Origin of the sequence: Acrocarpospora pleiomorpha (assembly GCF_009687885.1) — a bacterium.
GTDB lineage: Bacteria > Actinomycetota > Actinomycetes > Streptosporangiales > Streptosporangiaceae > Acrocarpospora > Acrocarpospora pleiomorpha.
This window is the reverse complement of sequence record NZ_BLAF01000008.1, coordinates 55,754-171,096: the sequence shown is the minus strand read 5'-3', so window position 1 is coordinate 171,096 and position 115,343 is coordinate 55,754. Positions and strand designations below refer to the sequence as shown.

Below are 115,343 nucleotides of genomic sequence, written 5' to 3'. Positions count from 1 at the left end.
CAGGCACAGTGAGGTGGTCACCTCGCTCGCCCAGCTGGGGCTGCTCGTGGTCGACTCCGGGCAGGCCGACTTCAATCAGGTGATGGCGGGGGCCAGGGCCGCCGCGTTGCGGGCATACCGGCATGCCTATTACGACCAGGCGGCGCTCAACGTCCGGCTCGCCGGAGCCGATCCGCTGTGCTGCTTCAACGATCAGCGGGCGGCGGAGACCACTGGGGTGCCGCTCCCGGGCGGGGCTGAGCCGGGCGAGACCGTGGTGAAGGCGGAGAGCGGGCTTGACGAGCTCAACTGCCGGTTCTGCGTGCATGTGACCGGGAACCCGGGACAGCTCAAGGTGATGGCCACCGCCGATACGCACTATCTCCGGGCCGGGGATCTGGAGACTCTGCTTCGCGAGATGGAATCGCTCGTTGTGGCGGGCGCGGCAGCCGGATAGGCGTACGTTCAAAAGGAGATCTGCCGATGTCTGCCGAGGTGAACCGGCTTCCGCTCTCCGCCGACCAGGAACGCCTCTGGTTTCTGCAGCAGGTCGATCCGGCCGATCCCACCTACCATCTCTCCCACACCGCCCGGCTCATCGGCCCGCTCGACGAGGCGGCGCTGGCCCGCGCTTTTCAGGAGATCGTCGCGCGTCACGAAGCGCTGCGCGCCAGGTTCCCGGCTGTGGACGGCAGCCCCTTCCAGGTCATCGATCCGCCTGGCGGCTTCGAGTTGGAGACGCTCACCTGCGAAGGCCCGGTGGACGCGCTGGTGGCCGAGCTGGCCGCCCGGCCGTTCGATCTGGCCGGGGATCGGCTGATCCGGGTCACTCTGATCGGGACAGGATCGGAGGAGCACGTCCTGTCGGTGGTCATGCACCATATCGTCGCGGACGGGCGTTCGATCGGCATTCTGCTGGGCGAGCTGTCCGCCCTGTACTCCGCGTTCTGCAAGGGTGAGCCAGGAACGTTGCCGCCGTTGCGGGCGCGGTGGGCGGATTTCGTCCGCGCGGAAACCGCTGACGCGGAGTCGCTGGCGTACTGGAAGGATCAGCTGGCCGACGCGCCGCCGCTGAATTTGAGTACCGACCATCGGCGGCCGGTCGTCGCGAGCCCCGACAGCGCTCTCGTCCGGCACAAGTTGCGCGGGCCGCTCGTGACGCGTTTCTCGGCCGTCGCCGCCGCGGCGCGGTGCACGCCGTTCATGGCGCTCATGGCCGCCTACCAGGCGCTGCTTGCCGCCAACAGCGGTCAGTACGACTTCTGCGTCGGCTTCCCGACGGCCGGAAGGGACGGTCAGGAGGACGATCAGCTGATCGGCTACTTCGCCAGCGTCGCGGTTCTCCGATCGGATTTGTCCGGCGATCCGACGTTCCTGGAGTTGATGCATCGGACTCGGTCACGCCTGATGACCGCGCTCCGGCATCGGAAGCTTCCCCTCGAAAGCCTGCTCACCGCGCTGGACATCGAACGCGATCTCAGCCGTCCGCCCTTGTTTCAGACGACGTTCGGGATGACCTACGACGCGAGCGATCAGGCCATCCGGCTGGCCGGGCTGCAAACCGACTGGCTCGAAACCGGCTTCACCCACTCGCCGTATGAGTTGAAGCTCGACATCTTCGAGCACGGCAGCGAGTGGCTGATGATGCTCGTCTACAACCGCGACCTGTTCGACGCGGAGACGATCGAGCGCTTCGCTCGCGACTTCGAATCCCTGCTGTCCCGGATCGCCGATGATCCGCAGGTACGGCTGTCGCAACTGACGGCCCCGTCCGGCGCCGAACGCGATCGGTTGGTCCACGACTGGAATCGGGTGGCACCACCTGCGCGAACCCTGTTCCCCGACCTCTTCCAAGAGCAGGTCGGGCTCCGACCGGAGGCGATCGCGGTGAGCTGCGGGCCGACCCGGCTCACCTACGCTGAACTCGACCGCCGCGCCGATGAGCTGGCCGCCCAGCTGGATGTACGGCCCGGGGACCGCGTGGCGGTGTGCCTGCCCCGCTCGGTGGAGTCCCTGGTGGCGCTGCTGGCCGTGCAGCGGACCGGTGCCGCGTACGTGCCGCTCGATCCCGACTACCCGGCCGCGCGGCTGGCATTCGTCCTGGCCGACTGCGGCGCTTCTGTGGTGCTCGCGAGCCGCGAGACCGCCGCCATCCTGCCCGCCCATACGGTGCGAACCGTGCTAGTGGACGAGCCGGGGCTCGCGCGGGACTTCCGCCGGATGCGCGTGCGCGGCGAGGACACCGCGTACGTGCTCTACACGTCCGGTTCGACCGGCCGCCCCAAAGGGGTCGCGGTGCCGCATGCCGCGCTCGGGAACCTGCTCGCCGCGATGGCGGACCTGGTCGGTGCGACATCCCAGGACGTCTGGCTGGCGCTGACCTCCCTGTCGTTCGACATCTCCGCCCTCGAGCTCTACCTGCCCCTGGCCACCGGCGGCCGAGTGGAGATCGCCGACGCCGACACCGCGGCCGACGGGTTCCGGCAGGTCCAGCTGATCCAGCAGGCCGGGATCACCCACGTCCAAGCCACCCCGTCCGGCTGGCGCGTGCTGCTGGAATGCGGGCTCCGCGACCCTGCACTGACCGCCCTGGTCGGCGGAGAAGCCCTCAGCGGCGAACTGGCGAGCCGACTGCGGGCCACCGTCGACCGACTGTTCAACGTCTACGGCCCCACCGAGACCACGATCTGGTCGACCGCCTGGCCCGTCCCCGCCAGCCCGGAAGAGATACGCATCGGTGCCCCGATCAGGGGAACCCAGGTTTACGTGGTCGGTAACCACCTCGAACTGGTCCGCCAGGGCGTACCCGGCGAACTGCTCATCGGCGGCGCGGGAGTCGCGCACGGCTACCTGGGACGGCCCAGCCTGACAGCCGAACGGTTCGTTCCCGATCCGTATGGCCCGCCCGGTGGCCGTCTGTATCGCACCGGAGACCGGGTGCGGTGGGATGCGGACCGCAGCCTGGAATTCCTCGGTCGCGGTGACAACCAGGTCAAGCTGCGTGGCCACCGGATCGAGCTGGGCGAAGTGGAAGCGGCCTGCGAGGCCTTGCCCGGCGTGGTGGCGGCGGTCGTCGCCGTACACGAGGAGAATCTGGTCGCCTATCTCGTGGGAGACGCGGACTCGGACTGGGTGCGTGCGGACCTGGCCGAACGTCTGCCCTCCTACCTGGTGCCCGCCTGGTTCATCCGGCTCGAAGCGCTGCCGCTGACGCCCAACGGCAAACTCGACCGGCGGGCCCTTCCGGCCCCGCAGGCCCCCGAGACGAAGTTCGTAGCCCCCAGCGGGGACGCCGAGGAACTGGTCGCCGACATCTGGCGCGAGCTGCTCGACCTGGAACGGGTGAGTGCCGCCGACGACTTCTTCCGCCTCGGCGGGCACTCCCTGCTCGCCGTCCGGGTCGCCGCCCGGCTGCGAGCGATCGCAGGCGTGGAACTGCCGATCATGACGATGTTCACCCACCGGACGGTGGCCGAACTCGCCGCCGAGTTGGAGGAGCGGCTGTTGTCGGAACTGTCGGAGCTGTCCGAAGAGGAGGCCGAACGCCTCCTCGACCGCCTCTGAAAAATCCGGAAATTCGATGAAAGATTCATCGCCCAGACGCTGACGGAGCCCCCTGCGCGGCCGTCTCCTGCTCCGCCAAGTAGTCGGCGCACTGCGGCAGGCCGCGCTCCCGGATCACGTCGTTGAGCGTGAAGAAGTCGAGATTCCCGACGGCGTCCCCCACCGAGAGCAGGAGTTCGATGATCGGCGTCTTGTACTTCTCCGCCATGTACTTGTAGTTCTCCGTCACCTGCACGATGTTGTCGTCGAAGTCCTTCTCGTGCGGGCAGTGCACGGCCGCGGCCTGGCGGTTCAGCACGAAGCGGGCGCCGTCCCGGTGCAGGCGGTAGCCGAGGTCGAGGTCCTCCCCGCCCCAGCGCCGGAACTCCTCGTCGAACATCCCGACCGCGCGCAGCTGCTCGGTGCGCGCCGACACGTTGCAGGTCCAGAAGTTCAGCCAGGGCGCGGGCAGGTCCGCGATGTTGTCCCCGTACTTGCCGTAGAAGGTCTCGCGCACGTCCAGCCACAACTTCCTGGCCTTCAGCTTCGCGATGGTGATGTCGGGATCGTCGTAGTCGATGACCTGGTCCATCAGCTTGGCGAAGTCGTTGTTCACGTGGAAGCAGTAGACGTAACCGCAGACGGCGAGCGGGACGTCGGCGGCCTCGTGGCTGTCGAGATGCGCCCGCAGCAGGTCGGAGTGCGCGAGCACCCCGCAGTCCAGCATGACGCACACCTCGCCGTCGGCATGGGAAATGCCCAGGTTGCGGGCCTTCGCGACCTGAAAGCCGTCCCGCTCCTGGAAGAAGTAGCGCAGGTTGAGACGCCCCCGGAACGATTCCACCAGCTCGGCGGTGGAGTCGTCGGAACCGTCATCGGCGACCAGCACCTCGAACTGCTCTTTCGGCAGGCTCTGCCAGACGAGCGAGTTGAGCGTGTGCCGAAGCAATTCCACTCGGTTGTACGTCGGAATCACGACACTGCACTTCAACGAGCCGTTCCCTTCCACTGTCCCCGTTTTCCCCTAGCCGGAATTCAGCGTTTCCAGGTGCCGACGGTCTCGGCTGAGGTGATCGCGGCAGCCTTGATCTGCTCATGCACCGCTTTTGCGCTGCCATTCGGCTCGATCGGGCTCTTCAGGGCGTACACGATGAAATGGTAGTGATGTTCGCCGCTGGACGGGCAAGGGCCCGAATAGGCGGCCGCGCTGTTGGTCCCCGGCAGCACCTGACCAGGGGCCTGACCCTCGCTCGCGCCCGTCGCGGTGACAGGAATGCCGGTCACGATCCAGTGAATGTACGTCCCGCCGCGAGCGTCAGAATCGTTCACCACAATCGCCAGCTCGCTAGCGGATTCGGGCACTCCGCTCCAGGTCAGCGGGGGTGAGACGTCCTGACCTTCCATCCGGGCGCACGCGTGCTTCTGAGGGATCGCGGCACCTTCGGCGAACGCCGGGCTGCTCACCTTCAAAGCGCCCGTGGGCGCGCCGCCCTCAGCCGAGCACCCGGGGAGGACATTCGCCAGAAACAGCGCATACCCGACAACGCCAAGCTTGCCGATCTTCATGCGCACAGGATAAGCGCCTGGATATTGAAATGGCGATGCCAGGCGAGAGAGGCGATCTCCTCACCGACAAAGCGACAGGCGCCTGCAGTGCCGTAGTGATCAATAAGTGGAGGAGGAGCCTAAGGGCCTGCGTTCTGGCCCGAAAATTCTCGGCTGATAGCAGGGTCTTGTGCTTACGAGTGGCTTGACAGGCCGCCCGGACGTTCTGGGCCTGTGTCCAGAAGGGTGCCCGGCCTGATCGTGGAATGCCCAAACCTGGCACCTTGACGGTGGAGATCCGGAATCCTACCCTCTTGGCGTGGGAGCGTTCCCACCGGTTGGGCGTCGTGCGGGGCGCATGCCGCGGACGTGGGAGTCGATCCACTGTGCTGCTTCAGCGATCAGCGAGCGTCGGAAGCCGTCGGGGTGCCGATCGACCGAGCCGGAGGGCGGGCTCGATGAGCTGAACCGCTGATTGCATGTGCCCGGGGGTCCGACGTACAGCGTTCCTTGAGAAGGAGACTCTCCCGTGGCGACGATACTGATGTCCACCCAGGGCACCCACGGTGACGTACTGCCCTTTGTCCGGCTTGGCGGGGCGCTGCGGCAGGCGGGACATGAGGTCACCTTGTTCACGCATGCTCCTTTTGGTGACCGCGTCGCTCGTGCGGGGCTTGAATTCGTCGCCGTTGACACCGTGGCCGGGTATGAGCGGCACATGGCGGACACGACGGCTCTCATTGGCGCGCGCGAGCTGTCCTGGAGCCAGCTCTTCCGCCGGCACGGGCTGTTCGAGCAGCTCGCCTGGGAGGTCAGGCAGATGGCAGACCGGCACCGGCCCGGTGACACGGTCCTGGTCGGACGGCACACCTCCACCTTTTCCGTGCGGTTCGCCGCGGAACTGCTCGGCGCTCCCTCGGCGTGGGTCGCGCTTTCCCCGTCGCAGCTGATGCTGGTGGGAATGGCCGTGCATAGTTGCCGGACGCAGCTCGCGCCCGGGATGGACGCGGTCCGCCGCGAGCTCGGTCTGGCCCCTGTCACCGACTGGCGGAGCTGGTTCAAGGAGGTCGATCTCGAACTCGGCCTGTGGCCGGAGTGGTTCGACGAGGCGGGTCCGCGAACGCCCCGTCGTGTAGTACGGACCGGCTTCGTGGTGCCGGACGAGGATCCCGGCGACGGGCTCCCGGCCGGGGCCGAGGCGCTGCTGGCGGGGCGCCCGGTGCTGCTGACCGGTGGCACGAGCAGGATGCAGGACCGCCGCTTCTACGAGGCCGCGGTCGAGGGCTGCGCGGGCAGGCCGGTCATGCTGGTGGCGCGCCACGCCGACCTGCTGCCCGACCCGCTCCCCGACGGCATGACGTGGTTTCCGCGGCTCCCGTTCCGCGATGTCGTGCCCCGGGTGGCGGCACTCGTCCACCACGGCGGGATAGGCACCCTCACCCGCGCGCTGGCCGCGGGTGTCCCGCAGGTCATGCTGGCGGACACGGTCGACCGGCCCGACAACGCGGCGCGGCTGTCGCGTCTCGGCTTGGCCACGTGGCTCCCGAGCAGCAGCTGGAACCGCGACGAGATCTCCGCCGCGGTGGCTGAGGCGGCCGATGACACCGGCTATGGGGAACGTAGCCGGAAGATCATCGGTGCGCTGGATCCGGCGGCCGGGCTCGCCGAGGCGTGCGCCAGAATCGAACTCCTGCTGGAGCCGGCGACTGGTCTGCCGGCGTGAGTCCCTTACCGCTCTCCGCCGATCAGGAACGTCTCTGGTTCCTGCACCACGTGGATCCCGGCGATCCCACTTTCCATCTCTCGCACGCCGCCCGGCTCAGCGGCCCGATCGATGTCTCGGCGCTGACCCGCGCGTTTCAGGAGATCGTCGGGCGCCACGAAGCGTTGCGCGCCCGGTTCCCGACTGTGGACGGCAGTCCCTCGCAGGTCATCGATGCGCCCGGAGATTTCGAGCTGGAGACCCTGACCTGCGAGGGACCGGTGGACGCGCTGGTGGACGAGCTCGTCACCAGGCCGTTCGACCTGGCTCGGGACCGGCTGCTCCGGGTCGCCCTGATCAGGCTGGGTGCCGAGGAGCACGCGCTGGTGCTGGTCGCGCATCACATCGTGTGTGACGGGCGTTCGATCGGCATTCTCCTGAACGAGTTGGCCGTCCTTTACGAAGCCTTCCGCGAGGGTGAGCCCTCGCCGCTGCCTCCGTTGCAGACGCGGTGGGCGGATTTCGTCCGCGCGGAGACCGCCGACGGCGAGTCGCTGGCGTACTGGAAGGATCAGCTGGCCGATGTGCCGCCGCTGCGGCTGCCCACCGACCATCCGCGGCCGGCCGTCGCCGGAACCAGGAGCGCCCTCTACCCGTACACGATCCGGAAGCCCCTCGCGGCGCGTTTCTCGGCGGTCGCCGCCGCGGCGCGGTGCACGCCTTTCATGGCGCTCATGGCCGCCTACCAGGTCCTGCTCGCCGCCAACAGCGGTCAGCACGACTTCTGCGTCGGCTTCCCGACAGCCGGTCGGGACGGCCAGGAGGACGACCAGCTGATCGGCTACTTCGCGAACATCGCGGTGCTAAGAGCGGATATGTCCGGCGACCCGACGTTCCTGGAGTTGATGCACCGGACCCGGGCTCGCCTGATGACCGCCCTCCGGCACCAGAAGTTGCCCCTCGAAAGGCTGCTCACCGCGCTGGACATCGAACGCGATCTCAGCCGCCCGCCCCTATTCCAGACCACCTTCGGGATGACCTACAACGCGAGCGATCAGGCCATCCGGCTGGCCGGGCTGCAAACCGACTGGCTCGAAACCGGCTTCACCCACTCGCCATACGAATTGAAGCTCGACATCTTCGACCACGACGGCGAGTGGCTGATGATGCTCGTCTACAACCGCGACCTGTTCGACGAGCGCACAATCGACCGTTTCGTCCGCGACTACGAATCCTTGCTGTCCCGGATCCCCGACAATCCCCAGGTACGGCTGTCGCAACTGACAGCCCCGTCCGGGCGCGAACGCGACCAGCTGATCGACGAATGGAACCGGACAGCGCCGCCCGCGCGAACCCTGTTCCCCGACCTCTTCCAAGAGCAGGTCGGGCTCCGACCGGACGCGATCGCGGTGAGCTGCGGACCGGTGCGGCTGACCTACGCCGAACTCGACCGCCGCGCAGACGAGTTGGCCGCCCAGCTGGATGTACGGCCCGGGGACCGCGTGGCGGTGTGCTTGCCCCGCTCGGTGGAAGCGCTGGTGACATTGCTGGCCGTGCAACGGACCGGCGCGGCGTACGTGCCGCTCGATCCCGACTACCCGGCCGCACGGCTGGAATTCGTGCTCGCCGACTGTGGCGCGTCGCTGGTGCTGGCCAGCTCAGAAACCGTGACGGCCCTGCCCGGCCACCCGGTCCCGACCGTGCTGATCGACAACCCGCCCGCCGCCCGGCCCGGATTCACTCGCGCCGGGGTCTGCGGGGCGGACGCCGCCTACGTCCTCTATACCTCCGGTTCGACCGGCCGCCCCAAGGGGGTCGCGGTACCGCACGCGGCGCTCGGCAACCTGCTGGCCGCCATGAGGGACTTGATCGGCGCGACATCCCAGGATGTCTGGCTGGCGCTGACCTCTCTGTCGTTCGACATCTCCGCCCTGGAGCTCTACCTGCCCCTGGCCACCGGCGGCCGAGTGGAGATCGCCGACACCGACACAGCGGCCGACGGGTTCCGGCAGGTCCAGCTGATCCAGCAGGCCGGGATCACCCACGTCCAAGCCACCCCGTCCGGCTGGCTCATATTGCTGGAATGCGGGCTCTACGACCCGGCACTGACCGCCCTCGTAGGCGGAGAAGCCCTCAGCGGCGAACTGGCGAGCCGACTGAGGACCGCTACCGACCGACTGTTCAACGTCTACGGCCCGACCGAGACCACGATCTGGTCGACCGCCTGGCCCGCCCCCGCCAACCCGGCCGAGGTGCGCATCGGCGGCCCGATCAGGGGCACCCAGGTATACGTCACCGGCGACCACCTCGAACTGGTCCGCCGAGGCGTACCCGGCGAACTACTCATCGGCGGCGCGGGAGTCGCGCACGGCTACCTGGGACGGCCCAGCCTCACAGCCGAGCGGTTCGTCCCCGATCCGTACGGATCGGCGGGTGGCCGTCTGTACCGGACCGGCGATCGGGTGCGATGGCATGACGACGGCAGCCTGGAGTTCCTTGGCCGCGCCGACAATCAGGTCAAACTACGGGGCCATCGGATCGAACTGGGCGAGATCGAGGCGGCCTGCGAGGCCGTGCCCGGGGTGGCGGCGGCCGTTGTCGCCGTACACGACGAGAACCTCGTCGCCTATCTCGTGGGCGACGCGGACCCGGACGGGGTGCGTGCCGCCCTCGCCGAACGCCTGCCCTCCTACCTGGTGCCCGCCTGGTTCATCCGGCTCGAAGCGCTGCCGCTGACGCCCAACGGCAAACTCGACCGGCGAGCCCTCCCGGCCCCACAGGCCCCCGAAACGAAATTCGTCCCCCCCAGCGGCGACGCCGAGGAACTGGTCGCCGACATCTGGCGCGAACTACTCGACCTGGAGCAGGTCAGCGCCGCCGACGACTTCTTCCGCCTCGGCGGCCACTCCCTGCTCGCCGTCCGGGTCACCGCGAGACTGCGGGCCATCGCCGGCGTGGAACTGCCGATCATGACGATGTTCACCCACCGCACGGTGGCCGAACTCGCCACCGTGGTGGAGGAACGGCTCCTGAAGGAGCTGTCGGAGCTATCCGACGAGGAAGCCGAGCGCCTCCTCGACCACCCCTGAAATCCGGAAATTTCATCCCTGCGACGCTGATGGCGCTTGTCCCGCTGTCCGATCCGGGGCACCGGCTCCGACGTCCCAGGCAGAACCGGTCTTCGGAAGGGAGCGACCCACCATGGGCAAGGTAATCGCGAGCGCGACGGTCTCGTTGGACGGCTTCATCGCCGACGAGTCGGACCAGGTAGGTCCGCTATTCGACTGGTACAACAACGGGAACGTCCCCTTCAACGGTGGCGACCCAGAGCGGGTCTTCCACGTTTCCGCCGCCAGCGCCGCGTACATGGAGAAGACCTGGTCGCGGATCGGAACAGCGGTGATCGGCCGTCGCCTGTTCGACATCACCAACGGCTGGAACGGCCGTCCCGCAGCCGGCGACGCCGTCTTCGTGGTGACCCATCAACCGCCGACGGACTGGCCGTTCCCCGACGCGCCGTTCACGTTCGTCACAGCCGGCCTGGCACGCGCGATCGCCCAGGCCAAGACCGCAGCCGGCGACAAGGACGTGTCGCTGACCGGCGGCGACCTGCTGGGCCAGGCCCTGGCCGCCGGCCTGGTGGACGAACTCCAGGTCAACCTGGTCCCGGTGGTGTTCGGCAAGGGCATACGGTTCTTCGGCGCGTACGACGGTCCACCCGCGCTCCTCGGCAACCCGGAGATCGTCCAAGGCGACCGGGTCACCCATCTGCGATACGACGTCCGTCGATAGCCCGCCCCGGAGAAGTCACCGCGAAGACGGCGAGCAACAGCGGAGGACGCAATGCTTGGCCGTGAACACCCAGGGCGGTCTCGACGAGGCCACGGCCCGGAAGCGGCGATGGCCGCGTTTCTTCCCGCCGGTCGAGCAGCGCGGGGGCTTGCTCGACCCTCGGGACCAAGCACTGCTATCGAGATCTGTCGCGTTTGGGGATCCCCATTTCGGTGCCGGAACGAATAATCTGGATCTCGTGACTGAGCAAAGCGCCGGTGAGATCCACGGGACTCTGCGAGCTTCAGACGCGGACCGTGACGCGGTGTCGGATCGTCTGCGGGTGGCCGCCGGTGAGGGCCGGATCACCCTGGACGAGCTGGAGGACAGGCTCGAAGGCGTGTATGCCGCCAAGACCTACGCCGAGCTTGACACCCTGGTCATGGATCTTCCGCAAGGCCGGTTGGTGCTGCCCGATGGCCAGGCGCTGGTCCTGGAGACTCGTTCCGGAAAGATCACGCAGGTGGGTCGCTGGGTGGTGCCCGAGCGGATCACGGCCTCGGTGACGATGGGCAGCATCACGATCGACTTCACCGAGGCGGTGTGCCGTCACCGGGAGGTGCACCTGGACGCCACCTGCGGGTCGGGCAGGATCATCGTCATCGTGCCGCGCGACTGGATCGCCGTCGTCGACGGGCTCGTCACGGGGATGGGCCATGTGATCAACAAGGCGCCTGGCTCCGCCGACATGAATGTGACGACGACACTGCGGTTGAGCGGCAAGCTCGGCATGGGTCGTATCAAGATCAGGTATCCAAGCCGCTGAAGCAACGACGCCATTGAGTCCGAAGCGGTCTGGATCGCGCCGATCGCTTGACGTGGTACGCCGTACTACGGCGGGGTACTATTCAGTCATGGATGCTCAGAGGTCTCGTCCGACCGAGGTGAGCGTGCGCCAGTTCGTCAACGACTCCGGTAGCGTCACGCGCGGCTTGCGCGAGGGGAAGCGGTACATCTTGACGATCAATGGTGAGCCGCTCGCCGAAGTCAAGCCGATCAAGCGTCGCCGGTTCGTTCCCACGGGTGAGGCGCAGGCTATCTTCGCCACCGCTCCGGCTGTCGATTGGGGCGAGGTACGGGCTGATCTGGACATGGTGATCGATGACGAGCTGCGTGATCCGTTCGAGGGGACCGGCCTGTGAGCCGACATGAGCGAGGAGTTCTGGACACGAACATCGTGGCCGCCTTCAAGCTTTTCGATCCCGCCGAGCTGCCCGTGGAGTCGGCGATCACCACCGTCACGCTCGGTGAGTTGTCGCGCGGGCCATACGCGACCGATGATCCGGTCAAGCGCGCGGGAAGGATCGCGGTGCTCCAGCATGCCGAGGCGGCGTTCGGTGATCCGCTGCCGTACGACGCGGAGGCGGCCCGGATGTTCGGACAGCTTTGTGCCGTCGTGTACGCGCAAGGTCGGCAGCCACGGAGCCGGACCGCCGACTTGATGATTGCCGCGACAGCCGCCAGCAACGAACTGCCGTTGTTCACCGCGAACCCCAAGGACTTCGACGGCTTGGAACGGCTGGTGGATGTGGTCGCCGTGATGCGCCCTCACGGCGCGACGGGCTAGCCGCACTCAGTGCGCGGCCAGGATCGCGGCGTTGACGAGTTTGGCGGCGCGGTCGGCGGTGCCGAATCCCCGGCGAGGGCCCGAATAGTACAGGGACGCTGTCACGTTGGCGGTTTTGAACATGACGGTTGTCTGGTGGTAGCCGTCGGCTTGGCGGGTCCAGCTGTAGGTGGCGTCGCCGACGGTCCGGGCGGCCCGCAGGCGGGTGGCGGGGGAACGTTTGGGCTCGTCCTCCATGTTCGCCCGGATCCCGTCGTACGCCGACTGGGTGATCTCCAGCGTCGTGAACTGGGTCTTCTGCAGGTTGATGAACGCGGTGTTGTTGGGGCCCGTCCACATGCACGAGCCGTGGGTCTGGAACTGGCGCTTGACCGCGCCGCCCAGGAGGACCCGCGCCTGGGCGGGAGTGAGGAGGTCACAGGCCTCCGGGTCAGCACGGAGCAATGGAGTCGCCTGGGCCGTGGGTTCGGACGATGGTTCGCCGGTGCTGGCGGTGGAGCTGCTCGTGCGCGGGGTGTCGGCGAAGGACGGGATCAGGTCGCCGCGCCACAGGACCACGCCGGTGACGGTGAGCAACGTCACCGCCAGGACGCCGCCGACGATGAGCGGTGCCGGGGAGCGACGGCGCGGGGCCGGCTGGGAAGGCACGGTGGGCCCGGTGGGGATTCCGCCTCCGGCGATCGCCTGGAACTGGGCGGCGGCATAGCCGGGCGGGCAGCGGCGCGCCGGGTCCTTCGCCAGGATCGCGGCCAGTACGGGCGCGAGCGGCCCCGCCAGCCGCATCGGATGCGGCTCGTGCATCAGCACCGCGGCCATGATCGCCGCAGGGTTCTCCCGATGGAACGCCGTGGTCCCCTCGACGGCCGTGTACAGCGTGGCGCCCAGCGACCACAGATCCGCCAGCGGCCCGTCAGGCTCGCCGCGCAGGCGTTCTGGAGCCATATATCCGGGCGAACCGCTCAGCAGGCCGGTCTGTGTCAGGGCCACGTCGCCCGCCACGGTCGCGATGCCGAAGTCGGTGAGCAGGACCCGGCCCTGGCCGGTGATCAGCACGTTGCCCGGTTTGACGTCCCGATGCAGGATGCCCATGGAATGCGCGGCGTTGAGCGCGTCCAGCATGGTCAGCCCGATCTCGGCCACCCGCTGCGGCGGCAGCGGCCCGCTCGTACGGACGATCTTGTCGAGGGACTGCCCCCGGACCAGCTCCATGATGATCCACGGACGCCCGCCGTCCAGGACCACGTCATGCACGGTCACGATCGACGGGTGGGAGCGCAGCCGCGCGGCGGCGCGGGCTTCGCGCAGGGTGCGCTCGCGCATCTCGACCAGCTGGGCTTCGCCGAGGTCGGGCGGAAGCAGCACTTCCTTGATCGCGACCTCTTGGCGGAGCAGTTCGTCCATGGCGTGCCAGACCGTGCCCATGCCGCCCTGGCCGATGGGGGAAATGAGCCGGTACCGTTCGGCGAGCAGGGTCACTTCGCGAATCCCCACAGAAGTCGGGGATCGGTAAAGTCCGCCACGGTGTTTCTCCTCAGGTGATCCGGCGGGTCAAACCGTACTTCATCCGACGGTGCCGGCTCATCCTGAATCTAGTGATGGACCTTTCTGCGGTGCCGTATCAGGGCGGCCACGCCCGCCGCGACAGCGGCCGCGGTCACGTAGCGGGCGCGGTGTTTCCGCGGCGGCGTCTCGGGGGCCAGCCGGGCAAGGATGGTTTCCGGTGGCGTTTCATGCCGGGTGTAGGCGGCGACGACGTCGTTGATGGGAGGCGCTTCGTTCATGCGTCTGGCGTTCTCGGCGAGGTCGTCGGATATGTCGGGCCTGCGTGGGGGTTCGATCGGCGGCCAGATCAGCATGGCGGGTGTCGGGTCGGCGGTGGACGGGGTCGCCGCCTCTGGCCGGGTGGTCGCCGCCGGCCGGATCTGGGGCACGTTGAGCGAGCCCAGGACGCTGTCCGGCAGCTGCTGTCCCATCTCCGCCCGCCGCGCCCCCACTTTGCCCGCCGTAATCGGCTCGGCCACCGCTCTCGGGTCAGTATCGGTCATCGACACACCCTCCCCTCGGCAATATCCACCTTTATGGTGGTTTAGCCCCCTACTAGGCCACCTACCCACGCCTCCCAGGCGAAACCATCGGGCCGGGGCAAATGTAACTTTCATCCACCTGGCCGTCGCCGCCCGCCAGGCCGGGAATCTTCCCAGATCCGGAGAGCAGGCGCACGTTCCTCGTGCCAACAGGTGGCTGGAACGTCGTGTGATGTATACCGTGACGGAGAACTCGCGCTGGTTCCGCCTGCGGTAAGGGTGGGAGCGTTCCCAAAGGTGCGTGAGTTCGAGTGGAACGGGGTCGCTTTTGTGGCTCCGTGTTTTTGGTCTGCCGATATTGGTCGTGCCGGAACAAGTAAAACCGTACCAAGCAAGATGGGAGCGCTCCCAGTGTTTCGTGCCCGTGGAGTTCATTCGGGGATCATGCCGTGACGCGGGCCGAACTCTCGCCTGCCCAGCGTTCCCGGCTCGCGCGACGCTTCCGGCAGGGCGCCGCCGCGCTGTCGATCCAGCGGCGTCCCGCGGACACGCCGCCCCCGCTGTCGTACGCCCAGGAGCGCCTCTGGTTCCTTGAGCAGTACGCCCCTGGCACCCCCGCCTACACCGTCCCTTTCGCCGTCCGGCTGAACGACGCGATCGACGAAGAGGCGATGGCCGAAGCGCTCAAGGACCTGACCGCCCGGCACGAGGCCCTGCGGATGCGGTTCACCGCCACCGAGGACGGCGACCCGCAGGTCCTGCCCGACGCCCCCGACGCCGAGTTCGCCGTGGACGACGACCTGTCGCGGCTGCGGCGGGAGCTGGACCGGCCGTTCGACCTGGAGCGCGGGCCGCTGATCCGGGTGCTCGTGATCAGGCTGGGCGCGAGCGAGTCGGTGCTGCTGCTGTCCATGCATCACAGCGTCACCGACGGCTGGTCGTGCGACATCGCGATGGAGGAGCTGTTCGCGCTCTACACGGCCAGGCGGGCGGGGACCGAGGCGCGACTGGCGCCGATCGCCGTGCAGTACGGCGACTACGCGCGCTGGCAGCGGGACCGCTCGCACGAGGCGGACATCGCCTACTGGCGGGGGCAGCTGGCGGGCCTGCCGCCGCTGGACCTGCCGGCCGACTTTCCCCGGCCGCCGGAGCAGCGGTGGGAGGGGGCGGCGTGTGACGTCTGGGCGGACGCCGAGCTGACCGAGGCGCTGACCCTGCTCGGGCGTAAGCACGGCGCGACCACGTATATGACGATGCTGGCCGCGTTCCAGGTGCTGCTGTCGCGGTTCTCCGGGCAGGAGGATTTCGCGATCGGGTCGCCGGTGTCGGGGCGGGATCTGCCCGAGCTTGAGCGGATGGTGGGGGTTTTCATTAACTCGCTGCCGATGCGTGCGGACCTGTCCGGGGATCCGACGTTCGCGGAACTGCTGGGGCGGACCCGGGAGACGGCGCTGGACGCGTACACGCATCAGGAGGTGCCGTTCGACCGGCTGGTGACCGAGCTGGCGGTCGAGCGGGACGTGTCCCGGTCGCCGGTGTTCCAGGTGCTGTTCTCGCTGCACAACTACCGGTCGAGCTGGCTGAAGACGCCGGGGCTCACGCTGGAGGCGTTTCCGGTTCCGACGGTTTCCAGCAGGTTCGACCTGGCGCTGTACCTGTTCGAGACGCCGGGCGGGCTGACGGGGACGTTCATCTATTCCACGGCGCTGTTCCGGCCCGCGACGATGGAGCGGCTGAACGCGTGTTTCGGCAGGCTGCTGCGGTCGATCGTGGCCGATCCTGACGTGCGGATCTCGGCGCTGGACATGCTCGCGCCGGAGCAGGCCGCCGAGGTCCTGACGTTCGGGACGGGCAAGCCGCCGACGCCGTTCACCTCGGCGGGAACGTTGCACGGGGCGATTTCCGCCCAAGCCGCTCGTACGCCCCTGACCACGGCGGTCGTCTGCGGCGAGAAGTCGCTGACCTACGCGGAGCTGGACGAGCTCGCCGAAGGGCTGGCGAACCGGCTGCTGCGGCTGGGGGCGGGGCCGGGAAGCCGGGTGGGGATCTGCCTGGAGCAGTCGGTGGAGTCGGCGGTGGCGGTGCTCGGCGTGCTCAAGTCGGGCGCGGCGTATCTGCCGCTGGATCCCGAGCATCCGCGGGAGCGGCTCGCGTTCGTGTTGTCGGACGCGGGGGCGGAGCTGGTCGTCACGGACAGCACGCTGCTCGACCGCCTTCCTGGCGGGGTCAGCCCGGTCCTGGTCGGCGAAGGGGACGTGAAACGCGCGAAGATCCACCAGACCGCTCCGGACCTCGCGTATGTGATCTACACCTCCGGGACGACCGGGCGGCCGAAGGGTGTCGCCGTCCAGCATTCCGAAGTCATGACATATCTGGCGGGCGTACACGAACGATTCGGGATAGAACCGGGCGCGTCATTCGCGCTGCTGCAATCGCTGGCGTTCGACTTCGCGGTGACGGTCTTCTACCTGTGCCTGATGACCGGCGGCACCCTCAACCTGATCCCCGCCCGCACAGCAGGCCCCGACTTAGCCGCATATTTCCGGAAAAAACCGGCGGACTATCTCAAGATCACGCCATCGCATCTGGCCGCGCTGTCCGCCGACACGCCACCCGCCGACCTACTCCCCCGGCGGCTGCTGATCCTCGGCGGCGAGGCGGCCGACGCCACCTGGGCAGGCGAACTCGCCCAGATCTGCCCGGTCGTCAACCACTATGGCCCGACCGAAGCCACGGTGGGCGTCACGACGTACACGATCGAAGGCCCGCACGACCACGGCACGCTCCCCATCGGCAAACCCCTCCCCGGCGCGCGCGTGCACGTCCTCGACCGGCACCTGCGCCCGGTCCCCGCGGGCGTCCCCGGCGAGGTCTATCTCGGCGGCCCCCGCCTGGCCCGCGGCTACCTGAACAGCCCCGCGCTCACCGCCGCGAACTTCCTCCCCGACCCGTACGGCGAGCCCGGCGCCCGCATGTACCGCACCGGCGACCTCGCCCGCTGGCTGCCCTCCGGCGACCTGGACTTCCTCGGCCGCCGCGACCACCAGATCAAAATCCGCGGCTACCGGGTCGAACCCGCCGAGATCGAAGCCGTCATCGGCGGCGCCTGCGTCGTCGTCCCCCGCAACGGCCGCCTGGTCGCCTACCTCACCGGCACTCCCGTCCCCGACGAGGAACTCCGCGACCGCCTGGGACAAACCCTCCCCGACTACATGATCCCCACCCAGTTCATCTGGCTGGCGGAACTCCCCCTCAAATCCCACGGCAAGATCGACCGCGACAAACTCCCCGAACTCGCCGCGCTCCCAGCGGCCGAGCACATCCCCCCGGCCACCGAATCCGAGCGCATCGTCGCCGCCATCTGGACCGACCTGCTCGACGCCGAGCAAGTCGGCGCGCTCGACGACTTCTTCGACCTCGGCGGCCACTCGCTACTGGCCATGCGCGTGATCGCCCGCCTCCGCAAGGCCGTCCCACACCGGACCGTGACCGTGCTCGACCTGTTCAAACACCGCACGGCACGCGCCCTGGCCCGCCTCCTCGACACCGGCGACAGCGGCCCGAAACGTTTCCTGCACCGATTCACGCCACCCCGCAAACTGACAAAAGGAACCCTGGTCTGCGCGCCGTACGGCGGCGGCAGCGCGGTCATCTACAAACCGCTGGCCGACGTGATGCCGGACGACTGGCAGCTCCTCTCCATCGCCGTCCCCGGCCACGAACTGGGCGAGCAGGGCCGCCCAATCCCCGAGGTCGCCGACGGCTGCGTGGCCGAGATCCTGGAGAACGTGCAAGGCCCGCTCGTCCTGTACGGCCATTGCGGCCTGGGCGTCATGCTCACCGTGGACATCGCCCGCAAACTGGAGGCGGCCGGCCGCGAGGTGGACGCCGTCTACCTGGGCGGCATCTTCCCGTTCGGCCGCCCGAGGGGCCGCCTGGCCGGGCTCTCCCGCGTCATGGAGCGCCTGCGCAGCGACCAGATCTGGGCCAACGCCCTGCAAGCGGCCGGCCTGGACATCGACGAACTCGAACCCGCCCAGCTCAAGCTCGTGATCGAGAACCGCAGGCGGGGCACCCGCGAGGCCGAGCAGTACTTCACGAACCTGTTCGAGCAGGGCATAGCCCGCCTGCGCGCCCCCGTCATCTCGGTGGCGGGCGAGCGCGACCCGGCCTGCGAGTTCTACCAGGAGCGCTACCGCGAGTGGCACCTGCTGAGCGACTGCGCCGCCGGGGTGGTGCTCGACGAAGCCGGGCACTTCTACCTGAAGTACCGCGCCGAGGAACTGGCCGCGATCGTCACCGGCACCCACAAAGCGATCGCCGAGGACGCCACCGAGCCGCTCCGCCGCACCGAGCGGTCCACCTGGTGGCTGCAAGGCCTGTCCCGCAAGGACGTGGCGGCCGACGAGGACGGGCTCGCGCTCGGCCCCAGCCCGAGCATGCGCCGCTTCTTCGCCGTCGCCGCCGGACAGCTGATCTCGTGGACGGGCTCGGCGCTGACCGACTTCGCCATCCCGGTCTGGATCTACCTCACCACCGGTTCGCTGGCCGACTTCACGATGTTCGCGGTGCTCGGGCTGGTGCCCGGCATGCTGGTGTCGCCGCTGGCCGGGGCGATCGTGGACCGGTACGACCGGCGCACCATCATGATCCTCGGCGATCTGGCCGCGGGCGGGGTGCAGCTGATCCTGGGCGTCCTGGCGTGGACCGGCAACCTCCAGGTGTGGCACATCTATCCGCTGATCGTGGCGCTGTCGCTGGCGCTCACGTTCCAGCGGTTCGCGTACATGTCGGCGGTCCCGCAGCTGGTGCCCAAGCAGTACCTGGGCCACGCCAACGGCGTCGTGGCGACCGTGAGCGGGTCGGCCATGCTGCTGGTGCCGCTGCTGGCGGTGGGGCTGCTGTCGGTGATCGGCCTCGGCGGCATCCTCGCGCTGGACGTGCTCAGCTACGTGGTGGCGACCCTCGTGGTGGTCTTCGTGCGGTTCCCCAGGACTATGGCGTGGCGGCGCAGGGAGGGGCTGCTCGCCGAGATCGCGGGCGGCGTCCGGCACTCGTGGGGCAACGTCAACTTCCGGGCCATGCTGCTCTGGTTCGCGGTGCTCAACGTGTTCCTCGCGCCTCTGTGGCTGATGTTCACGCCGCTGGTGCTGTCCTTCGCGGCGCTCGCCGACATCGCGCGGGTGTCGCTGGCCGGCGGGGTGGGCGGCCTGCTCGGCGGCCTGGTGATGAGCGTCTGGGGCGGGCCGCGCAAACACCGGCTGCGCGGGGTGTTCCTGGCCACGCTGGGCTTCGCGGTGTTCTGCGGGGTGGTGGGGGCCCGCCCGGACCTGACCCTGATCGCGGCGGGCGCGTTCGGCATGGCGTTCTGCATGACCCTGATCAACGGCCAGTACGCGACCATCATCCAGGTCAAGGTGCCGCAGCGGTTCCACGGCCGGGTGATCGCGCTGAACACGCTGGTGGCCTGGTCGACCCTGCCGTTCGGCTACATCGTGGTCGTGCCGTACGGGTCGGAGCTGTTCAGGCACATCGGCGAGGCGGCCGGCATCGGCGCGGACCGCGGCATCGGCCTGCTCTACCTGGTCTGCGGCCTGGCGATCGCGGTCATCGCGCTGGCCGCGCTGCGGATCAGGCGGCTGGCCCGTTTCGACGAGGAGGTGCCGGACGCGGTGCCCGATGACCTGGTTGGCACACAGGCGCTGAAGCGCCGGCTCGAGAAGGTCGCGTCATGACCCCCGAGGACCGCGCGGAGCTGGTCAAACGGCTGGCGGAGCTGCCGCTGGCGCGGCGGGAGGCGCTGCGCAGGTCGCTGGCCGAGCAGGCGGACGGGATGGCCTGGCCGCTCTCCTCCGGCCAGGAGCGGCTGTGGTTCCTCAGCAGGTTCGACCCGGCCGACACCGGCTACCACATGATGTGGCATGTCCGGCTGCACGGCGCGGTGGACCACGCCGGGCTGGTCTGGGCGTTCTCCCGGATCGTGGCCAGGCACGAGGTGCTGCGCACCCGGTTCCTGCTGCGGGGCGACCGGCCCGCGCAGGTGGTGCGGGAGCCGGAGCAGGTCCCGGTGGAGCGGATGGACGGCGGCGAGCAGGCCGTGGTCGGGTTCGTCAACCGGCCCTTCGACCTGAGCAGGGACCTGCCGATCCGGGTGGCGCTGATCGGCGACGGGGACGCGCACCTGCTCTGCATGGTGATCCACCACATCGCCGGCGACGCCTGGTCGCTGGACGTGCTCATGCGCGAGCTGGCCGAATGTTATGCCGCCTACCAGGAAGGCCGGGAACCCGACCTGCCCGCCCTCCCCCTGCAATACCGGCATTTCGCGGTATGGGAGCGGAAGCGGCAGGACCCGCGCGCCCTGGAGTGGTGGGCCGAGTGGCTCGCCGGGGTGCCGCCGCTGGACCTGCCCGCCGACCGGCCGCGGCCCAAGCGGTGGAGCGGACGGGCGGTCCGCCAGTACGTGTCGGTGCCCGACGACGCCGCGACCAGGCTGGAGGACCTGGCCAAGCAGGAGCGCTGCACGCCGTTCATGGCGCTCGTGGTGGCGTTCCAGGCGAGCATGGGCCTGCGGGCGGGGCAGGAGGACTTCTGCGTGGGCGTGCCGGTGCACGGGCGCGGCCGGGCCGAGTTCGCGCCGCTGATCGGCTGCTTCTCCAACACGATCGCGCTGCGCGCCGACCTGTCCGGCGACCCGACCTTCCGCGAGCTGCTGCGCCGGGCCAGGGGGCCGTTCCTGCGGGCGCTGCAGAACTCCGACACGCCGTTCGAGCGGGTGCTGAACGCGGTCCAGCCGCCCCGGGATCTGAGCCGCCCGCCGCTCTGTCAGGTGGTGTTCAACCTGACGCACGATCTGCCGAAGGCCGACCTGTTCCGTACCACGCTGGGCGATCTGCGGGTGGAGACGTGCGAGCCGCTGCGGGTCACCCAGGCCAGGGCGGAGATCTTCGGGGAGATCTACCGGGACGCCGGCGGCGTCGGCGGCTGGCTCGAATACAACAGCGACCTGTTCTCCGCCGAGACGGGTCACCTGATCGGGGAGACCTTCACCGGCCTGGTCCATCGGGCGGGCAAACACCCGGACCTGCGCCTATCTCTCCTTAAAGTCTCAACTGAAAGGCATGTGAGATGAGCCTGCTGGCGCGATGGCGTGACCTGACCCCGGACGCGGTCGCGGTGAGCGGCCCCGGCGGGGACCTGACCTACGCCGAGCTGCATCGCCGGGTGAGCGCGCTGGCGGGGGTCCTGCGCGGGCGCGGGGTCCGGCCGGAGGTTCCGGTCGGTCTCTGCCTGGAGCGGACCACCGGCATGCTGGTCGCGATGCTGGCGGTGTGGGCGGCGGGCGGCGCGTACGTGCCGCTCGACCCGGCCTTCCCGGAGGACCGGCTGCGGCTGATGCGCCAGGACGCGGGGATCCGGCTGGTGCTGACCCAGCCGGGCGTGGACGAGCGGCTGGTCGCGGGCGTGCCCGAGGTGCTGACGATCAGCGAGGGCGGGCTGGCGGCCAAGGACGCCGAGCCGGGCCTGTGGCCGCACGGCGATCTGGCGTACCTGATGTACACCTCCGGCTCGACCGGCCGCCCGAAGGGGGTGGCGGTGCCGCACCGCGCGGTCACCCACCTGATCGAGTCGTTCGCGGACACGCTGAAGCCGGCCCCCGGCGACGTCTGGCTGGCGGTGACGACCCTGTCGTTCGACATCTCCGTGCTGGAGCTGCTGCTGCCGCTGGCCTGCGGCGCCCGGGTGGTGATCGCGGCGGACACCGCCGACGGCAAGGCGCTGCGCGAGCTCGCGATCGCCCAGGGGGTGACGATCATGCAGGCCACCCCGGCCGGATGGCGGGTCCTGCTCGAATCCGGCGGCGTGCCGGAACAGATCGCGACCCGCCTGTGCGGGGGCGAGGCGCTGCCCCGCGACCTCGCCGACGCGCTGCTCGCCGACGGGGTGCGGCTGTGGAACGTGTACGGCCCCACCGAGACCACGGTCTGGTCCGCCGCGGGCCTGGTCGCGCCAGCGCCCGCCCCGGTCACCCTCGGCGACCCGGTCGGCGACACCGGCCTGTACGTGCTCGCCGAGGACGGCTCCCCCGCCGAGGAGGGCGAGCTGCACATCGGCGGCGCGGGCGTCGCCCGCGGCTACCGGGGCCTGCCGCGCATGACCGCCGCGCGTTTCCTGCCCGACCCGTTCAGCCCGCGTCGCGGCACCCGCATGTACGCCACCGGCGACCTCGTCCGCCGCACGGCAGCCGGTCTGGAATACCTCGGCCGGGCCGACCAGCAGGTCAAGGTGCGCGGCTTCCGCATCGAGCTCGGCGAGATCGAGACCGCGCTCCGCTCCGGCGTCGAGATCCGCCAGGCCGCCGCGGCCGTGCACCCCGGCCCGGACGGCACGCTCAGGCTGGTCGCTTATGTGGTGCCGCAGGAGGCCGACCCCGGCGCGCTCTGGCCGGTGCTGCGCGAGCGCCTGCGCAGGACGCTGCCGGAATACATGGTGCCCGCGCACCTGGTCGTGCTCGAGGCGCTGCCGCTCACCCCCAACGGCAAGCTCGACCGGGCCGCGCTGCCGCCACCCGCCTGGACCAGGGTGGGCACCGTCCCCTACCGGGAGCCGGCCACCCCGGTCGAGCAGGAGCTGGCCGCCATCTGGGGGGAGGTGCTCGGCGTGGCCGAGCCGATCGGCGCCGACGACGACTTCTTCGACCTGGGCGGGCACTCGCTGGCCGCCACCCAGATCATCGCCAAGATCCAGGCGCGGTTCGCCATCGTGGTGCCGATCGTGCTGCTCTTCGAGCATTCCACGGTCGCCGCCCTGGCCCGCGAGATGGAGCTGTTCGACCCGGACGAGCTGGACCTGGACGAGGTGGCCTCACTCCGCGACCAGCTGGACGGGCTCAGCGCCGAGGACCTGGCCGCCATCTTCGACGACCTGGCGGCCGGGTCATGAAAGCACCCCTCTCCCCCGCCCAGGAGCGCCTGTGGGTGCTCCAGCGGCTCAAGCCCGACAACTCCGCCTACAACTGCCATCTGGTACGGCGACTGCGCGGCCCACTCGACCGGACCGCCGTGGACCGCGCGGTCGCCCTAGTGGCGGCCCGGCACGAGAGCCTGCGCACCCGCTTCGTCGAGGAGGAAGGCGTGCCGTGGGCGGTGGCGGGCCCGCCGCCCACGGTGGACTGGCACCGGGCGGGTGGCGAGGCCGAGGCGGAGGAGCTGGTCGCCGAGCTGGTGGGGCGCCCGTTCGACCTGTCGGCGGGGCCGCCGGTGCGGATCTCGGTGATCGAGATCGGGCCGCTGGAGCACGTGCTGTGTGTGGTGCCGCACCACATCATCGTGGACGGCTGGTCGCTGCAGATCCTCCTGGCCGACCTGGCCGAATGTTACGACGCCTCGGTGGCGGGGCGGGAGCCCAGGCTGGCGCCGCTGCCGATCCAGCCCAGCGACTACGCGCGCTGGCAGCGCAGGCGGGACGAGCGCGCGGTGCCGTTCTGGCTGGAACGCCTGGCCGACCCGCCGCCGCCCGACCTTCCGTTCCGTGCGGTGGGAGCGGCGAGCGGGCGGGGCGGGTTCCACCTGATGGAGCTCTCGCCCGAGGTGGTGCGCGGGCTCGAGCGGGTGGGCCGGGAGCGGCGGGCGACGCTGTTCATGGTGCTCACGGCCGGCTACCTGGCCCTGATCTCCCGGCACACCGGGCAGCGCGACGTGCTGGTGGGCACGGCGGTGGCGGCCAGGGAACGGGCCGGGCTCGAGGCGATCGTCGGGTTCGTCTCGCAGGTCGTGGCGCTGCGCGGGGATCTGAGCGACGACCCGGGCTTCGCCGAGCTGGTGGACCGAGTCCGGGCGGACGCGGTGACGGCGCTCGGCCGGCCGGGCGTGCCGTTCGAGCGGTTCGCGCAGCCCGCCGAGACGCTGGTGCCGAGCCTGTTCATCCTGCACAACCAGACGCCGGGCAAGGACGGGTCGTTCGGCGGGCTCACCATGAGCCAGTTCGAGGCGGGGTACCGGCAGGCCAAGCTGGACCTCAACATCGACGCCTGGCATGACGGCAGCCGGATCCTGGTGTCGTTCAACTACGACACCGCGCTGTTCCGTGAGGCCGATGTCCGGCTGATGGGCGAACGTTTCCTGCGGCTGCTGGAGTCGGCGGCGGCGGATCCTCGGGTGCCGGTGTCGCGGCTGGCGATGGCCGATCCAGTGGCCGCTCCGGTGATGGAACCGATACAGGAGGCCGCGTTCGCGCTGGGTGGCCCTCCCGACGCGGTCGCGTTGATCTGCGGGGACGAGCGGGTGAATTACGGGGAGCTGGACGCTCGGGTGGCGGAGATCGCCCGAGGGCTGCTCTCGGGGGTAAGGCCTGGGGATCTTGTGGGGGTATGCCTGCCAAGGTCGGTGGAGGCGATCGCGACGCTGCTGGCGGTGTGGCGGTTGGGGGCCGCGTATCTGCCGCTGGATCCGGACGATCCGGATGATCGCATCGCGTTGCTGGCCGAGCCCGCGCACTGGATCGTCACCGCCGAAGGCGTCACTCGGGGCGCGGGCGCACTCCGGTATTCGGGGGCCGCGTACGTGATTCCCACGTCGGGGACGACCGGGGTGCCGCGTGGGGTGGTCGCGGAGCGGGCCGGGGTTGAGGCGCGGGTCGCGTGGATGCGGGAGGCGTACCAGATCGGGCCGCGGGATCGGGTGGTGCAGTTCTCGGCGCTGAGTTTCGACGCGCATGTGGAGGAGATGTTTCCGGCGCTGGCGGCGGGGGCGGCGCTGGTGCTGCTGCCCGACGGGGCGGCCACGCTGCCGGACCTGCTGCGGTCGGGGCCGGAAGTGACCGTGCTGGACCTGCCTACCGCGTACTGGCATCGGCTGGTGGACGTGCTCGACGAGATCGCCTGGCCGGCCGGGTTGCGGCTGGTGGTCCTGGGCGGCGAGCAGGTCATGGCGGCGTCGGTGCGGCGGTGGCGTGATCGGTTCGGGGATACGGTGCGGCTGGTCAACTCGTACGGGCCGACCGAGGCGACGGTGATCGCGACCCTCGCCGACCTGGGGGCGGAGGACGCGCGGCGGCGGCCGTCCATCGGGGCGGCCATCGGGGGCGCGTCGGCGGTCGTGCTCGACGATCAGGGTTTGGCGGCGCCGGCCGGGGTGGTGGGCGAGCTCGCTCTTGGCGGGGTCGGGGTGGCGCGGGGTTATGCCGGGCTGCCGGGGTTGACCGCGAGCCGGTTCGTGCCGGATCCGCACAATCCGGGCGGGCGGCGGTATCTCACCGGGGATCGGGCGCGGTGGCGGGCCGACGGGCGGCTGGAATTCCTCGGTCGGGCGGACGACCAGCTCAAAGTGCGCGGATTCCGGATCGAACCGGGCGAGGTCGAGAGCCATCTGCTCGCCCATCCCGAAGTGGCGCAGGCGTACGTGACGGCGCGGCAGGACGATCTGGTGGCCTACTACGCGGGCACCGCCGATCCGGTGGACCTGCGGGCCGATCTGGTGGCGCGGCTGCCCCGGCACCTGGTGCCGACCGTGTGGGCCCGGATGGACGCGCTGCCGCTCACCAAGGGCGGCAAGGTCGACCGGGCGGCGCTGCCGGAGCCGGGCAGGCCGGGGGCGGCCGAGCGGGTGCTGCCGCGCACCGACGCGGAGGGGTTCGTGGCCGCCATCTGGTGCGGGCTGCTGGGAGTGCCCGAAGTAGGAGTGTTCGAGGACTTCTTCGAGCTGGGCGGGCATTCGCTGCTGGCGACCCGGATGGCGGCCAGGATCCGGGCCGGGCTCGGGGTGGAGGTGCCGATCCGCACCCTGTTCGACAAGAGCACGGTGGCGGAGCTCGCCGAGGTCCTGGAGGATCTGCTGCTGGCCGAAATGGCGGAGGAGTGATCTCGCCGGATCTGCGGGCCGCCCTGCTGGACCGGCTCGCCAGGGTGCCGCCCGAACGGCGGGAGGCACTACGGCGCACCCTCGGGGAGAAGAGAGGGGTGCCGGCGCCGCTGTCGACCGGGCAGGAGCGGGTGTGGTTCCTCAGCGCGTTCGACCCCGAGGACACCAGCTATCACGTGCCGTGGTGCGTGTGGCTGCGCGGTCCTGTACTGCCGGAGTTGCTCGCGGGGGCGTTCACGCGGATCGCCGCGCGGCACGAGGTGCTGCGGGCCCGGTTCCGGATGACGGGTGCGGGGCCCCGGCAGTTCATCCTGCCGCCCGGGCCGGTCACGCTGGAACGGCGGGAACTGCTGGGGGATCCGGCGGTGGTGGTGGACGCGTTCGTGAACCGTCCGTTCGACCTGGAGACGGAGCCGCCGTGGCGGGTGGCGCTGCTGCGGGTGGTCGACGATCACATGCTGCTGTGCATCGTGCTGCATCACATCGCGGCCGACGGGTGGGCGCTGGACGTGCTGATGCGGGAGCTGGCCGAGTGTTACACCGCCGCCGTGGAAGGGCGGGAGCCGGAATTGCCGGAACTTGCCATGCCGTACACGGCGTTCGCGGCCTGGGAACGGGAACGGGACGTCGGCCCACAGGTGGCGTTCCTGGCCGAGCGACTGTCCGGAACGCCCTCCCTGAACCTGCCCGTCGACCATGCGCGCCCGTCACGATGGACCGGGCATGGAGCCGCGGTGCGCTTCCACGTGGCGGCCGAGACCATGCGGGGGGTCGAGCGATTCTCACGGCACTCCCGGTGCACACCGTTCATGGTGCTGATGGCCGCCTTCCAGGCCACACTCGGCCGAGCGGCCGCGCAAAAGGACTTCTGCGTCGGCGTGCCAGTCGCCGGAAGATCCAAGTCCGAGTACGCCCCGATGATCGGCTCCTTCGCCAACACGCTAGCGGTTCGAGCCGATTTATCAGGAAATCCAGGACCAGAAGAGCTGGTCAGACGCGTCAGAAAAACCGTGATCGAGACAATGACACGCGCGGACACACCCTACGAGAAGGTGATCGCCGCTCTACGACTCCCACGCGACCTGAGCAGACTCCCGCTATGCCAGGCAACATTCGCCCTACAAAACACACCACAAAACGACATGCTCCGCCCCTCAATCGGCAACCTAACCGCCGAGTTCTACCCCGGCCCCGGCTCCCGCTACACCAAGGCCGAGGTAGCCGTACAGATGTGGCCCCAGGCCAACGGCCTCGCCGGCATCCTCGACTACAGCACCGACCTGTTCAGACCCTCATCAATGCGAGCCCTCGCCGATCAGTTCACCGAAACGATCGGCACGTTCACCGTTTAACCGCACGGAGCACCACGAACTTTGGGTCGCTGGCGATCAGGTCGCAGTTGCCGAAGACGCGGCGGAGTTTGATGTGGTAGCCGAGGTGGCGGTTGCCGATGACGTAGAGTTCGCCGCCGGGGCGTAGGGCGCGGCGGGAGCCGGTGAACATTTCCCAGGCGGTGGCGTCGCCGATGGCCCGATGGCTGTGGAACGGCGGGTTGTTCAGGACGAGGTCCACGCTGCCGGGCGATATTTCCGACATGCCGTCGGTGACGAGGAAACGGCCGGGCGCTGACGTATTGGCATGGAAGGTCGCCTCCGCCGAGGCCACCGCGTGGTAGGACTCGTCCACGAACGTCACTTCCGCACCCGGATCGGCCAGCGCGGCGGCCAGCCCGACCACCCCGTTCCCGCAACCGAGATCCACGACCTGCCCGCTCCGCACCGGGAGATGGCGCAACAGGAACCGCGTCCCGATATCGAGCCGGTCCGCGCAGAACACCCCCGCGTGATTGGTTACGGTCCGCCCCGAAACCACGCCGACATCCTGAGGGAGCACATAGGTCCGCGGCCACGAGCTGCCGATGCGCTTGATCCCCATGTCCGGCGTACAGAAGATGAGCCGCGCCTTCCGCACCGCCAGCGACGTCCTGGTCGGACCGAGAATCCGCTCGAACAACGTCAACGTGGACGTGTGAATCTCCGTGACCATCCCCGCCCCGACGATCACCGTTCCCTCATGAACCGAGGGCGCGAGCCTGCGCAGCTGATCCTCCAGCAGCGCCAAACTCTTCGGCACCCGAACCACCAGCACATCGATCCGCTCCGGCAGCAAATCCAGCGTCGAAAGCAGCCGCGGCCCCGCCACCCCATTGAGCTCCAGGTTCAACCGCGTCGCCCGCTGAGCAAGAAACGAATCACTGACCTGACTAGGCCCCCACTCCGCCAGCGCGGTAGAAATCGCCCCCCACCGATCCCCGAAAACCACCACCTCACCCGGCAACTCCACCGTCTCCGCCAGATGACGCAACAGATACTCATCAGCCGCATCCCAGGCCCGAAGCCCATCACGACCATTCCCGGTGGCTCGGACGAGCTCAAACTCCCCCACCGGCGTCACGAGACTACTCATCGCCCACCAGGCTTTCCCATTCGATTAGCGAACCGTAGTGATCATGCGGCATAGTGTCACATGCACACCCGGCGCCCAGGCGACGTCGGGTACCCTCCCCGGTCAGGCCGTGCACGTCTGACCGGTCAGCGTCCGGAGGGACGTGCTCACACGGGCCGTGGCTAGGACCATCGGCACCAGGGCACGAAGACGATTGGTGCGTGCCGGGCATATCGCCAGGCACCGATTCTGTGGAACACACAGGATCGCTAAGCCAATCAGAGACGCTAGCGCTCCCCCACGACCCAGCAAGCAACGTGCACCAACCCAGTCCAGCAGGCAAACACGTCATACCAGGCCAGACCGATAGCTAGCAGGCAGGCAGAGTGACGCATGACCATACCATCCTGCATCGCGGAGAATTGAACACGTCAAACGGAACGCCCCACACCTCTTCGCGCCGGGGGCGAAGACCCGGGGAGAAGGAAGGATGAGAAGAAACCGCCCGTAGCCGACCGCACCCTTTGGCGCTGGGGCGGCGAGGACTACCGCCTGCGTGAACGGCGACGGATAACGGCGTGAAAACCGGTGGCAGCGGCGCTCGGTTGGGCGTTCCGCGCGTGCCGCTGGGCGGTCTTTCGCATTGTGGGGGCACCGAGTCTGCTGGGCTGCTGCCCCGCTCTGCGTGTGTTGTGGGGTGGTGGTTAGGGTCTTGGCCATGGCGATGCAAGTCAACTGGGCGGGGAATCTCACCTACAGTGCGGCGCGGGTCCATCGGCCCGTGTCGGTCGAGGAGTTGCAGGGGGTTGTGGCGCGGAGTCTGCGGATTCGGGCGCTTGGGACTCGGCATTCGTTCAACGAGGTCGGGGATACTCCCGCTGAGCTGGTGGAGCTTGGGGGGCTGGCGCCGGTTGTCGAGGTGGACTCGGACCGGGCGCGGGTTCGGGTGGGTGGCGGGCTGCGGTATGCGGATGTGGGGCGGTATATCGACGAGCGTGGGTTCGCGTTGGGGAACCTGGGGTCGTTGCCGCATATCTCGGTGGCGGGGGCGTGTGCGACCGGGACGCATGGGTCGGGGGTGGGGAACGCGAATCTCTCGGCGGCGGTCGCCGGGATTGAGCTGGTCACGGCGGAGGGTGATCTGGTCACGCTGCGGCGGGGGGATGAGGGGTTCGATGGGGCTGTGGTCGGGCTGGGCGCGCTGGGCGTAGTGGTCGCCCTGGAACTGGACCTGGTTCCGTCGTTCCAGGTGCGGCAACGTGTTTATGAAGCGCTGCCACTGGATGTGCTTTTCCCGAAATTTCAGGAAATCGTGTCTAGTGCGTACAGCGTGAGTCTTTTCACGGACTGGCGAGGGCCGGTGATTAATCAGGTGTGGGTGAAGCGGCGGGACGGGGAAGCCGTCGTGCCGATCCCGGCCGAGCCCGCCGACGGGCCACGCCATCCTGTGCCTGGAATGTCGCCGGACAGTTGCACCGAACAATCGGACATTCCCGGCCCCTGGTTCGAGCGGCTGCCGCACTTCCGGCCAGACCGGATTCCCAGCGCGGGTGACGAACTGCAATCGGAATTCATGATCGACGCCTCCGACGCCGTCGCGGCGCTCAGCGCGCTCGACACGATCCGCGACCACATCCACCCGGTCCTGCGGATCTGCGAGATCCGCACCATCGCCGCCGACCGGCTCTGGCTCAGCCCCTGCTACGAGCGGGACACCGTGGCGATCCACTTCACCTGGATCGCCGACACCCCCGCCGTGCTCCCGGCGGTCGCCCGCATCGAAGAAGCGCTCGAACCGTTCGCCCCCCGCCCACACTGGGCCAAGATCTTCACCACCCCACCGGACACCCTGCGCCCCCGCTACACCCGCCTCCCCGACTTCCAGGCCCTCGCCAACGCCCTCGACCCGTCCGGAAAATTCCGCAACCCCTTCACGGACAAATACCTATTCGCCTGACACACGACGTCCTTTTGCACCCAACAACTGCGGACATTTCCGCAGATCAAGCGGAATAACGCCTGTTTCCCTTGTCGAGCTTCACCCCCAGACAAGGAGGAACATTTCATGATCCATCGCAATCTCACCCGGGCGGCGGTCGCCGTGATCGTTGCCCTCGGCGGCTCCGCCGCGCTCGCCCCACCCGCCCAGGCCGACTCGGTCAGCGTCGAACTCCACGCCGACTTCGACAGCGACGGGTACGCGGACGCCGCCATCGGCGTCCCCTCCGAGAACATTGGAGCGATCCAAGACGCCGGCCTCGTCCACGTCCTGTACGGCGGCCCCGACGGCCTCGGCAGCGGCGGCAGCCAGACCTTCCAGCAGAACAGCCCCGGCATCGACCCGAGCATCATGGACGACCCCGGACCGGAGACGGGAGACCGGTTCGGGGCGGCCCTCGCGGTGGGCGACGTCGACGGCAACAGCATCGATGACCTGATCATCGGCGTCCCCGGCGAGGACCGCGGCCTCACCCAGGACTCTGGCGCGATCCACGTCCTGTTCGGCCACGTCTCCGGCGGCCTGACCGGCACCGGCAGCATCACCCTCGACCAGGAACTGGCCAGCTCCCTGTCCGACGCCGACAACGAGCCGGGCGACCAGTGGGGTGCCGCCCTGTCCGTGGGCCGGGTGGACAACGACTTCGAAGCCGAAGTGTTCGTCGGCGCCCCCGGCGAGGACGTCACCGTGGCCGACGCCGGCCAGGTCTGGGTGCTCCAGTTCGACTTCGGCGACTTCCGGTTCGACACCTTCGCGACCACCCAGCTCACCCAGGGCGCCGGCGGCGTCGCGGGCGCCCAGTCCCCCGGCGACCGTTTCGGCTCCGCCCTCGCGGTCGGCGACCTCGGCACGGACGCCTTCGACGACGTGGCCATCGGCGTCCCCGGCGACGAGGTCGACGCCATCGACAACGCCGGTTCCGTCAACGTCCTGTACGGCTCCGCCACCGGCCTGTCCACCTCCACCGACCAACTCTGGAACCAGGCGGCTCCCCTCCCCGGCGGCCCGGAGGCCGGGGACGCCTTCGGCTCAGCCCTGGCCGTCGGCGACTTCAACGAGAACGCCGCCAACGTGAGCGGCCAGTTCCCCGACGATCTCGCCGTCGGCACCCCCGGCGAGGACGCCGGCGAAGGCGTCGTCTTCGTGATCTACCGCTCCGGCAACTCCCTGGTCACCACCGGCGCCCAGATCTGGTCCCAGGACACCGCCGGCATCTCCGAGACCGGCAACCCCGGCGACGCCTTCGGCCGATCCCTGACCGCCGGCGACTTCAACGGCGACAACCAGGACGACCTGGCCATCGGCGTCCCCGGCGAGGACGGCGTGAACTCCAATGTCGGCGCCGTCAACGTCATCTACGGCGACCGGGGAGCCGCCCTCGGCAGCGCCAACCAGCAGTTCCTCTTCGGTGACAACCTCACCTTCGGCGACCCCGCCGAAACCGACGACGCCCTCGGCACCGCCCTCACCAACGGCGACTACAACAACAACGGCGAATCCGACCTCCTCATCACCATCCCCGGCGAAGAGGTCCCCGGCAGCGGCGCCACCAGCCCCGGCGCCCTCAACCTCGTCTTCGGCAAGGACGCCTTCGGCATCTTCGGCTTCGGCGGCCTCGACCCCGACGACGGCCAGTTCCTCCACCAGGACTCCCCCGGCATAGCCGACACCACCGAACCCTTGGACAACTTCGGCGAATCCGCCCGCTAACCAATCCCAGACGACCTCTCCGGCGAGAACCGGAGAGGTCGTCATGTCCTCGGAACACCGAGACGATCAAAGCTAAAGTCGTCCCATGTACATCTCGTCCGTGCGGGTCGAAAACGTCAAAGGCTTCACAGGGCCGCGAACCGTCGACCTGGATCTGACGCGACCCGATGGCTCCTATGCGGGATGGACGGTGATCGCGGGACGAAACGGATCCGGAAAGACCGCACTTCTCCGCGCTATCGCGCTGGCCGTAAGCGGACCTTATGTGGCCCGGACACTGGTTTCAGATTTCGAGAACTGGATCTCCCACGGAGAAGACCAAGCGTCAGTACGCGTCGGCTTGGTCGTTGACGATCATGATTTCTGGATTGGCGATTATCCGCCGGATGAGTTAAACGTTGGAATTGACTGGACAATGCCCGCCTCACGGGATAAGTTCAGCGGTCGTCGCGGACTCCAGCCGACTCTTTCTGGTTATCCGGCGGAAAGCCCTGAAACCGGTCCTTGGGATGAGAACAGCCCAGGTTGGTTCTGTGCCGCATATGGCCCGTTCCGTCGCCTGATCGGCGGATCCGGAGATGCGCAAAGACTGATGCTGGGTCCCGAACGGGTCGCCAGAATGGCGAGTCTGTTCCACGAAGACGCGTCCCTCGCGGAGGGAGTGACGTGGCTCATTGAACTGCATCTGCGAGCCCTCGAAGGTCGACCGGGCGCGCAGGAGGTTAAGGACACGGCGATGATGATCCTTAGCGACGGGCTTCTTCCTGACGGTTACCGCATCGAAGACATCGACTCTGATGGGCTATGGGTAGTTCATGACGGTCGCCGATTCCCGCTCCGGGAGATGAGTGACGGCTACCGCGCTGTCGCGGCGTTGGTGACCGACCTGATTCGACGTATTTTCGAAAGCATGGACCTGTGGACGGACGGGGACCGGCCATACGTCGTTCTCAATCCGGGGGTTGTGATCATCGATGAGATCGATGCCCATCTGCACGTGTCCTGGCAACAACGGCTCGGTGGCTGGCTGAAAGCGCATTTCCCGAACATCCAGTTCATCGTCACCACGCATAGTCCTTATATCTGCCAGGACGCCGACGAGGGCGGGCTTATTCGCCTCCCGGGCCCAAACGAGACAGAAGCGCCCAGCATCGTTCCCGAGAGCCTCTACAAGAGAATCGTCCATGGCAGCGGCGACGACGCTGTTCTGTCTGAATTGTTTGGTCTCGACACACCCTATTCGGCAGCGACCGAGCGCCTCCGCGAGGAACTCGTCACGCTCGAAGCCGCCATCCTCGAAGGCCACGCCGACGAGGACGCGCAGCAGCGCTACCTTGAGCTCAAGCGGCAACTGGCCAGCTCTCCGGCGACACGAGCGGACGAAGTAGCTGCCAGATTGGGCCTGACGGGACCGCCCGAGAGATGATCCGCCTGACCCGACTGGGCATCCCCGACGAACTGAACTCCCGACTTGCCGCGCTGACACAGCGGGTCGCGGATCGCAACGATGCCGACCGGCTCAATGGAGCCCGTCAGCTGTGGAAACATTCGGCGCAGCGAAGGAACGTCCACCGGCCACTCACCGACGTTCTCCGGCAGATGGCTCCAGGAATGGAGCGCTGCATGTACTGCGGTGACAGCCAGGGCACGGCGATCGACCACCACGAGCCGATGGCCAGGAATCCGCTGCGCACTTTCGATTGGCTCAACCACCTCCTCGCCTGCACGTACTGCAACAGCCACGAGAAGCGCGACCGGTTCCCGCTCGACCGGAATGGTCAGTCGCTGCTGATCGACCCCTCGGCCGAAGATCCCTTCGATCATCTCCAGCTGACCCTCACCCTCGGCGTATATCGCGCCAAAGGCGGATCACCCAAAGGCCAGACGACCATCGACGTGTGCGGGCTCAACCGGCCGATTCTCACGAAGGGCCGGATGCACGCCAAGGATGTGGTGATCGCCAGCCTCTGCCTCTGGCAGCGCGGATTCGAGCGGTCCGACGGGCGCCAGATGGATCAAGCGGTGCGCACGATCCGGGAACAGCCGTTCGCTGACGTGTGCCAGGCCATGCTCCGGCAGGCGGGCAACCCCGCCGCGAAGCTGCTCTTCGACGACGACCACGAGCTGCTCGCACTGCTGAGCAGGCCGGAGTTACGCAAGGGATTGCTGCGGTGAGAACTATCTGAGGTCGGGGAGATTCCGGGGAACGTCGAGGTGCATCGGTGGGTGCCGCAGCTGGCGATCCTGCGGCAGGCCGCGGCTTTCGTCACGCATGCGGGGATGGGCGGGAGCGGCGAGGGGCTGTACGCGGGAGTTCCGATGATCGCCGTGCCGCAGGCGGTCGACCAGTTCGCCAACGCGGATCAGCTGGTGAAGCTGGGGGTGGCGCGGCGGATCGACACCGCCGACGCCACCGCGGAGGTGCTGCGGGAGGCGCTGCTGGAGCTGACCCGGGATCCGGAGGTGGCCGAGCGGTCGGCGCGGCTACGGGCGGCAGCACTTGCGGAGGGCGGCACCACCCGCGCCGCCGATCTGATCGAGGCGATGCTGCCGTGATCTCGCCACGAAAGACGCCACTGTGAAGCGGGTTCGGGCCACCGCGGCGTGATGCCTTGGGAACGCCATCCAGAGGGTCGTGCCCAGCCGTAGCTGAAACGGCCGACAGGATCGCGACTGGATGTGTCCGGCGCAGACAGAAACGGCTCCCGCCCCGAAGGGTGGGAGCCGTTCTGCTACAGGTCAGACCTGGCCGGCCTTCTCCAGGGCCTCGCAGCAGGTGTTGGTGATCAGGCGGGTGACCACGTACGGGTCGACGTTGGCGTTCGGGCGGCGGTCCTCGATGTAGCCCTTCTTGTCGAGTTCGACCTGCCACGGGATGCGCACCGAGGCGCCGCGGTTGGAGACGCCGTAGCTGTAGACGTTGTAGGGAGCGGTCTCGTGCAGGCCGGTGAGGCGCTGCTCGATGCCGAAGCCGTACCCGGCGATGTGCTCTTCGACCTTGCCCTCGGCGCCGAGCGACTCGCAGGCGGTGATGATCGCGTCGTAGCCCTCGCGCATGGCGCGGGTGGAGAAGTTGGTGTGGGCGCCGGCGCCGTTCCAGTCGCCCTTGGCGGGCTTGGCGTCGAGGGTGGCGGAGACGCCGAAGTCCTCGGCGATGCGGTAGAGCAGGTAGCGGGCCATCCACATGTGGTCGGAGGCCTCCAGCGGGCCACCGGGGCCGATCTGGAACTCCCACTGCCCGGGCATGACCTCGGCGTTGATGCCGGAGATCTTCAGGCCGGCCTCGATGCAGGCGTCCAGGTGCTTCTCGACGATGTCGCGACCGACGACCTCGTCGGCGCCGATGCCGCAGTAGTACGGCCCCTGCGGCCCGGGGAACCCGCCGACCGGGAACCCGTACGGACGGCCGTCCTTGAAGAAGGTGTACTCCTGCTCGATGCCGAACCAGGATTCCTGCGCGGCGTACTTCTCGTCCACGGGGGTGAGCAGCGCGCGGGTGTTGGTGCTGTGGGCGGTGCCGTCGGCGTTGTAGACCTCGCAGAGCACGAGCACGTTGTCGCCGCCGCGGATCGGGTCCGGGCAGGAGAAGACGGGCTTGAGCACGCAGTCGGAGGAGTGGCCCTCAGCCTGGTTGGTGCTGGATCCGTCGAAGCCCCAGACCGGCAGGTCGGCGCCGTCCGCGAGGACCTTCGTCTTGGACCTGAGCTTCGGCGTCGGCTCCGTGCCGTCGATCCAGATGTACTCAGCCTTGAAAGCCACGTCGTTCCCTTCCTCAGACGCGAGCCAGGTCGTAAGCTCGCCACGCCCGAGGCTTTCAACCCCCCGTTTCGCATCCATTGCCCGTTTGTGAACACGGTGTGACAAAGACCAAGCCGAGTTGCCGATGTGATGTAAGTCACTCCGAACCTGCGAATCGACTGAGATGTCGCGATCATTGTCAATTCTGATCGCCTGGGGCGCGGAATGGCGCTAGCGTCGGGCCTATCGGGGCCTGAAAACGAACGAGCATTCGCACACCGAACGTGTGGAGATGATCCAGTTATGCGCAGCGAACCCCTTTTTCGCGAACCTCCCTTCCGCGCGGACCATGTCGGCAGCCTCTTGCGACCGGCCGAGTTGCTCCGCGCGCGTGACGACTTCGGCCGGGGCACCATCACGGTCGCCGAGCTCAGGGACGTCGAGGACGCGGCGATCCGGGAGGTCGTGCGGGCCCAGCGGGACGCGGGGCTGCGGTCCGCGACCGATGGGGAGTTCCGGCGGGCGTCCTGGCACATGGACTTCATCTACCGGCTCGGCGGGGTGACCCAGGCCACCGGCGAGCACATCACGGTCCGGTTCAGGAACGACCAGGAGGAGCTGGAGTTCGCGCCCCCGGCGATGCGGGTGGCCGAGCCGATCCGGCTCACTGAGACGATCTTCGCGGACGACTTCACCTTCCTGCGCGACACCGTCGAGCCGGGACAGACGGCCAAGTTGACGATCCCGTCGCCGAACATGGTCCACTACCGGGGCGGCCCCGCCTCCATCGATCCCGGCGTCTACCCCGATCTTGAGGACTTCTGGACGGACCTGGCCGCCGCGTACAACGAAGAGGTGCTGCGGCTGGCCGAGCTCGGCTGCCGCTACCTGCAGTTCGACGACACCAGCCTGGCCTACCTCAACGACCCGGTGCAGCGGGCCGAGATCGCCGCGCGCGGCGACGACGCCGACCACCTGCACCTGCGCTACATCAAGCAGATCAACGCGGCGCTGGCCAACCGGCCGCGGGGGCTGCGGGTGACCACGCACATGTGCCGGGGCAACTTCCGCTCCTCGTGGGCGGCCGAGGGCGGCTACGACTTCGTCGCCGAGGCGCTGTTCGGCGAGCTCGCGGTGGACGGCTTCTTCCTGGAGTTCGACGACGAGCGCTCCGGCGGGTTCGAGCCGCTGCGGTTCGTGCCCAAGGACAAATACGTGGTGCTCGGCCTGGTCACCACCAAGAACGGCGCGCTGGAGTCGAAGGACGACCTCAAGCGCCGGATCGAGGAGGCGTCGAAGTTCATCGACGTCGACCAGCTGTGCCTGTCGCCGCAGTGCGGCTTCTCCTCCACGGTGGAGGGCAACACGCTCACCCACGAGGAGCAGTTCGCCAAGATCCGCCTGATCGTGGAGACCGCCCAGGAGGTCTGGGGCTAGGCCTCCTGGGCCGGGCTCTCACGTCTCGGAGCTGGTGATCACCGCGAATCTGGCTCCGTGCGGGTCGGCGCAGACGGCGAACCGGCCGACGCCCTCCACGTCCATGGCGGGCATCAGCACAGTGCCGCCGGAGGCGTCGACCCGGACCAGGGTGGCGTCGGTGTCGGAGACCTCGATGTAGGGCAGCCAGTGCGGCGTGTCGCCCTCCTGGAGCGGCATGATCCCGGCGACGTCGGGCTCCTTGCCCTCGGCGGTGGAGGCCAGCACGTAGGTCATGCCGCCGCCGAAGGGCACCTCCTTGATGGTCCAGCCGAACAGGGTGGTGTAGAAGTCGCGGACGGCGCTGGGATCCGGCACATACAGCTCGGTCCAGCCGAGCGAGCCGGGCTCGTTGACCACGTCGAGGCCGATGGTCTTGCCGGGCTGCCAGATCGCGAACCGGGCGCCGCCAGGGTCGGTGAACGCGGCCATCCTGCCGAAGTCGAAGACGTCGTCGGGCTCGACCCGGACCGTTCCACCGTGCTCGCGGACCTTCTGGGCGGCGGCGTCGGCGTCAGGGGCGTGGAAGTAGATGGTCCAGGCGGAGCGGGCGCCCGCCTCGGTGAGCGGGCCGAGGGCCGCGACGGTCTTGCCGCTCTGCTGGAAGAAGCCGTAGCCGCCGGAGTCGGGGCCGGCGGACTGGAAGGTCCAGCCGAAGACGGAGCCGTAGAAGTCGGCGCTGGCCTCGGTGTCAGGGGAACCGAGGTCGAGCCAGTTGGGCGCCCCCGGGTAGAAGTCGGTGGTCAGCATGGAATGCTCCTTCGCATGTCCGTGTCGGGTAGCCACACACTGTCACGCGGCAACGACAATTTCCGGTGAGCGAAAGCCGCGAGACGGATGAAGCATGAGTGACAGGACAGCTGAACGCTGCCGATGACAGTTTGTTTTATGTCTGGGTTGATCGCGCTATGTCCCTCAAGGTTAGTCGTCGCTCTGTAAAGTGCCCCTGTAGCAGCGGGCAAATGATCAGGGTGAGTGGGCATGGATGGTCATACCGCCCCCTTGGTCGGCCGGGGCGAGGTCCTCAGGGACCTCCATGGGGCGCTGGACGCGAGCATGGACGGCGCGTTCCGGTTCCTCGCCCTGGTCGGCGAGCCGGGAGCGGGAAAGACGCGGCTGCTGGCCGAGCTCGACGCGGCGGCCCGCGCGCGCGGCTGCCTGGCGTTGTGGGGCAGGGCGGCGGAGTTCGAGCAGGTGATCCCGTTCAGCGCGCTGGTGGACGCGCTCGACGGCCATCTGGAGACCGGGGACGTGCAGCACGATCCCCTGCTGGCCACCGTGTTCCCGGCGCTGGGCGCGGCCGAGGAGCCGGGCGACGACCGCAGCGGCCTGGCCAGATACCGGCTCTATCGGGCGATCATCGGGATGCTGGAGCGGCTGGCCGAACCGTCGGGGCTGGTGCTGGTCCTGGACGACGTGCACTGGGCGGACGGCAGCACGATCGAGTTCCTCGACCACGTGGTCCGGCATCCGCCCCGGGCCCGGGTGCTGATGATCGTCGCGTACCGCCCGAACCAGGCGCCGCCGCGGCTGGCCGCGGGCGGCGGGCAGATCGTGGTCGGGCCGCTCAGCGCGGCCGAGGCCGACGAACTGCTCGGCCCGGAGATCAGCCGGGGCCGCCGCCAGGCCCTGTACGAGGCGAGCGGCGGCAACCCCTTCTACCTGCAGGCGCTGGCCAGGATCGAAGCCGGCGACCTGCCCACCACGCTGCACGCGGCGCTCCAGCGCGAACTGGCCGACCTGTCCGGCGACGCCCTGCTGGTGGCCCAGTCCGCCGCCGTCGCCGCCGACGAGTTCGAACCTCCGCTCGCGGCCGTCGCCGCCGAACTGGCCGATTCGGTCACCCTGAAGGCCCTGGACGAACTGGTCGCCCGCGACCTGATCCGCCCGGCCGGCCCCGGCAACCGCTTCCGCTTCCGCCACCCCCTGGTACGGCAGGCCGCCTACGAATCCGCCGCCCCCGGCTGGCGCCTGGCCGCCCACGCCAGGATCGCCGAGCACCTGGCGGCGGTGGGCGCCCCGGCCACCGTACGAGCCCACCACATCGAACGATCGGCCACCTTCGGCGACCGGGAGGCGGTGGCGGTCCTGGTGGAGGCCGCCCGGGCGGTGGCCACCACCGCGCCGGCCACCACCGCGCACTGGCTCCAGGCCGCCATCCGGCTGCTGCCCGACGACGCCGACGGCCGGGAGCACCGCCTCGATCTGCTGCTGGAGCTGGCCCGCGGCCAGGTGGTGTCCGGCTGGCTGGCCGAGGGCCGGGAGACCGCCTACGAGGTGCTGCGCCTGCTGCCGCGCGAGGACCACGCCAAGCGCGCCTTCGCGGCCCGCTTCTGCGCCCTGGTGGAGCGCCTGCTGGACCGCCCGGCGCAGGGCAGGGCGGTGCTGCTGGCCGAGCTGCGCGAGATGCCCGACCCCCGGCTGCCAGCGGCGCTGCCGATGCGGCTGCGCCTGGTGGCCGAGAGCCTGATGCGCGGCGACCACCGGGCCGCCCAGGCGGTGCTGGACTTCATGCCGCGCGATCCCGCCGACCATGGCCTGGTGGTCGCGGTGGCCGCGCTGCGGCCGATGACCGCCTACGCGGCGGGCCGCATCCCGGCCGCGACCGAGCATCTGGCCCGGGCCGACGCGCTGGTGTCGGCCACGCCGGACGTGCAGCTGCTGGAGTGGCTGGACACGATCGCCTGGCTCTGCTGGGCGGAGCTGTGGCTGGGCGGCCACGGGTCGGCGGTGGCCCGGTTCGAGCGGGCGATCGCGATCGCGAAGGCGACCGGGCAGACGTTCATCGTGACCAACATGCTGGCCGGTCAGGGTCGCGCCTACGGGGTGGTGGGCCGCCTGGCCGAGGCCACGGTGGCGGCCGAGGAGTCGGCGGAGGTGGCCCGGCTGCTGCATTCGGGTTACGCGGTGGTGGTGGCCCAGGCCCAGCAGAGCCTGCTGGCCGCCGCGACCGGCCACGACGCGCTGGCGGTGCGGCTGGGCGAGGCGGCGGCGACCTCGGGGGTGAGCGCCGGGGAGTGGCCGGGCGCCCAGGCCCAGTACGCCTACGGCACCGCGCTCGCGCACGCCGGGCGGGCCGGGCAGGCCCCGGTGGCCGCGATCGAGGAGGCTTTCGCGGCGGGGCGGCTGGAACAGTTCAGCATGTTGTCGTTCTGCGAGACGATGGCCGCCCACAGCGACGAGCCGGGGATGTGGGCGGCGCGCGCGGCCGAGGTCGCCCATCCGGAGCTGGCGTTCAACGCGGGCATCGTCGACCTGGCCGCCTCCCACGCCGAGTCGGGCACGGCCGCGGCCGAGCTGGCGTTACGGGCGGCGGAGGTCCTGGCGACGGCCGGTCAGCGGCTCACCGCCGGGCGCGCCCTGCTCCGGGCCGGGACGGCGCTGACCGCCGCAGGCCGTAAGAAGGACGCCCTCCCCCATCTGTCCGAAGCCGGGGATCTTTTCGAGGCGTGCGGCGCGCCGGGGTTGCTGGCGCAAGCCGTACGGGAACAGCGGCGGGCCGGAAAGCGGGTGGCCGCCAAGAGCCGGGGCACGGGCGGGCAGGGGCTGTCGCCGCGGGAGCTGGAGGTCGCCCGGCTGGTCGTCGAAGGGTGCACGAACCAGCAGATCGCCGAACGCCTTTTCCTCAGCGTACGGACGGTGGAAACGCACCTTTCGCATGCGTACGAGAAGCTGGGGGTGTCGTCCAGGATCGGCCTGGCGCTGGCGTTGAAGTGAAAGATACGGGTTTTCCACGATGCCCGCCCGTGGCCGCTCTTGGGATGGTGTGATCTCGGAAATACCCGGGAGGGCGGAACCATGCGGATCGCGCGTTTCACCACGGAAGGCGTGCCCAACGCCGAGGTGTCGCAGCATCCGTTCGCGACCGAGGACGGGCTCGGTCTGGAGCTGCACCGCTTCCACCGCGCCGACAGCGACGACGTGATCCTGCTGCTGCACGGGCTCCCGGCGTCCACGGACATGTTCATCATGCCCGAGCACCGCAACCTGGTCTCGTTCCTGCTGGACAGCGGCTACCCGGACGTGTGGTCGCTGGATTTCCGGATGAGCAACCGCTTCCCTTACGACACCGAGACACACCGGTTCACCCTCGACGACATCGCCCTGTTCGACCATCCGGCCGCGCTGCGGGAGTTACGCAAGCACATCGGGAACAAGCGGGTGCACGTGATCGCGCAGTGCCTGGGCTCGGTGTCGTTCATGATGAGCCTGGCCGCCGGCCTGGTCGGCGAGATCGCCAGCATGACCTCCAACAGCGTGGCGCTGGTCACCCGGGTGCCGCGCTGGTCCAAGATCAAGCTCGCGCTCGGGCCCGGCTTCTTCGACTACGTCGCGGGCGTGTCGTTCCTGGACTCGCGGTTCGGGGACGCGCCGGTGCTGACCCGGGGCTGGATGATCTCCCGCGCGGTGTCCCTGTTCCACCGCGAGTGCGACTTCCGGGCCTGCCACATGATCAGTTTCATGTGGGGGGCGGGCAATCCCGGGCTGTGGAGCCACGAGAACCTGGACCCGGCGACGCACGCCCGGGTGGCCGACCTGTTCGGCGCGAACGGGCTGCACTACTACCGGCACATGCGGCGGATGGTGCGAGCCGGGCACGCCGTCCGGCACGACGACCGGTTCCCGGCCCTGCCGAAGGACTATCTGGAGCTCGCGGAGCACATCGACACGCCGGTCCTGTTCCTGACCGGGGACCGTAATCACGTGTTCCGCGACTCCAACATCGTCTGCCACGAGATCATGTCGAAGGCCCGGCCGGGGCTGCACGAGCTGCAGGTGCTGCCCGGCTACGGCCACGTCGACCCGATCATCGGCAAGGACGCCGCCCGCGACGTGTTCCCGCACATCCTGGAGTTCCTGCGCAAGCACAGCGAGGGCGGGCGTGATGGAGCACGTTGACGTCCTCGTCGCCGGTTCCGGGTTCGGGGGCTCGGTCGCGGCCTACCGGCTGGCGGAGGCCGGGTTCGAGGTGGTGGTGATGGAGCGCGGGCGGGCCTGGCCGCCCGGTTCCTTCCCGCGCAGCCCCGCCCAGATGGGGAAGGCGTTCTGGGATCCGGCCGCGGGCCTGCACGGGCTGTTCGACGTGTGGAGCTTCGGCGACTGCGACTCGGTGGTGTCCAGCGGGCTCGGCGGCGGGTCGCTGATCTACGCCAACGTGCTGCTCCGCAAGGAGGAGAAGTGGTTCGTGCGGGAGTCGCCGCTGCCGGGCGGGGGCTACGAGCACTGGCCGATCAGCAGGGACATGCTGGATCCGCACTATGACGCGGTGGAGCGCATGCTGGGGGCGGCGCCGTACCCGCTCGACAAGAAGGGCTACCAGGACACGGCCAAGACGCGGGCCATGCAGGACGCGGCGGCCGAGCTGGGTCTGGACTGGCAGCTGCCGCCGCTGGCGGTCAGCTTCGCGCCGAAGCCGGGGGCGCGGCCGGAGATCGGGCTCCAGATCGTGGATCCGGAGTACGGCAACCTGCACGGCGTGCCCCGCCGGACCTGCAAGCTGTGCGGCGAGTGCGACCTCGGCTGCAACGAGGGCGCGAAGAACAGCCTCGACCACACCTATCTATCCGCGGCCAAGCGGCACGGGGCGGATCTGCGGACCCTGCACGAGGTCCGGACGATCACCCCGAGGCCGGGCGGCGGCTACGAGGTCGGCTTCGTCCGGCACGATCCGCTGACCGAGCTGCAGATGATCAGCTGCGACCGGCTGGTGCTGGCCGCGGGCACCTACGGCACGACCTATCTCCTGCTCAAGAACCAGCTGCCGGGGATCAGCAAAGCCCTGGGGACCCGGTTCTCCGGCAACGGCGACATCATCTCGTTCCTGCTGCGCGCCCAGGACCGGCCGATCGCGGCCAGCCGCGGGCCGGTGATCACCAGTTCCATCCGGCTGCCCGACGGCGCCTACATCCAGGAGGGCGGCTTCCCCGCCTTCGTGGACTGGATCGCCGAGGCCGCCGACGTGGGGGACGAGTTCAAGCGGGCCGTGCGGTTCGTCTGGGAGCGGCTGCGCGGCCTGATCACCCGCGACCACAACCTGTCCGCCGAACTGTCCCGCCTGCTGGGCAACGGCGAGCTGTCCGACCGGTCGCTGCCGATCCTCGGCATGGGCCGGGACGTGCCCGACGGCGTGCTGCGGCTGCACGGCGAGCGGCTCGTCCTGGACTGGGACGCGGAGACCAGCAAGGAGTACTACAAGGAGCTGCGCGGCACGATCCGGCGTATCGGCGACGTCCTCGGCGCCGAATACTCCGACGCGCCGCTGCGGCGGGTGCTCACCGCGCACCCGCTCGGCGGCGCCCCGATGGGCCGCCACATCGGCGAGGGCGTCTGCGACTCGCGCGGCGAGGTGTTCGGCTTCCCCGGCCTGTACGTCGCCGACGGCGCGGCCATGCCAGGACCGGTGGGACCGAACCCCTCGCTCACCATCGCCGCCATGGCCGACCGGATGGCGGACCGGATCACCACCAGAAAGAACGCGCCGATGCCCGTCCACACCGCCCTGTCGTTCACCGAGGAAATGCGCGGCACGCTCGGCGGCGGCGACGGCTTCGCGTTCCAGATCACCATCACCGCCGACGATGTAGACCGCTTTCTCACCGAGCCCGAGCACCTCGCCCGGGCCGAAGGATGGATCGACGCCGCCATTTGCGGGGGCCGGCGCCCGATCGAGCGGGGCTGGTTCAACCTCTTCGCGCCTGGAGAGTCGCCCGAGCACCGGGAAATGCGCTATCGGCTGCATTTCCGCGACGGCGAGGACCAGCCCCGCACCCTGCTCGGGGTAAAGCACGTGAAGCACGGCCCGCCGACCCGGCTGTGGCTGGACACCTCTACTCTGCACAGCACCCTGCTGGAGGGCCATGTCGAGGAGGGTGAGGAAGGCCGCGTCCTGGCCACGGGAACCCTGCGCATCTCGCCGGCCGACCTGACCAGGATGCTCACCACGTTCCACACCGCCGGTCCCGGCGGCGCGGCGGCGCTGGCCCGTTTCGGCGCGTTCTTCCTGGGCGAGCTCTGGGACGTGTACGGCCCCGGCAACTGACCCTCAGCGTTTCCAGGGGTCGTAGTCGACCTCCAGCGGCTCCTGGGCCGGACGCTCGGATTCGGGGACATGCTGGAGGTTGATCCGGATCCGGGTCCAGGCGGAGCTGCGGCCGCGCATGGAGTCGATCAGGATGTCGGCGGGCTCCAGCAGCGCGGCGACCTCGGGATGGCGGGCCTTCCAGCGGTCCAGGCCCACGAGCGCCTCGTTCTTCGTCTGCGCCCTGGCGATCTCGATCAGCGGCATGGTGGGCTGGCGGCGGCCGGTTCCCTTGGGCGCCTTCGGGCGCGGGCCCTGCTCCTTGGCCAGCGCGAGCAGCGAATCCAGGGACCCCTCGGCCGCGGAAGAGTCCATCTCCGCCCAGGGGTCGCCTTCGGCCGCGAAGCGGGCGGGAACGGTGTCGAGGGAGAACGCCTCGGGGCGGCAGCCGCGGACCTCGTCCCAGCGCAGCGGGGTGGAGACCAGGCCGGTCGGGCGCACGCTGTAGGCGGAGGCGACCGTGCGGTCGCGGGCGTTCTGGTTGAAATCCACGAAGACGCCCTGGCGTTCCTCCTTCCACCAGTGGCTGGTGGCCAGGCCGGGGGCGCGGCTTTCGATCTCCCTGGCCACGGCCTCGGCCGCCTTGCGCAACTGGGGGAAGGTCCAGCCGGGGGTGATCCGGGCGTAGACGTGGAAGCCCCGCGAGCCCGAGGTTTTCGGCCATGCTGTCAGGCCGTGCTCGCCGAGCACGTCCCTGGCCAGGAAGGCGACGTCGACGATCTCGTCCCAGGAGACGCCGGGCACCGGGTCGAGGTCGATCCGCAGCTCATCGGGGTGATCCAGGTCGGGGACGCGGACCGGATGCGGGTTGAGGTCCACGCAGCCCAGGTTGACGGTCCAGAGCACGGCGGCGAGGTCGCGGCCGACGACCTCCTCCGCGGAGCGGCCGGACGGGTAGCGCAGCTCGGCCACCTCGATCCAGGCCGGGCGTTTGGCCGGGGCGCGCTTCTGGAAGAACGGTTCCTCGTCGACGCCGTGCACGAATCGTTTGAGCACCAGCGGGCGGTCGGCGACGCCGCGGAGGGCGCCCTCCCCAACGGCGGCGTAGAAACGGACCAGGTCCAGCTTGGTGTGGCCGGTGCGGGGAAAGACCACCCGCTCAGGGCTGGTGATCTTCACTTCCCGGCCGGCGACCTCAATGATCTCCGCATCGGACATAGCGCCCACGATACGACCTGGCACCGACAATCTGCGCGCGACCCAAACCAATTTCCGGTCCATTTAAGGCGCAATTTCGGAACAGTTTCCGCATTTTGTCAATCGTTCGATTTGTAAGCATTTGCATTACATGTCGTATAGCTTGACAAGCTCCTTGGGTGTCACTATTCGCGCACGGATAAATACAAGGGAGAGGCCCCCTGCCGCGGCGTACGTCCAGGACGCTGCCGATCTTCCTGGCGGGGTCGGACTTCGTGTGGTGGGTTCGGATCGATTCAGCGGTACGACAACATGTTCGGTCCTTCTAATTGGAACGCTGAGGACATCGACGATTATCTGGCGATGCAGCGGGATTGGGGGGTGGGCTGGGGCTTCGGACCGCGTCGGCGGCGGAGATCGGGGCGTTGCGGGATCGGGCGGCGCAAGCCGTACAGGCCGTGTACGGGCGGTTCGGGCTGGCGGACTTCACCCACGAGCAGGTGAAGTCGGCGGTGGACGCGGCCGGGTCGAAGGATCTGACCGCGAGCGACGCGGTGGCGATCCTGCACGCGGCGTGGACCATCCGGGAGACCGGGCTGACCATGGCCGACGTGATGACCGCGCTGTGTCGGGCGGGTGGTCAGGATCAACGACACCGTCGACCTCGGGCTCATCTGCCTGACCGCCGCCCGCCGGTCCGGTTCCGGCATCGGGATCGGCCTGCAAGCCAAGGGCACCGCGCTCATCCACCCGGCGCGACCTGTCCCGAGCTCTACAGCATCGCCGTTCACTGAGTTTCAGTGTTTCTCAGTGATCCGTCCATTACTGGACGGAAGTCCCCGTCTGACCCGGGCAGGGCGCGGTGCGGGGTAGACGCTTCACAGCCACCAGCCCCGGCAGGCGGGGTCTTACGGTCGACTCCACGTCCGTTTGACGTCTCCGGGCCACTCCCGGCGACGGTGTGCTTCACCAGGGAAGCCAGATTGAGCGCCGCGTTCACGTCCCGGTCCAGGACCAGGCCGCACGCGGCGCAGGTGTAGGTGCGTTCGGAGAGGGCGAGTTTGGCTTTCACCGCGCCGCACCCGGAACACGTTTTGCTGGAGGCGAACCAGCGGCCGGCCACCACCAACCGGCCACCGCCCCACTCGGTCTTGTAGGCGAGTTGGCGGCGGATCTCGCCGAACCCGGCATCGGAGATCGCGCGGGCCAGCCGACGGTTCTTCACCATCCCGGCGATATGGAGATCTTCGACCACCAGCGTGCCGTACTCCCCCGCCAGCGTCGTGGTGAGCTTGTGGATGGCATCGCGACGCAACGCGGCCACCCGGTAGTGGACCCGGTTACGGGAGGCATTGGCCTGCCGCCACCGGCCGGACGGCTGCTGCCCGCTGCGCCGGTCTGGGCCTTGTTTGCGGGAGACCGCCCGAGACAGGCGGCGCAGCTTGCGTGAGGCGGCGGCCAGGTGCCGGGGGTTGTCGACGGGTGGGCGGCCGTCGGAGTAGACGGCCAGGGTCTTGACGCCCAAGTCCACCCCCACCACCGCCTCTGGTCGTGAGGGCGTGGTGGTGGCACGTTCGACCTGCACGGAGAACGAGACGATCCAACGTCCGGCTTCCAGCCGGACGGTCGCTGAGCGGATCTGTGCGGTGCCCGCCTCGATCCGGCGCGCGAGCTTACGGGTGGACTCGTGGGTTTTGATCCGCCCGAGTACCGGCAGCACCACGTGGGTGCGGCCGTCTAGGCGGATCGCCCCGGTGGTGAACCGCACCGACATGGCCTTCTTGCGTTTGGACCGGAACCGGGGAAAGCCCACCTTCGGGCCCTTACGGGTGCCCTTCCTGGACTCGCTCCAGTTCGTCAACGCGGCGGCCAGCCGGTCCAGACCGCAGGCGTAAGATTCTTTGGAGTTCTCCGCCCACCACGGCGCGACCTCCTGCTTGGCACCGTTCCACGATTTACGCAGCGAATACATCGACCACGACAACGGCGGGGTCAGCTGGGCATCGGGGATGCCGTAGGAGCGTTCGGCCTCCCGCTGGGCCAGATTGGCCTTCACCCGCGCCAGGCCCCAGTTGAACGCGAGACGGGCGGCGCCGCAGTGGGAGCGGAGCAGACGTTCCTGGCGCGGGGTCGGATCCAGCGCGTATCGGTAGGCGTGAACGACCCGCATCAACCCTCCCCGGCCATGGCAAACCAATGTAAACCTATGGTGAACAAGTGGCTACAGGTTACCAGGGTGGTTGTGATCGGCAGCCATCTGAGTAGGAACAGGCGTGCGCCCGTCTGGGATCACCTGACACATCCTCGACAACCGGTCCAAACGATCCGAGAGGTCCCCGCAACCCATCAAGGTCGGCCCAGCCCTGCCGCGACCCACCGACCAACTCCACGCCTGGCGAGCCGGTCACCCACCAGACCCAGGAAACCGAAAACGGACTGACAAACGCTGACCTACCCCGCAGCAGTTCTTCCCCCGTTACCCTCCGCCCCCACCGCTCCACCACCACCGGACTCACCGACCCCGCCACCAGGGCTGCCCCATCAACGCCGCCCTCGTCCGCGAGGCCCGCGACATCTACACCCCGCCACGACCTCACCCGCTGAAGGCGTTGCGGACGTTTACGGATTGGCCAGCGGCTGATCCTCCAGTGCCCGGTCGATCTCGTGCCGGGACGGCATCGACGTGGACGCTCCCGCCCGCTGGACCGACAGCGCCGCCGCGGTGGAGGCGAAGCGCAGGAACCGTTCCGGGCCGCGCCCTTCGGCCCGCGCCACCGCCAGCGCGCCCACGAAGGTGTCCCCGGCCGCCGTGGTGTCCACCACTTTGACCGGTACGGCGGGCGCCCAGAGGCGTGAGCCGTCGCGTGAGCCGTACAGAGCCCCTTTTGACCCCAGAGTGACCACAAGCTCCGGAACGCGCTCCAGAAGGGCTTCCAGGGCTCTGTCGGGCACTCCCAGGCCGGTGATCGCGGCGGCCTCGTGCTCGTTGCAGACGAGCAGGGCGACCGCGTCGAGGAGTTCGTCCGGGAGTTCCACCACGGGGGCGGGCGTGAGGATCACCGGCGCGGGCGACGCGACCGCCGCCGCGACGACCGCCTCCATCGGCAGTTCCAACTGGAGCAGCAGCGCGTCGGACGCCGCGATCACCTCCAGATCCCGGGCCGAGGGGCCGGTGACCGTCCCGTTCGCCCCCGCCACGACGATGATCGAGTTCCCGCCGCCCTCCTCGACCACGATGTGTGCGATCCCCGACGGCCCGTCGACCACTCGAAGACCTTCGGTGTTCACCCCAGCGTCATCTAGCGCCGCCCGCAACGCGGGTCCGAACGCGTCGGAACCCACCGCGCCCACGAAGGCGACCTCCGCGCCGGCTCGGGCCGCAGCGATCGCTTGGTTTGCTCCCTTTCCGCCGGGAACCGTGCGAAACTCGGTCCCCGATACCGTTTCCCCCAGGTGAGGGGCTTGCGGGACGTAGGCGACGAGGTCCATGTTGGCGCTGCCGAATACCGTGATCACGGCTCCTATGTTCCTCCCAGGGAACGCATCGGCCCGTCGACTCCACTAATTCGGCTGATTAGTCCTAGAATCCGCCGGTGTGAACGAAGGTCAAGACGTTCCGGCGAAGCTCCCCATCCGGGAACGCTCGTCGCGCCCAGGCGGAGGCGGCCGCCATCGCAGGCCGCTGCCCGTCAACCTGCCCGCGGACGCGCCCACCCTGGTGCTCGCGGTCCCAGGGGCGGTGGACGACGTCGTGACCGAGCTGGCTTCGATCATCCGAGTGGACAACCCGCAACTCGACCTCCGGCTCATCTCGCTCACCGACGGCGGCGCCGACCTCGCCAAGGAGTTCTCCTCCATCGCCGCAGAACGCGCCACCCGCGGCCTGCCCGTCGAAGTCGACGGCGAACCCCGCCCGCGCGCCGCCATCGTGGTCCCGCTGATCACCGGCTCGCACCCGCGCGTGATGCGCTCGGTCCGCGACGCGGTCGCCGAGAGCGAGGCCCCGGTGACCGTCACCGACCCGCTCGGCCCGCACCCCTTCCTCGCCGAGGCCCTGCACGTACGCCTGTCGGAGCGCGGCCTGGCCCGCGCCGACCGCATCCGCCTGTTCAACGTGACCTCGCCGGTGGACGGCATCATCGTGGCCACCGTCGGCGGCGACGAATCCGCCAGGGCCGCCGACGCGACCGCCGTCCTGCTGGCCGCCCGCCTGGCCCTGCCCGTCGTCCCCGCCGCCTTCGACGGCCGCCCCACAGTCGCCGACGCGGCCGACCGGCTGCGCAACATCGGCGCGTCCCGGATCGCGCTGGCCCCCTTCGTGATCGGCCCCGAGGTGGATCCCGACCGGATCACGGCCGCCGCCGCGGAGTGCATGGGCTGCGCGTCACCGCTGGGCGCGCACGAGGCGGTCGCCCGCATGGTGACCGTCCGGTACGGCGCGATCCTGGGCAACCTGAACGAGGACTTCGAGGAATTCGGGGAGTTCGGCGAGGAATACCCGGAAGGCTAGGGCTCACCCGCTACCGGCTGGAGACAAGGGCGACCGTCGCCCACCCCTTCGGGTCAAGCGGTCGTCGCGTCGCGAAGCCGACCACGGCTACCCGCTTCGGGTCAGAGTGGCCGGCGTCCGGCGAAGCCCAGTTCGCTGCGGTGGTACCAGGCGAGTTCGCCCTCGCCCTCGATCCAGCAGAGCCGTACCGACATGCCGTTCAGGACGGCGGGGAAGTCGATCAGGACCGGGGCGATGCCCTTGAGCTCGACGCCGTGGTCGGAGAACCAGCCGACGATCTCGGCCATCCTGGCCTCCAGGCCCTTGGCCTCGGCCAGGCCGCCCCGCGTCGACGTCCCGGACTGTTTCAGGTCGTAGCCGAGCTCGGCCAGGTCGGCACGGAGCTCGATCAGCTCCCCGACGAGTTCGCGCGCCTCGGGCATGAGGGAACGGGCACCCTCGACACTGAAGATCCTCTCCATGTCTGAGGAGGTTATCGCGACCGCCGAGTAGCTTGTTCTCTCATGCCGACGTGCACCGAATGTCCAGAGAACGCACTGCGCGGAAGCCGGGGTTGCCTGGCGCATACTTTCGGCACGGGCGAGCGTGACGACCAAGGCCGTGCCATCGTCCGCGCCGTGGATCTCAGAGGCCAGCACCTGGGCGGATTCGGATCCGCCAGGGTGGTCTTCGAGGGCCCCGCGTCCTTCGAGGGCAGCACCTTCACGGGCGGATTCGACTCGACCGACCTGGTTTTCAACGGCCCGGCGGACTTCACCAGCGCCACCTTCACCGGCCGGTTCACCCTGGACAACGTGGTCTTCACCGGCCCGGCCCTGTTCGCACACGCCACATTCGAGCATCGCAGCACGATCAGGAACACCGTTTTCCGTGCCGAGGCGACCTTTCGCGACGCGTCGTTCGCCAGATACACGCGCTTCGTCGAAGCGGAATTCGAGGACGAGGCCTGGTTCCAGCAGGTGGGCTTCCACGGGGACGTCCTCTTCGACGGGGTCACGTTCCGGAGCCAAGCCCGTCTCACCCGCGCCCTGTTCGAAGGCGCCGCCAGCCTGACCCTGGACGCCCCCCTGACGGATTTCAGCCTGAGCACGTTCCGCCGCCGCGCCAGGATCGAGGTGGCCGACGGGACGCTCAAATGTGACCGGACCGTCTTCGAGAGCGGCGTCCGGCTCACCTCGTCGGGACCGGCCGAGATCGTCCTGCACGATGTGCACTTCGGCGCGCCCTCCGCGATCGCCGCCGCCCCGGCCACGATCACCGAGTACCGCCTCGCCGACCGCCCCCGGCTGCTCAGCGTGCTCGGCACGGACCTGACCGGCCTGACCCTCTCCTCGGTGGATCTGTCCCGCTGCTCGTTCGGGGGCGCGCACAACCTGCACCAGCTCGCGATCGAGGACTGGAACTCGTGGGGCCACACCCCGCGCGGGCTTTGGGTGACCCGCCGGATCGCCCTGGCGGACGAACGCCGCTTCCGCGCCCGAACGGGGTCAGCCCGCCGCCGGCGGCGCTGGGCGATCCCGGGCGACGACCAGGACGCCGCCGTCAGCGGCAACATCCAGGGCGACTACCACGCCCTGCGCCGCATGCACGAAGAGGCCAAGGACGAGCCCGCCGTCACCGAGTTCTACTACGGCGAGATGGAGATGCGCCGGATCGGGCTCTGGCAGGAGCTCCGGGTCCGGCTGCGCGAGCGCTGGTGGCGCGGGGTCACGGCCACGCTGGGCGAGTGGCTGCTGGTGTCGCTCTACTGGCTGCTGTCCGGCTACGGCGTACGCGTCTGGCGCGCCCTGACCGCCCTGGCGGTCGTCATCGTCACGACGTCCGCAGCCTTGGTCCAGTGGGGCTTCCCCGGCGCTCCCGTCGCGTACGGCGACGCCGTGCGTTTCAGCGTCCGCGCCGCGACCTCGCTCCTGCGCGGCACCGACGTCCCGCTCACCCCGGCCGGCGAATGGATCGAACTCGTGCTGCGCCTGCTCGCCCCGCTCCTGCTGGCGCTGGCGCTGCTGGCCGTGCGGAGCCGAGTCCGGCGGTGAGTGCTCGCCGAGATCCCCTCAGAGGCGCTATGACTGGGGCTATGGGAAAACCCTTCTTTATCGGTCTTGGCGCCCTCCTGGTCCTCATGGGGGCCGTCTGGACCCTGCAGGGGCTCGGTTACGTCGGCGGCAGCTTCATGAGCGGGAACACCACGTGGGCGATCATCGGGCCGATCGTGGTCATCACCGGCCTGGCCCTGGCGGTGTGGGCGGCGCGGCGGAAGACGTAGTGCACGTCTGATCCGGAACCGGCAGGCTTATTCGATTTCCTTGGTCATCACTGGTATTGTATATGTATCGTTGTACGTATGGAATTGCTGCGTATGTACAAGGCCGCGAAGCATCTGGGTATCCGCCCGATGACGCTTCGCCGTGGGCTATCGACGGATAGATCCCGTCTCCTGAGTCGGTCGTGAGCGGCGGTTCTCCTCCCTCGATATGGAGAACATGAAACGCGGGAGCGAAGTGGCGACCACCCGCCCCCGGCGGGAGGTTCTGCACACGCGCGTATACGGCTCCTCCGGCCAGGAATCGTCACTGGCCGCGCGGGAGGAGGCGTGGCGGGCCACCTCCACGGGCGAGGTCGTGAAGGTCGTCCAGGACCGCGGCGGTGGGTTGCGGGAGAACCGGCCCGGCGTGAACCGGCTGTCGGCGATGGTCTGCGATGGGACCGTGACGGTGGTGCGGGTGATCCAAGAGGACCGGCTAGCCCGATTCGTATCGATTGGCTCAAGCGCCGCCTGTTCGCGGTGTACGACGCCACCCTCGACCACCTCGCTGATCACCATCTTCGCGGGCAGGGCGTACGGCATGAGGCTGGCGCGGGCTCGCGCGCGACTACTCGCCGAGATCGGCCACTGCGGCGGCACAGAGGGTCGGTGCACGTGAGCCGGAAACTGCCGCTCGCCGAGGAGGAGACGTCCCGCACGGCCTGCGCCCGCGTTGTCTTGCGCATGGGCGTGGATGAGAAGAGCGGCGAACGTCTGTCTGGCGCTGTGCTGGCTGAGCGGGTGGGCTGGGCTGCTGATCTGGTGTCCGGCATGGTCGGGGCTCTGCTTGCCGAGCACTGGAACAGCACGGACGTGGATGTGCTGGCCTCCGGTAAAGACGCGGGCGACCGCACGCTGCCCTCCCATGCGTGGATGGCGCTGCGGCGTCTTGGCTGGAGCGCCGCGCCACCATCGGACATCCGCGTCAATGATCGGATCCTTCGCATGGCCCAGGAGAGCGCCGGGCGGACGCTGCGGTCGGCAAAGTGGCGCGCCGACCTGACCGCCGGAGTGCTGGCGTCCTGGCCGAACGACCCCGCCAAGCGCACCCCGCAGGAGTGGGCCGCCGTCCGCGACGCTGTGCCGCAGGGCCGGTTCCTGCCATCGAGCGTGATCAAGTCCCGCACCCGGCAAGCCGCCGCCTTCGCGCGCAAGCACGGGCGGCTCCCCGTCGATGTGTTTGAGCTGGAGCCCGCGCCCCGCACCGCGCGGATGCTGCCGCTGTCGGCGTGCGATAGGCAGCAGGCCACGATCGCACGCGCGGAGGATCCGGGCCGGGCACTGCTGCGGTTGCAGCTGCCCACCCGCCCGGACCCGCGCTCCTCCCTGGACTGGAGGTGGGTGGCCTGCCCGATCACGCTGCCGCCGACCATCGGGCCGGGCGCGGTGCTGCACCTGCCCACCCTGCGCATCCACCACGGCGCACATCACGGCACCGGCATCGTGCGAGTTGATCTCGCTTTCACCTACGCGGTCCCGAAGGCGCGGCCAATCGGGCACACCGTCGCGCTAGGCGTGGACTGGGGCCTGAACACCCTGCTCAGCGTGGGTGCCGTCCGGCTCCGCGAGGACGCAACCATCACCCCCCTCGGAGCGGGGGCGATGTTCCGCGCCGCCGGTGTCCTTGCCAAGCAGCACCGGCTCCGCCGCCTGTCAGAGCACCTTCACGCCAAAGCCGAGCAGTACCATCGGCTCACCACAGGCGACACCGAACACCTGACTGAACACCCGCTGACAGCCAAGCACCAGGTCCTCACCCAGGAGATCCGGGCCGTCAGCGCCCGCCGCTCCAACCTCAATGACGCCCTCGCCTGGGCTGCTGCCCGCTGGACGGTGGATCAGGCCATCGCCGCCGGTGCAACGGTGATCTATGTCGAAGACCTCCGCTCGATGGAAGCGGGGGGCATGGGCGCCACGATGAACACACGCATGTCCCAGCAGGTGCGCGGGCAGATCGTGGATCGGATGCGGCACCTGGCCGCCGAGGTGGGTATCGCCGTGGTGATGGTCCCGGCCCGCGGCACCTCCAAGCAGTGTCCGCGGTGCCTGCTGCCGCTGCGGCACCGCAAAGCCCCGGACCGGCCCACCATGCCAGGCTGGAAGTGGGCCATCTGCGACTCCTGCGGCTACCAGGGCAACCGCGACGCCGGCGCATGGCAGCGCATCGCGGCACGCGGCATCACCCACCAGACCAAGACGGCGACCGACCGCGCCAGCGGCACCCTGGTCATCGGCTCGGTGGTGGACGAACTCGAAGCCAAAGCCGTGGTCGTCACCCCGGCCACCGTCACGACCAGCCGGGACCGGTCCAAGACAGGACCCACCCGGCCTCGTTCCACACGCCCCGCGCCCAGGCGACGCGAGGCGCCCTCCCCCACCGGCCCTCCGGGTCCGGCGGGCAAGCGTCCGGAGGGACACGCTCACACGGACCGGGCCGGGCTGCCCCGCGCAGCCCACCGGCACCAGGGCGTGACGACGATCAGCACACCCACCAGCCGGCACAAGCCGCGAGGAGCAGCACTGGGCGCGGGCTTCCACCTGCACGCCCATGCTCCCCCACCACGGTGGGCACAACCCGAGCCAGACGCTATGTCCGACATGGGATCGCTTAGCTGATTAGAGACGCTATGACTGGGGAATTGGTGACCGAGGGGACGTATGGACCGCAAGGGATGGCTGGGGACGCTGGCGGTCGCCGCGGTACTGGTCGTGCTCGGGGTCGGGCTCCCGATGGCGGATCGGCGGGTCACCGGAGGCGAGGTGCCGTTGCCCGCGGGTGCGCGGGTCCAGGTGGGGCCGCTGGGGGCGGATGAACAGCGGCCGGTCTCGGTTCAGGTGCCGGACGGGTGGGCGCTGGACGTCGACGGCACGGAGCTGTCGGAGTCGGTGGCGCTGTTCAACGGGCTCACCTCGTTCCAGCTCAGCGTCATCATGTCCGAGGGGGCCACGCCGGAGCAGCTGTGGCACGGCCTGGGCCGGATCGAGCAGGCCGGTGGCGTCAACGCCCGCCAAGGCGAGACCGTCACCATCACGACCGCGCAGGGCGTGCCGGGGCTGGCCGGGCCTGTCACCTTCCGGGATCGGATGGCCTTGGTCGCGGTCTTCGCCGCCGCGGCACTGGGGGCCGACGTCGTGGTGACAGGGCCGCCCAGCGAGGTCATGGGCGAGGATGTCGGCGCGATGCTGCGTTCGATCAGGTTCGCCGGAGCCGGGGCATGACGGGGCGTCCGGCGTTCTGGGTGTGGGCGGTGGGGTGCGCGCTCGGCGCGTACACAACCTTGATCATCATTGTGCCGCAGGCCGGCGTCTTCAGCGCGGGCGCGCTGATCGGCCTGGTCGTGCTCGCTCCGCTGCTGCTGGTCGGGTTCTGGCTGTTCCATCGCATCCGCCCGGTCCGCTCGAATCCGGCGAAGTACGCGTTGATGGCCCTGGCCTGGGGTGGCTTCGGCGCCTTCGGGGTGGCGTTCGCGGCCAACACCGCGTTCCTCGGCCTGCTGAGGAAGACCGTGGGCCTGGAGTTCACCGACCGGTGGGGCGCCACGATCGCCGCGCCCGTCGACGAGGAGCTCGCCAAGGTGGCCGGGGTGGCGCTGCTGGCCCTGATGGCGTCCCATCTCATCAGCGGGCCCCTCGCCGGATTCGGGTACGGCGCCCTGATCGGGCTGGGCTTCCAGGTCGTCGAAAACTTCCTCTACGTCTTCAACACGATCACCGCCGCGGGCGGGGTGCACGAGGTGAGCGACACCCTGAGCTCGCTGTTCGTCCGGGTGGTGCTCTCCACTTGGTGGAGCCACTGGGCGATGACCGCCGTCAGCGGCGCGGCCTTCGGCTACCTCCTCGGCCGTACCTGCCGGCCGATGCCGCGCCGCGCCCTGGTCGGCGCGGGCGGCCTCGTGCTGGCCATGCTCATGCACGCCTGGTGGGACTCCCCCGCCCTCGCCGGCTCCTTCCTGATCAAGGGCCTCCCGCTGCTGCTGGTGGCCCTGATCGTCTTCGTGCTGGCCCGCCACGACGAGCGCCACCGCGTCCCGTGCACCGCCCAGGCCGAGGTCCAGGAAGCGGCCTGACCCGTTCAGAGCGCCTTCTGCCAGATGTCGATGGCGAGGATGCGCCGCATGCCGACCGACAGGTAGAGGTCCAGGGCCGGGGTCGTGTTGCCTGCGTCCACGTGCAGGATCGTGCCGGCGCGGCCGCGACGCCAGTCGGCCGCGAACGCGCGGCGGAGCATCAGCTTGCCGAGGCCCTTGCCGCGGAAGGCGGGCCGGACCCCGAGGGTCAGCACGTAGCCGCAGTTCTCGTCCGAGACGAAGTGATTCGTGCCGACCACCACGGCCGCGGGAACGCCGTGCACTTTCGCGACGAGCACCTGCCCCCAGTCGTGCGCGCTGGAGGCTTCCCGCACGTCGGCCCACTCCTCGAAGCTCTGCGGGACGTTCCCGAAATGTTCGGCGAACGCCTCCTCCTTGATCGCGTGGGCGGCGCGCAGCAGCTCCTCGTCGTCGCCTGAGCCGGTCTCGACGGTCACGCCCGCGAGGAACGAGGGCGCGGGCTCGCCGTTGTGGTCGATGCGCATCCGGTGGAAGCTGGTCGCGGGCGCGAACCCGCGCGCCCTGGCCGCCTCCTGCTGGGCGGTGTCCTGGGGGTAGATGCCGATGTCCGCGGTGACACCGCTGAACCGCCCGAGCACCAGCTCCCAGAGCGCCTCCTCGGCTTCGGCGCCACGGGCCCGGACGTCGATGTCCACCCGATCGCTCCCGCCCTTGCGACAGGCCCAGCCCCAGCCGACCAGCCGCTCCCCCTCGTAGGCGAGCCAGCCGTCCGCAGCCGGATCGAAGTCGGGCTCGGTGAGCTGATCGTGTACGTCCGCCGGAGTCAAGTCCGGCCGTCCGAGCACCCGGGTGTCATGCTCGGCCACCAGTTCGTAAATCGCGTCCGCGTCAGCGGGCTTCGGATGCCTGATTTCCATGCCCCCGTTGTACGCCGGGCCTCTTGGCGACCACTTGCTATCTAATTGGGGCATGGACGTACGAGAGCTCCTGACCGGCCTCACCGGCACCCAGCGCGTATTCGGCGAGCCATACGAACGGGACGGCGTCACGATAATTCCCGCCGCAGCCATCCGCGGGGCCGGCGGCTTCGGCAACGGAAACGGGAACCAGGGCACAGGCGAGGGCGGCGGCGCCATCACCGCGCGACCAATCGGGGCCTACGTCATCAAGGACGGCAAGGCCCGCTGGGAACCAGCACTCGACGTCGGCCGTCTCATCCTCGGCGGCCAATTGCTGGCAGCCCTGCTCGCGCTACTGGCCTTCCGCCTACTCCGCCACCGGAAACGACCGGCCAATCACTGACCACCCCGCGCACACCGCTGACGTTCCGGCTGCTCCGCCCCCGGAAATGACCAGTCAATCGCTGGCCGCCTGTTCGCGCTGCTGGCGTTCCGCCAGGCTCCGCCGCCGAAAACGATCGGCCAATCACTGACCGCCCTGCGCACACCGCTCACGTTCCGCCTGCTCCGCCACCGAATCAATCACTGACCACCCCGCGCACGCCGCCAGCGTTCCGCCTGCTCCACCGCCGGAAATAACCGGCCAATCACTGACCACCCCGCGCCCGCCGCCCACGGCCCGCCTGCTCCACCGCCGGAAACGACCGGCCAATCGCCGACCGCCCCGCGCACGCCGCCCGCGCTCTGCCTGATCCGCCGCCGGGATGACCGATTGTTGTTAACGGGTTGCCTGCTGGGCGTGGCTTGCCAAGAATTGAGGCGCGAGGGATCGGGGGCCTTCGGACGCTTTTCTTTGGGGCGTTCTTATTGATTAGAAAGCCGTGATCTGGACGGCTGTGGCGGTTAATCGCCTGGTCGGTGGCTATGCGGCTGTCTATGGGACCTGATTAATATCTGGGGGCGTTGTGGTCGCCTGGGTGGCCCAGCCGGTGCCTGGAGCGGTGACCGCGATCGTTTTGATCGTGTTGTCGGCGCTCGTGTCGTCTCGGGTGCTGAAAGTGCTCCTGTTTGGGGCGGCGGCCGGGGTGCTGGTGGTCGTGGCGGTGAATCTGCCCGCTGGGGAGACGCCGGGGTCTGGGCTCGTCGATGGGCTGGACGCGGATGGGGTGGCGGGGTGGCTGCGGGATCCGCTGGTGGCGTTGGTGCTGGCCGTGGTGCTCGCCTTTGTCGGGACGCAGTCGGGGTGGCGGCTGGTCAAGGCGGTGATGTTCTGCGCGGCGGTGGCGGCCGTGTACTGGACGGCGGTCAGCTATGCCTCGGCGCTGACCGCGGTGGCGGGGGCGATCGCCACGATCGTGGTGTGGCTGATCATCGCGGTGACGGTGGTTACGGTGGTGCTGGTGGTCGGGGTGCTGGTGCTGGCGGCGCGGTCGGATGGGCGGGGTGATCGGGAACTGCTGACGCTCGGGCATCGGGCGACGTTGCCCGCCCTGGATGATGACCCAGACGACAACGACGACCCACAGCTCGCCCGATTTATCCGGATAAACGGGTGCTTCAATCGGTTGGTTGTGCTGATTGAGGAGGCCGCTGATTTTGATGATCGGGATCTGTCGGTTCCGCAGATGATTGGGGCCGTGGCGGCTTTCTATTTCTCGGGGTTACGGCCGCTCATGCCGGAGATCAAGTCGATCCACGCCGATCTGAACGCGGAGATCGCGGAGCTGGGGCCTGAGTTGGGGCGGATGGCGCGGGCTCGGGTCTATCTGCCGACACGGACCGAATGGCGGGAGCTGACAGCCCAGGAAGGGGTGATATTTCCGTATCCGATCCTGCGGCTACTGCTGCTCAACCGGCGCTGGCGGGAGGTGGGGACGATCACCTACAAATGGCATAGATGCCAATATCTGATCGAGGATTATCTTGGCCTCTGAATTTCCGGTGGAAACGGCGGAGACCGTGGAGACGGCGGAGACCGTGGAGACGGACGACGGCGTGCGCTTGTGGGCGACGCGGGTCGGCCAGGGGGTTCCTGTGGTGCTCTGTCACGGCGGCCCGGGATTGTGGGACATGTTCGGCGACATGGCCGATCTGCTGAAAAATGTGGCTACGGTCCATCGGTGGGACCAGCGGGGATGTGGGCGATCGGATCGGCGGGGGCCGTACACGTGGAGTCGTGCGCTCGCGGATCTGGAGGCCGTACGGCGATATTTCGGGTTGGAGCGGATGGTGCTGGCCGGGCATTCCTGGGGAGCCCAGTTGGCTTTGCGTTATGCGCTCGATAATCCCGGGCAGGTCAGCGGGTTGATCTACATCGCCGGTACGGGAATCGATCCGGGGGCCACGTGGCGGGAGCCGTACCAAAGGAATTTCCAGGAGCGTATGGGCGGGCGGCTGGCCCGGTGGGCGGAATTGAAGGGCCGGGCGCGTTCGGAGGCCGAGGAGCGGGAATTTTGTGTGCTCCAATGGTCGGCGGATTTCGCCGACAATGGGTTGGAGCATGCCGAGGGCATGGCCAGTCCCTGGTTCGGCGTTAATTTCGACTGCAACGCCGCCATCAACGCCGAAGACAAGCTCACCTGGGGAACCGCGGAACTCCACGACCGCTGCCGGGCCTGCGAGGTGCCCACGCTGATCGTGGACGGCGAAAAGGACATCCGCCCCCGCTGGTCGGTGAATTCGCTGGCGGACGCGCTGCCGCGTGTTTCCCGGGTCGTGCTGGAAAACGCGGGCCACCTGCCCTGGGTGGAGAAACCCGCCGAGTTCCGTACCGCGGTCGGCGATTTCCTGACCCGCCGCCGGTGACCCGCGTCCCCTCCGGGAGGCCAGGGCATCACCCTCGTCTCCAGGCACCGGAAGTCAATATGCTGTGGCGGTGGCCAGATCGGCGGGAAATCGGGCGACGGTCCGGGATGTCGCGGCCGAGACAGGCCTGTCGATCGCGACCGTTTCGCGGGTGCTCAACGGCCAGGCGAATGTCGCCGCGCACACCCGGGAACTCGTGCTCCGCGCGGTGGACCGGCTCGGCGACCAGGCGCCGCGGCGGCGTGGCGCGGTCCCGGGCGGGATCTACGTCCGCTGCCCCTACCTGCTGACCGACTATTTCGGGCTGATCGTCTCCTCGGTGGCCGAGACCGTGGAGCTGCACGGGCGCCAGCTGATCCTCGGCGCGGGTGAGGCCGCCCAGCGCACCGCCGTGCTGCCGACCCTCGGCGACCGGCCCGACATCGCGGGAGCGATCCTCATCCTGCCGCCGGAACCCGCGGAAGAGCTCGTCAGGCTCCGCGACCGCCAGTTCCCGTTCGTGGTGATCGATCCGCGTACGCCCCCGCCGAAGGACATCGTGGCCGTCTCCGCCGCGCATTTCGCGGGGGCCCGCAAGCTCATGTCCCACCTGGTGGAACTCGGCCATCGCCGGGTCGGCATCATCGGCGGCCCGGAGGACTGGCTGGCCAGCGACGCCCGGCTCGCTGGTTATACGGCCTCCCTCGCCGACGCGGGCGTGCTACCCACCGCCCAGTTGCTGCGGACGGTCGTCGAGCCGAACACCGAGAACGGCTACCGCGCCGCCTGCGAGCTCCTCGACCTCCCCGAACGCCCGACCGCGCTGGTCGGCTTCAACGACAAGCTATCCGTCGGCGCTCTCCTGGCCGCGGCGGAACGCGGCCTCAGCATCCCCCGCGACCTGTCCGTGGCCGGGTTCGACGACATCGACGTGAGCCGCGCCACCCGGCCGATGCTCACCACCGTGCGTCAGCCATTGCAGGAAATGGGCCGCATGGCGGTCACGCTCCTGATGCGCCTGCTGGACCGTCACATCCTGGAAGCCCTGCACGTCTCGCTGGGCACCGAGCTCATCATCCGAGGCTCGACCGGCCCTCCCGCCTAGCTTGTTTCATTTTGTTTCACAGGCCGATGGTGGCCTCTTTTCGGGCCCTGAATGCGACATATACGGGCCTTGACACCAAGTTCCCCACGTGTTGTCCTTCTCCAACAAGACATGTTTCAAGCCTTGTTTCATTTGTTACGCCGACGGTTCCCGGCCCGTCGGAGCCTGTCGCTCGCGAAAGGAATCCTTCGTGTTCCGTCCGTCTCGCAGGGCCGTCACCCTCGGCGTGGCCCTCGCCTCCGCCGTCTGGGTCGCCGGGCCCGTGATCGCCTCGCCCGCGTACGCCGCCAACGAACAGGTCAGCGTCTGGCTCACCACCACCTCCGACTCCGGCGGCCGCAACGTCACCCGCGGCCTGCAGCAGCAGTCCCCCATCACGTTCGGCCCCGCGGGCGGCAGCGCCAACCACACGATCACCGTCAACGAGGGCACCACCTACCAGCAGTTCGAGGGCGCCGGGGCATCGATCACCGACACCACCGCCTACCTGCTGCGCGGCGGCCCCGTGAGCGCCGCCACCCGTGACGACGCGATGCGCAGGCTCTTCTCGCCCACCGACGGCATCGGGCTCTCCTTCGTCCGCAACCCGATCGGCGCCTCCGACCTGTCGCGGCCGGGCAACATTTCCCTGGACGACACCTGCTGCAATCTGAACGACTTCGGCGCCAACGGGTACGACACCAACGTCCGGCTGCTGACCGCCCAGGCGAAATCCCTCAACCCGGCCCTGCGGGTGAAGGGCGTGCCGTGGAGCGCGCCCGGCTGGATGAAGGACAACGGCCGGATGGACCAGATGGGCTGGCTTCGCTCCGAGTATTACCCGATGTACGCCCAGTACCTGGTCAAATACATCCAGAGCTACCAGGCCGCCGGTGTCCCGGTGAACTACATCTCCGTACAGAACGAACCGAACTGCTGCCAGGCGGGTAACCCCACCGCGATGAACTATCCCGGCATGAGCTGGAACTCCTCCGGCCTGGCCGAGTTCACCAAGAACCATGTCTACCCGGCGTTCCGGGCGGCCGGCATCACCACCAAAGTGCTCATCCACGACTGGAACTACGGCGACTACGCCAGCATGGGCGCGGGCGTCCTCAACGACGCCGCCGTACGCAACGACCCGCTCTTCGGCGGCATCGCCTGGCACGGCTATTTCGGCGACCCCGCCGTCGGCACCCAGGTCCACAACCAGTTCCCCGCCGTGAAACAGTTCAGCACCGAGCACTCCGGCGGCAACTGGATCGGCAATCAGCACAACGAGGACCTGACGGACATCGTCACCTACGCCCGCAACTGGAGCGGCAGCCTGGTCAAGTGGAGCCTCGCGCTCAACCAGTTCCAGGGCCCGCACAACGGCGGCTGCGACGTCTGCACCGGCCTGATCACCGTGCAGGAGGGCGGCTCCCGGGCAGGCCAGATCGACTACACGATCGAGTACTACACCACCGGCCACCTCTCCAAGTTCGTCAAGCCCGGCGCCTTCCGCATCGACTCCACCGCCAACGGAACCATCCAGAACGTCGCCTGGCGCAACCCGGACGGCTCCAAGGCCCTGATCGCCCACAACGGCGGCACATCTTCCCAGTCCGTACGGGTGAACTGGGGCAACCAGTCCTTCGTCTACACGATGCCCGCCCGTACGACCGCGACCTTCACCTGGTCCGGCACCGGCGGAGGCGGAGGCACCCCCATCACCGGCCTGGCCGGCAAATGCATCGACGTCGCGGGCGCCAGCAGCGCCGACGGCGCCCCGGTCCAGCTCTACACCTGCAACGGCACCGCCGCCCAGCAGTGGACCCGCCCAGGAGACGGCACCCTCCGCGCCCTCGGCAAGTGCCTCGACCTGGTCTCCCACGGCACCGCCAACGGCACCCAGGCCCAACTCTGGTCCTGCACCGGCGCCCCCAACCAGCAGTGGACCTACACGACCGCCCGCGACCTGGTGAACCCCGCCGCCAACAAGTGCCTAGACGTCACCGGCAACACCAGCACCGACGCCACCCGCCTCCAAATCTGGACCTGCACCGGCGCCGCCAACCAGAAATGGAACCTCTCCTAACCCAAACCGGCTGCAGGTCCCTCGGGGGGGACCTGCACCCATTGCATACTCATGGGTATGGATGAGCAACGATTCCCACCAGGTCACGGTCCAGCGGAAAGGGTGACCGTGTCCCTGCGTGCGGGCACCATCCAAGCGATCCGGGAGCGGGTCGGCGCGCGAGGTTTCGCGGCGTATGTGGATGCCGCGGTGGAACGCCAGATCGAGCGGGACCTCCTGGAGTAAGCGCTTCAGCGGAATGAGGCCGAGGCCGGGCCGATCGCGCAAGATCTTCGTGACGAGGCCAGTGCCCTCTTCCATCGCGTCAAGACCACTCCCGAACTCGCGGTCTGAGGTCAGGTGGAGATATAGCGCCTGAGGAAGGTGCGGTAGTCCTTGGGGGAGGCCTCGGTGTAGTACTTCGACTTGTCGTCGCCCTCGCTGAAGAACGTGATTATCGGGCAGGTGGTGGAAGCGGCCCTGCCCTTGTGCTGGGAGATCGTCTTGCCGGTGCGGGCGTCCACGACACGGACCAGGTATGACGTGTTGTACATCGTCATCTTGTACGCCTTCTTCGTCTCCTTCTCCTCCATGTCACAGACCTTTCCGGCCGGGGTGGTGCCGGTCTGCTCGTAGCAGGCGACCAGCTGGGTCTTGGACACGTCGTCGCCGATGTCGAGGATCCAGCCCTTGGGGTAATCCCCTGGCGAGATCGAGTTCTGCGTCCAGGAATCGTCGGACTTGCGCATCAGCGCGGCGGGATGAAGGCCCTTGTCGGAGCGGCGATACTCCGGCAGCCCCGAGAACCCGAGGCCGTCCGCGCACACGCGCTCCAGGTCACTCGCGAAGGCCGGAGCCTCTGGAGCCTCCTCGGTCTTCTTGGCCACCGGGTCCTCCGCGGACGCGGTCGACGGGCTACCGCCATTCGACGTAGGCGTGGCAGCCCCACATCCGCTGAGCACTACCCCCGCGACGGCCACCCCGGCGATCACCAAGCCCGCTCGCGCGTGCCATATCCCCATGAGAAGAACTCCCGATCACTCTTCGCGACAAGACGAACACGATGGGACAGGCATCATGAAAACAGCTCCGCCCCTGCCTTAAGGCGTTCCATCCCGTTCCATCCCGTTCCATCGGCGCGCGAAGTTACCCAATCGATCACGCCTTGCGGCACGATCGTCCCCCACGTCCTGTTTCGTGGCCCCCAGACTTCATCGCCCGCCCCAAGGAACCACCCATGCCCTTACAGGAAAGCAGCGAGGACAGCGTCGGATTAGATTACGGGCAGTTCTTCATCCACGACGTCGGCACCGACTTCGACATCACCGAATTCACCGGCGACGCCTGGTTCCAGACCATGAACAATTGCGCGCTCATTCTCGGATTCACCTCCGGCATGTACGCGACGGTCAAACTCGAACTCTGGTCCGAACCCCCAGACCCAGTCGACCCTGACGACTGGAGCGACGACCCGATATCATCCCAGCTGTTCTCGGAATACGGCGAAATCTGCGTCAGCGACGTCTTCCTCAACACCCAGACCGCCTACCTGCTCCTCGGCGAGGAAGACACCGTCTGGAACGTCCTGGCCCACCGCCGCCCCACCGACGACCCGAACTACCCGGAGGACTACCTATTCCAGTTCTGGAAGAATTCCTGAGACCGTTCGCCCGCGATTCGCAGGTATCCATTGCGTGGCATTCGATATCGATCAATCCGCGAAGAGCGCGAGAACCTGGATCCCCAGCTCCGCGTCATCGACCGAGCTCAGCTCGATCCGGCTCTGCCTGTCACCGGGCACGAACCCACCCGTGCCGTCCGGCTCCCACCGGTCGATCGTGACCACATCGCCCGAGACCTCGACGGAAATCGCCTTCGCTTGCTTCTCGAACGCCGCATACGAGCGCAGTCCGGCCGCCTTCACCACGACCGGAGTCTCGTATTCATCCCGGCGCGGCGTCCGGAGCCTTACCTTCGACTCGGTCAGCGCCTTGAGCACGGCTTCCCCGACCTCGGCGTCAGGCGCCGTCGCATCGAGCACCTGCACCGGCTCCGTCTGCAGATAGAACCCGGCCCTGGTCTGCGACTCAGGAAGGACAAACAGCCTTCCTCTATGCGCATAGACGGAGCATCGACGGATGATCTGCTTCACTTGATCTCCAGGATCTTCACGGTGACGCCCGGCCGCGTTCACATCATCTATGACCTTCAGTGAAATAGCAGCTTGTCGGATATTGCTATCGACGGGGCCAGTCGAATATGGAGACCCCCTGCCAGAGAATCCGTTTGGAAGTGAATCACGATATTTGATTCGCCTTTTTGCGAGGACACCTGCAGACGGTCCGCACCTTCTCGGAAGATATCAAGGATGAGCACGGATCCCCGATACCACTGACATCGGACGGACCGGCCAGGCGTGTCGTAAGAAAGCCGGAATTCGTCACCTTCACCTGTTACGACACGGATGAGCCTAACCGTGTCCCCTTCCTCAATGACCTCGGGTTCGACGCCCAGCGCATCCAGGATCTGCATGTCCGTAGGCACGATGAACTGCCTGTACGCCGTCATGGTCCTCCTCGTAGATCACCGTCGTGCGCAACCGCTGATCTCCCAGGCGAGGCAGGAACGGGCTAGCGCCGATGACGGGCATGGCGGCGCATGCCGTCCACTTTCTGGCGGAAGATGTCGGGCGTGACAATCGGTGTGCCGCGCCAGGGGGACATGGAGATCAAGTCTGTGTCGTTGCTGACGACCAGCAGCGCGCCCACGTCGACTGCCAGGTCCAGGATCAGATTGTCCTCGTGAACAGGACAGTCGTGAACGGTTCGAGGCGGCTCCACGACCCTGCCGCCGCTTCGCGCCACTATCTCCACCAATACCGTCAGATACGACTCCGCGAGCTGTTGCTCCCATTTGAACAGGTCCAAGAGGGCTCGTTCCACGTTCCACATGATGTGGGGCGACACCCACAGGGAGAACTCGTCGGCGTCGTTGGCCACGCCTACACAGTCGGCCGAGGCGTTGCCCGAGACCGGCGGTGGAGAAGGCCAGGAACGGAACGGGCTGTTGCCGCTCGCCACGGCGGTGACGAGGACGTTGACATCGAAGACGACCGGCGTCGGCATGATCAGGTGTCGCCCTTGCCTTTCAGGAACTCCCTGATTCGATCGGGCACGTCGGCGGCCTCGATCCCGAGGGCCGCGCTCCGCTGCTGACCGTAGGCCTGCAGTTCACGCAACTGCTCCGCCAGCATGATCGACTTCATGATCCGGTAGGTGGCGCGCAGATACGCCGACCTGTTGCCTCCGCCGAAGTAGTCGACCAGTTCATCGAGCGTTTCCCGGTCCTCCTCCTGAACCGAGAACCCGAGGGTCTGGGCCTGGGGCTTGTCGGGGTGCCGTGGTGCTCTGGCCTTCCTGGTCTTTGCTGACATGCTCCCATTACACTCCAGCCGCATTTCAAGTGCAACTAACTGCATCCACACTGAGTTCCAGGATGTTCCCCTGTTCCGAGGTGTTCCAGCGGGCGCGGAACTCGATGGCACGCCGTAGGGATGTCTGGGTGCGATGCCCAGTGCGATCTCATACGGAGGAAGAACATGTCTACGAACCTGCGGCGTGCCGCGATGAGTGTTGCCCTGGCCGGGCTGAGCGTGTTGTCGGCCGCCGCCCTGACCGCGGCGCCGGCGCAGGCGAGCGCGGGTGCTCTGCGGCTCGGCGAGCATCAAAGCCTGGCCGGAAAGATCTGGCTTTACTACGACAACACCTCCAGCCTCGGCGGGGCCGGCGACGAGGCCAGTTCGGCCTTCAACGACACCGAGGACGCCTGGGTCCTGTACGTCGACAGCGGCTACCGCGACCATCGTTTCTGCATCCGCTCCGGCCAGTACATCCGCAACCTGCACACCTACAACTTCGGCGACAAGATCTCTTCGGTCAGGCGCCTCTCCACCAGGTCCTGCGTCGGCTACCCCGTGTTCGAATAACCCCCGAAGGTTCCGGCTTCCCCCCAGCCGGAACCCCCGCTGTCACAGGGCTGGCGGGCTGGCTAATGTCGGAGGCATGGATTCTGTGCGGCTGGGGAACACCGGGCTGAAGGTCAGCAAGATCTGCCTGGGGATGATGAGTTACGGCGATCCGGAGAGTTGGAGCGGGTGGGTGCTGCCGGAGGAGCAGGCCGAGCCGATCGTCCGGAAAGCCGCCGACGGAGGTGTGACCTTCTTCGACACCGCCGACGTGTACAGCGCCGGGGCCAGCGAGATCGTCACCGGCAACCTGCTGCGAAAGATCTTTCCCCGGCGGGAGGACTACGTCCTGGCGACCAAGGTCCGCTTCCCCGTCGGCAAGGCCGCGAACGACGGCGGCCTGTCGCGAAAGCACATCATGGCCTCGATCGACGCGTCCCTCGCCCGTCTCGGTACGGACTACGTCGACCTCTACCAGATCCACCGATGGGACGACGAAACCCCCATCGAGGAAACCATGGAAGCCCTGCACGACATCGTGAAGGCGGGCAAAGCCCGATATATCGGCGCTTCGTCAATGCTGGCGTGGCAGTTCGGGAAAGCACAGCACGTGGCCGACAAGCACGGCTGGACCAAGTTCGTGAGCATGCAAGGCCATTACAACCTCCTGTACAGGGAAGACGAGCGGGAGATGAACCCCCTCTGCGTCGACCAAGGCGTCGGCCTCATCCCCTGGAGCCCCCTGGCGCGGGGACTCCTCGCCCGAGCCGGGACAGAACAGGACACGACCCGGCAGGTCGGCGACGGAGCCCGCCAGCAGCAGCTGTACGGCGGCCCCGCGGACGCCACGATCCTCGCCAACGTCGCGGATCTCGCGGCCAAGCGCGGCGTCGCCCCGGCGACATTGGCACTGGCATGGCTGCTCCACCAGCCGGGCATGACCGCGCCGATCATCGGCGCCACCAAGGAACGCCACGTGGACGACGCGATCGCCGCCGCCGGCCTCACCCTCTCGCCGGAGGAGCAGTCCGCCTTGACCGAGCCCTACCAGCCACGCCCCGTCTCCTTCTGATCCAGGGCGTCAGAGGGACTGCATCACGTAGAGGAGGGCGACTGCCATGGCGAGGGCGCCGAGGAGGAGACGAAGGCCGGTTTCGGGAAGGCGAGGTTGAAGCCGAGCGCCCAGGTAGCCGCCGATCAGACCGCCGAAGCCGCAGCACAGCCCCAGGAGCCATTCGGGTGCGATGTCGCCGGACGTGGTCAGGGCGAGGACGGTGTACGCGAGCGCGCCCACGATCGAGGTCAGGAAGGTCGAGGCGAGGGCGGCGGGGGCGACATATCCGACCGGCATTCCCCAGCCGACGAGGATGGGGCCCAGGATCGAGCCGCCGCCGATGCCGTACACGCCGCCGACGACTCCGACGACGAGGGCCAGCAGGCTGATCGTGCGGGTACGCACGTCCCGCGTGAGGCGGTGCCGTACCGGGCGCAGAGTTCGCACGCACAACCAGACGCCGAGGGGCAGCAGGAACGCCGCGACAAGGATCCGGAACACCTGCGGGCCAGGCACGACGAAGACGCGGATGATCGCGCCGATGACGACCCCCGGGAGGGTGCCGACGATGAGCTGCCTGGTCAGCGGGCTGATCAGCGAGCCGTTCCGACGGTAGCGCATGAGCGCTCCAGGCCCTGACACGACGTTGAACAGCAGATTGGTCGGCGTTATCGCGGGGCTCGGCACACCCAGCACGCTGAGCTGCACCGGAAGGAGGAACACCGCCCCCGACACCCCCACCGGAGTCGTGAACATCGCGATCAGCAACCCAGCCCCGAACCCCACCAAAACCTCGACCAACACCACATTCCCCCCGACAGAGTCGCCCCAGCTTGCCCTACTCACTCCAGACGCGAAACAGGCAGGGAGAACCCATGACAACCGCCCAGGCCGGGGACTTCGACTACGACACCCACGGGTACGGCTACGCCACCCAGCGCCGTACCGATCCGCGAATCGAGGCCCAGGTCCAGGCCGCTCTGGGCGAGGGACGCAGCTTGATCAACGTAGGAGCGGGCGCCGGGTCGTACGAGCCGGAAGACCGCTATGTCGTCGCGGTCGAACCTTCCGCCGTCATGCGCGGACAACGCCCCGCCCACCGGGTCCCCGCCCTGAACGCCACCGCCGAACACCTGCCCTTCGACGACGACGCATTCGACGCCGCCCTGGCGTCGATCACCGTCCACCAATGGCCCGACCCGGAACAGGGCCTACGCGAACTACGCCGCGTCTCCCGCGGCCCGGTCGTCGTGCTCACCTTCGACGGCGACGCCCTCGACCTGCTCTGGCTCGCCGAGTACGCCCCTGAGCTCATCACCGCCGAACGCTCCCGCTACCCGAAGATCGACTGGATCGCCCAACACATCGGAACGACGACCCGAGTCGAACCAGTGCTCATCCCCGTCGACTGCGTAGACGGCTTCACCGAGGCCTACTACGCCCGCCCCGAACGTTTCCTGGACCCAGCCGTCCGCAAATCACAGTCCGCCTGGGGATTCGTCGACGCCACCGCCGAATCCCGCGCGATCGAACACCTACGCACCGACCTCGCCAACGGCACCTGGGACACCCGCTACGGCCACCTACGCACCCAGCCCGAGTTCCTGGGCTCACTCCGCCTGATCATCGGCATGTGATTTGTTGTAGGCGGACATCGCGTGGAACAGGGCCTTGGGGCGCCATTCTGTTTCGTTGGTCATTTTGACGACGCCGTAGGAGGCCAGGTCGGCCTCGTTGGGGAGGTTGAAGGCGGCGAAGGTGAACCATAGGGCGGTGTCTATGGATTCTTGTTCGAAGATGGTCATGAGGTCGGTGTAGTAGGCGACCTGCTCGGACTCGTCGGGGACGGCGTTCGCGGGGGGCTGCCAGGCCATGCCGCCGAGGTTGGCGGCTCCCTGGTAGGCGCAGGTGCCGAATTCGAGGACGGCTATCGGCTTTCCGTGTTCGTGCTGGGCGCGCAGGTCCGAGGGGAAGGTCTCGGCGTTGTAGGCGGCTCGGTAGGCGTCGAGGCCGACCACGTCGAAAGGGGTCCAGTCGATGAATTCCCAGGGGCCCGAGGCGTAGGTGATCGGGCCGTTGAAGTGCGATCGGGTGGTGTGGGCGGCCTGGGCCAGGAAAGTGTTAAGGGTTTCCAGGACAGGGCCGAGGGACTGCCACCACGTGATGTCGGCGGTGGCCATGGTTCGCATTCGGTCCATGTAGGTGGTGCCGGGGATGAAGCCGCTGCCGAAGGCGCTGATTTCGCAGCCGGTGACGAAGGAGATCCGCGCGCCGGAGCGGCGGATGGATTCGGCGCGTTGGGCGCATTCGGTGAACAGGGACAGCATCGCGTCGGGCGGGAGGTCCACCGGGAAGGGCGCGAACCAGATTTCGAGGCCGGCGGCGGCCGCGAATTCGGCGGTGCGGGTCAGGCGGTCGGGGTCCCGGCCGGAGATGCGGATGGCGTCGCAGTGGAGTTCCGTGGCGATGACGTCGATGTCGTGCTGGACGGATCGCGGGTCGAAATGTCTGCGGCTGATCTGGTCACCGGGGAGGAAGCCGGTGTCATAGTTGATCCCCCGGGCGCGCATGTTGATCATCCTTTCGATAGCCGTGTTCCAGGAGGTCGAAGGCGAGTTCGACGTCGGAGCCGAGCTTGCGGCCCGCGTCCGCGAGGGAGGCTCCCGCAAGGAGGCGGCGGTAGAACGTTTCCTGGATGGTCAGGATTGAGGCGGCGATCTGGGCCGCCATGAGGGCTGCCGTCAGTTCGTCGTGGTCGTTGGCGAGGACGGCGGCCAAGTCCTCGCGCTGGCGGTAGAGCAGTTCGCTCGCGGCGGCGGAGAGGGCGGGGTTGTCGAAGATCACTCGCATGCGGATGATGAGCTCCTCCCGGGCCCGCTCATGGCGCTCTGAGAGAGCTTCGTCCTGGCAGCCGTCCTGGCCGGGATCACCGACGCGGGTGAGGTGGTCGGGAGTGGTGGTCGCCGATGCCCGGTAATAGGCGCGGAGGGCGGTGAGCGGCGACTGGCCGGGTGGGCGGGAGGAGACGATTCGGGCCAGGTCTTCTTCGGCCACGCCTTCGAGGACGAGTGATTCCTTGGTCGGGAAGTACTTGAACAAGGTCACCTTGGCCACCTCCGCGGCGGCGGCGATCTCGTTGACCGTGACGGCGTCGTAGCCGCGTTCCGCGAACAGGCGCATGGCCACCTCGGCGATCCGCCGACGGGTCTGTTCCTTCTTGCGTTCCCTCAGCCCGGTCACACACGCAGGATAAAAGCAAACCGAGTTCAAAAGCAAACCCAGTTTAGTTTTTTCCGCAACCGCTCACAGGAGCGTGAGGGTCCCCGTTACCAGGGAGATGGTCGTAAAGTCGGCGCGTGGTGCCTATTGAGTTGTTTCGGCGGGTCGCGGAGAGTGTGCCGGCGTATGCGGCGTTCTTGAAGGAGCAGGGGGTCGATCCCCGGGCGGTGCGGGAGTTCGGCGACGTGCCGCTGACGACGAAGGACAACTACGTCCGAAGGCATCCCCTCGCCGCGTTGTGCCGGGATGGTGTCGTTGGGGACATGATCGCGGTGTCGTCGGGGTCGAGTGGTGAGCCCGCGTTCTGGGTGCGGTCGACCGCTGACGAGAAGGTCATCGGCGAACGGTTCGCGGAGGTGTTCCGCGCGTTCGGGGCGGCGGAGCGGCGGACGCTCGCGGTGGTGTGCTTCTCCCTGGGGACCTGGGTGGGCGGGCTGTTCACGATCGCCTGTGTACGGCAACTAGCCGATCAGGGGTTTCCGGTGACGGTGGTCGCGCCGGGAAACAACAAGGGAGAGATCCTCCGGGTGCTTCCCGTTCTGGCACCGCAGTTCGAGCAGGTGGTTCTGCTGGGGTATCCGCCGTTCTTGAAGGACGTGATCGACACACCGGGCGTGCCGTGGGCGTCGTACAACGTGAAGATTGTCACGGCGGGCGAGGTGTTCTCCGAGGAGTGGCGGGCTCTGGTCGCGGAGCGCGCGGGAATCGCGGATCCGCTGACCGGGACCGCCTCCCTGTACGGCACGGCAGACGCGGGCGTCCTGGGAAACGAAACGCCCTTGTCCATCGAAATCCGGCGATTCCTGGCCGCCCGCCCCGACGCGGCGAAGGAACTCTTCGGAGCCTCCCGGCTACCCACCCTCGTCCAGTACGACCCAGACGTGCGATTCTTCGAGGAACACGAAGGCACCCTGCTCTTCACCGGCGACAACGGCATCCCGCTCGTCCGCTACCACATCGCCGACGAGGGCGGCCTCATCTCCCACAAGGGCATGCTCGGCTACCTGGCCCGCTTCGGCTTCCGCCCGGCGACGCAGGGACCCGAGTCGCCGTTCGTCTACGTGTTCGGCCGGAGCCTGTTCGTCGTCTCGTACTACGGGGCGAACGTGTTCCCGGAAAACGTCACGGTCGGCCTCGAGCAGCCCGGCGTGAGCGCCTCGGTGACGGGCAAGTTCGTCCTGGCGGCCCCCGAGGGCGCGAAAGGGATCGAACTAACCGTAGAACTGGCCCAGGGCACGGTCGGGACACCCGAGTTGGCGGAACGGGTGTCCGCGTCGGTTCTTCAAGCCTTGAAGCGACTGAACAGCGAGTTCTCGCACTATGTCCCCGAGGACCGCCAGGCGCCCGTGGTCACACTCCGCCCGTACGGCGACCCGGAACACTTCCCACCCGGGGTGAAGCACAGGTATGTACGCTGATCAACATGGCACGGGCGAATGATGAAGCCGCGGCGGCGTTGGAGGAGTACGCGGAGCTGTTCGCGCTGAATGGCGGGGATGCGTTTCGGGTGCGGAGTTATCAGAAGGCCGCGAAGTCGATCGCGGGGCATCCGGAGGATCTGCGGAGTGTTCCGGTGCGGCAGATTCCGGGGGTCGGGGAGGCGATCGCGAAGAAGGTTGAGGAGTTTCTGGCCCGTGGGAGCTTCCGGCAGCTGGATGATCTGCGCGGGAAGGTGCCGGATGGGGTGCGCAGGCTGACGAGGATTCCCTCGCTCGGGCCGAAGAAGGCGCTGTTCCTGTTCCAGGAGCTGGGTGTCGACTCGCCGGAGGCGCTGGCGGAGGCGATCCGAGGGGGACGGCTGGCGGGGGTGCGCGGGTTCGGGGCGAAGACCGAGGAGAACCTGCTCAAGGGCATCGAGCAGATGGAGCAGTCCGGGCAGCGGGTGCATCTCGGGGTGGCCATGGAGCTGGCGGAGAAGGTGATGGCGTCGCTGCCGGCCGAGCAGATCGCGTACGCGGGGTCGCTCAGGCGGATGCGCGAGACGGTGGGCGACATCGACATCCTGGCGGTCGGGCCTGTTTCGCTGATGGAGGTGTTCAGCGCGCAGCCGTACGTGACGGAGGTGATCGCCGCCGGCGAGCGGAAGACCTCGATCCGGACCGATCGCGGCATTCAGGTGGATCTTCGGGTGGTCCCGGCCGAGTCGTGGGGGGCGGCGCTCGTCTACTTCACGGGGTCGAAGGAGCACAACGTCCACATTCGCGAGATGGCCGTGAAGAAGGGCTGGAAGCTCTCCGAATACGGGCTTTTCGACGCCGACGACCAGGTGATCGCGGCGGCGACGGAGGAGGACATCTACGCGGCGCTGGGCATGCAGTACGTGCCGCCGCCGATGCGGGAGGACGGCGGCGAGATCGCGGCCGCGCTGCGCGGGGAACTGCCGGAGCTGGTCACCCTGGCCGACATCAAGGGCGATCTGCACACCCACACCAACCTGACCGACGGAATCGCCTCATTGGAGGACATGGTCGCCGCCGCCTCCGCTCGCGGCTACGCCTACTACGCGATCACCGACCACGCCCCCAACCTGGTCATGCAGCGCATGACCCTGGAGAAGGCCCTCGACCAGCGCACCCAGATAGCCGCCCTTCAGGCGAAATATCCGAACATGCGGTTGCTGCAGGGGACCGAGTTGAACATCGCGCCCGACGGCTCCGTGGACTGGCCGCTGGACGTGCTGGAGGGCTTCGACGTCCGAGTCGCCTCGGTGCACTCGCATTTCGGCCAGTCCCGCGACGAGATGACCCGCCGCTTCATCGCGGCCTGCGAGAACCCGGGCGTGCACATCATCGGCCACCCCACCACCCGCAAGATCGGCAAACGCGAGCCGGTCGACGCCGACTGGGAGGCCGTCTTCCGCGCCGCCGCCCGCACCGGCACCGCCATGGAGATCGACTCCTACCCGGACCGCGCCGACCTCCCCTCCGACCTGGTACGGCTGGCCCGCCACCACGGCGTGAAGTTCTCCATCGACAGCGACTCCCACGCCATCCCACACCTGGAGCACCAGCGTTTCGGCGTCGGCATCGCCCAGCGCGCCTGGCTGACCACCGACGATGTCATCAACACCTGGCCTCTGGAGCGCCTCCTCACTTTCCTCCGACAGTGATTCAATGGTTTCCTGGTAGGGAATACCGAAATCCTGAGAGAGGTGTCCCGATGGAGCTCCACACCTCAGCGCTCTGTACGTTGGGCGACATCGCCCCACTGATCCGCAATCACCCCGCCTCGCCCCCATCCGGCCCGATCGTCAAACCCCTCCCCCACGACCTGTTCATCGTGCACGGCAGAAGCGCCGAGATGCGCTGGGAGGCCATGCGCGGCCAGGGCTACCACGTCCCCACCGAACGATTCTTCGTCCGCAACCACACCTCCACGCCGATCATCGACGTACGGACCTGGCGGTTGCGCCTGCACGGCGACGCCCTGCGTGCCCCCCGCACGTTCCGCTACGAGGACCTGCTCGCCCTCCCCGCCACCACCAGAGACGTGACAATCGAGTGCGCGGGCAACGGCCGCTCCCTCTTCGCCGGCCAGCAGGGCACCCCGGCCACCGGCACCCAGTGGCGGCTCGGCGGCATCGGCGTGGCCCGCTGGCGCGGCGTGCCGCTGTCCACACTCCTGGACCTGGCCGGGATCACGAAGGACGCGGTGGACGTGCTCCCCGTCGGCCTGGACCAGGAGTATGTCGAGAACGGCGTCAACCTCGGGCATGTACGGCGTCCGCTGCCGGTCGCCAAGGCGCTGGACGACGTGCTCGTCGCGTACGAGATGAACGGCGAGCCGCTGCCACCCGATCATGGATTCCCCGCCCGGCTGGTGGTGCCCGGCTGGGTCGGAGTGGCGTCGATCAAATGGCTGGGCAGCATCGAGGTGGCCGCCCGGGAGCTGAGCTCGCCATGGAGCACGGGCCTCTACCGCCTCGCGGATCGGCCGCTGACCACGCAGGTGGTGAAGAGCGCCTTCGAACTGCCGTGGGAGGCCAGGCTGGAGGCCGGGCGCCAGCACATCCTGCACGGCAGGTCCTGGTCGGGGGCCGGGCACATCGTGAAGGTGGAGGTCAGCGTGGACGGCGGGCGCTCCTGGCAGCGGGCCCACACCCGCAAGCGGCTGGCGGCGGCCTGGGCGCCCTGGCACATCGCCTGGTGCCCGCCGGCGCCGGGGCCGTACACGCTGCTGGCCAGAGCCACCGACGAGACCGGCGCGACCCAGCCGGTCCGCGCCGAATACAACCCCAACGGCTACCTTTTCGACGCCGTTGTCGAACATCCCGTCACCGCTGTATAGGCAAATGTCACCATCCGGGCAGTTTGGGGGCGAAAGAACAGGTGAGCGGGCTTCCGGGTGCTCTCGTCAATGACTGGCAAGGTCATGTCCATTGTCTGGCTGCTGACAGAATCTCCCGGAGACGTCGGGGAAATGCCCTGGTAACCGGACACGAGGAAGATAGTCACCCTGGGTAGAGCTACCGGGGTCAACAGGGGAGGAAGCCCATGCGTCAGCTGACGGCGCTCGACGCGCAGTTTCTCAGCGGCGAGTCGGCCACCACGGCGGCGCATGTCGCGGGGCTGGCCGTGCTGGATGGGGCCATCACCCGGGCCAGGCTGATCGAGCTGCTGCGGGAACGCCTGCACCTGGCCCCGCCGCTGCGGATGCGGCTGGCCGATGTGCCGTTCGGGCTGGATCGGCCGTACTGGACGGAAGACCCGGACTTCGATGTGGCCGATCATGTGTACGAGTCGATCGTGCCGAGCGCGGACGAACTGGCCGCGCACGTGGGGCGCATCCACGCGCGGCGGCTGGACCGGTCGCGGCCGCTGTGGGAGATGCACCTGATCCACGGCCTCGGCGAGGGCCAGGTGGCGCTCTACACCAAGATGCACCACGCCGCCATCGACGGCGTCTCCGGCGCGGAGATCCTGAGCTCGTTCCTGGACCTCTCCCCCGAACCCCGCGAAGTCGAACCGGCCCCGCCCGCCACCCCGACCACCGCGCCCGACGTACGGGACATGCTGGCCAACGCCGTCAACCGCGCGCTGTCCCAGCCGATGGCCTCGGTCCGCTCGCTGAGCAGGGCCATCGCCGATCTGGACGCGATCCCGGTGCTCTCCGCCCTGCCGGGAGCCCGGCGCATCGCCCGAGCCGCCCGCTCGATGATGGGCGAGAAGCCGGTCCCGGACCTGCCCTCACTGGCGGCTCCGCGCACCCCGTTCAACGGCCCGGTCTCCAGCAGGCGCAGCTTCGCCTACGGGTCTGTCGCGCTCGCCGACCTGAAATATGTCGCCAGGACCTTCGGGATGAGCGTCAACGACGTGGTCATGACGGTCTGCGCGTCGGCGTTGCGGGCCTGGCTGGAGGAGCGGGGTTCGCTGCCGGGCCAGCCGCTGATCGCCGCCGTCCCGGTCTCGATCCGCTCGGGCCGTACGGGCGAGGGACGCAACCAGATCTCGGCGATGATCACCCCGCTGGCCACCGACGTGCCCGACCTGAAGGACCGGCTGACGACGGTCCGGGCCACCATGAACGCCGCCAAGCGCCGCTTCGCGGTCTCCCACACGACCTGGCTCAACGACCTCTGCTCCGCACTGCCCGCAGTGCTGGCCCGAGCCACGCCCGCCGTCTTCCGGCTGACCGGCCTGGTGACGCCCGGCGTGAACCTGATCGTCTCGAACGTGCCGGGCCCCCAGGTACCGCTGTACATGAGCGGAGCCCGGCTCCTCGCCTACTACCCCATGTCGGTCCTGACGGACGTGACCGGCGGACTGAGCATCACCTGCCTGTCCTACGACGGCAACCTCGACTTCGGCGTGGTCGCCTGCCCGTCCCGAGTGCCCGACGTATGGCAGGTGATGGACCACATCCGCGAGGCGATGACCGAACTCGTCAAACTCGCCGACGCCGACCACCTCGACAACGAAAGCACCCCCGAACCGCGTGCGACCAGCCCGGAGGCACTCGTCGCCGGCTAGAGGGCCTGTTCCTGGTTCGGATCACGGGCCCGGCCGGCTGGAGGCTGCGATGCTCGTTCGTGCTTTCTTCTCTGTCGCGGACGGCTGGATCGGGAAGACCCTGCCGCCGTCCGCACCAGCGAGGTGCCGAGGTGGGGTGCGCCGTTGATCTGGGTCCCGACGCAGAAGGCGACCCGGTCGGGGTTGGTGGCTCGCGGGAATGCGGGCCGGACCGGTCATGTTGGGGCGGGCATGACAACAATCGGACTCATCGGTAGCGGCAAGATCGGCAGCACGGTGGCCAGGCTGGCGGTGGCCGCGGGGTACGACGTCGTCCTCAGCAACTCGCGGGGACCCGAGACCCTGCGAGAGCTCGTCGACGAGCTCGGACCGCACGCGCGGGCGGCGACCCCTGCGGAGGCCGGCGAGGCGGGCGACCTCGTGGTCGTCACGATCCCGCTCGGCAAATATCGCGAGGTCCCGGTCGAGCCGCTCGCCGGCAAAGTCGTCATCGATACGAATAACTACTATCCGGACCGCGATGGGCACTTCGCCCCGCTGGATGACGAGTCGACGACCACCAGTGAGCTCCTGCAGGAGCATCTGCCCACGTCGAATGTGATCAAGGGCTTCAACAACATCTACTTCGAACACCTGCTGGCCCTGGCCCGCCCGGCCGGCTCGCCCGAGCGCAGCGCGCTGGCGATCGCCGGCGACGACGCCGAGGCGAAGCGCGCGGTGATCGAGTTCTTCGACGCGATCGGCTACGACACCGTCGACGCCGGCCCGCTGGCCGAAGGCTGGCGCTACCAGCGCGACACCGCCGCCTACGCCCCCGTGTACGCGAGCAAGGGCCCGGAAGGCTGGAGCAAACCGGCCCAGGTCACCAAGGACACCCTGAAGGCGGCCCTGGCCTCGTCCCGCCGTTACGCCGAGATGGGCGCAGACTGACCCTCATTTCGGGGAAGGGCAGCCGGGCTTCTTCTTGCTGCCCCTCTTGGTCGGGCAGGCCTGGGGTTTCGGCGCCGGTTTGGCGTTCGCCGCCGACACCTGGACAACGAAAGTGCCCCCGGACTGGGTGTGACCAGTCCGGGGGCACTCGTCGGCGACTAGTGTGGCGTCGCCTTTTCAGCCCCGACGCCGGTGAGCGAACGGACCTCGATCTCGGCGAACTTCGCGTCGTTGGATTCCTTGCTGAGGATCGTCCCGAGCCAGCCGGCCAGGAAGCCCAGCGGGATGGAGATGATGCCGGGGTTCGACAGCGGGAACCAGGCGAAGTCCGCGTCCGGGAACATGGCGGAGGCCGAGCCGGACACCACCGGGGAGAAGACGACCAGGAAGATCGCGGACACCAGGCCGACGTAGATCGCGGAGACCGCGCCGGCCGTGTTGAAGCGCTTCCAGAACAGGCTGTAGAGGATCGCGGGCAGGTTGCCGGAGGCCGCCACCGCGAAGGCCAGCGCGACCAGGAAGGCCACGTTCAGGCCCTGCGCGAGGATGCCCAGGCCGATGGCGACGGCGCCGATGACGAAGGCGGAGACCCTGGCGACCATGACCTCTTCGCGCTCGGTGGCCTTGCCGCGCCGGAACACGTGGGCGTACAGGTCGTGCGCGAAGCTGGAGGAGGAGGCCAGGGTCAGACCGGCCACCACCGCCAGGATGGTGGCGAACGCGACCGCCGCGATCACCGCCAGCAGGATGGTGCCGCCGACCTCGCCGAAGATCAGGTTACCGACCGCCTTCGCGAGCTGTGGCGCGGCGGTGTTGCCCGCCGCGTTCTGCTCGGAGATGGTCTTGCTTCCGACGAGGGCCGCGGCGCCGAACCCGAGCACGAGCGTGAGCAGGTAGAAGGTGCCGATGATGCCGATGCCCCAGAGAACCGACTTTCGGGCGTCCCTCGCGGTGGGAACCGTGTAGAAGCGGATCAGGATGTGCGGCAGGCCTGCCGTGCCGAGCACGAGCGCCAGGCCCAGGCTGATCAGGTCGATCTTTCCGGCCAGGCCCTGGGCCTCGGTGCCGTACTTGAGGCCGGGTTCGAGGAAGGCCGCGCCCTGACCGCTCTGGGCGGCGGCCTCGCCGAGCAGGCCGGACAGGCTGAAGCCGTAGTGGCCGAGGACGAGCAGGGTGACCAGCGTCGCGCCGCCCATGAGCAGGACGGCCTTGACGATCTGGACCCAGGTGGTGCCCTTCATGCCGCCCACGACCACGTAGACGATCATGAGGATGCCGACGCCGACGATGGTCAGGGCCTTGCCGCTGGGCGAGGTGACGCCGAGCAGCAGGGTGACCAGGGCGCCCGCGCCGACCATCTGGGCGAGCAGGTAGACGATGCTCACGGTGATCGTGGAGACACCGGCGGCGGTCCGCACCGGCCGGGGGCTCATCCGGAAGGCGAGCACGTCGGCCATTGTGAACTTGCCGGAGTTGCGCATCAGCTCGGCGACCAGCAGCAGGGCCACCAGCCAGGCGACCAGGAAGCCGATCGAGTAGAGGAAGCCGTCGTAACCGGACAGCGCGATGATGCCGGCGATGCCCAGGAAGCTGGCGGCCGACATGTAGTCGCCGCCGATGGCCAGGCCGTTCTGCGCGCCGCTGAACTGGCGTCCGCCCGCGTAGTAGTCGGCGGCGGTCTTGGTGTTGCGGCTCGCCCAGAAGGTGATGGCGAGCGTGCCGACCACGAAGAGCAGGAACAGGATGGTGGCGAGCGTGGTCTCGCTCATGCCTTGACCTCCTCTTCCCCGCTGGGAGCACCCTCGATCTCATGGCGGAGCTCGTCGGCCAGCGGGTCGAGCTTGGCCAGCGAGTGGCGGTTGTACGCCCAGGCGATCAGGAAGGTCGACACGAACTGGAGCAACCCGAAGATCAGCGCCACGTTGATGTTGCCGAACAGCTTGGTGCCCATGAAGTCCCGGGCGAAGCCCGAGAGCACCACATAGAGCAGGTACCAGGCGAGGAAGGCGACCGTCATCGGGAACGCCCACGACCGGTAGCGTCGCTTCAGTTCCTGGAACCGATCGGAGCCTCCTATCTCCTCGTATACCGACGAATCATGATGTTGCGTCGTCACGATGCCTCCTGTGATCTGGATCACCCACAAAGTAGGAGGGGACGGTACCCGGCGAGGAGAGGCGTGGGCTCGTTCTTCGCCGAGCCGCCGCCACGTGGCGCTCAGCTGGGTCTGGGTTGCGCCGAATGGTCCGCTATGCGCGACGAACGGTCCCGAAAATTATCGGGGCAAAACGGACGCGTGGGAGGTCAGGTTGAGCGGGGACGCCAGTCGCCCCGATCGACGTCGAGGGTCTCCGGGGTGTGCAGCCGGACCATGGTCCTGGCCACGTTCCGGGGCACCCGCGCCGGGGTCAGCAGCGAGACGACGATCATGACGGTGAACGAGATGGGCACCGACCAGGCGGCCGGCTGGGCCAGCAGCGCTCCCGCCCAGCCGTCGTGCGGGCCCGCGATGATCGTCGCCATCACGGCGGCGCAGGCCATGCCGCCACCGGCCAGCAGCCCCGCGATCGCGCCGGTGGTGGTCAGCCGCCGCCACCAGATGCCCAGCACCAGCAGCGGGCAGAACGAGGACGCGGCCACGGCGAACGCCAGGCCCACGACGTCGGCGACCGGAAGAGCGCGCGCCGTACCGGCCAGGGCGAAGGGCACGAGCACGGCGAGCACGGTGGCGACCCGGAAGGAGCGCACGCCGTCCTTGAATTTGAGCATGTCCTGGCCGACGACGCCCGCGACGGAGACGGTCAGGCCTGAGGAGGTGGACAGGAAGGCCGCGAACGCGCCGCCGCTGACCAGCGCGGTGAGCAGGTCCCCCGCGACACCCGGCACCAGATGGCTGGGCAGGGTGAGCACGATCGCGTCCGGCCGGTCGATGCCGGGCAAATAGATTCTGCCCAGATATCCGTAAATAGCGGGCATCAGGTAGAACGCCCCGAGAAGAGAAAGCACCACCAGTGTGGTCCTGCGGGCCGCCCGCCCATCCGGATTCGTGTAGAACCGCACGAGCACATGCGGCAGCCCCATCGTCCCCAGAAATGTCGCCAATATCAGCGAATATGTCGAATAAACGGGATACTCGCGGCCGTGCAGGGGCAGCGCCCAGGGATCCGACGGCTCGAGCCCCGGTGAGCCGTTCGCCCGCCAGGCGATCAGCATGAACACCAGCGGCACGGCCAGCGCGGTCAGCTTCAGCCAGTACTGGAAGGCCTGCACGAACGTGATCGACCGCATCCCGCCGGACAGCACGTTGACCGCCACGACCACCGCGACCAGCAGCCCGCCCGCCCAGGTGGGCGCCCCCGTGATGGTACGGAACACCAGCCCCGCACTCTGGAACTGCGGCATCAGATACAGCCACCCGATCAGCACCACCAGCACGCTGGACACCCGCCGCACGGCCATCGACTCCAGCCGCGCCTCGGCGAAATCCGGCAGTGTGTACGCCCCTGACCGGCGCAGCGGAGCCGACACCAGCACCAGTAGCACCAGATAGCCGCCCGTCCACCCCACCGGCAGCCACAACATGTCCGCGCCGAAGGTGAGGATCAGCCCCGCGATACCCAGGAACGACGCGGCCGACAGGTACTCCCCGCCGATCGCGGAGGCGTTCCAGAGCGGCGTCACCGTCCGCGACGCCACGTAGAAGTCCGACGTCGTCCGGGACACCCGGATCCCGAACGCCCCGATCAGCACCGCCGCCAGCACGACCAGGACGATCGCGATGACCGAACTCACTCGCGTTCCACCAGCTCGGCGAAGTGGCGCTCATAGCGTTCCGCTTGGCGTACGTAGAGCCAGGCGCCGACCACGAAAGCCGGATATATCAGCCCGGCCAGGACGACCCAGGGCAGCGGGAGCCCGGCGAGTTCCACCGCGCGCAGGTCCGGGACCAGCAGGAACAGCAGCGGCAGCCCACCGATGACGCAGGCCAGGACGGTGCAGACGAACAGGGCGAGCCGGAACTGGGTGCGGATCAGGGAGCGCATGTAGACCTCGCCGAGGCGGGTCTGCTCGTCGATCTCCCGGGTCACCGGGTAGCTCGGCTTGCGGGCGGCGGCCGTGCGCGGGCTGGTGACGACGACCCGGCGGGGTTTGGCGCTCATTCGGGTTTGGCCTTGCGGGCTCGGCGTACGAGCAGGTCGCGCAGTTCGCGGGTGTGTCGGCGACTGACCGGGATCTCGGTGTCGCCGATCCTGACCACGCACTTGCCCGAGTCGATGTGGAGCTCGTCGATGTGCCGGACCGCGACCAGGTGGCTGCGGTGCACCCGCAGGAACCCGGCGGACGCCCAGCGTTCCTCCAGCGCGGCGAGCGGGATCCGGACCAGGTGGCTGCCGGTCGCGGTGTGCAGCCGGGCGTAGTCGCCGCGCGCCTCGACGTATCGGACCTCGTTGCTGGTCACGAAACGCGTCACACCACCGAGTTCGACCGGGATCGTGTCGGCCTCATGTTCCGCGCGATCGCCCACGATCCCCGTGCTGCCCGCGCAGACCCGGCGAATCGCCTCGGCCAGCCGATCGGGCCGCACCGGCTTGAGCAGATAGTCCTCGGCCTTCAGCTCGAACGCGTCCACCGCATGGTCCTCGTAGGCGGTGACGAACACGACCTTCGGCGGCCGCGAGAACTGGGTCAGCAGCCGCCCGAGCACGACCCCGTCGAGCCCGCGCATCCGGATGTCGAGAAAGACCGCGTCCACCGGCCGCCCGTCGGCCATGGCCCGATCCAACAATTTCAACGCCGCCGCGCCGTCCCTGGCCGTCAGCACATCACCGATCCGCGGATCGGCCCGGAGCAGATACGCCAGATCCTCCAGCGCCGGCTGCTCATCATCGACCGCCATGACCCGCAGCCCGGTCACGTCACGCTCCCTTACATTGGCCGCGCCTCCGGCACGGCGGGCTTGGCCGCCTTCAGCCTGTGTCTTCCCTCGTCACTCCGGGTCGCTTCGCTCCCCTGCGTTCCTCAGTCCAGACACAGGCGCGGCCAAGCCGGGACATACGACCTACGGTGCGGAGGTTGCCCGCATGGGTGGGCCGGGCCGAGCGGATCCCATGGATACGTCTGGTCAAGGGTGATAAAGGGGGCATCGGAAGTCAACGGGCGGTGCCGGATCGTTAGCGGGCGCTGACGCCGGGGCGGTATTTGGGGAGGCGGATGCTGACCTTGGTGCCGGCGCCCTCGCCCGTTTCGACGACGAGGCCGTATTCGTCGCCGTAGACCTGGCGGAGGCGTTCGTCGACGTTGGCGAGGCCGACGCCGGTGGCGCGGTCCTCGCCGGACAGGACGCGGCGGAGGCGTTCGGGGTCCATGCCTAGGCCGTCGTCTTCGACGGTGATGCCGCATTCGGCGCCGGCGTCCTCGGCGATGATCGTGATCCGGCCGACGCCGGGTTTGCTCTCCAGGCCGTGGCGTACGGCGTTCTCGACCAAGGGCTGCAAGCAGAGGAAGGGGACGGCGACGGCGAGGACTTCGGGGGCGATGCGGAGGGTGACCCGGAGCTGGTCGCCGAAGCGGGCGCGTTCGAGGGTGAGGTAGCGGTCGATGGAGTGCAGTTCCTCCGACAAGGTGGTGAAGTCGCCGTGGCGGCGGAAGGAGTAGCGGGTGAAGTCGGCGAAGTCGATCAGGAGTTCGCGGGCGCGTTCGGGGTCGGTGCGGACGAAGGAGGCGATCGTGGTGAGGGAGTTGTAGATGAAGTGCGGGGAGATCTGGGCGCGCAGGGCGCGGACCTCGGCTTCGATGAGCATGGTGCGGGAGCGGTCGAGCTCGGCGAGTTCGAGCTGGGAGTCGACCCAGCGAGCGACTTCCTGGACGGCGCGGACTAAACCGGCGGAGGCGTGGTCACCGTAGGCCGCGAGGGAGCCCACGACGCGACCGTCGGTGGTGAGGGGGACGACGATGGCGTGGCGGATCGGGCATTCGGGGAGGTCGCAGTCGAGCTGCAGGACCTGGGTGCGGCCGTCCTTGAGGGTGTCAAGGGCGTGCTCGAAGGCGTCGCGGGCGTGGTGGTCGCCGGTGCCGTCGTAGACCAGGAGCTCTTCGGCGTTGGTGACGGCGATGGCCGGGGTGCCCAGGAGCTGACGCAGGTGGCGGGAGGCTTTGAGCACTCCGGCCTGGCTGAGCCCGGCGCGGAGCATGGGGGCGGCGAGGGAGGCGGTGTGCAGGGTTTCGAAGGTGGCGCGTTCGGCGGGGCCGCTGCCGAGTTCGCGGCGTCCGCGCAGAATCCGCCACAGCACGATGGCCGGAACGCCGACCAGCGCGACCAGCACCAGCACGGCCACCAGGGGTTCCACGTCGCGGAGCCTACCCGCGAGCCCGACATTTCCGATACATCCCCAACAAGGTCACCGCCCCCGATGGGCTCTGGCGCAGGATTGGCGGGGGCCCGATACAGCCCGGCGACATCGCCGCCCACCGGTGGGTGGGCGGCGACGTCGTTCCGGCCGGAGGTCGTGGCGTGGATATGCCATCAACCACCGCGCCCCCGCCTGCGCGGAGAGCGTTAACCGTGAGCCGGGTGGGCCAGCGGATCTCGCGACCCCCCACATGCGCGGCGAGGGTTAACCGTCAGCCTGGTGGGCCAGCGGATCTCGCGCGGCGAGCGTCCCGCTCAGGCCGGGTGGGCGGCGGGAACCGGCTCCTCTGGTGAAGGAGCGTGCTCGTCTGAAGGGGCGGGCTCGGGTGAAGGGGCGTGCTCGTCCAGGAGGGTCGTCTCGTCGAACGGGTCTCGCCCGGAGAGCACCTCCACCGCGCGGGCGCGGTCGAACTCTCCCGTCCAGCTGCCGACCAGAACGGTGGCCACCGCGTTGCCCGCGAAGTTGGTCAGGGCGCGTGCCTCCGACATGAAGCGGTCGATGCCGACGATCAGGCCGACCCCGTCGACCAGTTCGGGGCGGTGGGACTGGAGGCCGCTGGCGAGGGTCGCCAGGCCCGCGCCGGTCACCCCGGCCGCGCCCTTCGACGCGATCATCATGAAGACCAGTAGGGACAGCTGCTCACCCAGCGCGAGAGGAGAGCCGGTCGCGCTGGCCACGAACAGGGTCGCCATGGTCAGGTAGATCGCGGTGCCGTCCAGGTTGAAGGAGTAGCCGGTCGGCACCGTGATGCCGACGACCGGGCGGCTGACGCCGAGGTGCTCCATCTTGGCGATCAGCCGGGGCAGGGCGGACTCGGACGAGGAAGTGGAGAGAATGAGCAGGAATTCGCGGCGGAGGTAGCCGAACAGGGAGAGCACGTTGATCCGGGCCACCACCTGGAGCAGCGGACCCAGGACGAGGAAGACGAAGAGCAGGCAGGTCGCGTAGAAGCTGAGCATGATGACGCCGAGGCTGGTGAGCGCGTCCACGCCGGTCGCGCCGACCACCGCCGCGATCGCGCCGAAGGCGCCCACCGGGGCGGCCCACATGATCATGGCGAGGATGCGGAAGACGAGCCGCTGGATGTGCCCGATACCGGTGAGGATCGGCGCCGCCCGCTCCCCCATGGCCTGGAGGGCGAAACCGGCGAGCAGGGCGACCAGCAGGGTCTGCAGGACCGATCCCTCGGTGAACGCCGACACGAGGGTGGTCGGGATGACGCCGAGCAGGAACTCCGTGGTGTCCCCTTCGCTGCCCTTGGCAGCCTCGTCGGCTGCGGCCTGGCGGAGCTCGTCGGTCAGCTGGAGCCCGTGGCCCGGGTCCACGAGGTTGCCCACGATCAGGCCGATGGCGAGCGCGACCGTGGACATGGCCACGAAGTAGCCGAGCGCCAGGCCGCCGACCCTGCCGACCTTCGCGGCCTTGGCGACCGAGCCGACGCCGAGCACGATGGTGCAGAAGATGATCGGGCTGATCATCATCTTGATCAGCGCGACGAAGGCGGTGCCCAGGGGCTTAAGCTGTTTGCCCAGGTCCGGGGCGAGGAATCCGACCGCGATCCCGGCTAACACCGCGATGATGACAGCAAGGTAGAGGTAGCGGGTCCGATCTCGCCGCACGGCCTGCGGGATTTCCTTTGGCGCGGACATTGCGCTCACGCTCCCTGTTCGGGCTGGGGGATGTCAGTTGAGCGACTATGTGCCGGGGCAGTGACCTGGGTCACCATTGCGTACATTTCGTTCATCACCGAACTAACGGCAAGGATGTGAGAGCATGCGGCAGTGGAGCCTGGCGAGGCAGATGCTCGCGCTCCAGATCGTTGTCGTGGTCGTGACCGTGGTGGCCGGGACCGCGATGGCGTTCTTCCAGGCGCGTGATCTGGTCGCCGCCGACGCCACGGAGGTGACCAGGGCGGTGGCGGTGAGCGTGGCCGGGTCCCCGTCCGTGCTCGCCGCGCTCGGCTCCGCCGGCCCCACGGCCACGCTCCAGCCGTACGCGGAGAAGGTTCGCCTGGAGACCAAGGTGGATTTCATCACGATCATGAGCCCGGACGGCATCCGGTTCACCCACCCGACGCCCAGCGAGATCGGCAAGCGCTATCTGGGCACCATCGCCCCCGCGCTCGCCGGGCGGACGGTCAGCGAGACCTACACCGGCACGCTCGGGCCCTCCATCCGGACGATCACACCGGTGCGTGATGCCGACGGGACGGTTAAGGCGCTGGTCAGCGCAGGTATCACGATGGAGAAGGTGAGTGGCAGGCTGCGCGATCAGGTGGGGGCGGCGGGGCTGGCCGGGGTGCTCGGGCTCGGGGCCGGGACGGTGGGCACCTACCTGGTGGGGCGGCGGCTGCGCCGCCACACGCATGGTCTCGGGCCGTCGGAGCTAAGCCGGATGTACGACTACCACGAGGCGATCCTGCACGCGGTCCGCGAAGGGCTGCTCCTGGTGGACGGCGCGGGCACGCTCACGCTGTGCAACGACGGCGCGCGGGCGCTGCTCGGGCTTCCCGAGGACGCCGAAGGTCGCCACGTCACCGGGCTGGGGTTGCCGCCGTCGCTGACCGAGCTGCTCACCTCCGGTGACAACCGCAGCGACGAGATCCACCTGACCGGGGATCGGGTGCTGGTGGTCAGTGTTTCGGTCGTGCGATCGGGGGCGCGTTCGCTGGGTACGGTGGTCACCTTGCGTGATCACACCGAGCTGCAGGACGTGACCGGGCAACTGGACGCCGAACGTGGTTTCGCCGACGCGCTGCGCTCGGCGGCGCACGAATCGGCCAACCGGCTACATACCGTGATCACTCTTGTCGAGCTGGGCAAACCCGAGCAGGCCGTCGCGTTCGCCACCGAGGAGCTCAGGGCCGCCCAGGAACTCACCGACCGGGTGATCGCCGCCGTGCGGGAGCCGGTGCTGGCGGCGCTACTGCTCGGCAAGTCGGCGCAGGCGGGCGAGCGCGGGGTCGAGCTGTGCATCAGCCCGGAGAGCGAGCTCGAGGATGCCGGGCTGGACCCGCATGACCTGGTGGCCATCCTCGGCAACCTGATCGACAACGCGGTGGACGCGGCCATGTCCAGTACGCCCGCGCGCGTGGACGTGCATCTACAGGCCGCGGACGGGTTCTGCGAGATCCGGGTCGCCGACAGCGGTCCTGGGCTTGATCCGTCCGCCGTGGCCGAGGCGTACCAGCGGGGCTGGACCACCAAGGGCAGCGGTCGCGGGCTCGGCCTCTCCCTGGTCGCGCAGGCCGTGCGCCGCCTGGGTGGCACGATCGAGGTGACCGAGGGTTCGGGCGCGATTTTCACGGTACGGCTGCCGCTCCCCGAGAAGAGCCGGACATGATCTCCGTCCTGGTCGTGGAGGATGAGGAGATCACGGCGGAGGCCAACCGCGTCTACGTGGAACGGGTGCCGGGATTCCAGGTCGCCGGGGTGGTCCGCTCGGGCGGGGAGGCGCTGCGCTTCCTGCGGCGGCATCCCGTGGACCTGATCCTGCTCGATCTCTACCTGCCCGACATGCACGGGCTCGAGGTGTGCCGCGCCATCCGGGGCGCCGGCATCCTCTGCGACGTCATAGTGATCACCTCGGCCCGCGACCTGTCGGTCGTGCGCTCGGCGGTGTCGGTGGGCGTGGCCCAGTACCTGCTCAAGCCGTTCACGTTCGCCGCGCTGGCCGAGAAGCTCCGGCAGTACGCGCGGTTCCGCTCCTCTGTGGACGCCTCCGGCACGGCGAGCGGCCAGGGCGAGGTCGACGACGCGTTCGCCGCGTTGCGTGGCCCAGGGCGCTCTCACCTGCCGAAAGGGCTGACCCAGCCGACGCTGGAGGCGGTGGTCGCCGAGCTCAGGAAGGCCGCAGATGGCCTGTCGGCGCAGACGGTCGCCACCTCGGTCGGGGTGTCGAGAGTGACGGCCCGGCGCTACCTGGAGCACCTGATCGAGACCGGAATCGCCCGCCGGGTGCCCCAGTACGGGGGCGTCGGACGACCCGAGCTGCTCTACCGCCTCAGCTCGGAACCGCCCGGTTAGAACGTCACGGGGGCCAGGCAGGCGCGGATCCTCTCCGCGAACGACTCGATTTCTGCGTCGTCGGCGTATTTCATGCGTGGCCAGAAGAAGCCACGCAGGCCGTCCTTCGGGTTGCGGGGAACGATGTGCACGTGCAGGTGGGGGACGCTCTGGCTGATGCGGTTGTTCATGGCGACGAAGGAACCGCGGGCTTCGACGCCTCGTTCCACCGCGCTGGTCAGGGTCTGGACGCGGAGGAAGAACGGGCCGACCAGGTCGGCGGGGAGGTCGGTCAGGGTTTCGATGTGCTCTCGGGGAACCACGAGAACGTGGCCTTTGAAGACCGGGCGGGTGTCGAGGAACGCCGCTACCGAATCATCCCTGAAGACGATAAATCCGGGTTTGTCGCCGTTGGCGATGGCGCAGAACAAACAATCGCTCACCAGCCGACCCTAGCCGCTCCGGACAGCAGAGATCGGGCGATGACCAGTCGCCGCACGTCGTTGGCACCCTCGCCGACGGCCGACAGCGGCGCGTCCCGGTAAAGGCGTTCGACGACGAACCCCCGGGAGTAGCCGTGCACGCGCAGCGCCTCCAAAGGTCCATGCGACCCACGGTCCGCGACACGTTCACACCGGCGAAACCCACGGGTAACAGTTGAAAGTTTCAGCACAGCGAAAAGCGGCCACCGGGACCATGCCGGTAAAAGACCAGCCCGGAGTGCGCCCCTCACGGACACCGGTCCCGGCGGCGCGAATGTTCGACAACGATCGATTGACATCACCCGGGCGCTCCCGACAATTCTATGTGGGAGCGCTCCCATCTTATCAAGGCCAGCTGGACCTCGATCCGCATTGGTTCGAACAGGTTTTTCGTGTCCGATGCATCCCGACATACTTTGGAGAACCCTCACTAATGCGCAAAAGAGCTCTTGGAGCGGGAGCGCTCCCACGCACGCGGCGACGCGTCGTGTGGGCTGCCGTGATCACGATGTGTGCCGGCGTGCTGACCGGCCTGGCGCAGGCGCCCGCGTCCGCCGCCGTGGCCTGTGACGTCACCTACACCTCGAATGACTGGACTTCAAGCCCTGGCCAGGGCGGATTCACCGCCGCCATAACGATAAAGAACACCGGGGACCCGATCTCCACTTGGTCGCTCACCTTCGCCTTCCCGGCGAACCAGCAGCTGACGCAGGGCTGGTCCGCCAACTGGACCCAGTCCGGCACTGGCGTGACCGCCACCAACATGCCGTGGAACGGCGGCCTGCCGACGAACGGCACCACCAGCCTCGGCTTCAACGGCACCTGGACCGGCAGCAACCCGAAGCCGACCTCGTTCAAGGTCAACGGCGTGACCTGCGGCGGAGCACCGTCACCATCACCCTCGCCGTCGCCGTCGCCGAGCCCCAGCCCGTCCCCCTCCCCCAGCCCATCGCCCAGCCCGTCGCCCAGCCCATCGCCGCCGGCGGACGGTTTCGTCTCGGTGGCGCCGACCTCGCTGGTGGTGCCGGAGGGCGGCACCGCCACGGCCGCGGTGAAGCTCTCGCTCCAGCCGAACTCGAACGTCACCATGACCGTCACCAAGCAGAGCGGCGGTGACGCCGACCTGTCCGCGGCCCCCACGACGCTGACGTTCACCCCCGCCAACTGGAACATCGCCCAGAACGTCACCATCTCGGCGGCCCAGGACGCCGACAGCACGGGCGGCTCGGCCACGTTCACCTTCTCGGCCACCGGCGGCGGCGTCTTCTACTTCTCGACCCCGCTGACCGCCACCGAGGCCGACGACGAGCCCGGCGGCACCAACGCCTACGTCCAGCGTTTCACCACGCTCTACAACAAGCTGCACGACCCGGCCAACGGCTACTTCTCCCCCGAAGGCGTGCCGTACCACTCGGTCGAGACCTTCCTGGTGGAAGCGCCGGACCACGGCCACGAGACCACGTCGGAGGCCTACAGCTACTACCTGTGGCTGGAGGCCGTCTACGGCCAGGTCACCGGCGACTGGAGCAAGTTCAACGCGGCCTGGGCGTCGATGGAGAGATACATCATCCCCGCCACCGCCGACCAGCCGACCAACTCCTTCTACAACCCGGCCAAACCCGCCACGTACGCCGGCGAGTGGAACGAGATCAACAAATATCCCACCCAGATCGAGTCGGGCGTCTCGGTCGGCGTGGACCCGATCGCGGGCGAGCTGAAGACCGCCTACGGCACCGGCGACATCTACGGCATGCACTGGCTGCTCGACGTCGACAACACCTACAAGTTCGGCCGCTGCGGCGACGGCACCACCAAACCCGCCTACATCAACACCTACCAGCGCGGCCCGGAGGAGTCGGTCTTCGAGACCCTCCCCCAGCCGTCCTGTGACACCTTCCGCCACGGCGGCCCCAACGGCTTCCTCGACCTGTTCATCAAGGACGGCTCGTACGCCAAGCAGTGGAAGTACACCAACGCCCCCGACGCGGACGCCCGCGCGGTCCAGGTGGCCTACTGGGCGCAGACCTGGGCGAAGGCCCAGGGCAAGGAGTCGCAGATCTCGGCGACCATCGCCAAGGCCGCCAAGATGGGCGACTACCTCCGCTACGGCATGTACGACAAGTACTTCAAGAAGCCGGGCTGCACCAGCACCTCCTGCGCGGCCGGCACCGGCAAGGACAGCTCCAACTTCCTGCTCTCCTGGTACTACGCCTGGGGCGGCGCGACCGACAGCTCGGCCGGCTGGGCCTGGCGGATCGGCTCCAGCCACAACCACGCCGGATACCAGAACCCGCTGGCGGCCTGGGCGCTGTCGAACGTGACCGAGCTCAAGCCGAAGAGCCCCACCGGCGCGGGCGACTGGGCCACCTCGCTCACCCGCCAGCTGCAGTTCTACAAGTGGCTGCAGTCGGATGAGGGCGCGATCGCGGGCGGCGCCACCAACAGCTGGGAGGGCCACTACGCGGCCCCGCCGGCCGGGCTGCCCAAGTTCCACGGCATGGCCTACGACTGGCAGCCGGTCTACCACGACCCGCCCTCCAACCAGTGGTTCGGCTTCCAGGCCTGGTCGATGGAGCGGGTCGCGGCCCTCTACAACGCCAGCGGCAACGCCGACGCCAAGGCCATCCTCGACAAGTGGGTGGCGTGGGCGATGGCGAACACCACGATCGCCGCCGACGGCACCTACCAGATCCCGTCGACGCTGCGCTGGACCGGGCAGCCGGCCGGCGACTGGTCGGCCACCACGGGCATGCCGCCCGCCAACCCCGGCCTGCACGTCACGGTCGCCGACCACACCACGGACGTGGGCGTGGCCGGATCGTACGCGAAGGTCCTGATGTACTACGCCGCCCGGGCCAACCACACGGGCGCGAAGAACATGGCCAAGGCGATCCTCGACGGCGTCTGGAAGTTCCAGGACGCCAAGGGCGTCTCGGTCCCGGAGACGAAGGCGGACTACAACCGGATCGACGACCCGGTCTACGTCCCGGCCGGGTGGAGCGGCACGATGCCGAACGGCGACCCGATCAACTCCAGCTCGACCTTCATCTCCATCCGCTCCTTCCTGAAGAACGACCCCGACTGGCCCAAGGTCGACGCCTTCCTGAAGGGCACCGGCCCGGCACCCACGTTCAACTACCACCGCTTCTGGGCGCAGGTGGACGTGGCCGTGGCGATGGGCGAGTTCGGGCGGCTCTTCCCGAACGGTTGATCCCGCCTGAGGGCGGCGGTCCCTGACCGGCCGCCGCCCTCCTTACCCCCAAAAGCCGGGGCGCGACGGCGCCTGACCCGCTGTCGCGCCCCTGACCCCCTCCGGTAAAAAAGGACGCTCCGATGCGCCGAACGCTCCGCGTCGCGGTGGTGGCCCTGATCGCCGCCACGACACTCCAGCCCAGCTCCGCCTCGGCCGCCGTCTTCAACTACGGCGAAGCCCTGCAGAAATCCCTGTTCTTCTACGAGGCCCAGCAGTCCGGCGACCTGCCCAGCTGGAACCGCGTCGGCTGGCGCGGCGACTCGGGCCTGACCGACGGCCAGGACGTCGGCCTGGACCTCACCGGCGGCTGGTACGACGCGGGCGACCACGTCAAGTTCGGCCTGCCGATGGCGGCTTCGACGACCATGCTGGCCTGGGGGGCGGTGGAGTACCGCTCCTCGTACGGCACGCAGCTGACCCACCTGCTGAACAACCTGCGCTGGGTCAACGACTACTTCATCAAGGCCCACCCGTCGCCGAACGTGCTGTACGGCCAGGTGGGCAACGGTGGCCTGGACCACGCCTGGTGGGGTCCGGCCGAGGCGATGGCGATGAACCGCCCGGCGTACAAGATCGACGCCAGTTGCGGCGGGGCCGACCTGGCCGGGGAGACGGCGGCGGCGATGGCGGCCTCCTCGATGGTGTTCAGGCCGACCGATCCCACGTACGCGAACACGCTGCTCACGCACGCGCGGCAGCTCTACACCTTCGCCGACACGGTCCGCAGGGCCTACAGCGACTGCATCACCGACGCGAGCGGCTACTACCGTTCGTGGAGCGGCTACAACGACGAGCTGGTGTGGGGCGCGCTCTGGCTCTACCGCGCCACCGGCGAGGCGTCCTACCTGGCCAAGGCCGAGGCGGGATACGCGAACCTCGGGACCGAGCCGCAGAGCACCACGAAGTCGTACAAGTGGACGATCGCCTGGGATGACAAGTCCTACGGGGCGTACGTGCTGCTGGCCAAGCTCACGGGCAAGCAGCAGTATCTGGACGACGCCAACCGGTGGCTGGACTGGTGGACGGTCGGGGTCAACGGGCAGAAGGTGGCGTACTCGCCGGGCGGGCAGGCCGTGCTGGACCGGTGGGGTTCGCTGCGGTATGCGGCCAACACCGCGTTCGCGGCGCTGGTGCACAGCGACTCGATCACCGACGCGACCCGCAAGACCCGCTACCACGACTTCGCGAAGCGGCAGATCGACTACGCGCTCGGCGACAACCCGCGCAACTCGTCGTACGTGATCGGGTTCGGCGCCAACGCCCCCAAGAACCCGCACCACCGCACCGCGCACGGCTCCTGGACCGACCAGATGACCAACCCGGTAGAGACCCGGCACACCCTGTACGGCGCGCTGGTCGGCGGCCCGCCCGACCCGAACGACGCCTACACCGACAAGCGCGACGACTTCGTGATGAACGAGGTCGCCACCGACTACAACGCCGGTTTCACCAGCGCTCTCGCCCGGCTGTACGGCGAGTTCGGCGGCACCCCGCTCGCCAACTTCCCGGTGGCCGAGACCCCGGACCCGGCGGAGATCTTCGTCGAGGCGTCGGTGAACGCGGCGGGCACCAACTTCACCGAGATCAAGGCGATGGTGCGCAACCAGTCGGGGTGGCCGGCGCGGGTGCTGAACAACGGCTCGTTCCGCTACTACTTCACGCTGGACGGCGACAGCCAGCCCGCGGACATCACGATCACGGCCAACTACAACCAGTGCCGGCCGCCGTCGGGGATCACCCAGCACTCGGGGCGGATCTACTACGTGACCATCGACTGCACCGGGCAGGCCATCGCCCCGGCCGGGCAGTCGCAGCACCGGCGTGAGGTGCAGTTCCGGATCGCCAGCACCAAGCAGTGGGACCCCACGAACGACTGGTCCTACACCGGGGTGTCCACGACTCCCGGCTCCACGCCGGTCCGCGTGAACAACATCACCCTGTGGTCGGGCACCACGAAGATCTGGGGCAACCCCCCAGGCAACCAGCCTTCCCCGTCCCCCAGCCCGTCCCCGTCTCCCTCTCCGTCACCCTCCCCCAGCCCCTCGCCGTCGCCGTCACCGTCGCCGAGCCCGTCACCGTCGCCCAGCCCCAGCCCGTCCCCATCCCCGTCTCCTGGTACGAAGGCGTGCGTGGCCACCTACCGGATCACGAACCAGTGGCCCGGCGGATTCGGCGCCGAGGTCGTCGTGCGGAACTCCGGCTCGGTCGGCATCACCGGCTGGACGGTCCGCTGGACGTTCGCGAACGGCCAGACCGTCAGCAACCTGTGGAACGGCACGCCCACCCAGACCGGCGCGAACGTCTCGGTGCGCGACGCCGGGCACAACGGAACACTCGCCGTCAACGCCACCGGCAGCTTCGGCTTCAACGGCACCTGGTCCGGCACCAACACCGTCCCCGCGGCCGTGACCTGCACGCCCGCCTGACCCCCGAGCCGCCCGCCTTCCCCTAGAAGGACCCCTCTGGGGGAGGCGGGCTCCGGGTCCCTCCGCTCAACCCCACGCCCGGTATCAACAAATCAGATCTAGAAGCGCAACAACTTCTGTTGGACAGGGGATTTCCCGCAGGTGAGGATTTCACGTGCGGCCGTAGTCAAGACCACCCCGTCCGAAATGGAGTTGGATTTGAGTCAAGCAGTCGAGGTCCTCGTCGTCGGTGGGGGCCAGGCCGGCCTGGCGATGAGTGAGCATCTGGCCGACTGCGGTGTGCCGCACCTCGTCCTGGAGCGGCATCGCATCGCGGAGCGCTGGCGCTCGGAGCGGTGGGACTCCCTGGTCGCGAACGGACCTGCCTGGCACGATCGTTTTCCCGGTCTGGAGTTCTTCGGCGTCGACCCCGACGCCTTCGCCTCCAAGGAGCAGATCGCGGACTACTTCGTCGCGTACGCGGAGAAGATCGGCGCGCCGATCCGGTGCGGTGTCGACGTGACGTCGGTGCGAAAGAACGTCGGCCGGCCTGGTTTCCGCGTGGAGACGTCGGACGGGACCATCGACGCGCGCTTCGTCGTCGCCGCGACCGGACCGTTTCAGGTGCCGGTCATTCCGCCGATCGTCCCGGATGGTGCGGTGCCGCTGCAGATCCACTCCAGCGCCTATCGCAACCCGACGCAGCTGCCCGACGGCGCCGTCCTTGTGGTCGGAGCCGGAGCGTCAGGCGTGCAGATCGCTGAGGAGCTCCGGCAGTCGGGCCGGTGCGTATACCTCTCCGTCGGCCCCCACGACCGGCCACCACGAAGCTATCGTGGGCGCGACTTCTGCTGGTGGCTCGGTGTCCTCGGAAAATGGGACGCGGAGGCTCCTCCCCAGGGCGCGGAACACGTCACCATAGCGGTCAGCGGAGCACGCGGCGGCCACACTGTCGACTTCCGTGACCTGGCCGCCCGCGGCATCCACCTGGTGGGCCTGACCGCTTCGTTCGACAGCGGCACGGTGCGGTTCTCGCCCGACCTCGGCGAGAACATCGCCAACGGCGACGCGAACTACCTGTCGCTGCTCGACGAAGCCGACGCCTACGTCGCGCGTAACGGCCTCGATCTTCCTGAGGAACCGGAGGCCCGCCTGCTCGGGCCCGACCCGGAGTGCGTGACCAACCCGCTCCTCGAGCTCGACCTCGCTGACAGCGGAGTCACCTCCATCATCTGGGCGACCGGGTTCGTCGCCGACTACAGCTGGCTCCACGTCGATGCGTTCGACGAGAACGGCAAGCCGAAGCACCGACGCGGCGTGTCGTCTGAGCCGGGTGTCTACTTCCTGGGACTGCCGTGGCTGTCCCGGCGCGGATCGAGTTTCATCTGGGGGGTCTGGCACGACGCCAAGTATGTGGCCGACCACCTGAAGACCCAGCGCGACTACCTCGCCTACGAGACGAGCGACGTCAAGTGAACGCACCTATCGTCGCCGGTGGACATATTCGGATCCGCCCGTTCAACACCCGCGACACCTACCCCGAGCAGAACCTCGACAACGACCTGTGCCAGGCCGTGGTCGCCGGTAACACCGTCTACGTGCGCGGACAGATCGGGCAGAACCTCGACACCAGCGAATCGGTCGGCATCGGCGATGTCGCGGCCCAGACGGAGCAGGCGATGGCGAACATCGACATGCTCCTGACTGAAGCCGGCGCGCGAATGGAGCATCTGGTCAAGCTGACGATCTACATCGTCGACCCGCGCTACCGCGAAGCCGTCTACCGCACGATCGGACGCTGGACCAGGGGGGTGCACCCGATCTCCACCGGCTTGGTGGTCTCCGCGCTGGCGCGGCCAGAATGGCTGGTCGAGGTCGACGCCATCGCGGTGATTCCGGAGGGCGAGCGGTGACCTTCTCGATTCTGGCGATCGACGGCAACGGCGCGGTCGGCATGGCCGTCACCTCCTCCAGCCCGGCCGTGGCCGCACGCTGCATCCATCTGCGGGCCGGGGTCGGCGGCGCCGCTTCGCAGAACGTCACCGATCCCCGCCTGGGCGTGGAGCTCCTGGACGCGCTGGAGACGGGTATCGGCGCCCGCGCCGCGCTGGACGGGGTCGTGCGGAAGCGACAACTGATCGAGTACCGCCAGCTCACCGCCCTCGGACTGAACGGCGAAAGCGCTACATTCTCCGGTGCCGAGACGCTCGGTGTGCACCACGACCGAACCGGCTCCGGCGTCGTCGCCGCCGGCAACATGCTCTCGGGAACCGAGGTGATCGACGCGCTCATCGAAGCTTTCGAAAGCTCTACAGGAGAGCTGGAAGAGCGACTGCTGTCCGCCCTCGCCGCCGGCCTCGAGGCGGGGGGCGAGGCCGGCCCGGTGCACTCGGCGGGGCTGGCGGTCGTCCGAACGGTTCCGTGGCGCGAGACGGACCTGCGGGTCGATTGGAGCGAGAAACCGATTGCCGAGCTGCGCGAGCTCCTGAAGGTGTGGCTACCGCAGCGCGACGACTACGTCGCCCGCGGTCTCAACCCGGCTGCCGCGCCGTCGTACGGCGTGCCTGGAGACGAGTAACGCGATGATCGACAACGCAAAGGAGCACGTGGCACAGTCGATCTCCGCCAATGCCGAGCGGCTGATCCGGCTGTCAGAGCAGTTGCACGCGCACCCGGAGACGGCGTGGGAGGAGCACCGGTCGGCGCGCTGGGTGGCTGAGACGCTCGACGAAGCCGGCTTCACGGTCACCCCGGCCTACCTCGGGCTCGACACCGCGTTCCTCGCGACGTATGGCAGCGGTCCCTTCCGCCTCGGGCTGTGCGCGGAGTACGACGCCCTTCCCGGCCTCGGACACGCCTGTGGGCACAATCTGATCGCGGCCATCACGGTCGGCGCGGCGCGTGCTCTCGCGCCGCTCGCCGACGCGGCGGGACTGACGATCGAGGTCTACGGCACACCCGCGGAAGAGGGCGGTGGCGGGAAGATCGAGCTGCTGGACCGCGGGGCGTTCGCCGGGCTGGATCTGGCGATGATGGCGCACCCGGCTCCTGTCGACGTCGCGGTGGCGGAGCCGTTCGCGGTGTCGCACTCCCACGTCTCCTTCCAGGGAAAGGCCGCCCACGCCGCGGCCTATCCCGAGCAAGGGGTCAACGCCGCTGACGCGTTCACCATCGCCCAGGTCGCGGTCGGGCTCCTTCGCCAGCAACTGCCGCAGACTGTCCGTGTTCACGGCGTGATGACCAACGGAGGCGAGGCCCCGAACGCGATCCCGGCCCGTACCGAGGGGAGATGGTACGTCCGCGCCGAGACCCTGGAGCAGCTGGCCGAGACCGAGGAAAAGGTGTGGCGGTGCTTCGCGGCCGGAGCCCTGGCCACCGGCTGCGAGCTCGACATCACTCCAGAGAGCAAGCCGTACGCGGAGTTCCGTAACGATCAGCCGGCGCTGCGTGCCTACATGCGGAACGCTGAGCGGCTGGGTCGCAGCTTCGACCGGGACTCGCCGGCCCGGCGCATGAATCGGGCGTCCACCGACATGGGGAACGTTTCCCAACTGGTGCCTGCGATCCACCCCTACGTGGGCATCGGGTCGCTCCCAGCCTTGAATCACCAGCCGGAGTTCGCCGCCCGCTGCGTCGGCGGTGACGCCGAGAAGGCGCTACTCGACGCCGCGACCGCTCTCGCGTGGACGGCACTCGACGTCGCCGTTTGACCCCGGTTGTCACGCTACCAGTAGCATTGCGCCTGTTCAGGCTCATCTTAGGAGTCAGGAAGGCAGCGTGAAGGCCCCCTCATTCACTCTGGTGCAACTGCGCTATTTCGCGGCCGCGGCCGAGCTGGGAAGCATGACAGCCGCCGCTCGAGAGCTCGTCGTTTCGCAGTCGGCGGTCTCCACCGCGGTCGCGCAGCTGGAGAAGGAGCTCGGAGTTCAGCTGCTGCTGCGCCATCACGCGCGCGGTCTGGCGCTGACGCCCGCTGGGCGAGTCTTCTACTCCGAGCTGCGCGGATTTCTCGCACACAGCCAGGAGCTGGCGGACAGTGCTACCAACGCGGGCAGAGAACTGGTCGGCACCCTTACTGTGGGTTGCTTCGACACCCTCGCCCCCTTCTGGCTGCCGCACCTTGTCGCGAGGTACGCGGAACAACACCCCGCCGTGAGCGTCGAGGCTCTCGAAGCCCAGCACGCCGCCCTCAAACAGAGTCTCCGATCGGGGAGATGCGAAGTCGCCCTGATGTACGCCTACGAGCTCGATGAGGACTTCGAAACCACCCGAGTCGGTTCGGCGCCCCCGTACCTCCTGCTCCCACCCGGCCACCGATTGGCTCACCGCACCCACGTTCACCTCGCCGAACTGGCCGAGGATCCCGTGGTGATGCTGGAACTGCCTGATACCTCCACCTACTTCCACTCGCTCTTCAAGGAGGTCGGCGTCGAGCCCCGAGTGCGGCATCGCACCGCCGGCTACGAGACGGTGCGGTCGATGGTCGCGGCGGGCCACGGGTACGCGGTCCTGAACCAGCGGCCGGCCCACAGCCACACCTATGGGGGAGGTTCGCTGGTAACGGTCGCCCTGGCCGACGACTTCCCAGCGCTTGACGTCGTCGCGGTGCGGATGAAGCAGGCCCGGCTCACCCGCAAGGCCGAAGCGTTCGTTCAGGTCTGTCGCGAAATAGGAACGCTGATGTTTCCAGGACCGGCGTAAGTGTCGGGCGTGTTACTGCATCGAATTTCCTGATGTAAGTGATCGGTTTCTCGCGTTAGACAGATTGACTCCCAGTAACACAGTGTGTACTTCGTTACTGTGCTGCACGAGGAGAGCTATGAGCACTCAAGCGCCCACCAATGAGGCCCTCGAGATCCGGACGATCGAACCTATCCCGATCACGGAGCGGCATGGGCGGGCGTCGCAGCTGTTCACCATCTGGTTCGGGTCGAACATCATGCTGCTGACCATCGCGACCGGCCTGCTGGGGACGCTCGTCTTCGAGCTGTCGATCCCGTGGGCCATCGCCGCGCTGGCGCTCGGCAATCTCGTCGGCGGCGTCGTGATGGCACTGCACGCGGCGCAGGGCCCCCAGATGGGCGTGCCGCAGATGCTGCAGACGCGGGCTCAGTTCGGTTACCAGGGCTCGTTGCTCGTGGTGGTCATCGTGGTCGCCATGTACACGGCGTTCTTCGCGTCGAACATGGTGCTGGGCGGTCAGGGCCTGGCGAACCTGACGGGGCTCAACGAGACCCTTTCCATCATGGTCATCGGAGCCGTCTCCGCGGTCGGCGCCATCTTCGGTTACAAGGTCATCCATGCGATGGCCGGCCTGCTGTCGGTAGTGGCCGGGGCTGTGCTCGTTCTCGCGTTCGTCATGCTTCTGGGCTTCGTCGACATTCCCGCGGGCACCTGGTCGGCCGGCGCCTTCAGCTGGGCCGGTTTTATGGGCACGGTGTCGCTGGCCGCCCTCTGGCAGATCGCGTACGCCCCTTACGTGTCCGACTACACCCGCTACATGCCGCGGGACACCGGCGTACGAGCCGCGTTCTGGGCGACCTACTCCGGCAGCGTCCTGGGATCGATCATCCCCATGATCTTCGGTGCCGTCCTGGGCGCCGCTTTCCCGGCGCTCGACACCGTCGGCGCCGTGCGCGAGGGCGCCGGGTCCGTGGGCGCGATCGTCCTGCTCGTACTCGTGCTCGGGATCGTGACGACCAACGCGATGAACCTCTACTGCGGGACGCTGTCCGTCCTGACCATCGGCCAGACGCTACGGTCGAGCTGGGCGCCTCAAGCCAGGGCCCGGTCGATCGTGGCGATCGCCATCTTCGCGGTCGCCCTCGGCCTCGCTCAGCTGAGCAAGGGTGACTTCCTCACCAACTTCGTGAACTTCATGCTGCTCCTGCTGTGCGCGCTGGTGCCGTGGACGGCCGTGAACCTGGTGGACTACTACCTCGTACGCCACGGCGAGTACGACATCTCCGCGCTGTTCCGCGCGGACGGGGGTGTCTACGGCCGCTACAACGTCCCGGCGATCGGCTGCTACGTGATCGGCATCGCCGTGCAGATTCCCTTCCTTTCCAACGCGCTGTACGTCGGACCAGTGGCTGACGCGCTGCACGGCGTCGACATCTCGTGGATTGTGGGCCTGGCCGTCATCAGCCCCCTCTACTACTTCTGGGTTCGCGGCCTGTCCCCGGCCACACAGGCTTCGGCCCCCAACCTCGCGGAGGTCGAAGGCGTATGACCACGCGAACTCACGAAGACTGGCTCGCACTGGCGAAGAAGGTCGTGCCCACGACCACCGCCTGGATCGACGGGCCCGTGTCATCCCTGTCCGCAGCGACTCGGACGACCGTCAACCCCGCCACAGGGGCAGTCCTCGCCGAGGTGGCCGAGTGCGACGAGCGCGACGTCGACGCCGCCGTCGCGGCCGCCCGGCGCGCCTTCGAGGCGGGGAACTGGTCCACCGCGTCGCCCAGGGAGAGGGCGGCCGCCCTCCACCGGATCGCGCGGAAGATCGAGGAGAACGTCGACGAGCTGGCTCTCCTGGACAGCCTCGACGCCGGCAAGCGTATCGTCGACACCATCTCGATCGACGCCCCCGGCTCGGCCGCGATCCTGCGCTGGTACGCCGAGTCCCTGGACAAGGTCTACGGGGAGGTCGCGCCCACGGGACCCGCCGACCTCGCGGTCGTGAGCAGGGAACCGCTCGGGGTCGTGGCCGCGATCGTGCCGTGGAACTACCCTCTCGAACTCGCTGTCTGGAAGATCGCTCCAGCACTCGCCGCCGGTAACAGCGTGATCCTCAAGCCTGCCGAGGACTCGCCGCTGTCCGCGCTTCGCCTGGCCGAGCTCGTCGCCGAAGCCGGCCTGCCCGACGGGGTCTTCACCGTCGTGCCGGGCGCCGGCCCGGTGGTGGGACGGGCGCTGGGGAGGCATCACGACGTCGACGTGGTGACGTTCACGGGTTCGACCAGCACAGGGCAGCTCTTCCAGCAGTACGCCGGCCAGTCCAACCTCAAGCAGGTCTGGCTGGAGGCCGGCGGAAAGAGCGCCGTCGTCGTGCTCGACGACGTCGCCGACCTGGACCTCGTGGCCGACGGCGTGGCGACGGGGATCTTCACCAACACCGGGCAGGTCTGCTCGGCCACGTCGCGGCTCGTCGTGCAGCGTGGCGTAGCCGACGAGCTGGTCCAGCGCGTGCTCAGCCGGGCGCTCGCGATCAACATCGGCGATCCGCTCGACCCCGCCACCGGCATGGGCCCCGTGGTCAGCCGGCGCCAGGCCACGAGGGTCCTGGAACTCATGGAGACCGGCGCGGCGGAGGCGCGCGAGGTCCACGGGGGCGGACTCGTGCCGGACATGCCCGAACCGACCTACATCAGGCCCCAGGTGCTGCTCGGCGTCGACCCGGCCGCCCGCATCGCGCGAACCGAGGTCTTCGGACCGGTCCTCTCGGTCCATGTCGTGGACACCGTCGACGAGGCCGTCACTGTCGCGAACAGCACCCCCTACGCGCTGGCAGCGGGGCTGTGGACCGACAGCCTCAGCCGGGCCCACGGTGTCGCGCGCCGGCTGCGCGCGGGGACCGTGTCGGTGAACTGCGTTGACGCTCTCGACGTCACCACGCCGTTCGGAGGCTTCGGCCAATCGGGTTACGGGCGAGACCTCTCGCTCCACGCGCTGGACAAGTTCACCGGACTCAAGACCACCTGGATTCGACATGGCTGAAACAGCCGCACGCTCGCGCGACACCTTCGACTTCCTCGTCGTCGGCGGCGGCACGGCAGGATCCCTGCTCGCGGCTCGGCTGGCCGAACAGGGCCGCGACGTGGCCCTCATCGAGTGGGGTCCCGACGACGAGCACGAGCCCCGGGCCCGCGAGCTCCGCAGATGGGACGAGATGCTCGAGGGCGAGTACGACCTCGACTACCGCAGCGAACCGAACCAGCGCGGCAACTCCCATATCCGGCTTGCCAGACTGCGGATCCTCGGCGGTTGCTCCACCGCCAACACGATGATCTCCTGGCGGCCGCTCCGCGGCGACCTGGACGAGTGGGTGGCCCTGGGCGCCAAGGGCTGGGACCCCGACACGATCCTCCCGCTCTACGACCGGCTGCGCACGCCGATCCAGCCCGTGGCTCCGGCGGACCGCAACCCCTACGTCGCCGACGTCGTGACGAGCGCGTCCGCCGCGCTCGGCCTGCCTGTGCGGGAACGCTGGAACGACGGCCGCCTCGACGAGTCCCCCAGCGGGGTCGGCTTCTTCGAGGTCGGGTACACCGCGGAGACCAACCTGCGCGCGTCGACCTCGATCCACTACGTGCACCCGGCGCGCGCCCAGGGCCGGGGCCCGGTGGTCCTGACCGGGCTGAGAGCCGTGCGCATCCTGTTCGAGCACGAAGCCGACGGCCTTCGTGCTCGCGGGATCCGCGTGCGCGACGCCGATGGGGCTCAACGTGACCTCCACGCCGCCGCTGAAGTCGTGCTGTGTGCCGGCGCCATCGACACTCCACGCCTGTTGCAGCTCTCCGGTGTGGGCGCCCGCCAGGTGCTCCAGGACGCGAACATCCCCGTCGTGCTCGATCTCCCGGGGGTCGGCGAGAATTTGCAGGACCACGTCGAAGGGCTCGTTGTCTGGGAGGCCAGACGCGTTCCACCGACCACGTGCGCCAGCGGCTGGGACGCCGGCGCCGTGCTGAGCCTGGACGGCGACGGAGAACCCGGCGAAGGCGACGGGCGTCCGGACGTTCTCATGCACTTCCCCGTCGAACCGTGGGCGGTGCACGCGGAACGTTTCCTCGACGAGCGGGGAGCCCCTCCGCTGCCGGCCGCGACGGTCGCGATCGCCCCCAATGTTGCCCGCCCGCACAGCCGAGGCCGAGTCTGGGTCCGCTCCGGCGACCCCGACGCGCCGCCGGCCATCGATTTCCGGTCGTTCACCGACCCTGACGGGCACGACGAGGCGATGCTGCTCGCGGGCGTCCGCCTCGCCCGCCGGATCGCGTCGGTCGAACCGATGAAGTCGTGGGTCACGCGTGAGGTGTTCCCCGGCCCCGCCGTCACCGGCGACGAGGAGCTCTCGGCGATCGCCCGCGCGACACACCAGACCGTCTACCATCCGTCCGGCACCTGCCGGATCGGAGCGTCCGGCGATGACACCGCGGTTGTCGGTCCTGACCTTCAGGTCCATGGGATCAGGGGTCTGCGCGTCGCCGACGCCTCCGTCTTCCCCACGCTCACCTCGGTCAATCCGGTGGTGACCGTCATGCTCGTCGCTGAACGGGCGGCCGACCTCATCGCATCAGAACACGACCAAGGTTGAAAGGCGGCCTCTCCAGGCCACTGGAGAGGCCGCCCGCTCATGGGGCCGGGCTAGCGAACCTGGACGAAGACCGGGTTGGAGTAGAACCACAGGTCCTCCCACGGGCTCTCCAGGCCGTCGGCGAGGGGCTCGGCCTCGTCGGTGCTGGTGCCGCGGACCCGGGCGTAGAGGTCGGTCTCGACGTTCCGCAGGGTGTGGCGGATGACGTAGTCCTGGCCGGACTTGCGCCAGTCGCGAGGGCCGAAGCGGGCCTCGACCTTGGTGGTGGGGTTGGTGTCGGAGTCGAGGTTGGCGTTGGGACCGGTGATCTGGCCGACGATCAGGTCGACGCGGCGGACCTGGGGCCGGTCGCCGTTGCCGTTCTTGCCCTGCAGGGGGCGGAACCTGATCTCGATGTCGACGTCGGAGCGGTTGCGGCGGCTGACGGTGAGGGTCTCGCCCATCTCGGCGTCCCGGCCCTGGCCGCTGGCGGTGAGGTCGAGGCTGGTGATCAGGTCGCCGGTGGTGACCCAGATCCGGCCGTTGCGCAGGCCGTCCATGATGTCGCCGTAGTCCTGCCTGGCCAGCACGTAGGTCTTGCTGTACTCGCCCGGCCAGAAGTCGGAGCCGCCGCGGGTCCAGTGCACGTGCGAGTCGGAGGTCGCGGTGATCCACCAGCGCCGGCCCTCACCGAGCAGCGAGTCCCACAGGCCGCCCACGCGAGCGGTCATCTGGTCGTAGCCGCCGTAGGTGGGGTGGTTGCCGTACCCGCCGCGGGCGCCTCCGTTGAGCGGGCCCGCCTGGTGGCCGGGAGCGCCCTCGAAGCCGACGTAGATCTCCGGTGCGAGGTTGTTGCCGTTGCGGAACTCCCGGGGCGTGTCCTGCCCGTAGACGCCCAGGCCGGTCGCGGACCGCGCGGCGTGGTGGGCGATCACCAGCGGCTTGTGCCCCATGCCCTTGGCGGCGGTCAGGAACTCGATCATCTTGGCCTCGGTGTTGCGGCCCGGATCGGCGGGGAACGGGTCGTTCTTGGCGAAGCGGCTCTCCAGCTCGAACAGCTGCTGCGCCTCACCGCTGTGGTGCGGGATCATCAGCGTGTGGTGGTCCAGCGCCGGGGCGTCGAACTCCATCCCCCAGAACTGCAGGACCTCGGGCACCAGGATGCGGGAGCGCAGCAGGTCGGGGTAGGCCTGCTCCAGGTTCACCTTCGAGTGCGTGGGCCCGCCGTGGTCGGTGCACATCGCCCAGGTGAGGCCGAAGTGCTTGGCCATGATCGCGTTGGTGACGATGGGGTAGACGGCGTCGGCGCCCTTGCTGAACCTCGGCGGGTTGACAGAGGTGTCGAAGTCGCCGCTGTACTCGGAGTGGACGTGGTGGTCGCCGGCGCGCCACACCCGGTTGCGGGAGTCACCACGCTTGCCGTCGTTGTCGTCGTGGTCGTGCGCCAGCGCCGGGCCGGTGGCGACCAGGGGGCTCGCGGCGACCAAGGTCGCTCCGACGCCCGCGTACCTGACCAGCTGGCGCCGCGAGATGGCCGAGCCCTCGGATCCTTCGGTGTTCTTGTCTTTCATGGTGACGCCTTTCGCGTACGTGCCATGGGGGGTGCCAAGCGGCGAGTCTCGAAGGGCGCGCTGAACGCAGCATGAACAAAGATGGCGACGGCCGAGAACCGGGACATAACTTCTACTTCTGGTAGAAACTGCGCGTGATCGCAGGTCATGGCCCCAGCTGACCGAGGGGGCGCGGCTCGCGTACGATCTGGCATCGACGACGGATGGAAGGGGTGCGCGGTGCTGGCCTTGCTGATCGCCGCCGGCGTCTGCCTGCTCCCCGTCCTGCTCGCACCCGTGCTGGCCAGAGCGGGGTGGACTCGCCAGCACCCTCGGGCCGCGCTCGCCCTGTGGCAGGCCGCCGGCCTGGCGAGCGGGCTCGGCGCCGTAGGGGCGGGGCTGGCGGTGGCGGCCGCACCGCTGGCCGCCGTCTTCCCGCACGACGTGCACGCCCTGGGCCAGCAGATCCTCGCCGGTCGAGGGCTCGCCGGCCTGGGCCCCGCGCATGTCGCGGCGCTGCTGTGTTCGGTGGGCCTGGTCTGCTGGGTCCTGGCGAACACGGTCGGCACGCTCCTGAGAACCGCTGCCGAGCAGCGCCGCCAGCGGCTGCTCGTGGATCTGGTCGCCGACCATTCGATCGAGCATGACGCGTACGTGCTGCCGAGCGGGGAGCCCGTCGCCTACTGCGTCCCGGGCGCGGAGCCGCGGATCGTGCTCAGCCGGGGGACCTTGGACGTGTTGGACCACGGCCAGCTTCAGGCGGTGCTGGCGCACGAGCGCGCCCACCTGCGCGGGCGGCACGACCTGCTCCTGCTCCCGTTCATCGCGCTGGCCCACGCCTTCCCCTGGCTGCCCGCGGCCAGGCACGCCCGGGACGCCGTCCCCGTGCTGCTGGAACTGCTCGCGGACGACCAGGCGAGACGCGCGCACGGCAGCCTCGAGCTGGCCCAGGCCATCGTCCACATGAGCGCCCGCCGCGAATCGCCGGGGACGATGGCGCTGGCGGGCCCCGCGGCGGCCGAGCGAGTCGAACGTCTGCTCAACGGCACCCGCTCAAGGTCACGCTGGGTGTCCCCGGCCGCGTACCTGGTCGGATGCCTGCTGCTCAGCGGGCCGATCGCGATCCTGGTCGCCCCCGTGCTGTGCGGAATCCCCTAGTGGCTACCGCGTCAAGGCCTGATCTTGGCGCGGCGGCTGTGCTGGTACTGGGCGTAGCGGTTCCGGGCACGGGCGCGGAGGACCTTGGAGCCCGCGCGGGCTCGGTCGGTCCCGTCCATCAGGAGAAGGGCAAGGCGCCGGAGCAGGACGGGCAGACGCCTGCGTAGCTCGCCGAGGAGGGTCAGGGCGCCCTCCTGGCCCCGGGCGAGCAGGGCGCGGCCCTGGTCGGTGGCCTCGTCGCGGCGGCGGAGCATCTCCTGCTTGTTCTCCTCGGCGAGCTGTTTGCCGAGCACGTCGGCTCCCGCGGTGAGCAGGACGACCACCATCAGGGCGACGCGGGTGCCGAGTTCGTCGACGCGGCCGTCCAGCGCGTACCTGCGCTGTTCCCGCCACCAGCCGACCCAGGCGGGGCCGCCCTTGCCGAGGGAGGTGAGCCCCTCCACCCGGAGCCTGCGGCGGTGGCGGCGGACGCTGGCGGGGTCGAGGGTGGTCTGGACGGCGACGGCGACGCCGCGGTTCCACTCGCGGGCGGCGATCTCGCCGGTGCGTTCGCGCATCTGATCGAGGACGTCGCGGGCCTGGGCCAGGATGATGGGCACCTCGGTCAGCACGCGGGTGATCTCCCGGCAGCCGTCGAAGCCGCCGGAGTGGCACGCGCGGTGCTCGCAGCGGTGCCGGGCGGCGTGCGCGAGCGCGCCGGAGGAGACCGCCTCGGCGAGCACCAGGTGGCCGGTGGACTCGCCCGCGGCGAGTTCGGTCAGCCCGGCGGCGTCCACGGCGAAGCCGCGATATCGGGGGCGGTGCCCGGCGATATAGGTGGCGGCGAGGCCGGTCAGGACGAGCGGGGGCGTGGTGTCCAGGAGCGCGCGGTCCAGGGTCTCGTCGGCGAGGTCCAGGTCGAGCCAGTTGGTGAGCAGGACGTCGCCGCCGTTCAGCCACCAGCGTTCGGTGTCGGCGGGATGCGCGGTCATGTGGGTGACCAGCGAGATCGGGGTCCGGTGCTCGCGGCCCTCGAAGACGATCGGTCCCGGCACCCGGTCGGGCGTGACGGCCGGAGTGCCGCCCGCCAGCCAGGCTGCGACCTCGCGGCCGGACCAGCGGGCGTCCGGGTCGACGGTGAGCAGGCCCGCGAGCAGGTGCTGCCAGCGGCCCAGGCCGGTGTCGCCGAGTTCGACGGCGGGGTCGCCCGGCTCGAACCGGGGCGGCCGCCCGGTCAGCAGCTCGTGCACGAGCACTCCCAGGGCCCACCAGGCGTCCCGCTCACCGGCGGCGCTCTCCGGGGGCGGGGGCTGCGACCAGCCGTACCGGTCGGGGCGGGGGATCAGGCCGAGGCGCAGGGTGAGCGGCTCCAGGCCGGTGACGATCAGGTCCTCGGCGCGGAAGTCGCCCAGCTCCTGGCCGGTGGCGGCCCGCCACTCCGCGACCAGGGCGGCGACGGCCGCGACGGCTTCCTTGGTCCGCTCCTCGTTCCACGGCTCGCCGGTGATCAGGCCGCGCAGCGAGTCGGTGCCCAGGTGGGTCTGGACCAGCCAGGGCAGGTCGCCGTCACCGGAACCCGCCCGCCCATACGCGACAAGACCGGCCACCGGCTGGCCCACCAGGCGGTCGAGCAGCCCTTCGTCCAGCCAGCGCCCCGGCTGGTAGACGCGCAGCGCGACAGGGTTGGGTTCGCCGTTTCTGGGCCGGGCGAGATAGAGGTCGCTCTCCTCGTCCTGAGCGAGAAGCGCCTCGATCGTGTACCGCCGTCGCAACGACATCGGCACCAGGGAGAACCGGATCACAGGCACTGATCCTTTCAATGGCCGGCATACCCGCCATGTTGATCTGACTACGAAGTGCTAACGGAGAAACGACTGAGGACGGGGAGCAGGTTCCTTGGCACTCCAGCGACGCTGCTAGCTTGAACGGCGTGGTGACGAGGGTGCTGCACGCGATCTGGGCGGAGGGCCGTCTGGCGTTGTGGGCCGAGGACAGCACGCTACCGCTGACCACCCACTCCCGCGCCGAGGTCCGCGACCACCCGTTCGCGCTGCCCGCGTCTGCCGTCCCCAAACTCGTGCCGCCCAAGGTCACGGGGTATAGGGGCACGAGTTACAAGGTCGCGGAGCCCGCGATTCCCGTGCGATCCGCCGTGTTGCTGCTGCCGAGTTCGGGGCGCGGCCCCGCGCCCTCGCCCGAGCTCGGGGTCGACGTCACCGTCCGGAATCCCCGGGTCGCGCGCTGGCGGGTGCCGATCCTGCCGTACGCCCCTGGCGAGTTCGACGCGATTCCTGGGCCTTCGGTGCGATATTTCGGGATTGTTGGGGATTTCGCGCGTGATCTCGTCCGGCGGGGGCGGATCCTGCCGTGGCTCACCGCCGACGAGGCGCGGTGGCGACCGGTGCTGACCGGAACGGATGCCGCGCGGTTCCGGGAGCTGGCGGTGGCGATGCCGCCGGTGTGCAGGGCCGTACAGGAGGAGGGGCGGTCCGGTGAGGTGTTGCTGGGGGCGCTGACGGAGCTGGTGGACGGGGTCGCGCGGCGGGCGTTTCCGGACAAGCTCATCGGCGCGTACCGGCCCGGGCGCAAGAGCGCGCTGGCGGATCGCTGGCTGCTCGCGCTGACCGACCCGGAGCCCCGGCTGGACGAGGTGGACGAGACCGAGGCGGCGGAGCTCAGAAGCGCGCTGGCGGCGTGGTTCCAGGCCGCGCGCGGTCTCGGCGGCCCGGTCCGGGTGGACTTCCGACTGGTCGAGCCGGGCGCGGACGGCCAGTGGCGGGTGGAGTTCGGACTGCGGTCGGCCGAGGACGCGGACGTGCGGATCGCGGCGGAGGACGTGTGGGCGGGCGCCGCGTTCACCGCGACACCGGAGCCGCGCAAGACGCTGACCGGCGGGCTGCACCGGGCGATCAGGCTCTACCCCGACCTCGACCGGGCGCTGCGCGTCCCCCACCCGGCGCGGCTGAGCATGGACACCCGGGGCGCGTTCGCGTTCCTCCGCCACGCCGCGCCGCTGCTGGAAGCCGCGGGATACGGCGTGCGGCTGCCCTCCTGGGCGGGCAGGACCCGCCTGGGCCTGAAGATGACCACCCGATCCCGGCCGGGACCGCCCAACCTGGGGCTCCGCGAAGTCGTCGATTTCCGGATGGACCTGGCCGTGGGCGACCAGGTGATCGACGAGGCGGAGCTGGCCGAGCTGGCCCGGCTCAAGGTGCCGCTGGTCCGCGTCCGCGGCGAATGGGTGGAGCTGGACGACCGCCAGCTGAAGGCGGCCCTGCGCGCGGTCGAGGAGCGGCGCGTCACCGAGCTGACCGTGGGCGACGTGATCAGGGAGGTGGTGCTCGGCGGCGCGGACGAGCTGCCGCTGGTCGAGGTGGACGCCGACGGCCTGCTCGGCGACCTGCTCTCCGGCGAGACCGAACGCCGCCTGCGCCCCGTGCCCACCCCCGCGACCCTGGACGGCGCGCTGCGGCCCTACCAGGAGCGCGGCCTGGCCTGGCTGGGCTTCCTGTCGGGGCTCGGCCTGGGCGGCATCCTCGCCGACGACATGGGCCTGGGCAAGACGATCACCACGCTCGCGCTGCTGCTGGCCGAACGCGCGGACACCACGGCAGCGCCGACCCTGCTGGTCTGCCCGATGTCGCTCATCAACAACTGGCAGAAGGAGGCCGCCAGGTTCGCGCCCAGCCTGCGCCTCTACATCCACCACGGCGGCGCCCGCCGCCGCGACGAGGAACTCGCCGCCACGATCGCGGCCGCCGACCTGGTGATCACCACGTACGGCACCGCGCTCCGCGACCTGCCCGCGCTGGCCCGGCAGGGCTGGGAGCGGGTGGTCTGCGACGAGGCCCAGGCGATCAAGAACAGCGCGGCCCGGCAGGCCCAGGCCGTGCGCCAGATCCGGGCCAGGACCAAGCTCGCGCTCACCGGCACGCCGGTCGAGAACCACCTGGCCGAGCTCTGGTCGATCATGGAGTTCTGCAATCCCGGCCTGCTCGGCCCCGCCCGGGCGTTCCGGACCCGCTACCAGGAGCCGATCGAGCTCCGCCGGGACGAGAACGCGATGCGGGCGCTGCGCCGGGCGACCGGGCCTTTCGTGCTGCGCCGCCTCAAGACCGACAAGACGATCATCTCCGACCTGCCGGACAAGCAGGAGATGAAGGTCTGGTGCACGCTCACCCCCGAGCAGGCCCGGCTCTACCAGGCGGTGGTGGCCGACATGATGGGCCGGATCGAGAGCAGCGACGGCATCGAGCGGCGCGGCAACGTGCTGGCCACGATGACCCGGCTCAAGCAGGTCTGCAACCATCCGGCGCACCTGCTGAAGGACGGCTCCCGGCTGGACGGGCGCTCCGGCAAGCTGGCCCGGCTGGAGGAGCTGGCCGAGGAGATCATCGAAGAGGGCGACAAGGCGCTGGTGTTCACCCAGTACGCGGAGTTCGGCACCCTGCTCCAGCCGTACTTGGAGGCCCGGCTGGACCGGCCGGTGCTCTGGCTGCACGGCGGGCTGAGCAAACGCCGCCGGGACGAGCTGGTGGAGCGGTTCCAGGGCGACGACGAGCCGATGATCTTCCTGCTGTCGCTGAAGGCGGCCGGGGTCGGGCTGAACCTGACCGCCGCCAACCACGTCATCCATGTCGACCGCTGGTGGAACCCGGCGGTCGAGAACCAGGCCACCGACCGCGCGTTCCGGATCGGGCAGACCAGGAACGTGCAGGTCAGGAAGTTCATCTGTGTGGGCACGCTGGAGGAGCGGGTGGACGAGATGATCGAACGCAAGCTGGCCCTGGCCGACAGCGTGGTCGGCGGGGGCGAGGACTGGCTGGCCGACCTGTCCGCCGACCAGCTGCGCGAGCTGTTCCGGCTCAGCCCGGAGGCGGTGCGCTGATGGATCCCCTGGACGTCGAGGACGTGCCGTTCGCGGAGCGGCTGGACGACTTCTACGGGCCCTCGGTCTCGCTGGCCCGGCTGAAGGAGCACCCGAGCGTGGCCACCCCCGCGGACCTGCTGCTGCGCGCGCTGGAGCCGCCGCCGATCAAGATCAGGCACATCCCGCTGCTGGACCTGCTCCGCCCGGCCTACCGGAGGCTGCCGTCAGGTGTCGACGAAATCCTGGGCGACCATGACCCGGACGCCGTTCGGGATGGTGGTGAGGGTCAGGGGGGTGCGTAGCCGTACCTCGCCGTCGATGTCGGCGGCCATCGGCGGGTCGGTCTCGATCAGCATCTCCCGGCCGATCACGAAGGGGCCCCCGGCCAGGCTGCGCCACTTGCCGGTGGTGGCCCGGTTCATGGTCTCCACCAGCAGCCGTAACCGTTTGCCGGAACCCAGCTGGTAGGCGACCAGACGCCGGTTGTCGATGCTGATGTCCCTGGCGATCTGCCAGCCGCCGTGGAACCGGCCGTTGGCGATGTTGAGCTGGTGGGTGAGCAGCTCGTGCCGGACGCCGTCCACGGTGATGAACGCGCGGAACGGGTGGTGGCCCGGCAGGATGGTCAGCGCGGTGAGCGGGTAGGCGGCCCGGCCGAGCGCCCGCTTCAGCCACGGTTTGACCGTGCCCGCCACCTCCACCGAGACGCCGAAGCTGGCCAGGTTGGCGAACGGGCGGTCGCCGCACAGGCCCAGGTCGATGTCGGCGACCTTGCCCTCGGTGAAGATCCGGACCGCGCCGGTGCGGGTCAGCGGCAGGCCGAGGCTGCGGGCGAAGTTGTTGGTGGTGCCCAGCGGGAGCACGCCCAGCGCCACGTCGCGGTGAGCCAGCTGCTTGACCGCGGCGCTCAGCGTGCCGTCGCCGCCGCCCACGATGAGCAGGTCGGGGCCGAGCGCGAGTGCCTCGTCCAGGGTGGCCCGGAGCCGCTTCGGCTCCTCCACCGGGAAGACCCCGAGCGGGGCGAACCCGGCGGCCCGGATCAGGCGCAGCACCTCGTCGTAGTGCCTGCGCCCGCGCCGGGACTTGGTGTTGACCACAACGGCGGCCCTCCGGTGTTCCCGGACGGCCGCCGTATGGTCTGCCTTGCTCCGCATGATCACATGCTAACGGTTTACTTCTTCGCCGCCGTCACCTGAAGGATGACTCCGAGGTTGAGCGGGAGCGGGCTGATCAGCTTGATCTGCACGCCCTGCTGCTTGCCCTCGTCGCCGGGGTTGCCGGTGCCGAGGGTGAAGCCGAGGAAGTCCTCGCCGTAGAGCCCGGTGGCCGGTGAGCCGTCCGGGTTGACGACGCGGACGCTGTACTGCTGGTCGTCCTTGGAGGGCACGACCGCCGAGGCGTCGCGGTTACGGGCGAACAGGCCCTGGGCGCCGCGGTCCTCGATGCCCGGGTACCAGGTCTTGGCGTCGGTGAACGCCTTGACCGGGTTCTGCGCCGGGAACGAGGTGCAGTACTCGCTGAACGGCTCGCCCGCGGCCTCCAGGCACTCCTTGAACGGGTAGGTCTTGTTGAAGCCGAAGGCCGCGTTGGAGGCCTGCGGGCGCATCGGGATGTTCTTCAGGACGCTGGGGTCCTTCGTGGCCGCGACACCGGACCGGCGCAGCGGGTCGAAGTGCGAGTCCACCAGCAGCATCTCGCCCTTCGAGCCGAGCGACGGCAGCGACAGCAGGTTGGCCGCCACGCTGTTGGCGGCGAAGGACGCGTCCCGCAGCCAGACCAGCAGGCCTGGCGCGTTGTACTTGACCTTCTCCACCTTCCAGACGTTGTTCCGCTGGTAGGTGGTGTCGTAGGTGTACGCCAGGCCCTGGTCGAACCCGTCGTAGTTCCGCCACTCGGCCAGATAGAACAGCTCCGTGATGACGGTGCCGGAGTGCCGCGTCCAGCCGGCGCCCCGGGTGTCGGTGAAGGTGGTGACGGCGGGGGTCCAGCCGTTGGCGCCGCCCTCGACGTCGTCGCTCCAGACGGTGGTCCCGCCGTTGGTGAGCGAGAAGTCGTCGGCGAACCAGCCGCGCTCCACGAACGCCTCGTCCGTCGCGTACCGCAGCCGGACCTGGACGGTCTGGCCCGCGAACGGGGCGAGGTCGATGTAGTCGTGCCGCCAGCCCTCGGTGTGGTCGGTCAGGCCGTACTTCTTGCCGCCGAAGTCCTGCATGCGGTTGTTGGGGTCGGCGTAGCCGTCGTCGGTGGAGACGAGCGCGCCGCCCTCGGTGAAGATCTTCTGCTCGGTCCAGGTGGCGCCGCCGTCGGTGGAGACCTCGACGAAGCCGAAGTCCCAGTCCGCCTCGATGACGTAGTCGTTCCACATCCAGAACTTCACATCGGAGCCGGCCGGCACGTCGACCGTGCGGGTGAGCCGCACGTCGGCCCAGTTCTGGTCGTTGCCGGTCCACCAGGCGTTGGCGCCGCTGTGCGGGGTCGTCATGGTGACCGACTTGTTCGGCAGGTTGACGCGGACGCCGTCCTCGGTCAGCTTGGGCGTGCGCGAGGCCTGGCCGACGGTGACGAGCTTGGTGCCGTCACCGGGGTTGAGGGCCTTCGGGTTCACCCAGCCGAGCACCCACTTGTCCCAGGCGCCCATGTGGGCGGGCATCGACTGGAAGATCGGCCCGGAGTGCGAGCCGGTCGACATGAGGTCCCAGAACTCGACGCTGGAGTCGCCCCCGCCGGTGGAGTCGTACAGGTCGGGCAGGCCCAGGTCGTGGCCGTACTCGTGGGCGAAGACGCCGACGCCGGAGTCCTCGGGCTGCACGATGTAGTTGGAGATGCGCTTGCCGGTGCCGGGGATGGTGTAGCCGCCGGGGATGGTGGCGGAGTGCGCCCAGATGGCGTAAGTGTTCTCCGCGCCGCCGCCGCCGGACTTGTCCTCACCGGCGTGCACCAGCACCAGGTGGTCGATGACGCCGTCCGGCTCCAGGAGGTTGCCGTCGCCGTCGGCGTCGCTGACGTCCTCGACGTCGTAGTCGGCCCACGGGAAGTTCGGCTGCTGGGCGGCCAGCACGTTGACCGCGTCGATGCCGAGCTGCGCCGGTCCTGCGGGGTTGTCGGGGTGGCCGTTCATGTTCTGCGGGGCGTTGTTGCCGGCCGGGTTGCACTCGGCGGCGCCGTACCAGCCCTCGGAGTGGGGGACCTTCAGCCAGCCCACGGCCGCGCCGGTGACGGTGTAGGCGCCCTTGGACATCTCCTCGTACATCTTCTTCATGGTGAAGCCGGAGATGTCGATGCCGCTCTTGCCGTCGCGGGGGTCCTTCAGGTCCGGACGGACCCGGGTGGTGATCCCCTTGTCGGTGTAGAGCATCTTGTTGAAGTGGTCGGTGCTGAAGTCCGATACCCACATCGAGTTGTTGTCCTTGCCGGGACCGGGGAGG

The 115,343-nt window shown here is 68.9% G+C and carries 92 protein-coding genes and 2 pseudogenes (2 of these 94 running past the window's edge); 61 read left to right on the top strand and 33 right to left on the bottom strand.

Annotated features, from left to right (window positions below; translation table 11 throughout):
• Positions 1–436: the 3' end of a condensation domain-containing protein gene (locus tag Aple_RS07950; RefSeq protein ID WP_155343839.1), read on the top strand. 821 nt of this gene lie to the left of the window's left edge; 436 of the gene's 1,257 nt are visible here — the last part of the coding sequence; its start codon lies off the left edge, out of view; it ends in the stop codon at positions 434–436.
• Positions 437–462: 26 nt separating this feature from the next.
• Complete coding sequence (locus Aple_RS07945; RefSeq protein WP_155343838.1) at positions 463–3,543, top strand: non-ribosomal peptide synthetase; 3,081 nt, start codon at positions 463–465, stop codon at positions 3,541–3,543.
• Positions 3,544–3,568: 25 nt separating this feature from the next.
• Here Aple_RS07945 and Aple_RS07940 read toward each other — a convergent pair whose 3' ends face one another.
• Together Aple_RS07940 and Aple_RS07935 are read right to left on the bottom strand one after the other, a co-directional pair.
• On the bottom strand, positions 3,569–4,498 hold the full coding sequence (locus tag Aple_RS07940) for a glycosyltransferase (RefSeq protein WP_281361534.1): 930 nt from the start codon (positions 4,496–4,498) through the stop codon (positions 3,569–3,571).
• 59 nt (positions 4,499–4,557) lie between these two features.
• Complete coding sequence (locus tag Aple_RS07935) at positions 4,558–5,088, bottom strand: YbhB/YbcL family Raf kinase inhibitor-like protein (protein WP_155343836.1); 531 nt, start codon at positions 5,086–5,088, stop codon at positions 4,558–4,560.
• Between the two features lie 508 nt (positions 5,089–5,596).
• Here Aple_RS07935 and Aple_RS07930 point away from each other — a divergent pair.
• The 6 genes from Aple_RS07930 to Aple_RS07905 all read left to right on the top strand — a co-directional run bounded on the left by Aple_RS07930 (position 5,597) and on the right by Aple_RS07905 (position 12,167).
• Complete coding sequence (locus Aple_RS07930) at positions 5,597–6,790, top strand: glycosyltransferase (protein ID WP_155343835.1); 1,194 nt, start codon at positions 5,597–5,599, stop codon at positions 6,788–6,790.
• Entirely contained in the window at positions 6,787–9,858 is a 3,072-nt protein-coding gene (locus Aple_RS07925) for a non-ribosomal peptide synthetase (protein ID WP_170321337.1), read from the top strand. Before Aple_RS07930 ends, Aple_RS07925 begins: the two co-directional genes overlap by 4 nt.
• 112 nt (positions 9,859–9,970) lie before the next feature.
• Positions 9,971–10,561: a dihydrofolate reductase family protein gene (locus Aple_RS07920; RefSeq protein WP_155343833.1), complete on the top strand. Its 591-nt coding sequence runs from the start codon at positions 9,971–9,973 to the stop codon at positions 10,559–10,561.
• A gap of 238 nt (positions 10,562–10,799) precedes the next feature.
• A complete protein-coding gene (locus Aple_RS07915) occupies positions 10,800–11,366 on the top strand; it encodes a DUF1707 SHOCT-like domain-containing protein (protein ID WP_170321336.1) in 567 nt (188 codons plus the stop codon).
• Between the two features lie 124 nt (positions 11,367–11,490).
• Positions 11,491–11,742, top strand: coding sequence for a prevent-host-death protein (locus Aple_RS07910; RefSeq protein ID WP_155343831.1), 252 nt, complete (start codon positions 11,491–11,493; stop codon positions 11,740–11,742).
• Positions 11,743–11,777: 35 nt separating this feature from the next.
• Complete coding sequence (locus Aple_RS07905; protein WP_246264234.1) at positions 11,778–12,167, top strand: type II toxin-antitoxin system VapC family toxin; 390 nt, start codon at positions 11,778–11,780, stop codon at positions 12,165–12,167.
• Between the two features lie 6 nt (positions 12,168–12,173).
• Here the strand turns inward: Aple_RS07905 and Aple_RS07900 are convergent, their stop codons facing one another.
• Both Aple_RS07900 and Aple_RS07895 read right to left on the bottom strand, forming a co-directional pair.
• Positions 12,174–13,643 (bottom strand): serine/threonine-protein kinase, encoded by a 1,470-nt coding sequence (locus Aple_RS07900; protein ID WP_155343829.1) that lies wholly within the window; start codon positions 13,641–13,643, stop codon positions 12,174–12,176.
• Between the two features lie 113 nt (positions 13,644–13,756).
• Positions 13,757–14,212 (bottom strand): hypothetical protein, encoded by a 456-nt coding sequence (locus tag Aple_RS07895; RefSeq protein ID WP_155343828.1) that lies wholly within the window; start codon positions 14,210–14,212, stop codon positions 13,757–13,759.
• Positions 14,213–14,640: 428 nt separating this feature from the next.
• Between Aple_RS07895 and Aple_RS07890 the strand changes: the two genes are divergently transcribed.
• Genes Aple_RS07890 through Aple_RS07870 form a run of 5 tightly spaced genes read left to right on the top strand, consistent with a single transcriptional unit; the run spans position 14,641 to position 27,401 of the window.
• Positions 14,641–19,926, top strand: coding sequence for a non-ribosomal peptide synthetase/MFS transporter (locus tag Aple_RS07890; RefSeq protein ID WP_155343827.1), 5,286 nt, complete (start codon positions 14,641–14,643; stop codon positions 19,924–19,926).
• Positions 19,923–21,323: a condensation domain-containing protein gene (locus Aple_RS07885; RefSeq protein ID WP_155343826.1), complete on the top strand. Its 1,401-nt coding sequence runs from the start codon at positions 19,923–19,925 to the stop codon at positions 21,321–21,323. The genes Aple_RS07890 and Aple_RS07885 overlap by 4 nt, the downstream gene beginning before the upstream one ends.
• A complete protein-coding gene (locus Aple_RS07880; protein WP_155343825.1) occupies positions 21,320–23,134 on the top strand; it encodes a non-ribosomal peptide synthetase in 1,815 nt (604 codons plus the stop codon). Before Aple_RS07885 ends, Aple_RS07880 begins: the two co-directional genes overlap by 4 nt.
• Entirely contained in the window at positions 23,131–26,049 is a 2,919-nt protein-coding gene (locus Aple_RS07875; RefSeq protein WP_155343824.1) for a condensation domain-containing protein, read from the top strand. The genes Aple_RS07880 and Aple_RS07875 overlap by 4 nt, the downstream gene beginning before the upstream one ends.
• Positions 26,046–27,401: a condensation domain-containing protein gene (locus tag Aple_RS07870; protein ID WP_155343823.1), complete on the top strand. Its 1,356-nt coding sequence runs from the start codon at positions 26,046–26,048 to the stop codon at positions 27,399–27,401. The genes Aple_RS07875 and Aple_RS07870 overlap by 4 nt, the downstream gene beginning before the upstream one ends.
• On the opposite strand, the gene Aple_RS07865 is transcribed toward Aple_RS07870, so the two are convergent.
• The gene (locus Aple_RS07865; RefSeq protein WP_155343822.1) at positions 27,391–28,515 is read right to left on the bottom strand and encodes a methyltransferase; all 1,125 of its coding nucleotides are present in this window, start codon (positions 28,513–28,515) and stop codon (positions 27,391–27,393) included. The two genes, Aple_RS07870 and Aple_RS07865, sit on opposite strands and share 11 nt — an antisense overlap.
• Positions 28,516–29,212: 697 nt before the next feature.
• Between Aple_RS07865 and Aple_RS07860 the strand changes: the two genes are divergently transcribed.
• The 5 genes and pseudogenes from Aple_RS07860 to Aple_RS07840 all read left to right on the top strand — a co-directional run.
• Positions 29,213–30,451 (top strand): D-arabinono-1,4-lactone oxidase, encoded by a 1,239-nt coding sequence (locus Aple_RS07860; protein ID WP_155343821.1) that lies wholly within the window; start codon positions 29,213–29,215, stop codon positions 30,449–30,451.
• Positions 30,452–30,559: 108 nt separating this feature from the next.
• Positions 30,560–32,203 carry an FG-GAP repeat protein gene (locus Aple_RS07855; protein ID WP_155343820.1) on the top strand — a complete coding sequence of 548 codons (1,644 nt, stop codon included), beginning with the start codon at positions 30,560–30,562 and terminating at the stop codon, positions 32,201–32,203.
• A gap of 85 nt (positions 32,204–32,288) precedes the next feature.
• Entirely contained in the window at positions 32,289–33,629 is a 1,341-nt protein-coding gene (locus Aple_RS07850) for an AAA family ATPase (protein WP_155343819.1), read from the top strand.
• Positions 33,630–33,826: 197 nt separating this feature from the next.
• Complete coding sequence (locus tag Aple_RS07845) at positions 33,827–34,378, top strand: HNH endonuclease family protein (protein ID WP_218038175.1); 552 nt, start codon at positions 33,827–33,829, stop codon at positions 34,376–34,378.
• A 6-nt stretch (positions 34,379–34,384) separates the two neighbouring features.
• Positions 34,385–34,759, top strand: a pseudogene (locus Aple_RS07840) (nucleotide disphospho-sugar-binding domain-containing protein); the annotation flags it as partial.
• Between the two features lie 183 nt (positions 34,760–34,942).
• Here the strand turns inward: Aple_RS07840 and glnII are convergent.
• Positions 34,943–35,962, bottom strand: coding sequence for a glutamine synthetase (glnII, locus tag Aple_RS07835; protein ID WP_155343816.1), 1,020 nt, complete (start codon positions 35,960–35,962; stop codon positions 34,943–34,945).
• Positions 35,963–36,244: 282 nt separating this feature from the next.
• Here glnII and Aple_RS07830 point away from each other — a divergent pair, with 282 nt between their 5' ends.
• Entirely contained in the window at positions 36,245–37,378 is a 1,134-nt protein-coding gene (locus Aple_RS07830) for a 5-methyltetrahydropteroyltriglutamate--homocysteine S-methyltransferase (RefSeq protein ID WP_155343815.1), read from the top strand.
• An 18-nt stretch (positions 37,379–37,396) separates the two neighbouring features.
• Here the strand turns inward: Aple_RS07830 and Aple_RS07825 are convergent, their stop codons facing one another.
• The gene (locus tag Aple_RS07825) at positions 37,397–38,167 is read right to left on the bottom strand and encodes a VOC family protein (RefSeq protein ID WP_155343814.1); all 771 of its coding nucleotides are present in this window, start codon (positions 38,165–38,167) and stop codon (positions 37,397–37,399) included.
• A 231-nt stretch (positions 38,168–38,398) separates the two neighbouring features.
• Here Aple_RS07825 and Aple_RS55480 point away from each other — a divergent pair, with 231 nt between their 5' ends.
• The 3 genes from Aple_RS55480 to Aple_RS07810 all read left to right on the top strand — a co-directional run bounded on the left by Aple_RS55480 (position 38,399) and on the right by Aple_RS07810 (position 44,456).
• Positions 38,399–41,134: an ATP-binding protein gene (locus tag Aple_RS55480; protein WP_155343813.1), complete on the top strand. Its 2,736-nt coding sequence runs from the start codon at positions 38,399–38,401 to the stop codon at positions 41,132–41,134.
• An 81-nt stretch (positions 41,135–41,215) separates the two neighbouring features.
• Positions 41,216–42,316, top strand: a complete 1,101-nt coding sequence (locus Aple_RS07815) for an alpha/beta fold hydrolase (protein WP_155343812.1) — start codon at positions 41,216–41,218, stop codon at positions 42,314–42,316.
• Positions 42,303–44,456, top strand: coding sequence for an FAD-dependent oxidoreductase (locus Aple_RS07810; RefSeq protein ID WP_155343811.1), 2,154 nt, complete (start codon positions 42,303–42,305; stop codon positions 44,454–44,456). The genes Aple_RS07815 and Aple_RS07810 overlap by 14 nt, the downstream gene beginning before the upstream one ends.
• Before the next feature lie 3 nt (positions 44,457–44,459).
• On the opposite strand, the gene Aple_RS07805 is transcribed toward Aple_RS07810, so the two are convergent.
• Positions 44,460–45,653, bottom strand: a complete 1,194-nt coding sequence (locus Aple_RS07805) for a DNA polymerase domain-containing protein (RefSeq protein ID WP_155343810.1) — start codon at positions 45,651–45,653, stop codon at positions 44,460–44,462.
• A 291-nt stretch (positions 45,654–45,944) separates the two neighbouring features.
• Between Aple_RS07805 and Aple_RS56225 the strand changes: the two are divergent.
• Positions 45,945–46,219: pseudogene (locus Aple_RS56225) on the top strand (propanediol/glycerol family dehydratase large subunit); the annotation flags it as partial.
• 49 nt (positions 46,220–46,268) lie between these two features.
• Complete coding sequence (locus Aple_RS56220) at positions 46,269–46,505, top strand: glycerol dehydratase reactivase beta/small subunit family protein (RefSeq protein ID WP_155343807.1); 237 nt, start codon at positions 46,269–46,271, stop codon at positions 46,503–46,505.
• Here the strand turns inward: Aple_RS56220 and tnpB are convergent.
• Both tnpB and Aple_RS07780 read right to left on the bottom strand, forming a co-directional pair.
• On the bottom strand, positions 46,420–47,802 hold the full coding sequence (gene tnpB, locus Aple_RS07785; RefSeq protein WP_155343806.1) for an IS607 family element RNA-guided endonuclease TnpB: 1,383 nt from the start codon (positions 47,800–47,802) through the stop codon (positions 46,420–46,422). The two genes, Aple_RS56220 and tnpB, sit on opposite strands and share 86 nt — an antisense overlap.
• Positions 47,803–48,251: 449 nt before the next feature.
• On the bottom strand, positions 48,252–49,148 hold the full coding sequence (locus Aple_RS07780; RefSeq protein WP_155343805.1) for a ribokinase: 897 nt from the start codon (positions 49,146–49,148) through the stop codon (positions 48,252–48,254).
• A 79-nt stretch (positions 49,149–49,227) separates the two neighbouring features.
• Between Aple_RS07780 and Aple_RS07775 the strand changes: the two genes are divergently transcribed.
• Positions 49,228–50,142 (top strand): sirohydrochlorin chelatase, encoded by a 915-nt coding sequence (locus tag Aple_RS07775; protein WP_218038174.1) that lies wholly within the window; start codon positions 49,228–49,230, stop codon positions 50,140–50,142.
• Between the two features lie 101 nt (positions 50,143–50,243).
• Here the strand turns inward: Aple_RS07775 and Aple_RS07770 are convergent, their stop codons facing one another.
• Positions 50,244–50,603 carry a DUF2203 domain-containing protein gene (locus tag Aple_RS07770; RefSeq protein ID WP_155343804.1) on the bottom strand — a complete coding sequence of 120 codons (360 nt, stop codon included), beginning with the start codon at positions 50,601–50,603 and terminating at the stop codon, positions 50,244–50,246.
• 156 nt (positions 50,604–50,759) lie between these two features.
• On the opposite strand from Aple_RS07770, the gene Aple_RS07765 reads away from it, so the two are divergent.
• The 6 genes from Aple_RS07765 to Aple_RS07740 all read left to right on the top strand — a co-directional run bounded on the left by Aple_RS07765 (position 50,760) and on the right by Aple_RS07740 (position 56,511).
• The gene (locus Aple_RS07765; protein ID WP_170321334.1) at positions 50,760–52,175 is read left to right on the top strand and encodes a pentapeptide repeat-containing protein; all 1,416 of its coding nucleotides are present in this window, start codon (positions 50,760–50,762) and stop codon (positions 52,173–52,175) included.
• Positions 52,176–52,216: 41 nt separating this feature from the next.
• Positions 52,217–52,405, top strand: coding sequence for a hypothetical protein (locus tag Aple_RS07760; protein WP_155343802.1), 189 nt, complete (start codon positions 52,217–52,219; stop codon positions 52,403–52,405).
• Positions 52,406–52,622: 217 nt separating this feature from the next.
• Complete coding sequence (locus Aple_RS07755) at positions 52,623–53,063, top strand: recombinase family protein (protein WP_170321333.1); 441 nt, start codon at positions 52,623–52,625, stop codon at positions 53,061–53,063.
• Entirely contained in the window at positions 53,060–55,060 is a 2,001-nt protein-coding gene (locus Aple_RS07750) for a zinc ribbon domain-containing protein (protein WP_155343800.1), read from the top strand. Before Aple_RS07755 ends, Aple_RS07750 begins: the two co-directional genes overlap by 4 nt.
• Before the next feature lie 42 nt (positions 55,061–55,102).
• On the top strand, positions 55,103–55,663 hold the full coding sequence (locus Aple_RS07745; protein ID WP_155343799.1) for a hypothetical protein: 561 nt from the start codon (positions 55,103–55,105) through the stop codon (positions 55,661–55,663).
• Positions 55,660–56,511, top strand: a complete 852-nt coding sequence (locus Aple_RS07740; RefSeq protein WP_155343798.1) for a PrsW family intramembrane metalloprotease — start codon at positions 55,660–55,662, stop codon at positions 56,509–56,511. The genes Aple_RS07745 and Aple_RS07740 overlap by 4 nt, the downstream gene beginning before the upstream one ends.
• A 5-nt stretch (positions 56,512–56,516) precedes the next feature.
• On the opposite strand, the gene Aple_RS07735 is transcribed toward Aple_RS07740, so the two are convergent.
• The gene (locus Aple_RS07735) at positions 56,517–57,410 is read right to left on the bottom strand and encodes a GNAT family N-acetyltransferase (protein WP_155343797.1); all 894 of its coding nucleotides are present in this window, start codon (positions 57,408–57,410) and stop codon (positions 56,517–56,519) included.
• A 52-nt stretch (positions 57,411–57,462) separates the two neighbouring features.
• On the opposite strand from Aple_RS07735, the gene Aple_RS07730 reads away from it, so the two are divergent.
• The 6 genes from Aple_RS07730 to Aple_RS07705 all read left to right on the top strand — a co-directional run bounded on the left by Aple_RS07730 (position 57,463) and on the right by Aple_RS07705 (position 63,565).
• Positions 57,463–57,795 carry a sporulation protein gene (locus Aple_RS07730; protein WP_155343796.1) on the top strand — a complete coding sequence of 111 codons (333 nt, stop codon included), beginning with the start codon at positions 57,463–57,465 and terminating at the stop codon, positions 57,793–57,795.
• A 598-nt stretch (positions 57,796–58,393) separates the two neighbouring features.
• Positions 58,394–59,326 carry a hypothetical protein gene (locus tag Aple_RS07725; protein ID WP_155343795.1) on the top strand — a complete coding sequence of 311 codons (933 nt, stop codon included), beginning with the start codon at positions 58,394–58,396 and terminating at the stop codon, positions 59,324–59,326.
• Positions 59,316–60,197, top strand: coding sequence for an alpha/beta fold hydrolase (locus Aple_RS07720; RefSeq protein ID WP_218038173.1), 882 nt, complete (start codon positions 59,316–59,318; stop codon positions 60,195–60,197). The genes Aple_RS07725 and Aple_RS07720 overlap by 11 nt, the downstream gene beginning before the upstream one ends.
• Before the next feature lie 70 nt (positions 60,198–60,267).
• The gene (locus Aple_RS07715; RefSeq protein ID WP_155343794.1) at positions 60,268–61,281 is read left to right on the top strand and encodes a LacI family DNA-binding transcriptional regulator; all 1,014 of its coding nucleotides are present in this window, start codon (positions 60,268–60,270) and stop codon (positions 61,279–61,281) included.
• Positions 61,282–61,471: 190 nt separating this feature from the next.
• Complete coding sequence (locus Aple_RS07710; protein ID WP_155343793.1) at positions 61,472–63,340, top strand: ricin-type beta-trefoil lectin domain protein; 1,869 nt, start codon at positions 61,472–61,474, stop codon at positions 63,338–63,340.
• Between the two features lie 57 nt (positions 63,341–63,397).
• A complete protein-coding gene (locus Aple_RS07705) occupies positions 63,398–63,565 on the top strand; it encodes a hypothetical protein (protein WP_155343792.1) in 168 nt (55 codons plus the stop codon).
• Between the two features lie 110 nt (positions 63,566–63,675).
• On the opposite strand, the gene Aple_RS07700 is transcribed toward Aple_RS07705, so the two are convergent.
• Positions 63,676–64,341, bottom strand: a complete 666-nt coding sequence (locus Aple_RS07700) for a hypothetical protein (protein ID WP_155343791.1) — start codon at positions 64,339–64,341, stop codon at positions 63,676–63,678.
• Between the two features lie 215 nt (positions 64,342–64,556).
• Between Aple_RS07700 and Aple_RS07695 the strand changes: the two genes are divergently transcribed.
• Positions 64,557–64,979, top strand: coding sequence for a hypothetical protein (locus tag Aple_RS07695; RefSeq protein WP_155343790.1), 423 nt, complete (start codon positions 64,557–64,559; stop codon positions 64,977–64,979).
• Positions 64,980–65,030: 51 nt separating this feature from the next.
• Here Aple_RS07695 and Aple_RS07690 read toward each other — a convergent pair whose 3' ends face one another.
• The 4 genes from Aple_RS07690 to Aple_RS07675 all read right to left on the bottom strand — a co-directional run bounded on the left by Aple_RS07690 (position 65,031) and on the right by Aple_RS07675 (position 66,752).
• On the bottom strand, positions 65,031–65,471 hold the full coding sequence (locus Aple_RS07690; protein ID WP_155343789.1) for a contact-dependent growth inhibition system immunity protein: 441 nt from the start codon (positions 65,469–65,471) through the stop codon (positions 65,031–65,033).
• A gap of 56 nt (positions 65,472–65,527) precedes the next feature.
• A complete protein-coding gene (locus Aple_RS07685) occupies positions 65,528–65,887 on the bottom strand; it encodes a hypothetical protein (RefSeq protein ID WP_155343788.1) in 360 nt (119 codons plus the stop codon).
• Positions 65,888–65,949: 62 nt separating this feature from the next.
• A complete protein-coding gene (locus Aple_RS07680; protein ID WP_155343787.1) occupies positions 65,950–66,444 on the bottom strand; it encodes a PIN domain-containing protein in 495 nt (164 codons plus the stop codon).
• Positions 66,445–66,446: 2 nt separating this feature from the next.
• Complete coding sequence (locus Aple_RS07675) at positions 66,447–66,752, bottom strand: hypothetical protein (RefSeq protein ID WP_155343786.1); 306 nt, start codon at positions 66,750–66,752, stop codon at positions 66,447–66,449.
• A gap of 165 nt (positions 66,753–66,917) precedes the next feature.
• Here Aple_RS07675 and Aple_RS07670 point away from each other — a divergent pair, with 165 nt between their 5' ends.
• Positions 66,918–67,304 carry a beta/gamma crystallin-related protein gene (locus Aple_RS07670; RefSeq protein ID WP_170321332.1) on the top strand — a complete coding sequence of 129 codons (387 nt, stop codon included), beginning with the start codon at positions 66,918–66,920 and terminating at the stop codon, positions 67,302–67,304.
• Between the two features lie 76 nt (positions 67,305–67,380).
• The gene (locus Aple_RS07665; protein WP_155343784.1) at positions 67,381–68,355 is read left to right on the top strand and encodes an aldo/keto reductase; all 975 of its coding nucleotides are present in this window, start codon (positions 67,381–67,383) and stop codon (positions 68,353–68,355) included.
• Between the two features lie 9 nt (positions 68,356–68,364).
• On the opposite strand, the gene Aple_RS07660 is transcribed toward Aple_RS07665, so the two are convergent.
• Positions 68,365–69,141, bottom strand: a complete 777-nt coding sequence (locus Aple_RS07660; RefSeq protein WP_246264232.1) for a sulfite exporter TauE/SafE family protein — start codon at positions 69,139–69,141, stop codon at positions 68,365–68,367.
• Between the two features lie 71 nt (positions 69,142–69,212).
• Between Aple_RS07660 and Aple_RS07655 the strand changes: the two genes are divergently transcribed.
• Positions 69,213–69,974, top strand: coding sequence for a class I SAM-dependent methyltransferase (locus Aple_RS07655; RefSeq protein WP_155343783.1), 762 nt, complete (start codon positions 69,213–69,215; stop codon positions 69,972–69,974).
• On the opposite strand, the gene Aple_RS07650 is transcribed toward Aple_RS07655, so the two are convergent.
• Positions 69,948–70,907 (bottom strand): glycoside hydrolase family 113 protein, encoded by a 960-nt coding sequence (locus tag Aple_RS07650; protein ID WP_155343782.1) that lies wholly within the window; start codon positions 70,905–70,907, stop codon positions 69,948–69,950. The two genes, Aple_RS07655 and Aple_RS07650, sit on opposite strands and share 27 nt — an antisense overlap.
• Positions 70,882–71,577 (bottom strand): TetR/AcrR family transcriptional regulator, encoded by a 696-nt coding sequence (locus tag Aple_RS07645; RefSeq protein ID WP_155343781.1) that lies wholly within the window; start codon positions 71,575–71,577, stop codon positions 70,882–70,884. Before Aple_RS07645 ends, Aple_RS07650 begins: the two co-directional genes overlap by 26 nt.
• Positions 71,578–71,693: 116 nt before the next feature.
• On the opposite strand from Aple_RS07645, the gene Aple_RS07640 reads away from it, so the two are divergent.
• The 5 genes from Aple_RS07640 to Aple_RS07620 all read left to right on the top strand — a co-directional run bounded on the left by Aple_RS07640 (position 71,694) and on the right by Aple_RS07620 (position 78,515).
• On the top strand, positions 71,694–73,034 hold the full coding sequence (locus Aple_RS07640; RefSeq protein WP_155343780.1) for a phenylacetate--CoA ligase family protein: 1,341 nt from the start codon (positions 71,694–71,696) through the stop codon (positions 73,032–73,034).
• A 5-nt stretch (positions 73,035–73,039) separates the two neighbouring features.
• Positions 73,040–74,725 carry a DNA polymerase/3'-5' exonuclease PolX gene (gene polX / locus Aple_RS07635; RefSeq protein WP_155343779.1) on the top strand — a complete coding sequence of 562 codons (1,686 nt, stop codon included), beginning with the start codon at positions 73,040–73,042 and terminating at the stop codon, positions 74,723–74,725.
• Positions 74,726–74,775: 50 nt separating this feature from the next.
• A complete protein-coding gene (locus tag Aple_RS07630; protein ID WP_155343778.1) occupies positions 74,776–75,903 on the top strand; it encodes a sulfite oxidase in 1,128 nt (375 codons plus the stop codon).
• A 206-nt stretch (positions 75,904–76,109) separates the two neighbouring features.
• Entirely contained in the window at positions 76,110–77,585 is a 1,476-nt protein-coding gene (locus Aple_RS07625; RefSeq protein ID WP_155343777.1) for a WS/DGAT/MGAT family O-acyltransferase, read from the top strand.
• 231 nt (positions 77,586–77,816) lie between these two features.
• Complete coding sequence (locus Aple_RS07620; protein WP_155343776.1) at positions 77,817–78,515, top strand: NADPH-dependent F420 reductase; 699 nt, start codon at positions 77,817–77,819, stop codon at positions 78,513–78,515.
• A 158-nt stretch (positions 78,516–78,673) separates the two neighbouring features.
• On the opposite strand, the gene Aple_RS07615 is transcribed toward Aple_RS07620, so the two are convergent.
• The 7 genes from Aple_RS07615 to Aple_RS07585 form a co-directional block, all read right to left on the bottom strand.
• Positions 78,674–80,284 (bottom strand): monocarboxylic acid transporter, encoded by a 1,611-nt coding sequence (locus Aple_RS07615; RefSeq protein WP_155343775.1) that lies wholly within the window; start codon positions 80,282–80,284, stop codon positions 78,674–78,676.
• Positions 80,281–80,631, bottom strand: a complete 351-nt coding sequence (locus tag Aple_RS07610) for a DUF485 domain-containing protein (RefSeq protein ID WP_155343774.1) — start codon at positions 80,629–80,631, stop codon at positions 80,281–80,283. Before Aple_RS07610 ends, Aple_RS07615 begins: the two co-directional genes overlap by 4 nt.
• Before the next feature lie 188 nt (positions 80,632–80,819).
• Positions 80,820–82,307 (bottom strand): sodium/solute symporter, encoded by a 1,488-nt coding sequence (locus tag Aple_RS07605; protein ID WP_155343773.1) that lies wholly within the window; start codon positions 82,305–82,307, stop codon positions 80,820–80,822.
• Positions 82,304–82,675: a hypothetical protein gene (locus tag Aple_RS07600; RefSeq protein ID WP_155343772.1), complete on the bottom strand. Its 372-nt coding sequence runs from the start codon at positions 82,673–82,675 to the stop codon at positions 82,304–82,306. Before Aple_RS07600 ends, Aple_RS07605 begins: the two co-directional genes overlap by 4 nt.
• Positions 82,672–83,430 (bottom strand): LytR/AlgR family response regulator transcription factor, encoded by a 759-nt coding sequence (locus tag Aple_RS07595; protein WP_174889801.1) that lies wholly within the window; start codon positions 83,428–83,430, stop codon positions 82,672–82,674. Before Aple_RS07595 ends, Aple_RS07600 begins: the two co-directional genes overlap by 4 nt.
• Before the next feature lie 256 nt (positions 83,431–83,686).
• A complete protein-coding gene (locus Aple_RS07590; RefSeq protein WP_174889800.1) occupies positions 83,687–84,862 on the bottom strand; it encodes a sensor histidine kinase in 1,176 nt (391 codons plus the stop codon).
• Positions 84,863–85,179: 317 nt separating this feature from the next.
• Entirely contained in the window at positions 85,180–86,574 is a 1,395-nt protein-coding gene (locus tag Aple_RS07585; RefSeq protein ID WP_155343771.1) for a cation:dicarboxylate symporter family transporter, read from the bottom strand.
• Between the two features lie 124 nt (positions 86,575–86,698).
• On the opposite strand from Aple_RS07585, the gene Aple_RS07580 reads away from it, so the two are divergent.
• Both Aple_RS07580 and Aple_RS07575 read left to right on the top strand, forming a co-directional pair.
• Entirely contained in the window at positions 86,699–88,267 is a 1,569-nt protein-coding gene (locus Aple_RS07580; RefSeq protein WP_155343770.1) for a sensor histidine kinase, read from the top strand.
• On the top strand, positions 88,264–88,950 hold the full coding sequence (locus Aple_RS07575; protein ID WP_155343769.1) for a response regulator: 687 nt from the start codon (positions 88,264–88,266) through the stop codon (positions 88,948–88,950). Before Aple_RS07580 ends, Aple_RS07575 begins: the two co-directional genes overlap by 4 nt.
• Here Aple_RS07575 and Aple_RS07570 read toward each other — a convergent pair.
• Both Aple_RS07570 and Aple_RS54285 read right to left on the bottom strand, forming a co-directional pair.
• Positions 88,947–89,372 carry an HIT family protein gene (locus tag Aple_RS07570; protein WP_155343768.1) on the bottom strand — a complete coding sequence of 142 codons (426 nt, stop codon included), beginning with the start codon at positions 89,370–89,372 and terminating at the stop codon, positions 88,947–88,949. The genes Aple_RS07575 and Aple_RS07570 overlap by 4 nt on opposite strands.
• A complete protein-coding gene (locus Aple_RS54285; protein ID WP_246264230.1) occupies positions 89,369–89,527 on the bottom strand; it encodes an acyl-CoA dehydrogenase family protein in 159 nt (52 codons plus the stop codon). The genes Aple_RS07570 and Aple_RS54285 overlap by 4 nt, the downstream gene beginning before the upstream one ends.
• Before the next feature lie 392 nt (positions 89,528–89,919).
• On the opposite strand from Aple_RS54285, the gene Aple_RS07560 reads away from it, so the two are divergent.
• The 10 genes from Aple_RS07560 to Aple_RS07515 all read left to right on the top strand — a co-directional run bounded on the left by Aple_RS07560 (position 89,920) and on the right by Aple_RS07515 (position 104,382).
• Positions 89,920–92,622 carry a glycoside hydrolase family 48 protein gene (locus Aple_RS07560; RefSeq protein WP_246264245.1) on the top strand — a complete coding sequence of 901 codons (2,703 nt, stop codon included), beginning with the start codon at positions 89,920–89,922 and terminating at the stop codon, positions 92,620–92,622.
• A gap of 122 nt (positions 92,623–92,744) precedes the next feature.
• Positions 92,745–95,090 carry a glycoside hydrolase family 9 protein gene (locus Aple_RS07555; RefSeq protein ID WP_155343765.1) on the top strand — a complete coding sequence of 782 codons (2,346 nt, stop codon included), beginning with the start codon at positions 92,745–92,747 and terminating at the stop codon, positions 95,088–95,090.
• 198 nt (positions 95,091–95,288) lie between these two features.
• Complete coding sequence (locus Aple_RS07550) at positions 95,289–96,545, top strand: flavin-containing monooxygenase (RefSeq protein ID WP_246264228.1); 1,257 nt, start codon at positions 95,289–95,291, stop codon at positions 96,543–96,545.
• Positions 96,542–96,982, top strand: coding sequence for a RidA family protein (locus tag Aple_RS07545; protein WP_174889799.1), 441 nt, complete (start codon positions 96,542–96,544; stop codon positions 96,980–96,982). The genes Aple_RS07550 and Aple_RS07545 overlap by 4 nt, the downstream gene beginning before the upstream one ends.
• Positions 96,979–97,647 (top strand): DUF1028 domain-containing protein, encoded by a 669-nt coding sequence (locus Aple_RS07540; protein WP_155343764.1) that lies wholly within the window; start codon positions 96,979–96,981, stop codon positions 97,645–97,647. Before Aple_RS07545 ends, Aple_RS07540 begins: the two co-directional genes overlap by 4 nt.
• Before the next feature lie 4 nt (positions 97,648–97,651).
• Positions 97,652–98,779, top strand: coding sequence for a M20 family metallopeptidase (locus Aple_RS07535; protein ID WP_155343763.1), 1,128 nt, complete (start codon positions 97,652–97,654; stop codon positions 98,777–98,779).
• Positions 98,780–98,846: 67 nt separating this feature from the next.
• Positions 98,847–99,770, top strand: a complete 924-nt coding sequence (locus Aple_RS07530; RefSeq protein ID WP_155343762.1) for a LysR family transcriptional regulator — start codon at positions 98,847–98,849, stop codon at positions 99,768–99,770.
• A gap of 118 nt (positions 99,771–99,888) precedes the next feature.
• On the top strand, positions 99,889–101,301 hold the full coding sequence (locus Aple_RS07525; RefSeq protein WP_155343761.1) for a purine-cytosine permease family protein: 1,413 nt from the start codon (positions 99,889–99,891) through the stop codon (positions 101,299–101,301).
• Positions 101,298–102,788, top strand: coding sequence for an aldehyde dehydrogenase family protein (locus Aple_RS07520; protein WP_155343760.1), 1,491 nt, complete (start codon positions 101,298–101,300; stop codon positions 102,786–102,788). Before Aple_RS07525 ends, Aple_RS07520 begins: the two co-directional genes overlap by 4 nt.
• Positions 102,781–104,382 carry a GMC family oxidoreductase gene (locus Aple_RS07515; RefSeq protein ID WP_155343759.1) on the top strand — a complete coding sequence of 534 codons (1,602 nt, stop codon included), beginning with the start codon at positions 102,781–102,783 and terminating at the stop codon, positions 104,380–104,382. Before Aple_RS07520 ends, Aple_RS07515 begins: the two co-directional genes overlap by 8 nt.
• A gap of 50 nt (positions 104,383–104,432) precedes the next feature.
• Here Aple_RS07515 and Aple_RS07510 read toward each other — a convergent pair whose 3' ends face one another.
• Positions 104,433–105,932, bottom strand: a complete 1,500-nt coding sequence (locus tag Aple_RS07510) for a CehA/McbA family metallohydrolase domain-containing protein (RefSeq protein ID WP_155343758.1) — start codon at positions 105,930–105,932, stop codon at positions 104,433–104,435.
• A 219-nt stretch (positions 105,933–106,151) separates the two neighbouring features.
• On the opposite strand from Aple_RS07510, the gene Aple_RS07505 reads away from it, so the two are divergent.
• Positions 106,152–107,069: a M56 family metallopeptidase gene (locus Aple_RS07505; RefSeq protein WP_170321330.1), complete on the top strand. Its 918-nt coding sequence runs from the start codon at positions 106,152–106,154 to the stop codon at positions 107,067–107,069.
• Positions 107,070–107,080: 11 nt separating this feature from the next.
• On the opposite strand, the gene Aple_RS07500 is transcribed toward Aple_RS07505, so the two are convergent.
• Entirely contained in the window at positions 107,081–108,850 is a 1,770-nt protein-coding gene (locus Aple_RS07500) for a protein kinase family protein (RefSeq protein ID WP_155343756.1), read from the bottom strand.
• A 128-nt stretch (positions 108,851–108,978) separates the two neighbouring features.
• Here Aple_RS07500 and Aple_RS07495 point away from each other — a divergent pair, with 128 nt between their 5' ends.
• A complete protein-coding gene (locus Aple_RS07495; protein ID WP_155343755.1) occupies positions 108,979–111,936 on the top strand; it encodes a DEAD/DEAH box helicase in 2,958 nt (985 codons plus the stop codon).
• Positions 111,936–112,220: a hypothetical protein gene (locus Aple_RS07490; RefSeq protein WP_155343754.1), complete on the top strand. Its 285-nt coding sequence runs from the start codon at positions 111,936–111,938 to the stop codon at positions 112,218–112,220. The genes Aple_RS07495 and Aple_RS07490 overlap by 1 nt, the downstream gene beginning before the upstream one ends.
• Here the strand turns inward: Aple_RS07490 and Aple_RS07485 are convergent.
• Both Aple_RS07485 and Aple_RS07480 read right to left on the bottom strand, forming a co-directional pair.
• Complete coding sequence (locus Aple_RS07485; protein ID WP_155343753.1) at positions 112,143–113,072, bottom strand: diacylglycerol/lipid kinase family protein; 930 nt, start codon at positions 113,070–113,072, stop codon at positions 112,143–112,145. The genes Aple_RS07490 and Aple_RS07485 overlap by 78 nt on opposite strands.
• 17 nt (positions 113,073–113,089) lie before the next feature.
• Positions 113,090–115,343 carry the 3' portion of an immune inhibitor A domain-containing protein gene (locus Aple_RS07480; RefSeq protein ID WP_246264226.1) on the bottom strand. It continues 575 nt past the right edge of the window, so the window shows 2,254 of its 2,829 coding nt (coding positions 576–2,829); its start codon lies off the right edge, out of view; its stop codon occupies positions 113,090–113,092.

Bases quoted from the DNA above. Each gene is read 5' to 3' on its own strand.
- Aple_RS07620 (WP_155343776.1), top strand. From the start codon at position 77,817: ATGACAACAATCGGACTCATCGGTAGCGGCAAGATCGGCAGCACGGTG.
- Aple_RS07770 (WP_155343804.1), bottom strand. From the start codon at position 50,603: ATGGAGAGGATCTTCAGTGTCGAGGGTGCCCGTTCCCTCATGCCCGAG.
- Aple_RS07885 (WP_155343826.1), top strand. From the start codon at position 19,923: ATGACCCCCGAGGACCGCGCGGAGCTGGTCAAACGGCTGGCGGAGCTG.
- Aple_RS07655 (WP_155343783.1), top strand. From the start codon at position 69,213: ATGACAACCGCCCAGGCCGGGGACTTCGACTACGACACCCACGGGTAC.
- Aple_RS07815 (WP_155343812.1), top strand. From the start codon at position 41,216: ATGCGGATCGCGCGTTTCACCACGGAAGGCGTGCCCAACGCCGAGGTG.
- Aple_RS07555 (WP_155343765.1), top strand. From the start codon at position 92,745: ATGCGCCGAACGCTCCGCGTCGCGGTGGTGGCCCTGATCGCCGCCACG.
- Aple_RS07920 (WP_155343833.1), top strand. From the start codon at position 9,971: ATGGGCAAGGTAATCGCGAGCGCGACGGTCTCGTTGGACGGCTTCATC.
- Aple_RS07895 (WP_155343828.1), bottom strand. From the start codon at position 14,212: ATGACCGATACTGACCCGAGAGCGGTGGCCGAGCCGATTACGGCGGGC.
- Aple_RS07730 (WP_155343796.1), top strand. From the start codon at position 57,463: ATGGACGTACGAGAGCTCCTGACCGGCCTCACCGGCACCCAGCGCGTA.
- Aple_RS07520 (WP_155343760.1), top strand. From the start codon at position 101,298: ATGACCACGCGAACTCACGAAGACTGGCTCGCACTGGCGAAGAAGGTC.
- Aple_RS07740 (WP_155343798.1), top strand. From the start codon at position 55,660: ATGACGGGGCGTCCGGCGTTCTGGGTGTGGGCGGTGGGGTGCGCGCTC.
- Aple_RS07510 (WP_155343758.1), bottom strand. From the start codon at position 105,932: ATGAAAGACAAGAACACCGAAGGATCCGAGGGCTCGGCCATCTCGCGG.
- Aple_RS07600 (WP_155343772.1), bottom strand. From the start codon at position 82,675: ATGAGCGCCAAACCCCGCCGGGTCGTCGTCACCAGCCCGCGCACGGCC.
- Aple_RS07490 (WP_155343754.1), top strand. From the start codon at position 111,936: ATGGATCCCCTGGACGTCGAGGACGTGCCGTTCGCGGAGCGGCTGGAC.
- Aple_RS07760 (WP_155343802.1), top strand. From the start codon at position 52,217: ATGGGAAAACCCTTCTTTATCGGTCTTGGCGCCCTCCTGGTCCTCATG.
- Aple_RS07865 (WP_155343822.1), bottom strand. From the start codon at position 28,515: ATGAGTAGTCTCGTGACGCCGGTGGGGGAGTTTGAGCTCGTCCGAGCC.
- tnpB (WP_155343806.1), bottom strand. From the start codon at position 47,802: ATGCGGGTCGTTCACGCCTACCGATACGCGCTGGATCCGACCCCGCGC.
- Aple_RS07850 (WP_155343819.1), top strand. From the start codon at position 32,289: ATGTACATCTCGTCCGTGCGGGTCGAAAACGTCAAAGGCTTCACAGGG.
- Aple_RS07485 (WP_155343753.1), bottom strand. From the start codon at position 113,072: ATGCGGAGCAAGGCAGACCATACGGCGGCCGTCCGGGAACACCGGAGG.
- Aple_RS07615 (WP_155343775.1), bottom strand. From the start codon at position 80,284: ATGAGCGAGACCACGCTCGCCACCATCCTGTTCCTGCTCTTCGTGGTC.
- Aple_RS07705 (WP_155343792.1), top strand. From the start codon at position 63,398: ATGGATGAGCAACGATTCCCACCAGGTCACGGTCCAGCGGAAAGGGTG.
- Aple_RS07745 (WP_155343799.1), top strand. From the start codon at position 55,103: ATGGACCGCAAGGGATGGCTGGGGACGCTGGCGGTCGCCGCGGTACTG.
- Aple_RS07630 (WP_155343778.1), top strand. From the start codon at position 74,776: ATGGAGCTCCACACCTCAGCGCTCTGTACGTTGGGCGACATCGCCCCA.
- Aple_RS07935 (WP_155343836.1), bottom strand. From the start codon at position 5,088: ATGAAGATCGGCAAGCTTGGCGTTGTCGGGTATGCGCTGTTTCTGGCG.
- Aple_RS07575 (WP_155343769.1), top strand. From the start codon at position 88,264: ATGATCTCCGTCCTGGTCGTGGAGGATGAGGAGATCACGGCGGAGGCC.
- Aple_RS07580 (WP_155343770.1), top strand. From the start codon at position 86,699: ATGCGGCAGTGGAGCCTGGCGAGGCAGATGCTCGCGCTCCAGATCGTT.
- Aple_RS07755 (WP_170321333.1), top strand. From the start codon at position 52,623: ATGAAACGCGGGAGCGAAGTGGCGACCACCCGCCCCCGGCGGGAGGTT.
- Aple_RS07695 (WP_155343790.1), top strand. From the start codon at position 64,557: ATGCCCTTACAGGAAAGCAGCGAGGACAGCGTCGGATTAGATTACGGG.
- Aple_RS07700 (WP_155343791.1), bottom strand. From the start codon at position 64,341: ATGGGGATATGGCACGCGCGAGCGGGCTTGGTGATCGCCGGGGTGGCC.
- Aple_RS07805 (WP_155343810.1), bottom strand. From the start codon at position 45,653: ATGTCCGATGCGGAGATCATTGAGGTCGCCGGCCGGGAAGTGAAGATC.
- Aple_RS07560 (WP_246264245.1), top strand. From the start codon at position 89,920: ATGTGTGCCGGCGTGCTGACCGGCCTGGCGCAGGCGCCCGCGTCCGCC.
- Aple_RS07670 (WP_170321332.1), top strand. From the start codon at position 66,918: ATGTCTACGAACCTGCGGCGTGCCGCGATGAGTGTTGCCCTGGCCGGG.
- polX (WP_155343779.1), top strand. From the start codon at position 73,040: ATGGCACGGGCGAATGATGAAGCCGCGGCGGCGTTGGAGGAGTACGCG.
- Aple_RS07880 (WP_155343825.1), top strand. From the start codon at position 21,320: ATGAGCCTGCTGGCGCGATGGCGTGACCTGACCCCGGACGCGGTCGCG.
- Aple_RS07825 (WP_155343814.1), bottom strand. From the start codon at position 38,167: ATGCTGACCACCGACTTCTACCCGGGGGCGCCCAACTGGCTCGACCTC.
- Aple_RS07675 (WP_155343786.1), bottom strand. From the start codon at position 66,752: ATGTCAGCAAAGACCAGGAAGGCCAGAGCACCACGGCACCCCGACAAG.
- Aple_RS07650 (WP_155343782.1), bottom strand. From the start codon at position 70,907: ATGCGCGCCCGGGGGATCAACTATGACACCGGCTTCCTCCCCGGTGAC.
- Aple_RS07685 (WP_155343788.1), bottom strand. From the start codon at position 65,887: ATGACGGCGTACAGGCAGTTCATCGTGCCTACGGACATGCAGATCCTG.
- Aple_RS07535 (WP_155343763.1), top strand. From the start codon at position 97,652: ATGATCGACAACGCAAAGGAGCACGTGGCACAGTCGATCTCCGCCAAT.
- Aple_RS07855 (WP_155343820.1), top strand. From the start codon at position 30,560: ATGATCCATCGCAATCTCACCCGGGCGGCGGTCGCCGTGATCGTTGCC.
- Aple_RS07515 (WP_155343759.1), top strand. From the start codon at position 102,781: ATGGCTGAAACAGCCGCACGCTCGCGCGACACCTTCGACTTCCTCGTC.
- Aple_RS07680 (WP_155343787.1), bottom strand. From the start codon at position 66,444: ATGCCGACGCCGGTCGTCTTCGATGTCAACGTCCTCGTCACCGCCGTG.
- Aple_RS07860 (WP_155343821.1), top strand. From the start codon at position 29,213: ATGGCGATGCAAGTCAACTGGGCGGGGAATCTCACCTACAGTGCGGCG.
- Aple_RS07525 (WP_155343761.1), top strand. From the start codon at position 99,889: ATGAGCACTCAAGCGCCCACCAATGAGGCCCTCGAGATCCGGACGATC.
- Aple_RS07585 (WP_155343771.1), bottom strand. From the start codon at position 86,574: ATGTCCGCGCCAAAGGAAATCCCGCAGGCCGTGCGGCGAGATCGGACC.
- Aple_RS07810 (WP_155343811.1), top strand. From the start codon at position 42,303: ATGGAGCACGTTGACGTCCTCGTCGCCGGTTCCGGGTTCGGGGGCTCG.
- Aple_RS55480 (WP_155343813.1), top strand. From the start codon at position 38,399: ATGGATGGTCATACCGCCCCCTTGGTCGGCCGGGGCGAGGTCCTCAGG.
- Aple_RS07625 (WP_155343777.1), top strand. From the start codon at position 76,110: ATGCGTCAGCTGACGGCGCTCGACGCGCAGTTTCTCAGCGGCGAGTCG.
- Aple_RS07945 (WP_155343838.1), top strand. From the start codon at position 463: ATGTCTGCCGAGGTGAACCGGCTTCCGCTCTCCGCCGACCAGGAACGC.
- Aple_RS07830 (WP_155343815.1), top strand. From the start codon at position 36,245: ATGCGCAGCGAACCCCTTTTTCGCGAACCTCCCTTCCGCGCGGACCAT.
- Aple_RS07665 (WP_155343784.1), top strand. From the start codon at position 67,381: ATGGATTCTGTGCGGCTGGGGAACACCGGGCTGAAGGTCAGCAAGATC.
- Aple_RS07845 (WP_218038175.1), top strand. From the start codon at position 33,827: ATGTACTGCGGTGACAGCCAGGGCACGGCGATCGACCACCACGAGCCG.
- Aple_RS07875 (WP_155343824.1), top strand. From the start codon at position 23,131: ATGAAAGCACCCCTCTCCCCCGCCCAGGAGCGCCTGTGGGTGCTCCAG.
- Aple_RS07735 (WP_155343797.1), bottom strand. From the start codon at position 57,410: ATGGAAATCAGGCATCCGAAGCCCGCTGACGCGGACGCGATTTACGAA.